Source organism: Candidatus Sulfotelmatobacter sp. (assembly GCA_036500765.1).
Taxonomy (GTDB): domain Bacteria; phylum Acidobacteriota; class Terriglobia; order Terriglobales; family Acidobacteriaceae; genus Sulfotelmatobacter.
The window spans coordinates 56,892-172,234 of the sequence record DASYBM010000017.1; the positions used below are offsets into that span (position 1 = coordinate 56,892).

Sequence of the window (115,343 nt, forward strand, 5' to 3'; positions counted from 1 at the left end):
GAAGCCGCCGTTCGAGCGCTCCGGCGCGTTCATCTCCGGCGCCGGCAGGAAGAAGTGCAGCAGGAGCTTAAAAAGCCGGGCCTTGCCGCCGACAACGCACGCTTGCGCGGGATGCTGACGGAATTGGAACGAATCAGCCGGGCGCTGCGCGATCCGAGTTTGGCGGAAATCGGTTTAAAGGCAGGGACTAAAACCGAAGGAAACCAGAAAAGCGCTTGAAACAAAAAGCCGTTAATTGCCATCTAAGTATTTAAGGGAATTGAAGATAGCGGCGGGTGCGAGGTTTTTGAGGCAGGCAACCGATAGACGGCGCAGCACTTATGTGCTAAACTCTGTAAGTTTGTGCGATACGCACGGCCCCGCACCACCTACATTCCCACCTTTAAGGAACATTATCACACGCTCCTGCGGGAGCGGAACTAGCAATTTCGAGGACATACCTTTTGGCTCTTGACGACAAGTTCGAAGATATCAAAAAGCTGATCGATACAGGCAAGGAGAAGGGATATCTGACCTACGACCAGGTCAACGATCTGATCCCGCACGACGTGCATTCTCCCGAAGACCTGGACGATCTGCTGACCACGATTGGTACGCAGGGAATCGACGTGCTGGAGGGGCCGAAGCTGCCCTCGGCTGCGCTCGACAAAAAATTCGATGAGTCCGAGGAAGGCGAGGACGTGGAACTCGACCTGACCCCGGGCGCTCTGGAAAAAACCAACGATCCCGTTCGCATGTATTTGCGCGAGATGGGAACGGTGCCGCTGCTCACGCGGGAAGGCGAAGTAGAGATTGCGAAGAGGATCGAGCGCGGACAAATTCGGGTGCTCAAGGCCTTGTCGCGGTCGCCGATTGTGATCCGCGAGTTGCTGGCCATGGGCGAAGACCTCACCAAAGGCGTGCGCTCAATCAAGGAAGTGGTCACCTTCGACGAAGAAGAGATCACCGACGAGATTCTTCAGAATCGGCTGAACGAATTCACGGGCAAGATTGACGACATGGCCAAGCTGTATAAAAAGGCCGCGTTGCTCGAAGAGAAATATCTCGAAGTTTCGAAGACGAAGAAGCCCAAGGACCATCGCCGGGCGCGGCGCAAGCTGGCTCGCGCCATCGTTGCCACGTCGAAGGCGGTGCGCCGGCTGGGATTCACGAACAATGAACGCAAGCGGCTGATCGAACGGCTGAACAAAACCGTCGACGGCATGCGTTCGCTCGACCGCCAGACGCAAAATCTGGAACGCAAGGCTGACGCTACCCGCAGCGAAGAGCAGAAGAAAGAATATCGCAGGCAGGCGCGCGCGATTCGCGGCGAAGTCGAAAAGCTGGAACTTGAAACCGGCGTGTCGTTTCAGGAACTCAAGCGCACCCAGCGCGAGATCATCCAGGGCGACATGGACGCGGAGCAGGCCAAGAGAGAGCTAATCGAGGCCAACCTGCGTCTCGTGGTTTCGATCGCGAAGAAATATACCAACCGCGGATTGCAATTCCTCGACCTGATTCAGGAAGGCAATATTGGACTGATGAAGGCTGTCGATAAATTCGAATACCGCCGCGGCTACAAATTTTCGACGTATGCGACGTGGTGGATTCGGCAGGCGATTACGCGCGCGATTGCGGACCAGGCGCGTACGATCCGCATTCCGGTGCACATGATCGAGACGATTAACAAGCTGATCCGCACCTCGCGGCAACTTGTCCAGGAACTGGGACGCGAACCGACCTCCGAAGAAATCGCCAAGCGCATGGACATTCCGGTGGCGAAAGTGCGCAAAGTGCTGAAGATCGCACAGGAACCGATCTCGCTCGAAACGCCGATTGGCGAAGAAGAAGATTCGCATCTGGGCGATTTTATCGAAGACCGCGGCGTGGTTTCTCCGGCTGAGGCGGTGATCAATGTGAACCTGAAGGATCAGACCGGACAGGTGCTGCGGACGCTGACCCCGCGCGAAGAAAAAGTCATCAAGATGCGCTTCGGTCTCGAAGACGGCAGCGAGCACACGCTGGAAGAGGTCGGGCAATCGTTCGCCGTCACGCGCGAACGCATCCGCCAGATCGAAGCCAAAGCGCTGCGGAAATTGCGGCATCCGTCGAGGTCGCGGAAGCTGCGTGCGTTCATGGATGGGGTGCGGGACTAGACCCATGGCCACGGATTGCGCGGACCTTCACGGATTCAAAAACTGCCAACGCTAGAATGGCGCGAGAAACTGAGGTCAGTAGGACTTCCAGAAGAAATAGACCGTCATGCCTGCGCCGACCAGCACAACGAAGATGCGGATGGAGGCGGGCGGTAATTTCTGGGCGTAGTGCGCGCCCAGGTAGCCGCCGGCGATTCCTCCGGCGATCATCACCAGGCCGGGTTTCCAATAGACGGCGCGGGCGACGATGAAGGTGAGGACCGCGACTCCGTTGATGACGAATCCCATGACGCTCTTGAGGGCATTCATGGCGTGAATGTTGGTCATGCCGAGCGCGGCCAGCATAGCGAGCATGACGATCCCCACGCCGCCACCGAAATATCCGCCATAGATTGCAACTGCCAACTGAAAGAAAGTCGTCGCTGCCAGCGCCGAGGTTGAGGCCTCGTGCTCCATTACCGAGCCACGCCCGCCGGCGACTTTCTTACCGAAGGCAAAGAGCAGAGTTGCGACCAGAGTCAGCCACGGCAGCACGCGCATGAAGGTTTGAGCGGGAGTTTTCAACAGCAGCAGAGCGCCGAGCAGTCCGCCGACCAGACTTGCGGTCAGCAGCGGAATCATGACACGGCGGGAAACGTCGAGGTGCTTACGGTAGGCGCCTCCGCTGGCTGCCGCAGCGGTCCACAGAGCGATGGTGTTGGTGGCGTTAGCGGGGATCGGGGGGACGCCCGTAAACAGGAGCGCGGGAAAAGCGATAAAACTGCCGCCACCAGCGACGGAGTTCAACGCTCCGCCGAGCACGCCGGCGACGAAGAGGAAGGTGGCGAAGGCGAGGGTCAAGCTGATAGGTGTATCAGAAAGCGTGTGGCGAGGCCAAACGGCGGAGAGTCTGGTGGATGGTTTGGCTTACGCGCCGGGTCCGCTGAGCCTGAGATCCTTCACTCCGCCTGAAGAACGGCTCCGTTCAGGATGACCATGCGGTCTAAACTGCGGGTCGGAGCTGAGACTCCCGATTACTTCTGTAATCGCTGGTAACGTGAGAACTCTTGCAGAAACATCGGGTCGGAGGCAGGGTTAATATCAGATGAGATCGTGGGGGATTATTTATGCGTAACCGATTTTTGATTTTCGTTTTTGCCGTGATGATGTGCAACGTGGCCTGGGGACAGGCGCAGAATCCTTCGCCCGCTACCGCTCCGAGCAGCAATTCGCAGAGCATGCCGGGGATGGATATGTCGGGACACGACATGTCGCATATGAAGGACATGGATCTCGGCTCGGACAAGATGGGCGGCGATAAGGATGATAGCGATGCCAGCGCACATGCCATGCATTCCATGGAAGGGCACATGGACATGGGGCCGCACATGAAGATGACGGCGCTGCGGCCGCCGAAAGCGGGCGATGCCAAACGCGCGCAGGAAGTGGCGGAAGAAGCGCGCAAGGCTTCCGAAAAATACCTGGACTATCACACGGCGCTGGCCGAGGGGTTCAAGATCTTTCATCCGGAGCTTCCGCAGAAGATCTACCACTTCACGAGTTATCAATATGCTTTTGAGGCGGCTTTCCGGTTTAATCCGGAGCATCCGACCTCGCTGCTGTATGAAAAGCATGGCGACGACTACAAGTTGGTTGGCGTGATGTATACCGCGCCCAAGCGTTTCACGGAAGAGCAACTCGACGAACGCATTCCGCTGAGCGTGGCGCAGTGGCACGAGCATGTTAATTTCTGCAAAGCCCCAGCGGAGCGCAGAGGAGAAGGGTTGTTGCCACATCCGCAATTTGGCTTGCGCGGATCGATTACCACGCAGGAAGCGTGCGACGCGGCGGGCGGGACTTTCCTTCCCGTGGTCTTCAACTGGATGGTGCACGTGTATCCGTTCGAGAAAAATGCGGCGGATATGTGGTCGGTCGAGCGCCAGCACGGGGATGCCGATTAAATTGTTCTGTTGATTTGGTGGGCTGCTGCATCCTCACACAAAACATATCTCGGATGTTCTCATCGCGCGCGAATAAAATGCGCGCGAATTTTTTTGCCTCCGGAACTTTGCTATCCGAAGCAGGAACGCAGCGTCAAAGAAGGTACAAAGCTTAAAGCGCGACGCCAAATAAAAATTTAAAGAGAAATGAAACTTCGACAGGAGTGAATTCGTAATCGTAAGAGTAAGCGAGGGGCCGGCATAGAGGTGACGCTGGCCGGATCGATACGAAATATTTTGCGGGGTCTGGGGATTCTCTCACACTCGGTTTGGCGGCCCAGGTGAGAAAACCCCCATCGCGGCAGACACGCTTGCGGCTTGTGGGCCCAAACTTGCCTGCACAACCCCGGCGGCAGCATTGTAGGCGATCGGCGGGAAAACGCAAGAGTTTTCTCTCGCGGTTCGCGAGCCGGGCCGCCCTAACCGCTTCCCGACGTTTTTTCGGGAAAGAAAATGGAGCAGCTATGAAGTTCGCGACAGTTTCCAGAAATTCAGTGATGAAGAATCTAGTGATGGGGTTGGCGCTGCTGCTGGCCTCGAGCGCGTTCGCCGCAACGAAGGCCAACGTGACGTTATTGAATCCGGCGACGATCAACGGCGCCAAGCTCAAAGCCGGCGACTACAAATTGCAATGGGAGGGCAGCGGCCCGAACGTGGAAGTGAGCATCATGCAGGGCAAGACGGTGCTCGCCAAAGTGCCGGCGAAAGTAGTGGACCTGAGTTCGCCCGCGCGAAACAGCGCCGTCACGGTGAAGCGCAACGACGACGGAAGCAACACGCTCACCGGCGTCCGCTTTGAGGGCAAGAGGTTCGAACTGGCGTTGGGTGAGTCGAGCGATGGGATGGAAGCGAGCAAGTAGTTCGCGGATCGGATGAGGAAGGGGGAGCACGCGGGTGCTCCCCGGTTCACTAGAGTTAGTTGGGCGAGGCCAGGACGTCGTCGTAGTAGTTCGCCACGACTGTTCGCGGCTTGCCCTTCAATCCTTTCAGCGGAACTTTCTGATCCACCGAGGAGTTGCCCACAAGCCTTGCTCGTCCGAGGAAAATGACGTTTCCGTCGTCCATCTCCAGGTAGAGAGGAACCAACATGCGGAACTTATCATCGACATTCGACTGACTCAACTTCAAGCTAAGTACGAGGTCTCCATCCGCCCCTTTGTCGAATGTAGTATCCACTTTGTAAGTCGGTAGTTGGGTTCCGTAAATGTATTCGTTAAAAAACCAATCCATTTTGTGATTCCCCTCGGCGTCCATCTCCGGGGACATATGTTTCTCAACCATCGCTTTGAAATCTTCAGTGGTGGCGGCTTTGCCTCGATAAGTATTTACGAAGTCCTGCATCATCTCCTTGAAGCGTTGATCTCCGCTTTGGCGATCATGCATCATCATCCGAATCATGTGGAGAACATATGCGCCCTTAGGATAGATGAGTCGACGGGTAGTCTCGAAACCGGTTCGAGAGTTGCTCGTGCGGTAACCCATCGTCAACGCTCCGGCATCGATAGCCCGGAAACCCTGCGCATCACGCTCCAGCAACAGTTCCCGCTCGTCATTCCAGAAAGTAATGAACTTCTTCGGATTTTTTTCGATCATTGAGAGATAGAGAGAGGCCGACATGTCCGCAAAGCCTTCGCTCATCCACTGATCTCGGTATGAACCGAATCCGACTGTGTGTCCCCACCACTGGTGCGCAACTTCATGCGGCGTCACTACCTTCCAATACCCGCGGTCGCCCCAATCCATGCCCAGTTGATGACGAACCGTGCTGTCGAAGTAATAGCAGATCGGAATCCACACCAGTTCCGGCCACGACTGTCCGAAGTTGCACGCGGTCTGCTGGGTAAGCTGAAGATGCTTAAATGAGGACGGTCCGAAGTAATCGGTATAAAGCTGAACTGCTAATTGCCCTTCTGCGAGGGCTTTCTTGTTGAGCGCAGTAGTACTCAACGTCCCCAGTGCACCTTGTGGAGTATCGTGCAGTGCGCCGAACATGCCTCCTCCAGAACTGGGAGAGTCGCCCTGGGCCGTATGTTGCAGTTCCTGTACCCAGCCCGGCGAATCCACGTTGGCATACGACTGCACCTGATATTCCGGTTTCTCGAGTTTCGCTTCTTCCATCTTTAATTTGCCGAAGCTAAAGCCGGCCTCGGTTTGGGGTGCTTCGCTCTTCCATACGGTCACGTTTTGGCTGCCGTCATTATTGTCGCTCACTCGCACACCCGTTGCCGCGATTTGCATCCCCTTAGGGATGCGGAACGTCATGTCATATGTTACATAACTTCCAAACCTGCTTCCGGGATTGCTCGGGTACCAGTTCTCGCGGGCCACGGGATAATAATTGCCGCCACCTTCGTTGATGACAGCCTCTTTACCTTCGTACTGGGTTACGATTGTGAACTGCTCACCACGCCCCAGAGCCTTCGGCAGGATCACCGCGAACTCCGCGTCATCGTTCTTATCTTCCTGAATGAACGACAGCGGCTGGCCATCGGTTGTGGTTACCTGCCGGACTCTAAGTGTGCGGAACAGATTCAGGGGCACTACCCGCACGTCATTCAGTCGTGCCGTAAATGTGGTTGTGGCTTTGCCGATTAAATTTGCGCTCTTCTCCAGCGTCGTATCGAGTTGCTGGTGGTCGATACTGATCGGTTGCCCTAAGGATTCCTTCTTGTGCTCTTCTGAAATGGGGAACGAAGCCCAATCTCCATATTTGTTCTCGTCATAGGTCATGAAGTCGACCTGATCCCGTGCCGCATGTGGGTCTATCTCGAATAGCTCTCGGGAATCGTAACGTTTACCATGGATGAAAGCGACGAACAACCCACCCGGCTCCGGGTTCAGTAGGTCTTCGAGGATGCGAGTCTCAAGGTTGTATTTCAGTTCGCGATTGTGGCGGGTGGTATGTTGGCTTTCTTTGAGCAGGCCGGCATCGCAACTGGAAGGAGCGGCGTTGCCACCTCTCTTAATATCGTCATAGGACGAGTCTGTAAATCGCAGCACCATCTGGCTAAAGTTTTCGTTGAAGTCGTTTTCCTTGGTCAATAGCTTCAGAGAATTCCTCTCGCTGGCGGTCGGCGGCTCCAGCACGAAATTGCCGTCGCCGGTAAAGACTGCGCCCGTTACCTTGCCGGCCACAGGCGCGACAAAGCAGACCGTGCCGGAACGAAGGTGAAATGTGCCCGCATCCCGCTTCAATTCAAAATTATCGACATGGACGGCTTCGCTGCCCAGCGTTAGATTGCGCAGCGCCTGATAATTTTGATCAGAATTTGGACCTGGAGCAGCGTTCTGCGCAACGGCAACAGGGCCGATAACGAGAAGAAGAAAGAACAGCGGTGCTGCCAAAAGAGCAGGCGCGGCGGCCAGGCATACCCGCGCGACGGAGCAGTGAGTGGGACGAAGTAACGGCATGAAACCTCCCGGGGGGAAGGAAAGCGTATTATCCGCATTTCGGGCGAAAATGCAAGGTCGGGGTTAGGGTTTTAAGGATAGTCGGCCCTTTACGCGCACTCCCGTTGCGACACTAGATCCCAATAAAGTGCGTAATCACTTAGTACTTGGGCACTTTGGGGTCGACTCTGTCGGACCAGGCGGTGATGCCTCCGGCGAGGTTGTGGACTTTGGTGAAGCCGGATTGTTGGAGGAAGGCGACGGCTTTGGCGCTGCGTCCTCCCATCTTGCAGTGGACGACGATTTCGCGGCTGGAGTCGAGTTCGCTCACTCGATTCGGCAGGTCGTTCAGCGGGATAAGATATCCGCCGAGGTTGCAGATCTGGTATTCGTGCGGCTCGCGCACGTCGAGAACGAAGACGTCGTCTTTGGCATCGAGACGGCGCTTCAGGTCTTCTACTTGGATTTCGGGAACTCCGCTAGCCACAGGCTTCTCCTCGCCGCGAATGCCGCAAAATTCATTGTAGTCGATCAACTTCGTGACCGTAGGATGAGTGCCGCAGACTGGGCAGTCGGGATTTTTGCGCAGCTTGAGCTCGCGGAACTTCATGCCCAGAGCATCGACGAGCAGCAAGCGGCCGATCAGGGGATCGCCGATGCCGAGAATCAGCTTGATGACCTCGGTGGCCTGCATCACACCGACCAGGCCGGGAAGAATGCCGAGTACTCCGCCTTCGGCGCAGGAAGGAACGAGGCCGGGCGGTGGCGGCTCGGGATAGAGGCAGCGGTAGCACGGACCATCTTCGGTGGCGAAGACGCTGGCCTGGCCCTCGAAGCGGAAGATGGAGCCGTAGACGTTCGGCTTGCCGCTGAGGACGCAGGCGTCGTTCACGAGATAACGCGTGGGGAAGTTGTCGGTGCCGTCGGCGATGATGTCGAATTCACGGAATAATTCCAGGGCGTTGGCGCTGCTCAATCGCGTATCGAACGTGCGGAGATTCAGAAACGGGTTGATGCCCTTGAGTTTATCGGCGGCGGAATCGAGTTTTTTGCGGCCTACGTCGGCGGTGGAATGAATGATCTGGCGTTGAAGATTGGTATAGTCCACCACATCGAAGTCCACCAGGCCGAGTGTGCCGACGCCCGCGGCAGCGAGGTATAGAGCCAGGGGCGATCCCAGGCCGCCGGTGCCGATGCACAGCACGCGCGCGGCTTTCAGCTTCTGCTGACCGTCCATGCCGACCTCGGGCATGATCAGATGGCGCGAGTAGCGCAGGATTTCGTCTTTGTTTAGGGTTACGGGAATTTCGGTGGTGGTAGTGGCCATAAGGTCCTCGGTTCGATTTTCGTTTGCGACGGCTGAGTTCAGCGGAGGGGTCTGACAGAAACCGAGATCCCTCGTTTCACTCAGGATGACAAGCTGAGTCGGGATGACAAGTACTCTGGGAAGTGGCGAGACAGCCCCCCGCGATGGAAGGGACGATAGAAATGTTATCGCCGTCGCTCAGGGCAGTCGCCTCTTTCTGCAGGTAGCGGATGTCTTCGTCGTTGACGTAGAGATTGACGAAGGCGCGAAGTTTGCCGTCTTCAGTGTAGAGGTGCTTGCGCAGATCGGGATGCTGCGCGACAAGGGCGTTCATCGCTTCGGCGACTGTAGTCCCTGAGACTTCCACGGCGGACTGCTTGCCTACATATTGCCGCAAGGGAGTAGGGATGTGAATTTTGCTCATAACTTACTGTAAGAGATGCGGCGGGGGCGCTGCAAGATTCACGGGGAACAGCGGGCGTCAGGCGTCGGGCATCAGCCGTCAGGGCCGTTCTAACATCCGAGAAGTAAATGTTAAGCCTGGCGCCCAACAGGCCTAAGGCCCGCGCCTGACAAGTCACTTATCCTGGACTCTGCGCCTACCTAGAATCTCTCGGGGGAGAACTCTGATGACAATATTTGATCCGGCACGTGGTCGAGTGATTGATGGAGGTGGAGGCAGCGGGAACGTGCTTCGGCTGGTGGGGTTGGGGATTGCGGCATTCCTTGTGGTGATTCTGCTGTTCAGCGCGGTGACTCGAGTGGGAACCGGCCGAGTCGGCGTGCTCACGCTGTTCGGCAAAGTCACGGGCGAGACGCTGGGCGAGGGCATCCACCTGATCAATCCGCTCAAGACCAATAATGAAATGTCGATTCAGACCCAGACTATTAAGGAATCGGCGAACGTTCCATCGAGCGAAGGGCTGATGATGAGTCTGGATACTTCGCTTATTTATCACCTGAATCCAGATCGCGCGGGGGACGTCTTTCAACATATTGGCGGTGATTATGAAAACGTCGTGGTCGAACCGACTTTGCGCTCGGCCATCCGCGAGGCCACGGCTTCGCACAGCGCCAATGCCCTCTATACCGGTGAGCGCGAACTGGTGGGAAAACAAATTCAGGATAAAGTTACGGAGGAACTGGGGCAGCGCGGCATCACGGTGGAGAATGTTTTGCTGCGCGACATTCAGTTGCCTGCCACGTTGAAGGCGTCGATCGAAGCCAAGCAGCAGGCCGAGCAGGAAGCTCTGGCGATGAATTTCCGGCTGCAAAAGGAAACGCAGGAGGCGCAACGCAAGCGCATTGAAGCTGCGGGCGTGCGGGACTTTCAGCAGATCGTCGCGCAGGGGATTACGCCATCGCTGCTGGAGTGGAAGGGGATCGAGGCTACGGAAAATCTGTCGAAGAGTCCGAACACGAAAGTGGTGGTGATCGGGAATAGCAAGAATGGGCTGCCGCTGATTCTGGGGCAGTAAGAGCGGTGTTGCGGGTATTAGCTCATGTGGGGACAGCCGCCTTTGGCTGTCCGTCGCACGAAGGGCGACGGGGTTCTGGTCGCGCTGCTACCATGAAGTTGTGGCGGCGTTGCTCGAAGTCCGCAAATTAAACGTAGAATTTCCCTCCCAGCAAGCCCCCGCCGCCCTGCGGGCGGCCGGACAGCCGGGGGCGGCTGTCCCCACACAAACTCTTTCAATTCCTACCCGAAGTCTTTCTGCGGTTCGCGATCTTTCGTTTTCGATCGCGCCCGGCGAAGTTCTTGGACTGGTGGGCGAGTCTGGCTCTGGAAAATCGATTACCTCTTTGGCCATTATGCGGCTGTTGCCGGCGCAGGCGCGAGTGTCCGGAGAGATTCTAGTCGTCGATAATGGGGGAGCTCCGCGTAATCTGGCCCCGCTGTCGGACGACGAGATGCGGCAAATGCGAGGATCGCGCATGGCCATGATTTTTCAGGAACCGATGACGGCGCTCAATCCGGTCATGCGCGTCGGAGATCAGATAGCCGAGGCAGTGGTCGCGCACAATCGCATTTCGAAAAACGAAGCGTGGCAGCGCGCAGTCGACGCCATGAACAATGTCGCAATTCCGGACGCGGCGCGGCGAGCGCGCGATTATCCGCATCAGCTTTCGGGCGGGATGCGGCAGCGGATAATGATCGCGATGGCCATCGTCAACCGGCCGCAGTTGCTGATTGCCGACGAGCCGACGACGGCGCTCGACGTTACGATTCAAGCGCAGATTCTCGATCTGCTGGCGGAGTTGCGTACGCGGTTCGGGCTGGCGATGCTTTTCATTTCCCACGATCTGGCGGTGGTTTCGCAGGTGGCGGATCGAGTGGCTGTTATGTATGCCGGAAGCCTGGTGGAAATGGGCGCGAGGCGAGACATATTTCAGGCTCCGGCGCATCCTTATACGCGCGGTTTGCTGCACGCGGTGCCGGATCTGAAGACGGATCGCGGGCGGCCGTTACAGACGATTGAGGGGACGGTTCCGGCGCTGCACGCGATGCCTGCGGGTTGCGCCTTCGAGCCGCGCTGCGAATTTCGGATACCTGAATGTGCGCGCGAATTTCCGCCGCTGGTTGAAGTTGCCGCAGGACACTGGGCGCGCTGCCCGGTGGTGAATGCGGTGGCGAGGTAGCGATTGCCCAACTCGGTTCCGGTGCAGTTCGGCTTACGCGGCAGGCCGGTCGAGCCTGAGATCCTTCGCTCCGCCTGAAAAACGGCTACGCTCAGGATGACATCGCAGTCTATAATCGGCAGTTTGTCCGGTGATTCGTGCGCATACTGCTGCTCAGCGATATTCACGCCAATCTCGAAGCTCTCGACGCGACTCTCGACGCCGCTCCGCCGTTCGACGCTGCGGTGAACCTGGGTGACATTGTGGGCTACGGAGCCAGTCCGAACGAGGTGACCGACCGTTGCCGCGATCTCGGGAAAATCTTTGTGCGCGGGAACCATGACAAGGCGGCCACGGGCGTGATGGATCTTGAGGATTTCAATCCGATGGCTGCGACGGCCGCCATTTGGACCCGCAATCAGTTGACTCCGGAGAATCTGGATTGGCTGCGCGCCCTGCCACAGGGACCAATTTCCCTGCCGGATTTTCCCCAGGTGCAACTGGTCCACGGCTCGCCGAACGATGAGGACGAATATGTGGTTTCGCTGGGCGATGCGCTGGCGCCATTGATTACGCTGACCATTCCATTGACTTTTTTTGGCCATACTCATCTGCAAGGCGGATTCTTTGCCAATGGCTCTTCTGCCGACGGCTTTCGTCCGGAATATCGCACGGTCGGCCAAGCCGAAGAGGTAGCGCTGCAACTGAAACCGGCGACGCGCTATATGGTCAATCCTGGTTCGGTGGGACAGCCGCGCGACGGGGATTGGCGCGCGGCGTTCGCGCTGTTCGACTCGGAGGCGCAGGTGGTCCACTTTCATCGGACTCCCTATAACCTGAAGGCGGCGCAGGATCGCATTTTCGAGGCGAAGCTGCCCCCGCGACTGGCCACGCGGCTGGCGGCTGGACGCTGAACGCGTTCGGCATTCGCGGCAAGCGGCGTTGTAAACTCGGGGCATGACCTCTTTTTCTCCTCGCACTTTTCATCCTCGCAGCGGTGGAACGAAACATCTTTTCGAGTCCCGAGAAAATCCTCCAGATCGTTATTTGATCGCGCATAGCGATGGCGGGGCGCGCGGCAATCCTGGACCGGCAGGTTATGGAGTCGTGGTGCAGGATGAGTCCGGACGAAGAGTCGCCGCGTTGAGCGAATATCTTGGGCATCAGACCAACAACTTTGCGGAATATCAGGGGCTGATAGCGGCGCTCGAGTATGCGGTGGAACATGGGCCGAAGGCGCTGAAGCTGATCAGCGATTCGGAGTTGTTGGTGCGGCAGATCAAAGGCATCTACAAGGTGAAGAATGCGACTCTGCAAGAGTTGCATGGGCGCGCGAAGGAATTGATTGCGCAACTGGATTGGTTCTCGATTGGTCACGCGTTGCGGGAGCACAATCAGGAAGCCGACCGGTTGGCGAATGAAGCGATGGATAAGGGGATAGGGCGGGGTGGGACTCATGTGGCCGCGGCAGCGCGGCCTTCTGCGCCGACGCAGCAGGAATTCGACGGGATCGTGCGCGGGGGCAAGGTGGAGTTGTCGAATGGAACGCTGCCGGAGGGGACGCGAGTGCAGGTGCGGGTGAAGTCATAGGCACCTATCCACAGGTGAGCAGCGCCTGAAGGCGATCGGATGTGATCGCCTTACGGCACGCATGAATGCGTGCCCTGATACGAATCGCGCCGCGGTGGCTATTCCTTGGCGGCGGAGGTGTGGTCGTGGATGATCTTCCATCCGTTAGGAAATTTGCGGAAGGTGAGGGTGAACAGGCCATGGGGAGTCTTGCCGTCCGACCTGGTCAGATGCCAGGCACCGCGGACGAAAGCGGCGTCCGGGCCGAGCATTTCGATGCGCAGGTTCGAGAAATCAAGCGTTCCCATCTCGTGACCGGGGCTGGCGTAGGTGGCGCGATAACGATCGAGAGTTGCCTGCCACCCGGTGGTCTCCTTCGCGTCAGAGAAGAAGGTCAAGTCGGGGGAGTTCCAGTAGCCGGCCATGAAGGCGTCCAGATCGTGGTGGTTCCAGGCTTGCACCTGGGTGCGCAGGACAAGTTCGATGGCGGATTTTGGCTCTTCGAGATCCGTGGGTTTCGACGTTTGCGCGAACGCGCACTTAGCGAATGCGAATAAGACGATCAGGAAGCAAGCGATAGCGATCTTGCTCATGCGTTCTCCTAAAATAGCAATTACAAACCTGCACGCAAAAAATGGCGGCGCTGTTAACCGCTGCCGGCGCCGAGGGCGAGGACGCCCTCGGGACAGCCGGCGGGACGCCGGCGCTACTTGGGCGCGCTACTAGTGCGCTTCTTCGGTCGCCGGCGCTGCGTCGGGCGTGTCTAACTTCTGCGCGACTGTATGCGGCACGACCGGAGGCGGTTGAAACTCGCCAGGATCTTTTCCGGCCATGGCTGCTGTCATGAAATTCATCCAGATTGGCAGGGCTGCGTGAGCGCCCGTTTCTTTCGCGCCCAGGGATTTCTTCTCGTCGTAGCCGACCCAGACGCCGCAGGTCATAGTTGGGGAGAATCCTACGAACCAGGCGTCGGTGAAGTCGTTGGTTGTGCCCGTCTTGCCGGCTACCGGGAAAGGCAGCTTGGCGGCGGCGACGCCTGTGCCGTGGAGCACGACTTCACGCAGCATGGAAGTCATAATGCGGGCGGTGCGTTCGCTGATTACATCTTTCACGTCGGGAAAATCTTCTTCCAGCACGCGGCCTTCGTAGTCGGTGACGCGGGTGATGTAGCGCGGCGTGACGCGCACGCCGTCGTTGGGAAAGACGCTGTAGGCTGAGGTCTGCTCGATCAGCGCAATTTCGGCCGAGCCCAGCGCTACGGGCAGGTAGGGCGGAAGTTTGGCGGTGATGCCGAAGCGTCCGGCGTAGTCGATGACGGTCTTGATGCCGACTTTGTTGGCGAGCTTGAGCGCGGGAATATTGCGCGACTGAGCGAGCGCGCGGCGGAGAGTGATGATGCCTTCGAATTTTTCGTCGTAATTATGCGGCGAGTAGGGGCCGGATTGAGTGTCGAAGGTGATGGGCTCATCGAGAACGGTGTCGTCTGGACTTGCACCTTGGTCAATGACCGTGGTGTACACGTAGGGCTTGAATGATGAGCCGACCTGGCGCATGGCCTGGGTGACGCGATCGAATTTTGATTCGTTGAAATCGCGGCCGCCGACCATCGCCTTGATGCCGCCGGTCGCGTTGTCGATGGCTAATAGCGAGCCCTGGACGCCGGAATCCTGTTCGAGGCTGACGCGGGCAGCGCCGTTGGCGCCGAGCGCGAGAATGCGAACATAGCAGATGTCGCCGGTTGAGAGAATATTCGCCAACTTCTGCCGAGTCCAGGCGACGTCGGATTGGCCGAGGGCCGCGGTGTAGCGGCCAAATTTCAGGGTCGCGATGCCGGTGCCGGCCGAAGTCACGAGCGCGTGGACGTAGCCGTTGACCTCAGGTTCGTCCTCCCAATCGGGATGGAAATATTTGTCGAGAACGCCGCCTTCCGCAATCACGTTTTCGAGGTGACCCTTCCAGCCGTGACGGCGTTCGTAGGCGGCGAGGCCGTCGAGCACGGATTGATTTGCCGCTTTCTGCAAGTCCACATCGATAGTGGTGTAGACCTTGAGGCCGCCTTCGTGCACCTGGTCGGCTCCGTACTTGCTTTCCAGATAGCGGCGAATCTCCTCGACAAAATATGGGGCGAGGGAATTGGGGTCGTGGGCGAGATGGAGCACGAGGGGCGCGGAGCGGGCGTCGGCGGCCTGGGCGGCGGTGATCTTGCCATCTTCCAGCATGGCGTTGATCACCAGATTGCGGCGCTTCTGGGCGCGGTCGGGATGAGTGATGGGCGAATACACCGCGGGGCCTTTGGGTAAACCAGCGAGCAGTGCGGCTTCTTCCAGGGTCAATTGCTTGGCTGGTTTGCTGAAATAAAACTCCGACGCGGCCTCGAAGCCGTACACGCCGTGGCCGAGAAAAATCTGATTCGCGTAGAGCGTGAGGATCTGCGGCTTGGTGAAACGCCGCTCGATCTGGATAGCCAGCATTGCCTCCTGCACCTTGCGCTGCCAGCTGCGGTCGAATGACAGAAAAAGATTGCGGGCCAGTTGCATGGTGAGGGTTGAAGCGCCTTGCACTTTCCCGCCCGACTCGATGTCGCGATAAGCGGCGCCCACGATGCGCATGACATTGATACCGGAGTGGCGGTAGAAATCCTTGTCTTCGATGGAGACCAGGGCGTCGCGCAAGACGGGAGGGAAATCGTCGTAACTGGCGACGACGCGGCGTTGCAGCGCGAACGAGCCGATTACGCGGCCGTGATCGTCGTAGAGTTCGGTGATGGAGCTGGGACGGTAGGCTTCGAGGGCGTCCACCTGAGGCAGGTCGGTGGTGTAGACGAGGAGTAGTCCAGAGGTCGCGCCCACAAGTGCGGCGACGAGTACGAGCAATCCGAACAGCACCCGGCCGACGAGGGTGCGACCCGCGATTTCCACGGGTGGAAGTTGTTCGTAGAGAGACTTCATCGGGAGTCGAAGTCAGGATAGCACTTCGCGCTTGGGCCCGTCCGGAGCGGGTTCGGCGCTAAGTGAGGAAGAAGCGACAGTCGCCGCCCGGTTCGATCTTCGTCGGACAAGAAACTGCGCAAATGCGCCTCCATTTTCGTTCGTTCCATGGTTATCGCCGCGACAGAGTAAGTGCTGCATCCGCCCTTCGTAAGTTGAAAGTATGAGCGGCATGAGTCAAGGTCGGAGTGCGCACTCCCAAGTTAACTCAGCACTGTTGTGGACGGGAGTTGAAGCGGTCTAGCGGCTTCGTTCCCATGAAAACCCCGGAAAAAGGGGAGGGGAGAGCCTCGGCCCGAGAAGCTCAAATTTCGCATCGCGATCACGAAAGGATCGGCGTTTCTATGAACAGGCACCTTGCTATGTCAGTTGTTCTGCTGCTGGCGTCGCTGCCCAGCTTTGGCTCTCACTCACAACCCAGCGTTTCCCGTCAGATCAGGCTCAAACATCCGCACTGGTCCGATGGAGCCAGACGCAAGAGTCCCGCCCCGAAACCTATGGCTCACTCTTTGGGCCCGATCGGCCATCCGGCAGCACCATTGCCGCGGCCGGCTACAACGGGAAGGGCCGGCGCACAGGCGCATCCGGCGAAGGCCCGGAAATTCAGCAGCAATACGGCGGGCACGGCCGGACTGGTGAGCGGAATACAGATTCCACTGGGCGGCGAGGACGACGATTCCAATCAGGCGCTGCTGGGGGACTTCAACGGCGACGGGAAGAAGGATGTCGTTAAAATGACGTACGCGCAAGGCGAGGGAACGGTGTACTCGCTCTCGGTCGTGCTGAGCAATGGCGACGGTACGTTCCATGCACCACAGCTGACCGCGGCTCCCAACAATGTCGACGACCCGATCGTGGTGGGCGACGTGAACGGCGACGGGAAAGACGACATCATCATGGTTCACCCCGGCGGCGACTGCGCCAGCGCCGCTGCCCGCAAGAGTACTCCACCCACTTTCGGCTGCGGTTCGACGTTCGACGTGCTGCTGAGTAACGGCGACGGCACCTTCACGCTGGGAAGCAACTATTTCATTTCAGACTACAACCTGAACGGCGGGCTACTGACCGACGTCAACGGGGATGGCAAGCTGGACATTCTGGCCATCGACTCCGAAAACCCGGCATCGGTGATTTCCGTGTTGGGCAACGGAGATGGCACGTTTCAGACGCCCACGACCTACGCCACGCTGAGCGGCGCCGCGCCCAACAACATTAATTTCGCCGACTTCAACGGCGACGGCAAACTTGATTTCGAGGGCTCGGTGAGCAACCAGGTGATGGTCTACCTGGCATCGGGGAACACTTTTCTGTCGCCGGTGGCTCTGGTGACGTCTGACACGGTTTACGACAGCTGCGGAGAAAGCACCGGCGATTTGAACGGCGATGGGAACCCGGAAATCGTTAGCGTGAACTGCGGCGACAATACACTGACGGTTTACGTCAACAACGGCGACGGTTCGTTCCAGACGGGCGCTTACTATGGCAATGCCGGCGACGAATATATGTATCCGGGCACGGCGACGATAGCTGATGTAAATGGCGACGGAAAGAACGACGTGGTGCTGGGCAATTCCTATAGCGGCAGCATCAGCGTCTTTCTGGGGAACGGCGACGGAACACTCACGACCCCGACTGTCGGTTTCAATACCGGCGGATATCCCTGGACGGCGCCGCTGGTGGCCGACTTCAATGGGGACGGTCTGGCCGACATTATTGAGCCCGACGATTGGTTCAGCCTTGTACTTCTGTCGGGCTACGGCGACGGCACCTTCCGCGCGGGAGTAAGTTACTATCTGCCGCAGAGTTTCGGCGAGTACGCATATTCTTACAGCGTCGCTTCCGGGGACTTCAATGGAGACGGTACCGCGGACGTGGTGGCTGCCCAGGATGGAAACAGCAATGCCCCGGGAGTTGTCGTCTATCTTTCCAACCCAGATGGGACGATGCAGCCGGGAGTCGCTTACGGAACCAGCAGCACGCTAACCTACGTCACGGTTGCCGATCTCAACGGCGACGGGAAACTGGACATCGCGGCCACCGATTACACGAATGGCGTGGTCCAGATTTTTCTGGGGAATGGTGACGGCACCTTCAGCGTTGGTCAGTCGTATGCCACCGATACGCTGGGTAACCCGTATCCCACGAACCTGATTACGGGCGACTTCAACCACGATGGCAAGGTTGACCTTGCGATTGCGAACAGCGGAAGCAACACGATTGGAGTGTTGCTGGGTGCGGGGGATGGAACGTTTGGGCAACTCGCCAACTATCCTCTGACGGGCGAGCCCTACGGCATCGCCGCCGCGGACTTGAACGGAGATGGCTACCTCGACCTGGCGATAACGGCTTATAACGATTCGAGCAACAATGTGGATATTTTGCTCGGCAACAGCGACAACAGCGGCACATTCCAGGCGGAAGTGGATGTCGCTACTGGCACCGGTTATCCCGAATACGTTGCCCTGGGCGATTTGAACGGCGACGGCAAGGTCGACATGGCCGTCACCATGCAGGAAGGGCCGATCTACCTCAGTGCGGTTGTGGTTGCCCTCGGTAATGGAGATGGGACCTTTCAGGCACCCACGGCTTACCCCAGTTCTACACAAGGTGGCGGGTTGATCTATACCGAACCGGCGAACGTGCAGATGGCCGACTTTAACGGCGACGGCAACCTTGACCTGATCTACATCAACGCCGACTTGGGCACGATAGGGGTGATGACCGGCGTAGGGGATGGAACCTTCAACAGTCCGGTTGAGTTTCCCACGGCCGGCTACGTGTGGGGAATGACCGTGGCCGATGTGAACAACGATGGCGCTGTGGATGTAGTTGCGGGCAATGACTACGTTGGCGGCGTGAGCGTACTGCTAAATGGCAACGGGAGCGGAACCCAGCAGAACTTTACTGTGGCAACGCAAACGCCAAGTCAGACGGTCACGGCCGGGTCTTCCGCTACTTACAACCTAACTCTGGTGGGCACCAATTTGTATAACGGAACGATCACGTTCGCATGCACTGGCTTGCCGGACAAGGCGGCGTGTGCGTTCAGTCCGACTTCGCTCGTTGCTCAGGGGAACCTGCCTCTCAGTACGACTCTCACGATCAGCACCACGGCGGCGACTACGGCGCTGGTCGAGCCGGTCCGTCCAAACCCGAACGCCGGCGCACCGACTTTCCTGGCCAGCAGCCTTGGCCTGGGAGTGTTTGGTCTGTTGTTGGCAGGTGGCGGCAAGAATCGCCGCAAACGTCAGATGGCCATCCTGCTGGGAATCATGCTCCTGGTGATGATGATCACGCTGGTCGGATGCGACAACGGTTCGTCACCGATAACGTCAACGGGCACAACCGGCACGCCGGCAGGCAGTTACACCGTCACGGTAACATCAACCGGTACGGGGACAAGCACGCCAACTCACGCCGTGAACGTTACGCTGGTAGTGCAATAACACAGATGCGATAGGTCGTTGTGAAAGAGAAGCGGCTGGGGAATATCCAGCCGCTTTATTGTGTCCGCGAAATTTGTCGGCAACATTTGTTCGCGATGCCGCGGCGGGACAGCCGATGCGGCTGTCCCCACATCAGTCATTCTTAATCAGTCATTACTTAATCAGTCATTCTTAACTTAATCAGTCGTTCTTAGCTGGCGTGACTCTTTAGCACTTCCACGGCCTTGTTCAACTGGTCGTCGATCGGGTTCTTGGGTTTGGCGTCCTGATCCGGAGTGGCCGGGGCCGACTCCTCGTCGTCGGGACCGATGGAGTCGTCGGTTGCATCGGCCACGAGCACATTGGGGGTAATGGCGACGTCCTGGATGGCTTTGCCGCCGGGCGAATAATATTTCGCAACCGAGAGGATCAAAGCGCCGCCATCGGGCAGGTCGATGGTTTTCTGCACCGAGCCGTCGCCGAAAGTTTTGTCTCCGACAATGTCGCCGCGTGCGTTCTCCAGAATCGCGGCGGCAACGATTTCGCCGGCGCCGGAGGTTCCCCGATTGACCAGAACAGCGACCGGAAGATTCGTGATGGCCTTTGCCGGATCGGCATTAAAGGCTTCGCGGGGAAATTTCTGGCCCTGCAAATAAGTGATGGTGCCGTGATTCAGGAAGAGGTTAGCGGCCGTGACGCCTTCATTCTCATCGCCTTCGGCACAATTACGCAGATCAAGCAGAATCTTTTTCGCTCCGGACTTTTCGAGGCCCTTGATCTTGGCGGCAATCTCCTGGGTCTTGCCCTTGGTGAGGGCCTCAACTTTCACATAGCCGATGCCGTCGTCCATGAGCTTGTCGGTCACCGGAGGAATGCTGACCACATCGCGCGTAATTACTACTTTCTGTGGCTCTGCCTTGCGGGCGCGGACCACGGCAACATTCAGCGTGGAGCCGGGCGCTCCGGCGAGTAGGCTACGAATCTCCGGAAGCGACATTTCCCGCGTGCTTTGTCCTTCGATCGATTCGAATATATCGGTTTGCTCGATGCCGGCCTTTTCGGCGGGCGACCCTGGGAGCACGGCGACAACCGCCGCATAACCGAAGCGCTTCGACACTACTGCACCGATGCCGCCCTTCGCTTCCGACTTGCGACTCTTGTACGCCTTATAGGCGTCAGCCGACATGTAGCTGGAATTCGAATCGAGTGACTCCAAAAGCCCGTGCAGAGCCCCGTCAGTCACCTTGGGGATGTTGGGCTCTTCGACGTATTCACTGCGGACGCGCGAGAGCACTTCACTGTAGACCTGGAGTTGGCGGTAAGAGCCGTCGTTCGAGGAGGCGTGCACGCCTCCCATAGAACCTACGACGACGAAGAGTAGCACGGCAAAGGAGGTGACGAGAATTGCTGCTTTGATTTTCATGGACATCTGTTTTGATCTTCTTCTGGAAGGAGTTGCTTCCTATGGAACCCTCCCGATTATATCTCTGTAGATGCCGCTTTCGACTTCCCGGCTGCTTGATTTGATCCTCTTCGGTAATGTCGGCGATGGAGGGGTCCCTGACGAGAAAGACGTTCGAAGTCGCGATCTGTTATCTCGTGTTGTGCGGCCCAACAAAACAAGCAAGTTAGGGCGTTGGCTTGAAACTTATCGTGACCAGGGTCTGAACTGAAACGGGGCGGCCGTTCATGGTGTAGGGCTTGAATTTCCAGAGCTTGACGCCATCGATGGCGGCGCGGGCAAAGACCAAAGATCCCTGCATGAACTTGGCGTCCAGCATGGTGCCATCCCGGCCAATCAACACTTGCAAAATGACTGTGCCCTGCTGTCCACGGGCGCTGACGGGATATTCGATGGCAGGCTGATCGGTAAGCAAGGCACGCTCGGCGGTTTCGGAAATCGAGACGGGCTCAATTGACGGCATGGCGGTTTCGGGCGCCTTGTTGCCGCTGGCGTCCGGAGTCATGGAAGCCATTTGCGATTTCAGGCTGGTCGGAACGTTGCCCGGGGTCGACACGTAGTGCAGATCTTGAGTTTTAGGCGCTGCGGCACGCACGGGCACGGATTCAGCCGGAGCAGGAACTACTGCGGGCGCGTCAGAATGCGGCAGGTCGGTTGGGAGAACCGACGGGCTGCCCGCGGCGGTGAGAGCAACGGGTAAAGCGCGGGGTGTAGAAGGCCCACCAGGTACGGTCGATCCGCTTTGTGGGGCCGGCGTCTCGGGCATGGAAATGGAGGGTTGCGCATCCGGCGGCGCGACGGACGGCGGAGGCTGATCCGTTGGAGTAGCGCCAGTTGTGTCCCCTTGGCCCGGCTCGGCATTGCCTCCTAACGGATTTGACTTTTTGATGGTGGGATCAATCACCGGCAACACTTGAATCTGCGACGGGTCCGTCGTAGCGTCTGGAATGTGCTCGGCAACGGGCAGTTTGTATTCGTCGCCCGCGCGGGCGAAGTCTTCATGTACAACCGGCGCCTGTACGGGAGTGGCGGGCTGCGGATTAAGCCATCCACGCAGCGATCGCCGGCCATGCCCCCAGGCGGCGAGGAGGGTTGGATGCCAGGGCGCGCGCGGCGCGGCCACAATCGCGCCACTGGCCAGAACCAGCGCGGCAATGATTGGGCGTTTGAAACGGAACTTGGGCCGCGAAGCGCCTTCTGGGTCGTCGCTTTCTCCTGCCATGGAAGAGAAGCGCTCGGCTTCTTTCTTCTGCTCGTGTTTCTTCTCCGGCCGGGGCTCGGGATTCCGCTCGGGCTTTGGTTCCGCCTCTTCAATGTTCGTGTTCTGCTGATTCGGGGAGGTGAACCTCTGCGCCCAGTCTTGTGCCGTGATGGGAGTTCGCGCGGGAGTCTGGGCTGGGGTCTGATCGTAGTCAAGCAAGTCCGGCTTGTCGGGCACGGGGGCAGGGGCTGCCGGCGATTGCACCGGATTCGGAGACGCTGACCCGGCCCGGGTTTTCAAATACCATTCCAAACCTTTGCGTTCGGTCGGCTCTGGCGGCGGAGGCGGCAAGTCAGAAGCGGGCGTGGTGTGCGCCATGGCGGCAGCGGTGGGCTCCAGTTCACTGAGCGGGTCGACGGGGTGAACCGAAAATGCCTCCAGCGAGCGATGTACATCGGATTCAGTTTCGAAGTGCCCCCCTGGAGACTGCGGGCCGGATTGCAAAAATTCGCCTGCCCGGAGTCGGCTTTCGTGTCCCGGTTCCATGCTGGACGGAAGTACTGAAGCTGCAGCGGCGGCGGCGACCGGCTCCGGCGTAGGATTGGCCGCGGACTCCTTCTTGGAACGCAGCAGATCGCGCGCCGTGGTCAAGGTGTCTCTGACCTGGTTCGCCAGGATGGGCTTGCGCAAGATCGAATTGGCACCGGCCTGCAAGGCCTGCGACACGCTGATGTCGTCGCTGACAATGGCCAGAGTAAGCGGGCGTTCAGCAGCTTTGCGCTCGCGGGCTGCCGTAAGCAGCAGCGCACCTTCGGGCTGCTGGTTCCAATCAATGATGACGATTTGAAAATCCTGCTGGGTAACTTTGTCGATGGTGGCGACCGGCTCGGAGCAGTGCTCTGCCTCGACGCCGAGAGCGGTCAGCACCTCTAGAATAGGCGCAGCCGTTTCCTCGTCGGAAGAGAACAAGAGGCAGCGGAGATCCATATTCTTAGAGACTAGAGGTAGCGGGTAACTGCAAGCAAGATTACCGTGGGAGCGCCGAGGCGATGGTTCTGACACCGGCAGTACATGTACCGCGGAGTGGTCGCTTGCTAGAATGCTCGGTCGCACGCGAACCAAAACTCGAACCACCAAGGGCACTGAGGAACACGGAGTTATGGGCTTGCAGGAACACAATTACTGGCTTACCACGGCTGAGTTTCCTGTGCTGGATGCCGCATTGCCCCTCCCGGAAATAGTGGACGTGGCGGTCATTGGGGCGGGATTCACGGGACTGTCGGCTGCGCGTACATTGGCGAAGCGCGGTGCGCGGGTTGCCGTGCTGGAAGGGGAAACCATCGGGTGGGGCGCCAGTTCGCGCAATGGCGGGATGATTTTGACCGGGATGAAGCTGGGCGTGAATCAGCTTATCTCGATGTACGGGCGCGAGCTTACCCAGCGCATGTACGCCGCGTCGCTGGCGTCGATCGACTGCGTGGAACAGATTGTGCGTGAAGAGAAGATCGATTGCGACTTTTCGCGATGCGGTCATCTCGAAGTTGCCTGCAAGCAGAAGCATTTTGATGACTACGCGCGCCAGGCCGAAGTAATTGCGCGCGAGTTCGGGCACAGGTTGCGTGTAGCGCAGAAGGATCAGTTGAGTTCGGAGATTGGATCGACGATTTATTACGGCGGCATGGTCGATGAAGTCAGCGCGGGTGCGAATCCGGCGCGCTATGTTTCCGGGCTGGGACGCGCTGCCATTTCGGCGGGAGCTGGAATCTTTGAGCACGCTCGCGTGCTGACGATTGAGCGGGACTCGCGGCAAGGCGAACTGGGATGGAAGATTGCGACTTCGCGGGGAGCGACATGGGCGCATGAAGTCTTCGTTGCGACCAGCGGATATACGGGGCCTGCGACTCCGGCGCTGCGAAAGAAACTCATTCCGATCGGGTCGTTCATCATTACGACCGAAGTGCTTCCGGAAGCGCTGGCGCGAGAACTCAGCCCGCGCAACCGGATGATTTATGACTCGAAGAATTTTCTGTACTACTACCGGCTGACGCCCGACCGGCGGATGTTGTTCGGAGGCCGCGCGGCATTTTTTCCGGAGAACGATCAGACGGTGCGGCGGAGCGCGCAGATTCTGCGGCGGGGCATGATCGAGGTCTATCCGCAATTGAGCGACGCCAGGATCGATTATGTCTGGGGCGGCACGCTCGACTTCGCCTTCGACATCATGCCGCACGCGGGACAGATGGATGGAATGTATTACGCGGTTGGATATGCAGGGCATGGCGTGGCGATAGCGACGTATCAGGGACAGAAGATTGCTGAGCTCATGGCGGGAGATAAGCCGGAGAATCCGTTTGTAGAGATTCCGTTTCCGGGAGCGCCGCTGGGTTTGTACAACGGGAGGCCGTGGTTCTTGCCGCTGGCAGGGGCGTGGTACAAGTTTTTGGATTGGGTGAGTTGAGGTCGTGGGTGGCCGAACCTGAAAATTACGGATTACCGGAATGGATTTCGAACCGTCATTCGCTCGTCGATGATCTGCCCATCTTTCAAGTCTTCTGAGTAGAGCGTCCCGCACTTCGCCTCCAACGCCGAGGCAACGATGAGTGCGTCATAAATTGTGTATCCGTACCGCTCCGCGATGCGCACAGCGCTTTCGTGGGTTTCGACAGTGACCGCGAGGATTTCAGGGCAAAGGAGCCGAATCGACTGCAGCGTTGCTCTAACGTCATCCCAGGGCATCTGCACCTTGCGACGCACGATAGAAACAAATTCGTTCAATACCTGCGCGCTAATCGTGCCGCCGGCGAACAGCAATTCTTGAGCACGCAATTTCCGCGGATCGTTTTGTACGATGGCGTATACCACAACGTTGGTGTCGAAGAACGCCTTACCGTTCATGCGCCTCTTCGCGATTAAAGACAAATCCCTTGGGGAATGGGCGGCTCAATTTTCGAAGAGCCGCCAAAGCTTGCTCACGGCTCCGATCTCGCTTCACTTCAAAGTTCCTGGGGCCTGCCACCTGGATTTCAATGAGATCGCCCTCTTTCAGATTTAGGGCTTCTACCACCGCCGATGGCAGTCGGACGGCCAGACTGTTTCCCCACTTCGCAACTCGCATAAAACTCCTTGGATATACATTTAGATTGTATATCCACACCTCTATTTCGTCAATTTGGCAATGGAAGAGCAGAGGCGTCAATGCACCACAACGGTGTAGAATGGTGACATGGCTGCCACCAAACAAGTCCGCCGAAGCGTAACGCTTCCCACCCGGTTAGCGGAGCAGGTCGAGCGCATCGCCAAGAAACGACGCCTCAGCGATAATCGCGTGCTGGTCGAACTGGTCGAGCAGGGATTAGAAGCTCAGAAGGAAAAAGAAAAGGCTTTTTTCGCCCTCGCGGAGCGCTTCCGTTCAGCGGCTGATCCGAAGGAAGCGAAACAACTGGGCGACGAGATGGGCCGTTTCATCTTCGGTAAGTGAATGCGGGTAAGTGCAGCGCCGGTGAGTGAATGCCGCAGATCGAAACCTGGTCTCGCCTCCCGACTGCGATACGGGAACACCTGATCGAGCGCATGCACGACCGAAACATCAGCGTTAGTGATCTGAATCGACTTCGTCTCTGGATGGAAACGAAGCCCGAGGTGCCGCAAGGAAAGTGGTACAAAGATTTCGGTTCCTTCAAGCTTTGCGGCGAAGGCAGGTATCCCAAGACTTTTCTTCTTGCTGGCCAAGCGGCGACTGGACGGAGCCTCTAACCCGCGCCCTTCAACCGGTTGGCCGCCTCGGCGGCCGATCCGCAAACATCTACGGTTTTGCCGTTGTCTTTCTCGAGGCCGCAGTGATCTCCGAAATCTTCGATCTGGGTCACATGGTCGGGATTGACCTGGATTTTTCCTCCGGCCATTCCGAGTTTTGGATCGACGTAAACCTGGAACTCGACGAAGTTGCTCATCCACTGACTCCTGGTTGGGATTTAAACTGCGGTCCCTTTCTTTGATTCGAACTGTCTGACACACCAATACACCACGGGACCGACCACAATCGCAATTGCTCCGCCGATCATGCCGAAGCGATCGCTGCCCAGCAGGGCAACCAAAGCCATCGCGACCGGCGCGCCCACTACGTAAAGCAGGCCCGCGCGTCCTCCGGGAATCGTGAATGAGCGCTTCAGATTCGGTTGTGTGCGGCGAAGCTTCCATGCTGAGAGTACCGTCAGCACCGTCGTCGCGGAGCGCAGCCAGATGTAGACGGAGATCAGTTCGGCCAAGCTCTGCCATGCGAGCAGGGCATAGATCACCGCCGACACTACAATGGCGAGCCAGGGCGTTCCGTAGCGTGAGTGCTTCTGCGTCAAAGCGCGCGGCAAATATCCGTCTTCGGCCATGGCGAAGGGCATGCGGGTGGTGGTGAGCACGGTGCTGTTGAGCAGCGCGACGTTGCCCACCATCGCGGCCAGCGTCATCCAGGTGCCCAGCCAAAGGTGGCCGTGGAATGAGCCGCCGATCATGCTGGCGGCGTCGGAGAAATATCCAGCGTGCCATTTCTCCCAATTGCCGGCCGAAGCCAGCCCGCACAAGGTCGGCAGAAAATAGGTGGCGATCGATATGGGCACGACCAAGGCGAGCGCTCTTGGATAGGCGCGTTGCGGATTCTCGACCTCTTCGGCCACCGTGGAAAGTTGCTCGTAGCCGGAGTAGAGCCAGAGGCCCAGCGCCAAGCCTACGCCAAAGACTTTGAAGGTCGCTTGATGCGGAGGAATAAAAGGAACGAATGGATTGTGTCGCCAATGGAAGAGCGCGATGACGATCATCGTGACTACAGGAAGAAAGATGAAAATTTCAAGCACGGTCGCGACTTGCCCGACCATTTCGATGCCGCGCACGTTGATCCAGGTGAGCACGGCAATCAGGGCGACCGAGATGAGATAGTGCTCCCACCATGTCATCTTGAAGTAGTAACCAAGATAGTCTGTGAAAAGCACGGCGTAGGCGCCGCCCAGCAGAAAGGATGCGGTCCAGTTCCACCATCCGGCGAGGAAACCCCAGAAGTCGCCGAAGGCGGCGCGGGCCCAGCGATAAAAGCCGCCCTCGACCGGCATCGCGGTAGTGAGTTCCGCCGAAACCAGCGAGACCGGGATGCACCAGAAAAACGGGAGCACGAGCAGGTAGATCAGCGTCATGCCGGGGCCGGAGGTGGTGACCATGTCTTCAAGCCCGAAGGGGCCGCCGGTGGTGTAGGAGAACATTACGAAGACGAGGTAGAAGAGGCCGGCTTTACGGAGAGCGGAGTTGGATTGAGCGGCCAAGGAGCGATTCGGATCAATTTTAGATTTGCGATTTCAGATTGCAGATTGAAACCCTCGCGTCGGGCTTGAATCTTCAATCTGAAATCTGCAATCTGCAATCTGCAATCTGCAATCGAAAGTCTGCAATCCGGGTCGCTACGCGGCCAGCGTTCCCGACAGCGCGCCTTCCAGTTCGAGCAGTTTGCGCTTCACGTCGAGGCCGCCGCCGTAGCCGCATAGCGTACCGTCGGAGGCGATGACGCGATGGCACGGGACGACAATTGCCACAGGGTTGCGATTGTTCGCCATGCCGACGGCGCGGAAGCCTTGCGGCCTGCCGACCGCGCGGGCAATATCGGCATAGGAGCGGGTTTCGCCGTAGGGAATCGCAAGCAGCGCGCGCCAGCAAGCCAATTGAAAATCTGTGCCGCGCAGATCGAGGGCGAAGGTGAAGGCGCGGCGTTTGCCCGCAAAATATTCTTCGAGTTCGCCGACATAGTCTTTCGTCGCGTGGGCGGATTCTTCGAAGCGGATGCGCTGGTCATTGTCATTGTCATTGCCCGTGCGTTCGGCCCGCAGGTCGCGAGGGTTGGGACGAATCGTCCGCTGGCCGGGCAGGCGGCGGTCGAACTCTAAGGCCCTCAATCCATGGTCGGAGATGGCAAGGAAGAGGGGGCCTACGGGCGAGTTAAATATAATGGAATGAATTGTTTCCATGCGGCGTGCTAACTTCGCAAAGGCCTCGGTCGAGTATACGGCGCCACCACGATAGCACGAGCGCCAGCATCCCCGACCATTTTTTAAGTTGCGCAGCATATTGACAGAATCATTTTTTTCGACGACATTGGCTCGTGCAATTTGCGCGTTTGGGAAAGTGCACCGTTGAGAAAAATCCTGATTATTGCGGCCGCGATTGTGTTGGCGCCGGCTCTGCTGGTCAGTCTGGTGGTTCGGGCCGCGGGCGATTGGCGAAGCATCGGGCAAACCGAAGGCGGGGATAAAGTATCGGTCAGTTCGGTTCACGTCCTCAAGCACAATCAACGGATCGCGCTAGTGCGGGTCGAGTTCAAGGAACCGGCAGAACTGCCGCAGGGCGGTCCGTTCGTGGAAATGCGCGCTCGCGTACGATTCAACTGCACCGACGGCGCTGCCACTCCTACGACGGAATGGTTCTACTCTCGCGACCGTAGTGGACGCTTCGTGGTGAGCAAGAAAGCCTCGCACGACGATCAGTTCGGCAAGCATCCTGAAGGGGGCTTCGTCGATCTGGTCAACAAGAGCGTTTGTAGCCAGAGCAAATAAAATCTTTAACCACAGAGAGCGCTGAGGACCACAGAGGAAACTCCTGCCCTGTCCGCCTCCCATCTTTATTTCTTCAGTGCGAACGATTTCTTCAGTGCGAACGCCACGTAGACGCCGCCTGACTTCGACTTGGGATCTTTCCCGCCGCCGGCCGCGATTACAAGGAATTGCCGGCCGTCAATTTCATAGGTGGCCGGAGTGGTGTTGGCCGAAAATGGCAGCTTGGTTTCCCAGAGCAGGGCGCCGGTAGTTTTGTCGAATGCCCGAAATTTCCGATCGACGTTAGTCGCACCGATGAATACCAGGCCCCCCGCCGTTACCATGGGACCGCCGTAATTTTCAGACCCCGTATTCTTGTCCGCCAAATCCGGATACTCGCCTAACGGAATCTTCCACAAATATTCGCCGGTGTTGAGATTGATAGCGTTGAGCGTTCCCCACGGCGGCGCGACGGCGGGATAACCGTCGGGATCGAGGAATTTCTTGTATCCAGTGAAGTGATATTTCATGGCTGGGGCCGCAACTTCGGAATTCCGCATCTCTTTGTTTTCGATATTGTTGTTTTCGATATTGCCGACCCCACCGCTGACGACATACGAAAGCAAACTTGAAATTTGGTCGGGAGCAAGGATGGCGAAACCGGGCATGCGACCCTTGCCGTTCCTGATGGTCGCGGCGATATCGGACGCCGACATTCGTTGGCTTACGCCGACGAGTGAAGGAATCGCGGGCGGCGATCCTCCCATTTTTTCGCCGTGGCAAACCGCACATTGGCTGATGTAAAGCGCTTTGCCAGAGTTTCCTTCTTCTTCTGAGGGCGTACTCTCGGCCAGCGCGCCCGTCCACGCCACGTCGTTGGCGTTCACGTAGAGGACGCCCGTCTGGGGATCGGCAGCGGCGCCGCCCCACTCGGCGCCCCCATCGAATCCGGGAAAGATGACTGTGTCTTTGCCTACGCTGAAGGGAACGAACTGGCCTTCACTGCGAAAACTGTGGAACTTATCGAGCGCCCACTGATGGACCTGCGGCGTACGCTGGCTCAGAAGGTTCTCGGTGAGGAGTTGGCGAGCAAAGGGAGCGGGCTTCGTGGGCAGGCATTGCTGCGGCGCGGCAACTTCTCCAGGCACGTCGCTGGGCGGATAGCTGCGGCATTGGATAGGAAACAGTGGGGTTCCATTGCTGCGGTCGAAGAGAAAAACGAAGCCTTGCTTTGTGGTCTGAGCGACTGCGTCGACTTTGCTGCCGTCGTGCTCAACTGTCAGGAGAACCGGGGGCGAAGGAAAATCGCGGTCCCAAAGATCATGGCGTACACCCTGAAAATGCCAGATGCGCTCGCCGGTCGCGGCGTTCAGGGCGATGAGGCAATTGGCGAACAGGTCATCGCCGGCACGGTCTGCACCGTAAAAATCGAAGGCCGCAGAACCCGTGGGAACATAGACGACACCCCGTTCGGTATCGACGGTCATTCCTGCCCAGTTGTTGGCAGCGCCGCTGGTTTTCCACGCCTCTTTGGGCCAGGTTTCGTAGCCGAATTCGCCGGGATGCGGAATGGTGTGGAACGACCAGCGCAGTGTGCCGCTGCGCACGTCATAGGCCCGCACATCGCCGGGAGATGCAGGCAGAGTTTCGGACTCGCGTCCGCCGACGATCATCAGATCTTTGTAGATCACCGCGGGGGTGGTGACGTAGATCGACTGCTGAGTCGGATCGCGGCCGAGATCTTCACGAAGATCGATGCGGCCGTCGCCATTCTTGCCGAAACTGGAAATTGGTTTGCCGCTTGCGGCGTCGAGTGCATAGACGAAGTTCATCACGGCGACGAGAATGCGGCGGTCGTTACTGGGGTGCTGATTATTCTTGTCGGCCTTTTGGCCTGGGGTATCGCTCCAGTAGGCCAGGCCCCGGTCGGGTTGCGTCCCTTTAATTCCGGAATCGAACTTCCATAGCAGCTTGCCCGTGGAAGAATTCAGTGCGAAGACTTTTTCGGAGGGCGTGAGACCGTAGAGTACTCCGTCGACCTCGATTGGACTGCTTTGCAGACCGCCTTCTTCTTCGGTATCAAACATCCAGGCGACTTTGAGTTGTTGGACGTTCTTGCGATTGATCTGCTTCAGCGAGGAAAAGTGGTTGTTCTCCGCGGTTCCGCCATAGATTGGCCAATCGTGCGTTTGTTTTTTATCGGCGGCCTTGACTGACGAGACCATTCCAAAGGTCACCGCGGCCACGAGCAAAATAGTCGTCGTGAAACTGAGCCGCCTCTCGGTCATCCGTTGAGCCTTCTTTCGTGTGTCTGGTTGATGCGGTTGAGAAGTCCGCTTTCGGAGGATTATTTCCAGACCGATTCTAGACCTATGGCGCAAATGATGAGTCGTGCACGCAAAGATTTTATAAAACGTTTTGTAAAGTGAGTTCGTCGATTGGACTTGTCCGACTGAAGCACGCTAGCGCTGCGGCCCGTGCAGCCCTTCTCTGACGTGATGGTGCGAGGGCGGATCGATGGTTTGCGCTTGCTTGTCGTTCAGGTCGAGGCCGAAAGATGGCTTCTGGTAGGTTCCAGAGATTCGGATCGGTACGATTTCTTTTCTGCGTCTTTTTTTGAAAAAAGGATCCATCACCTTCAGCAAAAGCGCCTTGGGGCCGGTGGTGGTTTTCGAAATCTTCGTATCTACTTTCATCTGGCCGCGCAAGTCGATCTTGTAATTGATCAGGTTGTAAGTTCCGTGCATGAGCGCGGCGGCTCCAGGGATGCCGAAAGAAATATCGCTAAATGTGCTGACTCCGTTGTTGACGGTGACCTTGCCGGTCAGGCCCATGAGCACGGTCTCGGGATCGGACGTATCTTTTTCTCCACCGGCTTTTTGCCCGCGGGCTTGGGAGCTGAGTTTGTTCACGCTCTCCTGCGTAGAGGAATTGGAAAAGCCGCCGTGCTCGATTCCAAAATTTCCCTGGAGAGAAAGTTTCCTCAGGAAGGGCTGTGGGCCGGAAGGAATCTGCACTTTTGCCCGCAAGGTAACTTCGCCGGACATCGGAGAGCGCGGAGCCTGGACAAAAAGTCCGAGAATATCTTCGATGCGGCCTTGATCGGCGGTCAAGTCGATGAGCGCGGTCTTGCCTTTTCCGTGGGCCGATTTCGCGATACTGCCTTGCGCTACTACGTGCGTTTTGCGGAAATGCGCGTCCACACGATTCAGGAAGGTGTCGCCATGCGTGGCGTCGACATAGGCGCTGAACTCGGTTTTCAAACGCACGGGATGGTGCCCGGATTCAACCGTGAAGTCAGGCGTGTCGGTTGTGCCAGAGATATCGATATGCTGCAATTTCCCGGAAAACTTTCCCGTCGAGGACAGGATGCCGCCAATGGAGTGGTACACACTCAGGTCGGCGTGCTCGAATTTGTATTCGCCGGAGATGGGCGTCTGGGCGGGATCGTTGTCATTCCACATACCGAACTTGCCGAAGGCGGTGACTTCTCCCGGCGGTTCAGGATTGTGTACTTTCAAGTCATACGTGAGTGGGCCGTTTTCTCCAACGTCACGTAAGGATGCCTGGTGAATATCGAAGCGCAAGGAATGCCCGTTCGGCTGCGCGGAGGCGAACTCGAGGGTTGCGCCATTGGCGATGATTTCTCCGACGGCAGTAGTGGAGCGTTGTGCGTGAAAGGGAGGCGCTGTCCCAAACGGAGGAATGACCACATGCATACCTTCGGCCGTGACGCGGCTGACGCGACTGGCGAAGATGCCGGCGTACGAGCCTTCAATGGTCAGCTTTTCGATCACAATCAGCGGAGGAGTGGAGGTGGATCCGCGCCTGAACACCACTCCGTCAAGGATGCAGCCGGGATGCGGAAAATAGGTGCGGTGAAAGGCCCGCACTTGCACGTGGCTGTCGCTGTCCTCTTCGAGATCTTCAATCACCGGTTTCTGGTCGAAAGGCCAGTAGTGCCGCAGCAAGGCCGCCGCCGCACCAATCAGCACGATCATCACAATGAGCCCGACGATTATTTTCTTTGAGCGACTTTGGGTTCGCGACTTCGGAGGACGGAACTGTACTGAAGTTGCAGCGGGCGAAGCCATGAGACTTTGAGGACGATCGGCTTATAAGTGGTTGCCGAAAAACCTTCCTATACCGCGGCGATTGCAGCACACTACGATTTTCACCGCAGAGTTTTTCACAGCTTGTAACACCTCCGTAACCTTTCCACCACTTCCACGCTTCCCGCATTCCGCTTATGCTGATGGAGAAGACGACGAAGACGATTTCGAGCTTCCTTGTATGGATTCACTGCGACTGTATGGGCTAGTGGCGGGCAGCGGCGTGGCTCTGCTGGGAGCTTACGCGCTGCTGCGGCGCAAACCAAAAACGCCCGATGCCCTGGAGCGCGAGCGCCGAGCGTGGCTGGAGAGCACGGGCCGGATCACGGACGGCACGGTGATTGACGTCCAGGAACTGCCAGCCGCCACCAATCACCACGCGGCCATTATGCTGATCTACAAATATGACGTGGCGGGAGTGTCCTACGAATGCTCGCAGGATGTCACGTATCTTCGGCAGTGGATCAATCTTCATTCCTGCCGGCTGGGCCTGCACACTTCGGTGAAGTACGATCCTCAGAACCCGGGGAATTCACTGGTAGTGTCGGAAAACTGGATGGGCTTAAGGCAATAAGAAAAACGCCAAGGAACTGCGGGGCGCTTACTGCCAGCTTAACCGCATAACCGTGTTGTGCCTCTCGATCGAGACCTGCAAAGATTTATCACCGCCGCCGACGAACTCACCGGAAACTGTGCGAGAAAGATCGACGGTCTCATCGGCCGACAGGGCTCTTACCCGAATCGTATGTTGTCCCGCCGGAATTTTAAGCGTTTCCGACTCGGCGCCTCGCAATCCGTTGAACACGACCAGATGTTTCTGATTCGTGCCGTGGAGCGGACGCGTTAAGGTCAGCTTGTCGTCGACCCAGACAAACAGCGTGGCGTCTTTGAATTGGTGCTGCACCGCAAGTTCGAGAGTGGAAAGCGGCACGACAATCTGTTTTGCGATCTGTTTTGCCGCGCGTCCGGCGGCAGGGACTTTCCTGGGCTTTGGGATTTGGGCGGCCGGTGCGGCCGGCGCGGCCGCCTGAGTTCCCGCGGGAGGAAAGCTTGCGACGGCAGGTTGCGCGCTGCCGGAGCTGGTTTCAGGCGGAACCGCAGGGATGTTCACGGGAGCATTCATGACTTTCGGAGCCGGCAACACCAGCAGCTTTGTCTGGGCTCCGACGAACACCAGCACCACAAGTATCGCCATTCCCAGAATCACGTCTCGAAGGGGCGCTTTCTTGATGACGCTATTGACCAGTTTCTCAGCCTCTACTACTTCGGCCACATGATTGGTGCGAGAGGCTGTTTGCCGGGCTGTACCGGTGCGAGCGCTTCCGATGCCGGTCGCGGAGAGCGCCCCCGCGCGCATGGAAGTCGTAGTCGACCCCAACGGGAACACGTGCTGTAACTGCCGCACGGCTTCGGCAAACTCTGCGCCCCGCTGGTAGCGTTGCTCAGGATCCTTCGCCATGGCGCGAGAGATCACTTCATCGAGCTCGCGAGGAAGAGCCAAGTCGAGGGCGCTTGCCGCCACGGGCTCGCGGTTCGCAACTTTGAAGCAGACGGTAGTGGCGCTATCCCCTTGAAATGGAGAGTGGCCCGTGACCATGGCATACAGAATCACGCCCAGCGAAAACAGATCGGAGCGCCCATCTACTCCTGCGCCGCTTAGTTGTTCGGGAGCCATGTAGGCCGGAGTTCCTAACACTCTGCCGGGGATTGTGAAATGCGCCAGATTCAGCTTGGCAATGCCAAAGTCGGCGATCTTGACGTGGCCCTCGGCAGTAATCAGTACATTTCCGGGCTTGATGTCGCGGTGAATCACGCCCTGGGAGTGAGCGTAGTCGAGAGCTTCGGCAATCTCTTCCACCAGTTGCAGCGCGGTGGCGAGGGGAAGCTTTTTTTCGCGCGCCAGAATACGGTTCAGCGGTTCTCCGGCTACGTACTCCATCACAATATAGGGGTCGTGATTCTCAGGATTCTCGCCCACGTCAAAAATGGCAACGATTCCGGGATGGTGCAGGCGCCCGACCGCCTGCGCCTCATTGATAAAGCGCAAGCGAAATTCCTTTTCCTCGTCCGGTTCCTGCCCGTTGAGGGAGACGGTTTTCACAGCAACCAGGCGGTCGATCTGCGGGTCTCGCGCCTTATACACTATGCCCATCGCGCCGCGGCCTAACTGGGCCACAACCTCATAGCGGCCAAAGCGTAGCGTCTCCGGATTCTGGGTTTCCAGATTCCCGGTCTTGGAAATCGCGGTCTTGGGATCGATCTTCAGATTCTCCATGCAGTAGAGCCTTGCCAAAAACGGACGGACCCTGACCGATTTCTCGCCAAGGGAGGGGAGTCTGACTATGTTAGCGCCACTATAGGCGGCTTCCGACATCTACGTCGGCATGACACATTACGCCCGTAACGTTTCAAGAAGGTCTTGACAATTGGTGCTCTCAATTTATATAACTATTTAGTTATGGAACTTAATGGTTATGAACCTTCGAACCCCAGGCCGCACTTGGACGCGATCTTCGCGGCGCTCGCCGATCCCACACGACGCGCCATCTTAGCCAGGCTCGCAGCGGGTGAGGCTTCGGTCGCACAACTGGCTGAACCATTCGCGATGTCTCAGCCGGCGATCTCAAAACACCTCAAAGTGCTGGAGCGCGCCGGCTTGATTTCGCGGGGTCGCGACGCGCAACGCAGGCCCCGACGGCTGGAGTCCAAACCTCTCGCCGAAGCTACGGGATGGCTGGAGGGCTATCGTCAGTTGTGGGAGCAGAGCTTCCACCGCCTGGATGCAGTTCTCGATAACTTGAAAACTCAAGAGCAAAGGCAAGAGCTAAGGCTCCGGAAATCACCAGAATCACCGCAGGAAAAGGAGAAGAAGCATGGCATCGACGAGTGAAGCCAGGAAGTCATCGACGAAGAACTCCAACCCGCTCGAAATCACTACGCCCACCGATCAGGAGATTGTCATAACGAGAGTTTTTAGCGCTCCGCGGAGACTCGTTTTCGAAGCCTGGACCAAACCCGAGTACGTGCCGCTGTGGCTATTGGGACCGGAGGGCTGGGCTATGCCGGTCTGCGAGATCGACCTGCGTCCGGGCGGAACATGGCACTTTGTGTGGCGCAATCGCGATGGCAAAGAGATGGAAATGCGCGGCACGTATCGAGAAGTCTCGCCGCCTGAGCGGCTGGTTTCCACGGAATCGTGGGGCGCCGACTGGCCCGAAACGCTGAACACCCTTGCATTCTCGGAAGAGAACGGGAAGACCAGAATCACCAACACGATTCTTTATCCGTCGAAGGAAGCGCGGGATGCGGCCCTAAAGACGGGAATGAAGAGCGGGGTGGAGGCGAGCTACGACCGGCTGGCGGGCTGGCTGGCGTCGCAAAGCGCCTGAGTTATAAAACCGGGTTCCTGCGGTGGTTCTAACTCCCGGTAGAGAAACCGCCATTGTGGGCGACGGTCATACGGAGATATTTGTAAGGATTGACGGGAGTGTCATTGATGCGGACTTCATAGTGGAGGTGGGGTCCGGTGGAACGTCCGCTGTCTCCCACAAAACCAATCACGTCACCGCGATGGACCGATTGGCCGGCCATCACAGCATAGCCGGAAAGATGGCCGTAGCGGGTACTGATGCCGTTGCCGTGGTCGATCATCAGGGTCTTGCCGTAGCCACCCAGCAAATCGCTGAATGTGACAATGCCATCTGCGGGAGCGATGATCGGAGCGCCAACGCTGCCGCCAATATCGACGCCGCTATGGAATGCGCCCTCTCCGTTGAACGGATCGATGCGCTCGCCGAAGCTGCCCGTCACGGGGCCTTCTACCGGCCACAGGTTGGGCGCAGAATTCGCTTTAAACCAGTCGGCCGTGGTGGCGTTGCGGGTCAGGCCCATGGTTAGTCCGACCATAGTCGCGCCGGTCAGGGCGGAGGTCCGCAAAGCGTGCAACTGGTCGAGCGATGAGCTTACTTCAGCGTCATGAATCTGGTCGGTGGTCGCAGTGACCAAAGTAGGTTGCGCTTTCAGACCATACAGCGCTGAAACCTCGCCGGCGATCGAACCCAGGGAAGCGACTTGCACATCGCGCTCTTTGGCTACCTGCTCAAGGCGGGAATAATTGTTTTTGAGCTGATCTTTTTCGGTGCGCAACTGGTTGTAGCGCGAGACCTTCAACAGCATGCGGGTATAAGAGCTGGCAATTCCGGTCAAGCTGAGGAATCCGATGGCGGCGCCTACGACGAATACGTAGAGGTAATGCACGGGGATGGAAATCTTGCGCAACTGGCCGTCGTCGCCGCGGGCCACAAAAAGGATGTAAAAGCGTTTCTGCAAATCGCTCCTCGAACCGCTGAACCGCCAGATTTGTTGCGTAGGTCCGGGATTTCAGCCTAGTTTCTTAGTTGCCAAAAGGCCAACTCGGACCACCTGATATTTTCGGGCTACGCTCCCATCTTGGGAATGGAAAACTCTCGCGCGCCCTACCCCTACTGGGACTGCGACCAGAGCCTGAAAGCGCTCACCGCTGCAATCTCAATCGATTGCAGAACTTAGCTCGGCCAAAGGTTATGTGAATGACTGGTTAACGGTAACAAACTGGGTTCCCCCTGTCAACGAGTCACAAGGTCATTTTGGGTTACTGAAGCCGGGTAACCCCCGGAGCGATTGGGACAGGTTACGAATGTTCCGACTGCGCCCTACCCGTGTGGAATCCGCCCCAGCACCTTAATCGACGGAGGTATAGTAATGGCGCCGTGCCATTTCCGGAAAAAGCGCTGATTGCACAGATTCGCCGGATGGCGAGACTCGGCAAGCGGAGACAGACGGGCAAAGCCTGCCCTGAGGTTGTCGAAGGGAGTGTCCGCCCAATAAGTGTCCGGCGCAGGCGGGCCAATGTTGTGACCGGCATTGGAGACGACTGCGCAGTGCTGCGACCGCTGCCGGGACACGAAACCCTGGTCACGACAGACTTCACGCTGGAAGGCATTCACTTCCGGCGCGAGTGGCATGCGCCGGAATCAGTCGGTCATCGCTGTCTGGCACGAGGGTTGAGCGACATCGCCGCCATGGGTGGCGAGCCGGTCGCGGCGTTCCTGTCGTTAGCGCTGCCGCGGAACCTTCCTCAAGCCTGGGTAGGGCGCTTCGTTCGCAGCCTGATAAGCCTGGCGGAGAAATTTGGCGTAACCCTTGCCGGTGGCGACACGGCCGAATCTCCTGATGGGATTCTCGCGGACATCATTGTGGTGGGCAGGGTGCCCAAGGGCAAGGCTGTGCTGCGTTCGGGGGCTCGGCCCGGCGACCGCATCTTTGTCAGCGGCGAGCTCGGCGGTTCGGCCGCCGCTGTGCTGCGGATGAGGACACGCCCTACGAAAAAGGTGAATGTCCGCGATTACGCCCGCCACTTCTATCCCGAGCCACGGATTGAGTTGGGCCGCATCCTGCGCGAGAGGGGATTGGCATCGGCCATGATTGATGTGAGCGATGGACTCTCTACCGACCTGGCGCATCTTTGCGAAGAGAGTCGCGTGGGAGCCGAACTGGATGCGGCGCTCATTCCCCGCGCCCGGGTAGGTAAGCCGGCCCGCGAAGTGGGTTTAGATTTGGCCCTGCATGGGGGCGAGGATTACGAGTTGCTATTTACGGTTCCCGTGAACAAGCGGATCCCGTCCCAGATTGCGGGGGTGGCGCTGACTTGCATCGGGCAGATTACCCGCTCCCGAAAGATACTTTTGCGCACCGGTCCTAAGCGGGCGTTTGGGCTCCAGGCTCGGGGATGGGAACACTTCCGGAAATAGTGGTCAGTGGTTAGTGACGATGGGAGAAGAGTTGAGCTCTGACCGCTGGTACTGAGTACTGATCACTGACCACTGATCACTGATCACTGTTCCCGTTACCTCCGTCACTAGTCTGTCTCTATGCTCGGAGTGAAAACCGGGCTAGAGTAAAAACATGTCGTCCAGTAAATTACTCCTCCTCTCAGTTTGCGGTTTGTTGCTAATCAATTCCGCACTCGCGCAGAAGAAACAAGCGCCTCCGGCGCATGCGAAGACTCCGTCCCCGGCGGTGACGGACGAACTCATTCACAAGCAGTTTGGCGATAATTGCTCACTCTTGGCGGGACCGCCGCAGTTCGTCGCCGATATGGATGGGGACGGCATTGACGATCTGGTCGTCGCGGCGCGATGCAAGAATCCGATGGCCGATCAGGCCGAATACAGCTTCGTGGTTGCCGACCCTTATGACAGCTTTCTCGGCTACAGCGACGTAAAAATCACGTCGACGTTTGCATCGGATGAACCGGACCGCCGCGGCATCAGCCTGCTCATCATTCACGGAGCGGAAAAAGACGCGTGGCAGGCGGAGAAGCCCAAGGCCAAGTTTCTGCTGATCAATCTGCCGTTCAAGTCTCTGGCCGTCAAAAGACTGGCGATGAAGAAGAGAACCGTGCTCGGCATCTACATGGAAGAAAAAGGCGAAGGCGAAGACACTTCTTCGGTCATCTTCTGGGACGGTAGAAAATATAAATATCAGGCGTTGGGATCGACGCTGGAGTAGGGCTATTTACGAATTGCAGATTTCAGATTGCAGATTTCGGATTGAAAACCAATCTCAGCTACTGACGATCGATACCATCACCGAACTCTGCAATCTGCAATCTTAAAAACTACAATCCTCAGCTCCGCTTACAGTAGTACGGGAACTCAGCCGTCCCGACCTTTCCCACGTTAGCTTCGCTGAACTCACAGACCCGATCAAGCGCCGCCTGTAGCTCGTCCGTATAGCGCGCGATATCTTCGTCGCTTACGTTGTGGGGAACGGGAATCAGCTTGCCGAAGCGCACCAGCACGCGTGAGAAGGGCCTGGGAATCATCATGCGATCCCAGGAGTTGAGCACCCAGGCCTTATCGACCGCGGCGTGGAACATAGTTAGCGGCACGCCGGACGATCTTGCCAGAGCTACCGGGCCAGGCTTCACTTTGTGACGGGGACCGCGCGGCCCATCGAGAGTAAAGGCGACCGTCCATCCATCTTCGAGCGCGCGGCGCAGGCCGAGGAGTGCGCGCACGGCGTTGCGGCTGCTGGATCCCTTCACGGCGACGAAGCCGAACTTGCGGATGATGCGGCCCATGTACTCGCCGTCATAACTGTTGCTGCTCATCACGCGCACGCCGAGGTTGCGGCAGATGTAGGTGGCAGGGATGATGCAGGAGTGCCAGAAGGAACCGATAAGCGGCCGCTGATCGAGGGTCTGCTGCGCCCCGTCTTCAAAGGAAACGCCGACGCGCAAAGTTGGGCCGATCATGCGAATGAGCCAGTATCCGAGCGCAATAATGACGCGCAGGACGAGTCGCTGGCGGAGTGTGAAGCGGCGCGCACTCGCGGCCGCTTGCGCCGGCGCGGCTGGGTCGCGAGTGCTGGCTTCGGGCACGCGCCTATTGTAATGCCCGACCGCGAGACAGTTCACCGCGCTCAGTTTCGGTGTTCAGTTTTCGAGGTAGGAATCGATCCAGCTCTTGACCTTCTGCCGTTGTTTGTCGGCACTGTCGAAGCGCACTCCGACGGACTTGGGTTTGCGCCAACTGACCGAACCACGAAGGTTGACGCGAGGCAAGGTCATGAGAGCAAAGGAAATTTCCACATTGCTTCCGATGGAAAGGTCTTCGCCGGTCTTGACCGACATGCCGCCGCTGCTGAGTTCGATGCTGGCCGCGCTGATGCGACGCCCATCGCCGAAGATAGAGACCTCGGTCAACACGGGGATGCGCACATATCTGCGGAATTCGTGCAGCACCAACATGCGCGTGCCGCGGATCAGCTTGAGCGCGGCGGGCCGCTCCAGCGGTTCGGCGAACATAGCGTTGATGCCATATTTCGAGTAGCGCATGGCTTCCTGCGCGTTGCCGCCCACGCCGTAAAGCACGCAACGACTGTTGGACGGAGAGCTGCGAGCCGCTTCCATCACGGCATCGGCGCCCTCGCCCAGGCTGAGTACGCAGGCCTCGAACTTTTCTTTGGTCAGGCGCTCGGCGGCGTTTTCGGTGACGGCGACGGTTTCAATTCCAAACTGCCGGAACCCTTCCGAGAGCAGCAGGCGAGCGGGCTCGTTCAAGTTCACGAGCGCGGTGCGGGCAGCTGCTTTACGGGCGGGAAGAACAGGCGTAACGGATGTGGCGAAAGCTTTATCCATGAGGGAAAGACTCACTTTCGAAAGCTATTGTGAATGCGTTCGCGATAGTTGAAAAGACACAAAGGGTCTAGAGGCGAAGTACCAAAGTGCGGTTACTGTTTGCGAGGCGGCGCGAGAGAGGACATTACGCACGCCATGTGCCGTAAATTGAAGCAGTTGCGAACGGCTGAAACCGGCACCCCGCTTGGGGTTTGGGGTTAATCTTCTCTAACCTGGTTGGACTTCGCCTGCGCCTCGAGGAATATTTCAATGTTGCTTGTCGTCCACACGGAGACGCCGGTTCCGAAGAAGTCCGTATCTTCGGTCCAAACCGCGCATCCCAATTCCAGTGCGGCGGCCAGGACGGGCCAGTCACCCTCATCGCGGCCGCGTAGGCGCTGCCGGGAATCACTTTCACGAAGCCCATACCAGTCCGGCTCGATTGGTGCCACGAAGCTTTGCAGGAATGCGAGCGCTGCCGGTACCGCCGTCTCCGGCCTGCCGCGCTTTTTCAAAAGGGGTGGAAGATATTTGCGAGCGTCCTCAAAGGCGATATCGGGGGCGAAGAAGCGAACTCCCCGCAGTGAATAGGTCTCGATCAGATGCCGGACCCGACGGCCGAGGACGGCGCGAATCAGGATGTTGGCGTCGACTCACGATCATGTCAGCGCGGAGAGCTCTTGCCGCGTCGGCGAATTTTCTTGAAGTCGGATACTAACTCTTCCTCGTCGACGTCAGCCAATACCTCGGCCAGACGGTCCGCAGCCGCCTTCAGTTCAGCCACATCGGCTTGTTCGGGCCGTTTTCGGCGCGTGGGAACATACACGCCCAGAGTCTCGCCACGCCGCGTGACGGCGACGGGCGTTTCCGATTCCAGGAAAGTTGTGATGCGTTCGCGAAACTCGCGCACGCCAACTTTAATTGTAGGCATAAGAGACTAGCCTCCATGTGTACGCATAGTGTACGCTTGTGGCTACGGAAGCGCAACTGCCGGTATCCGAGGTCAACGCCTGAATTTTGAGGTGGAGCAGTTACTCGCTCCAACGGCGGAAGAGCAGCGCGCCATTGGTGCCGCCGAAGCCAAACGAGTTCGACATGGCGTATTCGAGTTCCGCCTTGCGCGCCTGATTGGGTACCAGGTCCATGCCGGCGGTATCGGGATCGGGATTTTCGAGATTAACGGTCGGAGGCAGAATCTGGTCGCGCAACGCCAGAATAGTAAGTCCGGCTTCGAGTCCGCCGGCGCCGCCGAGCAGGTGGCCGGTCATTGACTTCGTGGAGCTTACGGGAATTTTGCGCTCGCCAAAAAAATTGCGAATGGCATGGGCTTCGAGCGTATCGCCGATCGGGGTCGAAGTGCCGTGGGCATTAACGTAGCCAACCACGTCGGGCGTCACCTTGGCATCGCGCACCGCGTTCCGCATCACGCGGAATCCGCCTTCGTGCTCCGGCGCTGGCTGGGTCATGTGGTAGGCGTCGCCGGACATGCCGTAGCCTGCGACCTCGGCGAGAATCGGAGCCCCGCGTTTACGGGCAGACTCCAACTCTTCCAGGATCATGATGCCCGCGCCTTCGCCCATCACAAAGCCATCGCGATCCTTGTCCCAGGGACGGCTGGCTCGTTCGGGTTCATCGTTGCGCGTGGAAAGCGCACGCATCGCGGCAAATCCGCCGACACCCATGGGCGTAATTGCAGCCTCAGAGCCGCCGGCAATCATTACATCGGCATCGTTGTGCTGAATAATGCGGAAAGAATCGCCGATCGAATGGGCGCTGGTTGTGCACGCGGTGGCCGTAGCCTCGTTCGGTCCCTTGGCCCCAAAGCGCATGGAAACGTGCCCGGCCGCGAGGTTGATGATGGAAGCGGGAATAAAGAACGGAGAAATCTTTCGGGGACCACCCTCGACCAGCGCGGCGTGTTCGCGTTCGATGATGTCGAAGCCGCCAATGCCCGATCCGATGTGCACGCCGACGCGCTCATCGTTCTCGGGCGTGATTTTCAGTCCGGACATTTTCATAGCTTCTTCCGCGGCGGCGATCGCCAGGTGGATGAAGCGCCCCATCTTCTTGACTTCTTTTTTCTCGATGTAGTTCAGCGGGTCGAAGTTCTTGACCTCGGCAGCGATCCGGCAGGCGAAGTCGCTGGTGTCGAAGCGGGCAATCCGCGCCACACCGCTCTTGCCGGCGAGCAGGGCCTTCCACACTTCGTCAGTGGAATTGCCCACGCCGCAAATCAATCCGAGGCCCGTGACTACGACCCTGCGTCCCAACTATTTCCCTGCTTTCGCGTGTTTGCCGATGTAGTCGACCGCGTCCTGGACGGTGCGAATCTTTTCCGCGTCTTCGTCGGGAATTTCGATATCAAACGCTTCTTCGAATGCCATAACCAGTTCAACGGTGTCGAGCGAGTCGGCGCCCAAGTCGTCGACGAACGATGCGCTGGCGGTGACTTCGCCCTCGTCCACTCCCAACTGCTCCACGATAATCTGCTTTACCTTTTCTTCAACGGCTGCCATGTTTTCCTCGCTTGCTTCGATTAGATTTGAATACCGGTGCTTTGGTCGCGCCAACGCAAGACTTCGTACTCTTTTGATTCGGGCGGCCCTCCGCAAAGTCTGGCACGTCTTAACTACGCATTTCACTCACTTTGGTGCGCGTAGCGATACGAAAAATGCGAGTGTGTAGTTTAATTGTCCCAGTGAATTAGTGTAAAGGAAGGTCGCCGCCGCTTCCGGCAGAGCCTCGGCTGACTTGTGATTGCACTCCTGAATCCTAAAGGCAGGGCATTGCCGGGGTCAAACGTTGGCGCGGAGGAATAAGAACGGCGGAAGGTTCGTAGCAGGGCATGTCTCCAGACGTGCCGCCAGCAGCCGTCGATTCGATCGGCTTCAGCCGCCGGATTTCGCTAACGCGATGGCAGCGGCTAAAGCCGAACTTGTTTTCTCGCCGCCCTGCGGCATGTCTGAAGACATGCCCTGATACGAACCCACTTCCCAATGTCAAGGTAGGTCGGCGTTATGATGGGTCCGTTAGAATCTGCGCCTGAGGTGTCGCACGTGAAATATGCGTTATTGTTCGTGATGCTTTGTCCCCTGGCGGTAGCTGCGCCCTGTCCAAGCGGCCAGGCGAAGGATGGCGACGCCTTGATTCAGATCGAGCAGACCTGGGCGCGCTCGCTGGAACAACACGACGCCGCGACGCTCGGCTGCATTCTGGCCGACGAGTTCGAAGATGCTGGTCCTGACGGCAAGGTCACGGGTCGCTCCAGCACACTCGCCAAAGCTGCGGAGCATCGCGCCGTCCATCATGAATTGACGGAGTTGCGTCCGCACGTGCAGGGGGACTTCGGATATATCCGCGGAGTAGCCCGGGCCGTCGATGCGCAAGGCAAGATTGTCGCTACGGTGCGCTTCACCGACGTCTACGCGTATCGCGATGGACGCTGGCAGTGCGTGGCCGGACACGAATCGCTGTTCAGCAATTAAGCTCGCCGTAGTCGCCCGCTGAATTGAGGAGCTTTATGCGTGCCGTCGTGCAGCGCGTGAGCCGCGCCAGGGTTACGGTTAACGAGCACGTCAGTGGCGAGATCGGCCTGGGATTGCTGGTTTTGCTCGGCGTCGGACATGAAGATGCGGAGGTCGATGCGGCTTACCTGGCCGAAAAGATCGCCGGCCTGCGCGTCTTTGAAGACGACGAAGGCAAGATGAACCGCTCCGTGCAGGACGCCGGCGGCAGCGTGCTCGCGATTTCGCAGTTTACATTGTACGGAGACGTGCGCCGGGGCAAGCGGCCGTCGTTCGATGCGGCGGCGCCGGCTGAATCTGCGCGGCGGCTGTATGAGTTTTTCGTCGAACGCATCCGGGCTTCGGGCCTGCGCTGCGAAACCGGCCGCTTTCAGGAAACGATGCGCGTGGAACTGGTGAATGAGGGACCGGTAACCGTGCTGTTGGATTCGGCCAAGACATTCTGAAACAGACTTCCTTCAAGAGATTTTGTAACGATAAGCAATGCAGCTAGCTGGATGGTCTTCCAGTGCTTGCCTAAGTGGCTTAGGAAAACCGACAATACCTCCATCGGGTTTCTGCTGTAGAGGCGTGCTTCTCTCCAAATGAATCTTAGATCGGGGGCTGCGCCAGGCGTTTGCCTAACGCGGCTCGCGCCATGAGTCTGTAATCAGGGTCAGCAACCAACGCCAGGGAGCGGGGGTTGAATGCTTGTTTCAGGGGATGACATCGATGACGAAGACACTTACGAAGAATCTCCGCGGTCTGCGGGGAACGATCGCTTTAATGGCAGTGGCAACAATAATGCTAGGCGCTGCGCTGGCGCAGCACGCAGTGGCTCAGGACAACTCCGATCAAGATGATCCGCCGACGCGCGTCGCCCGTCTCGGATATCTGCAAGGTTCGGTGTCGTTTCAGCCAGCGGGTGAATCGGACTGGGTGCAAGCGGCTTCGAACCGGCCCATGACCACCGGCGACCAATTGTGGGCTGACCGGGACTCGCGCGCTGAACTCTCGCTGGGGTCGGCGATGATCGATCTGAACAGCAATACCGGCGTTTCCATTCTCAATTTGGATGACCGCACCGCACAGATTCAGTTGAGTTCGGGATCGATCAATGTGCGCGTCCGCCATCTGGATCGCGACGATGTTTTTGAAATCGACACACCGAACCAGGCTTTTTCGATTGATCAGCCGGGCCGCTACCGGGTCGAAGCCAGCGAAGATGGAAGTTACACGGTGGTCAGCATCCGCGAAGGCGAGGGCGAATCGACCGGCAACGGCGAAAACTACACTCTGCATGCGGGGCAGCGCGCCACCTTCGAGGGCACAGACAGACTGAACGCCCAAGTCGAAGATTTGGGCGCGCCCGACGATTTCGACAACTGGAGCGAAGGGCGCTATCGCCGCTATGAAAGCTCGCGCTCGGCGAGATACCTCTCTCCGGATATGGTGGGCTACGAAGATCTCGATGACAACGGCGACTGGCGTCCCGATCCAGGCTACGGCAATGTCTGGTTCCCACATGTGGCCGCTGGCTGGGCTCCCTATCATGATGGCCATTGGGCCTGGATCGATCCCTGGGGATGGACTTGGGTGGATGACGCACAGTGGGGCTACGCTCCGTTCCACTATGGTCGATGGGCATCGGTGGAAGGCCGCTGGGGCTGGATTCCGGGACCTGCGGCGGTTCGACCGGTCTATGCGCCTGCCTTAGTCGTGTTCGTTGGCGGCGGCGGAGTCGGCGGCAATATGGCCTGGTTCCCGCTGGGCCCGCGTGAAGTGTATGTGCCGCCGTATACGGTGAGCCGAAACTACGTCAACCAGGTTAACGTGAGCAATACCACCGTGAACGTGACTCAGGTGACGAATGTCTACAACACGACCATCGTCAACAAGACAACCACCATCACGAATGTCACGTATGTAAACCGGAACGTGAATGGCGCCGTCACCGCGGTTCCGCAACAGGCGTTTGCCAGCGGACAACCCGTCGCCCATGCTGCGGTCGCGGTCAACACTCGGGAAATTGCCTCGGCACCGCTGAGTGTACGTGCGGCGGTTGCGCCCACTCGAACCAGCGTGCTCGGAGTTCACGCCAATACAGCGAATCATGTGGCAGCGCCTCCGGCTGCGGTATTGAGCCGCCCGATTGTCGCGAAGGCCAAAGTGCCGCCGCCGCCGGTACCGTTCGCAGCCCGGCAACAGGCTCTGGCGGCGCATCCTGGGCAGCCTATCGCAAAGCAGCAGATGCGGCAGTTGCAGCAGTCGCAGCCCCGGAATACAACGGCGGTTGCGCGCCCTCCGGTAAAGCAGGCGCCTCCAGGAAAGCCGGCGACCGCGACTCCGGCGCGGCCTGGCACCCAGCCGGGGAATCCCAACGCGAATCGGCCCGGCAGCGCGCCGGCAAACCAACCCATGAATCAGCCGGGAAATCAGCCTGGGAACCGGCCGGGGAATCCTCCTACAACCAATGAGCGGCCGGGCGCAAGTCCCGCGCAACCGAACCGTCCCGAACCGAATCGGCCCCAGCCCAACCAACCGGCGCCGAACAATCGTCCAGCGGAGCCGCCAGCACGCAGCGATCGTCCACCGTCGGCGCAGCCGAATAATCGGCCCGAGACGAATCGGCCGGAAACGACCCAGCCGCAGCCGAACCGTGCCGAGCCAAATCGGCCGCAGCCCAATGAGCCGGCACCGAGCACTCGGCCGGCGGAGCCACCGGCCCGCACCGACCGTCCGCCATCTGCGCAGCCGAATAATCGACCGGAGCCGAACCGCCCCGAATCGAATCGGCCACAACCAAGTCAGCCGGCACCGAACAATCGTCCGGCGGAGCCGCCGGCCAGAACCGACCGTCCGCCTGCGGCGCAGCCGAATCGTCCGGAACCGAGTCGTCCCGAGACGAATCGGCCACAACCCAATCAACCTGCGCCAAACAATCGGTCGGCGGAGCCGCCGCAGCGCACTCCTCCGCCGCAGGCGCGACCGGCGCAGCCTCAGCAGCACCAGCCAACGCCGGAAGAGAAGAAGAAGCAGGAAGAGCAGCGCAAACAGCAGGAAAAGCCGCAGTAGTGCAAGCACGATGCGGCAATCCGAGATGCAAAGGCGCCCGACACTCGGGCGCCTTTTGTTTGAAGCCAGGAGCCAGTGTCTCCCTAGCACGCTTGCAGAATCGCGTCGGCCACACGCGCCGCCTCCACCGCGGCTTTTACGTCATGAGTCCGCACGATGTGCGCGCCTTTCAGAATGAGGGCAGTTTGAGTCGCAAGGGTTCCATAGAGGCGAGCTTCGGGCGGAGCATCCTTTCCGTCTTTGGCCAGCGTGCGGCCAATAAAAGATTTCCGCGAGGTGCCCGCCAGCAGAGGGAATCCCGCAGACTGTAATTCACTGAAGCGAGCCAATAGCGGATAATTCTGATCGAAGCTCTTGCCGAATCCGAAGCCGGGATCGAGCACGATTCGTTCGCGGCGAACGCCGGCGAGCACAGCCTTTTCCGCCAACTCTTTCAGTTCCCGTTTCACCAGCAGAACGATGTCCCCGGGAGGCGGCAGCGCGCGCCATTCTTCGGGGCGTCCGCGCATATGCATCAGCACTGCGCCGCAATTGAGATCGGCGATCGTCTTCGCCATCTTTGCATCCCAGCGAAATCCACTGACGTCGTTCACGATCTCGGCTCCGGCGCTTACGGCTGCGCGGGCTACATCTGCTTTGTAAGTGTCGATTGAGAGGACCGCCGCAGGATGCTTCTTCTTCAGTGCAGTAATAACGGGAAGTACGCGGTTGAGTTCTTCTTCTGCGGTAACGGGCACGCCAGCGGCGGCGGCGCCGGCCGCTTTCTTTGGGCGAGGACTTGTCTTCAAGTCGACTGGCGTTGCTACCTCGACATCGACGCGCGCTCCGGGACGCGTGGACTCGCCCCCAATGTCAAGGATGTACGCGCCCTCATCCAGCAACCGTTCAGCGTGCGCAATGGCTTGGTTGGGGTGCAGAAACTGGCCGCCATCGGAAAATGAATCTGGAGTAACGTTGACGATGCCCATGATGAGCGTTCGTTTGCCCAGTTCCAGCATGCGTCCACCCAGGCTCCATTGAAAGACCGGTCTCATGCGGGCACGATTCTAAATCACAGCCTCGGCCGAAGTGATTCCGGCGGTACTATCTGCGCTGCCTGGCTGGCGTCCGGGTTTGCTCTATCATTGCAAAGTAGCTGGCGGCAGTACATCGAGGGAAACGTTCATGCAACTGAAGTACTTCGGATTATTAGAGCTGTCGGGCGAAAACGGATTGGTGCGAATCTTCGTCATGACAATTCTCGTGACGGCCCTGGCGGCGATTTCAGCGTGCGATATCCAGCGCCGCAAGTCGGACGCCGAACTGGGCCTGAATGCGCAACAGTCTGCCGGCCGCAAAATCTACGATGACCGCTGCGATCGCTGTCACGAGCCTTACTCCACTCGCGGCAAGAAAGGCCCCGGCCTCCAGGGAACGTTTCAGCACAAGTATCTTTCCCTGAGCGGATTGCCGGCGAACGACGAGCGGGTGACCGATATCATCCGGCTTGGCCGCAATGAAATGCCAGGCTACGGTGAAACTTTGAGTTCGCAGGACATTCAGAACCTGCTTGCGTATCTGCACACGTTGTAGCCACCTTTCCGACGAAAGCACAAGCGTTTCGGAAATTTCATGGGATAATCCGGAGTTGGGCAATTAAGGATCGAGTAATCCGATGAAAAAGGCGGAGAAATCGGAGCTATTTCGTGAGCTTCCGTCCGTCGATGAGACTCTGCGACTACCCGGCATGGAGTCTCTCGCAGCCATCCACGGGGTTGCGCCCGTCACCAAGGCCGCGCGCGCGGTGCTCGCCCGTTTGCGGGAAGAAGTCGCCTCAGAATTACTGGACAAGGCCACCCTCCAACTTGCTTTGGATGGATTGCACAATGCTATCGAGGAACTCCTTCGTCGAGCGCTCGGCCCGTCGTTGCGGCCGGTGATCAACGCGACCGGCGTCATTTTGCACACCAACCTTGGCCGCGCTCCACTGGCCGAATCCGCGCTGGCACACATCCGCGCAACTGCTGGAAGCTTTTCCAATCTCGAGTTTGATCTTGAATCCGGATGCCGCGGCAAACGCGATATCCATGTAGACCGCCTGTTTGGAAGCCTGCTCGGCGAGACGGCAACTCCACTAGGCACTTCCGCCGGGCTTCGCCATGGCGAGAAAGACGAGACAACGGTCTCTACATCTTCGAATGTCTCGACCATCGTGGTAAACAACAACGCCGCCGCGGTTCTGCTGGCCCTCAACACGCTGGCGGAAGGCGGAGAGGTGGTTGTCTCTCGCGGGGAACTAGTCGAGATTGGCGGATCGTTCCGCATTCCCGACGTGATGGCGAAATCGGGTGCAAGCTTGCGCGAAGTGGGCACGACCAATCGCACTCGCACCGCCGATTATGAAAACGCCATTACCGAGCGCACACGGCTGCTGCTACGCGTGCATCGCTCGAATTTTGAGATCACAGGCTTTACCGAGCAGGCTTCTACCGCCGACCTGGTGACATTGGCGCGGCAGCATGAGCTGCCTCTGATGGAAGACCTGGGCAGCGGTGCGCTCGTCGACCTGGGGAATTTCGGCATCAGCGGCGAATCCAGCGTGCTCGACAGCCTGCGCGTCGGGGTGGACATTGTGACCTACAGCGGCGACAAATTGCTGGGCGGGCCGCAGGCGGGCCTGATTAGCGGCCGTGCCGATCTGGTGGCCCGCATGCGCGGTAATTCTCTGTTCCGCGCGCTGCGGGTCGATAAGCTCACGTACGCCGCGCTGGAGGCGACTTTGCTCGCTTACGTGAAGCGCGACCACGACGCGATCCCCACACTGAGAATGATGCGCCTGACGCGCGAGGCGATTGGGCGGCGCGCCGAGGCTCTGGCGGCGCAGATTGCGTCGTCAAAATTGATTGCGGAAGTTGTCGAGGGCGAATCGGTAATCGGGGGCGGGGCGGCGCCCTCTTCTGTCCTGCCGACTCGAGTGTTGGCGTTGGCTTGCGCCGGACTTAGCGCAGACGAACTAGCTGCCCGCCTGCGAGCGGCCGATCCGCCAATCATCGCCCGCGTCGAACAAGGGCGCGTGCTGCTGGATTTGCGCACGGTGTTTGCCCAGCAGGATGAAATGATCGAGGCGACTCTCGTATCGCTCGGCAAAGGATAATTTTCGACCATGATCGTAGGCACGGGCATCGACATCGCCGAGGTTCCACGCATCCGCCAGTCCATAGAGCGCTTCGGCGATCGTTTTTTGCACCGGATTTATACCGCAGGAGAAATTCGCTATTGCGATTCCAAGGCGAACCGCGTCGAACGTTATGCCGCGCGCTTTGCGGCCAAAGAAGCCGCGATGAAGGCTTTGGGCACGGGCTGGAATCATGGCGTGCGCTGGCGCGATTGCGAGGTCATACGCCTGTCCGGCGGGCGGCCGACGATGTCGTTTCATGGCAGGGCCGGAGAATTCGCTGCAAAATTGGGGGTGAAAAATGCCGCGCTCTCGATCTCGCACACCGCCGAACAAGCAATCGCACAGGTGATTCTGGAAAGTTAATACGCTTCGCAGCCGAAACCGAATGACAGCCAGGTTTGGCAAGCTAACTGACCCACTACTGAAGTCATACTCCTTCCCAAACGGCAGCGCCGCCATCTGCTAGACTGTCGCCTTCCAATTCATTTATGCCCGTTCTCACTCCGGTTGCTGCGCCAGCCTCAAGCTCGACTGAAATCTCGGAGACCACTCTGCTGGCGGGCTTGGCGCTCACCAGCTTCGCCGCCCTCCTGCTGGAATTGGCATTGACAAGGCTGTTCTCAGTAGTTCTCTTCTATCATTTCGCGTTTCTGGCGATTTCGATTGCCTTGCTGGGATTAGGCGCAGGGGGAGTGTTCGCCTATCTCCTAAAACCGCGGCTCGCGGCCATCGATACGCGCACCCTGGCCGCACGCTTGTGCATGACGAATGCGGTAGTGGTGCTGGTCGTGCTTGAAGTCGTGCTGCACGTCCCGGTTGCGCTACAGGTTTCCTGGGCGAACTTCGCGCGGCTAACCGCGCTCTATCTAACCGCAGCTGTCCCATTCTTTCTCACCGGACTTCTCTTCGCGGTAGTATTCGCGCGTGAGACTCGCCGCATCCCGCGTCTGTATGGCGCCGACTTATGCGGCGGAGCGCTGGCCTGCCTGGCCGTCGTCCCTTTGCTGAATTGGGTAGGCGGGCCGAACGTCATTCTGGTCGCGGGAGTTGCCCTGGCCTCCGCGGGGATGATCTGGGCCGGATCGGGCTCGCTGCGCCGCAATGCTGCCGTGCGCGCGATCATCTTGCTGGCGTTGATCGCCGCGAACCACTCCGGGCGACTCATCGACGTAGTTTACGCGAAGGGGATGTTCCGCGATCCGTCGTGGGTAGAGTTCGCGCGCTGGAACTCGCTTTCACGCGTGGAAGTCGACCGCCAGGGCCAGGCTAAGGCCATTGTGATTGATGCCGACGCTTCCACCTACATCATGAATGCCGAGATCGCGCGCTGGCACGAGACGGCATGGGAACACAATCTGATGGCGTCACCGCCGGCACTGGCCAATGTGCTGCGGCCGCATGGCGAGTTCGCGATTATCGGACCCGGCGGCGGAGTCGATGTGTTGCGTGCCGTGGCCAACGGGAGTCCAAGCGTGACTGGGATCGAAATCAATCCCATTATCGCTAACACCATCATGCGCGGGCGTTACGCCGATTATGCGCAACATCTCTACGACCGTCCCGACGTTCATATTCACGTAACCGACGGGCGTTCATTCTTGCGTTCCACCCAACAGCGGTTCGATGTGGTGCAAATGACCTTGGTGGATACGTGGGCCTCGACCGCGGCCGGGGCGTTCGCGCTCAGCGAAAATAATCTCTATACCGTCGAAGCGTTCAGCGAGTACTTCAATCACCTCAAGCCTGATGGCATGATTGCCATCACGCGCTGGGAATTCCGCCATCCGCGCGAGGCCTTGCGCGTGGTCGCGGTCGCGATGGAAGCGCTGCATCGGCTGGGAATCGCGAACCCGGCCCGCAACTTCATCGTCGCGTCGCAGGGATCGCTCGACGAAGACGGCATCCCGGTTGTTGTGCTGGCGAAAAAGACTCCGTTCACGCCGGAAGAAGAGACGGCGGTGACCGCGCATTTCGATCGTTACTCTGAAGTCGAGCCACTGTATCTGCCGTCGCAGCCGGGGCGGAATCCGTTTTCGAATCTGATTGCGAGCAACGATCCCTACGCATTTGCCAGCAGCTACGCTTACAACGTCACGCCTGTGACCGACAACGCGCCCTTTTTTTTCTTCACGCTCAAACCGGCACAGATCCTCGGCGAAAAAGGATTGCGCGAAGGCATCGACTGGAAAGTGAACCTCGGAGTGTTGGTGCTCCTGCTGGTGCTGGTGATTTCTCTGGTCGCGGTGCTGGCGTTTTTGATTCTGCCCCTGGCATTGAGGACGCGGATGAGGATGCGGAAAGAGCGCCAGTCACCGATTTTTCTTCTCTATTTTGTTGCAGTGGGGTTGGGCTACATTCTGGTCGAAATCGCGTTCATCCAGCGGTTCGTACTGTTTCTCGGCCATCCGACCTACGCGCTTACGGTGGTAATTTTTCTGCTGATGCTCTCCAGCGGAGCCGGGAGCCTGGTTTCGCGACGCTGGCTGCCGCGCACGAACTTGTGCTGGGTACCGTTGGCGCTTGCGATCGCGGCGCTCCTCGTCGATATATTGTTTCTGCCTGGACGGTTGGCGGCGCTGGTCGGCATGGACTTCGGATATCGCCTGCTGATTAGCGGCGTTCTTCTCGTCCCCCTTGGATTCATCATGGGGATGCCGTTTCCCACCGGCTTGCGCGCGCTTGCCGCTTTGCCCTCTGCGGAGTTTCCGGTGGGAAACGCAGTCTCCGGTAATTCAGTCGAATGGGCCTGGGCAATGAATGCGGCCGCCAGCGTTCTAGGATCGGTGCTGGCAATGGTCATCGCCATTCAGTTCGGATTGACCGCTACTCTGGCATGCGGAGCCGGCGCCTATTTGCTTGCGCTGCTTCTGACGCCTGCTCTGAGCACGAAAGCAGCGTAGGATTCGCCGCGGTTTTTGTTATCATGCTGCGAGGAGCCGGGCGTCGTCCTGAGCTGTTCTCGCGACCGGCGCATTCCCCTCAGACTGTTACCATGAGGAAACTATTTGCCTAGCCAGAAGCAGCTCAAGTGGTCGCAACTGCGCGTTGGGATCACGGTGATCGTTGCCAGTTTGACGCTGGGATTTCTGTTGTTCCTCATGTCCGGGACAGCTGGGTTTTTCACTCCGCGCATCACTTTGAAATCTTATTTCGATAATGCACAGGGACTGCGCCAGGGGGCTCCGGTGCGTCTGAGCGGCGTGGATGTGGGCAACGTCACCGCCATTCGCATCGTTCCCGACAAAGATAAGCAGCTCACTCCCGTCGAAGTCACGATGAAAGTGAGCACGAAATACAGCTACGCCTTGCGCCGCGATTCGATGACGTCGCTCGATACCGCCGGTGTGCTTGGGGAAACCTACCTTGATATCGAGAGCGCCCAGTCCGTTGGACCTCCGGCCCAAGACGGAGACACGCTGCCCACGCAAGTGCATCCCGACTTTAACGAAGTGGTGCGCGCCAGCCAGAGCACGCTGGAAAATATGGACGCACTGTTGAAGCGGGCCGATCGCATCCTCGCCTTCGCAGAGAGCGGCAAGGGATCGCTCGGAAAACTCATCTATGATCCGACTCTGTACAACCGCTTCTCCGCCACGGTCGCGGAATTTCAGGGGATCGTGCAACAGATAGGCAGCGGCGAGGGAAGCCTGGGCAGGCTCATCAGCCGCAACGATGCCTACGACAAATTCATTGCTACGCTCGACAAGATGAATGGCGTGATCGACGACCTGCAACAGGGGAAAGGAACGGCCGGAAAGTTCCTGAAAGATCCGTCGCTCTACAACAACGCCAACGACACGATCGCCAACGTGAAGAAGTTGACGGAAGACATTAATGCGGGCAAAGGCACGCTGGGCAAGCTGAGCAAGGATGAAGAACTGGCCAAAAAGCTTGATAACACCATCAGCAAGCTTTCGGACTTAACCACCGAACTGGAAGCCGGGCAGGGCACTGCCGGCAAACTTTTTAAAGACGAGACCCTCTACAACAACGCCAGCGAGATGCTGGTTGAGACACGCGCGCTGGTAAAAGGGATCCGGGAAAACCCCAAGAAGTATTTGAGCATTAAGCTGCACATCTTTTGAATTATGGGTAAACGACAAATAGCAAAGTCGAAAGCACGGCTCGAAGCGGAACGGCAATTGCGACTAGTTGCCCGAGGTGTGCTCGTGCCGCCGAAAAAGAAACGCCGCTCCACTCGTCCCTGGCCGCAACCTCCAGGAAAAATTTCCGATGAGGTTATGGCGCAAGTGTTGTGGGAAGAGCGCGAAGGGCGGTAATGCAGGGTCGGTTTCGCTCGACAGGCCAGCCGAGGCGGCTGCCCCACGGGAATGACTCTGGCCTTAGTGTTCGCCGATTCCGAAGACCGATCCCAGCATCAAGATGATCAGCACACCGAGAGAGATCCATCCATATTTTCTATCTTTTTCTCGGAAGAATAAAAAGCAAGCGACGATCACTCGCACGACCGGCGTGGCCAGCATTAGAAGAACTCCGGAGCGTTCAATGCCCAGAGGAATGCGGCCGTGGACGAATAGCCCAACAATCAATCCCGCCAGCATGACGAAGAAACAACCGAACGCACCCACCCGCAGCACGAGCGCTACAACGCGGTCGAACTCGGGCTCGCGCACCTGACTCATGACAACCCCCGCAGGTCGCTCATGACAGCGCTCATAACCATCCCCGTAGCAAATGGAAAATCAAATGCCCGGCCAGATAGAACATGACTGCGACCAACAGATAGACGACGACCTTGGTGTGAACGCGCGGGGCGAGGCGCGCGCCGGCAAGCGATCCCACGAACACGCCCACCGCGAGCGGCGCGGCGATTTCCGGCAGAATGTCGCCCCGGCGGTAATAGACGATGGCGCTCGCCGCCGCGGTTACCCCAATCATGAAGTTTGAGGTTGCCGTGGCCACCATCAGAGGCACATTCATGAAGATATACATGACTGGCACTTTGATGGGCCCGCCGCCGATTCCAAGCAGTCCCGATAACGCACCCGCTACAAGAGAAGCCGCCAATCCCAGGGGATAGCGTTCAGGTTCGTATGGCGGGATGACGGTTTCGCCTACGTCAGGCGCGGATTCTTCCTCCAGCGGTTTCACCTTTCCGCCTTTACTCAGAATCGTGATGGCGCTGTACAGCAGAAAGGCGGCGAACAATCCTTCCAGCGCGTTGCGATTGAAGTATCCCACCAGATATGCCATGACCGCCGCGCCCAATGCCGTGGCCAATTCGAGCGTCATACCCAGACGAATGTCGGTAGTGTGGCGCTGTAGGTGAACCGAGGAGCTGGCGGCCGAAGTGGTAATCACCGCGACCAGGCTGGTTCCAACCGCTTCGCGAATCGGGATGCCGAAATAGAGCGCGAGAATCGGCGTGAGCAGAATGCCGCCGCCGATGCCGGTCAGCGCGCCCAGAAAACCCGCGAAGAGTCCAAGGATAACCAGCAGAGCCGTTACCACGGGAGCTGCGGCCTCCTTATGCCGATTTGTTCGATGGAGATACTAGCCGCGGGGACGGTCGTGTTTGATCGAAAGCTCTTGGCGGGGCAGCCGGTTGGCCGCAAGCTAAGACACCGCCCGTGGAGCTGCTGCCGCATCCGCGTGCTCGTGCGCGTGATAGCTCGACCGCACCAGCGGTCCCGACTCAACGTGGCGGAAGCCGAAGCGCAAGGCTTGGTTCCGCAAGTAGGTGAATTCTTCGGGCTCGTAGAAGCGGGCGATCGGCAGGTGATCTTTCGACGGCCGCAAGTACTGGCCAACCGTAAGAATGTCGACGCCGCGCGTGCCCAGATCGCGGAAGACTTCAACTAATTCTTCCGACGATTCGCCCAGACCAACCATCACGCCGCTCTTGGTGACCATGCCGGGCGAGAATTTCTTGGCGTTCTCCAGCAGTGTGAGAGTGCGTTCGTAGCGCGCTCCGGAGCGAACTGCGCGATACAGGCGCGGAACCGTCTCGGTATTGTGATTGAGCACGTCGGGCTTCGCGCCGAGCACGATGCGCAACGACTCTTCCAACCCCTGAAAATCCGGGATGAGCACTTCCACGCGGCAATCAGGCGTGAGTTCGCGAATCTCGCGGATGGTCTCGGCGAAAATCCGGGCGCTGCCGATGTTGTCGTCATCGCGGTTCACGCTGGTCACCACCGCATGCTTCAAGCCTAACGTGGCCACAGCCTCGGCCACACGGCGGGGCTCATCCAGATCGATGGGCTCGGGACGGCCCTTGGGCACGGCGCAGAAACCGCAGCGCCGCGTGCAAATGTCGCCCAGCAGCATGAACGTGGCGGTCTTGTGGTTCCAGCATTCGCCGATATTCGGGCACTGCGCCGACTCGCAGACGGTATGCAGCCCTAAGCCGCGCGCGAGTTTCTTCAGATTGTGGAAGTTGTCGCCCACGGGAGCTTTCGCGCGCAGCCATTGCGGCTTCGGCGCACGCACCGGAGGGCCAACCTCAATTTGAATGAGTTGTGAAGGCGCTGCCATCTTTTCGATTCTACCAGTTTAAGGTTTTCGGACCGGAATGCATGCGCTCGCGCGTACCGTTCTAGTTTGAGATCTTCGCGTTCTTTGCAGCATTTCTTGGAAGAAATTCCGCAAAGAACGCAAAGTAAGGAAATCGAAAGGAAGCAATCTTGGTCGCTGCTAAACTAGTGAGATATGACGTCCTCTACTTCCTTCTCAATTTCCGAGATCGCAATTGGAGCAATTTTCGCCTGCTGTAATTGCTGATTGAGTTGCGGCAGGCGCGTTGTTTTGAATTGACTCCATTCGGCGACCGCCATCTTCATCGCAGCGCTGGATTCCTTGTAGAGGGCGATGGCCTGCGACGGGACAGTCCGATCGCCACTTTCCACGACCCGCAGCGCGGCGGCCAAGCCCGAGTTTGCTTTCTCCAGCCCCAGAGCGGGTGCGTTGCCGTCTAGAATCTTCCGAATCTCCGCCGCCGGGCTGGCGACGATGGCATTGAGATCAGTCTGCCCTGGCGAAAGTTTCGTTTGCAAATCGGACAGGCGGGTCTGCAAGGAATGAATTTCTTCCACGGCACGGCGGCTCTGTAAAGTTTCCTGGTAGATTTGCTGGCCGAGTTCGAACTGCTGCTCCAGTTCCGCGGTCGTCGCCGTCGACCGCGGGTCCATATCGATCTTGAGAGGTTGAGTCGAGGTTTTGCCATCAACCGTGAGCCGCACTTCGTAATCACCCGGCACCGCTTTCGGCCCGCGCGGAGCGCCGTAGTCGTCATCGATCGCATCCCCAAAAGTGTCGCCGGCCCAGGTCAGGTTCCACACGAAGCGGTGCATACCAGGAGTTTTCTCCAGAAGCTGAGGTTTCGGAAACCAGCGCTCGGCAATCGGCAGCGACGGATGCTTGCTCCCTTTGTCATTGTCCGATGAAAAACTACGCCTCAGGTTTCGCTTGCGATCGACGACTTCGAGTTTGATGTGTTCTGCGGGAGATTTGAGGACGTAATCAACCACAGCGCCATTCGGTGGATTGTCGGCCGTCGGCTCCTCCGGCGGCAGCGGGGTGCCGAGGAATCCATCGTTATCCACGCGTATCGCGGTCGCCGGGCGAAACAGCCAGGCGCCAGTTGCTTCATGCGCCTGCCGCAGCGGCGCGATGTCGTCGAGAATCCAAAACGAGCGCCCGTGCGTGGCGACGATTAAGTCGTCGCCGTGAACCGTCATATCCCGCACCGAAGTTACGGGCAGGTTCAACTGCAACGACTGCCAGTGATCGCCGTCGTCAAAAGAGACATAGATGCCGAATTCCGTTCCGGCAAAAAGCAGGCCTTTCCGATTCGGATCTTCACGAATGGCCCGCACAAACGATGGAGCCCGAATGCCCTCGGTGATCGCCTGCCACGTCTCACCATAGTCGCGGGTTCGATAAATATAGGGAGTCTGATCGTCGAGCCGATGCGCATCCACGGCGGCGTAGGCCTCCCCGGCGTTGAAGTGCGAGGCTTCGATAAATGAGACTCTGGTCCAGTTGCCGATTGCGTTCGGAGTCACGTTCTTCCAACTCTTCCCGGCGTCGCGGGTGATATAGATCAAACCGGTGTCGCTGCCTGACCAAATCAAACCACCGTCCAGACCCGAGGGCGCAATCGTAAAGACCACGCCGTAGCCACGTTGTCGGGCATTCTCAACGGTCGGCGGACCTTCATTATTTGCTGCGGCATGCTTCGTTCCCGCCCCAAACGCCGCGCCCGTGAGATCGGGGCTGATCGCGCTCCAATGCAGGCCGCCATCCGCCGTTTTCATCACGTACTGCGTGCCGAGGTATAGCGTAGTTTTATCGAAGGGAGAAAACAGCAGCACAGGCACCCAGGGATCGCGATACTTGCGCGCCGCGATCTCCGTGCCAAAAGTTTGCACGGGCCAAGGCGTAACGTCCTGGCTGAATGAAGTGCGAAGGTCGAAGCGCGCCACGCCTCCATAGGTCGCGCTGACAAAAAGAATGTTGGGATCTTTGGGATCGAGTGCAAAGTATCCGGCTTCGCTGCCATTCGCCGGAAACCAATCGCGTGGCGTGATCTGCCCATGATCGGTGCGGCTGAAAACTGCGGCGCTTCCGCTGTCTTGCTGCGGGCCATATACCACATACGGAAACCGATCGTCGGTGATGACGTGATAAAGCTGCGCCGTGGGCTGGTTGTACCAGGAACTCCAGGTCTTGCCGTAATCCACGCTGATGGTCGTTCCCTGGTCGGTGCCCAGAACCATGCGGGCGGAACTCTTCGGATCGACCCAGATCTGGTGATAGTCATCTCCGCCGGGCGCACCGCGCAGCACGGAAATCGTCTTGCCGCCATCTTCCGATCGCAAGAGCGCAACGTTGGGAATGTAGATTACATCTGCATTCTCCGGATCGATCGTAATGTTGCCGAAGTACCAGGCGCGGCTGGTGAGGCGCTTGTCGGCATTTTCGAGAGCCCAGCTATCGCCGCCATCGTCGGAGCGGTAGAGTCCGGATTTGTTCGCGTCGTCGATCAGCACATATACCCGCTTGCCATCAGACGAAACCGCGACCGCAGGACGGCCCCAGTCTCCATCTGGCAGACCGTTGCCGGTGAGACGCGACCACGTTTGTCCGCTATCCTGTGAGCGATAAATCCCGCTGCCTGGTCCATCGATCGGCGCATAGGTGCTCCACGGTGGACGCCTCGTGTGCCACGTGGCCGCAAATAAAAGGTTCGGCTGATCGTTCGCGATCGCCAGATCCGCAACGCCAATCTCCGGGCCTTGATCCAGAACTTTCGACCAGTGCGCACCGCCGTCGGATGATTTGTAGACACCACGATCTTCATTCGCAGCGTAGGCGTGACCGAGTGCTCCTACGAACACGATGCTGGGATTGTGTGGATCCACCACGATCCGGCTGATCTGGCGCGTGCCTCGCAATCCCACGTTCTGCCAGGTCTGGCCTGCATCGGTGGACTTATAGACCCCATCGCCGGACGCCAGGTCCGAGCGAATGTCCGATTCGCCGGTTCCGGCGTAAATTGTTTTGGGCTCGGACGGTGCGACCGCAAGCGCCCCAATCGCAGCAACTGGCTGGCTATCGAAAATAGGGGTCCACACCACGCCGGCGTCCGTCGTCTTCCATACGCCGCCGTCCACCGCGCCGAAGTAAAAAGTGCTCGCATCCCCCGGGACTCCTGCCACGGCCGCCACACGGCCCCCGCGAAATGGCCCGATCAGCCTCCATTTGAGACCTGAATATAATTCCGGAGCAACGGACTGTCCCGCCGCTGAAATCAAGGCAACGAGAAATGTCGCGACCAGGGAGAAAGACAAGTTCCGCAAGTTATTTGTCGTCATGTTGTAGTTAGCCAGTGTAGCGAAAGAAGCGAAGGTGCGGCAGGAATTTCGGCTTGGAGTTACTCCGGGTCAACCAACCTCGACCAGGCCGTAAGTGTGCTGCCAGAGCGCGCGCATGTGCACCAGAGCCCGGCTGATTTCTGCGGCGGAGATTTCGTCGTCCGGGCCGGCGATTACGGCGGCCGCTTCGCGCTTGGCAGCCTCCAGTAACTGCGCATCGCGAATGAGGTTGGCAATGCGGAAGCTGGGCATGCCGGCCTGGCGCGTTCCGAAGAATTCGCCGGGACCGCGCAGTTCGAGATCGAGTTCGGCGATCTGAAAGCCGTCATTGGTATCGACCATAGCCTTCAGGCGCTTCTGTGCTTCCTCGGTAACTTTGCCGCCCGTCATCAGGATGCAATACGATTTGGCGGCGCCGCGTCCAATGCGGCCGCGCAACTGGTGAAGCTGGGCCAGGCCGAAGCGCTCGGCATGTTCGATCACCATAACGGTCGCATTGGGCACATCCACGCCGACTTCGATCACCGTGGTTGCGACCAGAATCTGCAACTCGCCCCGCTGAAACATGCGCATGACCTGATCTTTCAGCTCAGAGTCGAGGCGGCCGTGAAGCAGGCCAACTTTCAAATCTTTGAAGATGACGCCGCTGAGATCGCGATACATCTTGACGGCAGCCTTGAGTTCGCTCTCTTCTTTCCCCGCAGTCAGATTTTCGGCGATCACCGGATAGACTACGTAGGCCTGGTTTCCAGCCGCGACCTGTTTGCGTACGAACTCCCAAACTTTCGTCGACTCCTCGTCTGAACCGCAACGTGTGACGATGGGCGTGCGCCCCGGAGGAAGTTCGTCGAGCACGCTCAGGTCGAGATCGCCGTAGAGCGTGAGGGCGAGCGTGCGCGGGATGGGCGTTGCGGTCATGACCAGGACATCAGGCTCAGCGGGCCGAGCTTGTGGGGAGGCTGCCGAGCTTCGCTCGGCCGGACGGCCGAGGGCGGCCGTTCCCGCATGAGGATCTTCAGTACCGTCGCCCGACTTCTTCATCAGCTTCAGCCGCTGCATGACGCCAAAGCGATGCTGCTCGTCCACGATCACCAGTCCCAACCTGGCGAACTCCACTTTTTCTTCCAGCAGCGCATGCGTGCCAATTACGAGTTGGGCGTTGCCTTGCGCGATGTGCCGACGGACTTCACGTTTGCGGTCGGCCTCAAGAGACCCGGTCAGCAGCACGATCCGATAGCCGGCATTTTCCAGAATCCGCCGCGCGGAAAAATAATGCTGCTGCGCAAGAATCTCCGTTGGCGCCATCAGCGCCGCCTGACAACCGTTTTCAATCGCAATGATCGCCGCTTCAAAACCGACGATCGTCTTCCCGGACCCCACGTCGCCTTGCAGCAAACGCCGCATGGGATACGGCTTTTGCATATCGCCGGCAATTTCCTTCAGCACGCGCTTCTGCGCGGTTGTGGGATGAAAGGGCAATATTTTCTTGATCGCCGCCCTCACTTTGTCATCCAGGCAAAAGGCGAATCCGGTCTGGGCCTTCTGCTGCCGCCGCTTCAATTCCAGACCGAGTTCGACGAAGAACAGCTCGTCGAAGATCATCCGAATGTGCGCCGGCGTCCGCGAAGATTGCAAGGCCTCGAAACTTTCGCCGGGCTCGGGCCAGTGCACGTTCCACAAGGCCTCGCGCGGTGAGATCAATCCCAAGCGAGCGCGCACGGCTGCCGGAATGGGATCGGCCAGCTCCGGCGTAAGATTGTCGAGCGCGGTGCGGATTGCGCGCCGGAACCAGCGCGGGGTAAGGCGTCCGGTCGCCTCGTAAATGGGAACGATGCGACCGATCTCCAAAGACTCTGCGGCTTTTTTCTCTGCCCCGTTCTCGCCGGAGTCGGCGGGATCGCCCAGAATCTCAAACTGCGGCTGAACGATTTGCAGCTCCCGGCTGCGTTGATCTTCTTCGACCTTGCCGTAGAGCGCGATCATCTGTCCGGGCTTGAACTTGTCCTGGAGGTAAGTCGCGTTGAACCACAGGCAGCGCAATTTCGCGCGCCCCTGGCCGACGGTGAGCTGGAAGATCGGCGCACTGCGAGTGCGGAAAAGCCCTGAGTTGCGCACTTCCCCAATGACGGTCGCCATCTCGCCTGCTCGTAATTCCGCAATCCCCCGTGGGTTCAACCGGTCTTCATAACGGAACGGCAGATAGTGCAGCAGATCTCCAACCGTGTAAATCCCTTTACCGGCGAGGACCTCCCCAATACGCGGACCCACGCCCTTCACATATTGAACGGGAGTAGAGAGTTCGAGCATACTTTGGCCAAGCCTGTTACTCCAGAGCGCAGCGTTAGCACCGCCGTTGGCGATGGCAATGCAGGCGTTCGGGGATCTTCTTTACCTAAAGAGAATGGTAGCAGGCGATTAAACCAGCTTCGGAAACTCACAGGAGATTGCCGGTGTCCAAACCATCAGTGCTCGTCAATTTCCTCCAGGCTCTTCTGGCGATCCTATTGGGCAATGTGGTGTACTTCGCTCTGGTTCCTTCCTTGCCGCCGGCGGCGCGGCACCGCCCTATGCGGATTGATCTGGGAATGGTTCTGGATTTTTGGTTCTGTTTGGCCGTCTACGGCTTGATCCGCACCGCAAGAAAATGGCGATAGGTCTTTAAGGCTCTGAAAGCACACACCCAGGCCAGTTACTTTCGGAACGTCGGTAACCCCTATCCTCAGACGTACAATTCGTTCAAAGATGCCGAAACTTGCGGTGTTATACGAAGCAGGCCAGGCGGTGCTTTCCACCTTTGATTTGGACGAGGTGTTGCAGCGCATTCTGGCCATTGCTCGCGACTACTTTCATCTGCAAAACGTGGCCATCCTGTTGCTCGACCAGGAGGCCGGGCAGCTCTGCGTGCGCTCGCAAATCGGCTGGGATCCCGGCAAAGATAAGATCCGCCTCGGACGTCACGAGGGCATCACGGGAGCCTCGGTCCTCAAAAAGCATCCGCTGTACGTTCCCGACGTGAGCCAAGATTCGCGTTATGTCTGCGCCGCACAGTCTACCCGCTCCGAACTGGCGATTCCACTCATGGTATGCGACGAGGTGGTCGGCGTGCTCGACTGCCAGAGCGACAGAATCGATCGCTTCGATCCGGAAACCATAGAGTTGCTGACTTTGTTTTCCACGCAGGCCTCCATCGCTCTACAGAATGCGCATCTTTACTCCGTGGAACGCCGGCGCGCCCGGCAACTAGAAGCCATTAATACCATTGCCCAGCAGAGCACTGCCATCATGGATTTGGAAGAGTTGCTGGCGCGCGTGTGCGCCGTAATCCAGAAGGCCTTTCAAGTTTCGCACGTGTCGCTTCTGTTGCGGGAGGAAGGCGACCTGGTGATGCGGGCGCACCAGGGGGCGCTCACCCCGTGCCTTCCGCTGGGAGGGCGCTTTGCTGCAAATCAGGAACCCTGGTCGCGCATGATCGCCACCAACGGCACCGTTATTGAGAAAGACTTGAGCTCGACGCCTGAACCCGAGCGGATATTCCGGGAATCGGCTTCGCGCATGAGCATTCCTCTGATTTCGTTTGGCCAGACACTGGGCGTGCTCACGCTGCACAGCGCGCAGCGCAATGCCTTCCGCGAAAGTGAATTGCAGTCGCTCGAATCGGTGGCCGACATTTGCGCCAATTCGATCCAGAATGCGCATTACGTCGACCGCGTCAAACAACTGGCGTATCTCGATGGTTTGACTGGCATCTTTAACCGCCGATTCTTCGAGCTTCGCATTGTGGAAGAAATCGAACGTGCCCGCCGCTACGACACCGGCATGGCCGTGATTATGGCCGACATCGACCAGTTCAAGAGGATGAATGATGAATTCGGACACCTGTTGGGCGACGAGGTGCTGCGCCAGGTCTCTTCGCTCTTTCACCAGCAATTGCGCAAGATTGATGTCGTGTGCCGCTACGGAGGAGAGGAATTCGCCATCCTGCTCACACAAACCAACACTCAGCAGGCTATTACCATCGCCGAGAAATTGCGGCGTTTGGTGGAGGGCTATCAGTTTCCGGGAGTGCCACGGACGGTAACCATCAGCGCCGGGGTCGCAGCCTTTCCCCACCACGGCACCGGCCGGGATGAATTGATTCGGTCCGCCGATAATGGACTCTATGCTGCGAAGCAGGCGGGACGAAATCGTGTATGCCTGGCGGGCGCGGCACGTGCCGCCGGCAGTGGTTAAGAGCGCCGAATCCGCTAAATATCGAACGAGTGTGCGTGAGATTGGTGGAGCAACTGATCTAATTCCATCTTCAGTTGTTTCTGGCTCTTCTCGAATTCCTTCATGAACTGCTGTCGCTGCGGCTGTTGCTTCCGAAATTCCTCCGCCCGCTCACGAAGCTTCTTCTGAGCGTCGCAGAGTTCCTTGCGTGCCTCGACCGCGGACTTTTTGGCCTGCTCTTGCACCAGTTCCATCATGGGTCCAAGATCGGCGACCTGATTCTGCGCGTCTCTGAGTTCCCGATTCGCATCCGCGTCAATCTGCGGCCCCGGAAGGCTCTCGAGTTCCTCCAGCAATTCGCCCGATTCCCTGCTTTCAGGCAGCGTCAGATTCAGAATCTGTTCCCTCTTTTCCCGGATCACTCCCACGGTGACCGGTTTCCCATTACGTGACCTTACGGCGTGCATGAAGTCACTGGTGTCGTGGACCGGCTCGTCATTCACCTTTACGATCACATCGCCTGCGCGAATTCCGGCCCTCTCGGCGCGGCTGCCTTTTTCCACCGATCGAACCAGCACGCCGTTGCCGTTCTTCACGCCGAAAAACTCTCCCAACTGCGGCGTAATGTTCTCCACGCTCAGACCGCTGCGCGCCGAGGTCGTAACTACGTTCACCATAATGGAGGGCACTTCGATATCCGGAATGTGGATCTCGGGAATTTTCACATGGACGTCCGGATTGGGCCAGCCGCGGGCAAACTCGCCGTGTTTGTCGGCCAGTTGCACCTTTACGCTCATAGCCTGGCCATCGCGGCTCAACCCGAAGCTCACCACGCGCCCGGGCGGCATTTCGTGGATCATCCGGCGCAACTGCGCTCCACTTTCAATGGTCGCGCCGTTCATAGTGAGAATGACGTCGTGCTCTTTGATGCCAGCTTTACCGGCGGGAGCGTCCTGGTCCACCATGGTAACTTCCACGCCCTTTTCCTCTTTCAGCTTGAGTGCGCTCAAACGTTCGGTGGTCACATCGGCGATGTCAACCCCGAGATACGAGCTCGTGCCGCTGTCTTCGCTCGAGAAAACGCTCCAGTTTTTCTCCGGCGAATCCGCTGACCAGTTCTGCGCCGCCTGCGAAAAAGTGAGGAGCGACGGCAATAACACGATGCTGGTAAGAACGTATTTGCGCATGGGTCACCTGTTTTCGTGAAGAGTCATTTAATTGACGATTCTTGATTGTCGATTGAAAAACCCGTGGGCTGTTAGTCAACAATCAAAAATAGTCGTTACTTGGCGCGCCTGATGCAGATGTCGCCAGACGACGTGCGCACCTTCAGCGTAGGGCCGCCGCCGTTCAGCTTGCCGTCGGCGGTCAGCGTCTTCGGGCCCCACTTGTCGCCTTCGCTGCTGATATGAATATCGGAAAAATCAGAAGTGATGCGATGCCCGTTGCCCATATCGACGCTGGCTCGCACGTTGATGGCGACGTCGGACGCAATATACACCGTGATATCGCCGGCGCCGGTTTCCAGATCGGAATCGTGACGTTCGGAGCCAGTATTCACCAGCTTCACCGTAATGCCGCCGGCGCCCGTTTCCGCGCTCGCCGAAGGCACGCCGATCAATTCAATGCCGCCGCCGCCGGTTTCGGCGTGAACGTGTCCCTTAGCCGACGCCAGGTGAATGCTGCCGCCCCCAGTGTCGATCTCGGCCGGGCCGCCGACGTCACTCAAATCCACGCTGCCGCCGCCCGTTGAAACCTTCACCTTGCCGCTGCATTGGCGAACTTCCACGGAGCCGCCGCCAGTCTCAATAGTCGCTCCTTGCGCGCCCGACTGGATCTCAACGGTGCCGCCGCCGGTTTCAGCTACAACTTTGCCGTTGGCATGACGGACTTGGATCGACCCCCCGCCGGTATGCAATGAGAGATCGCCGCTGACCGTTCCGACATCGATCGTTCCGCCGCCGGTTTCCGCGTTCACCCCGCCGCCAATGTCATCGAGTTTCATGCCGCCGCCGCCGCTCTCCGCTTCCACGCGGCCCGCCACTCCCGTCGTTTCCACGTTGCCGCCTTCGGTCTCGAGCTTGACCAGCGCAATTTCGCGCGGCACGTTGATGTTAAATTCACCGGAGAAATGATGGGGACGTCTCCCACCCTGCCACTCGCCGACGATCCACGCCGTGTCGCCCCTCACATAAGCTGTGATCTTGTACTGCTCGAATTCGCGACGGGCATCCTGCTCCGAAGAATTGCCGAAATGCGTATGAACGACGTAACTGATGCCCTGCTGCTGCCATCCGTGCACCACTACCGCACCCATGTCGACCTTCACTCGCAAATTCCTGGCCCCCGCCAGCGAGCCAGTGATCTCCTGACCCCAGGACCCGCCATCGTGGGTTACATGTGTTTCCTGCGCCGCGCTCAGCGAAAGAAAGCCGAGCGGCGCAAGCAGGGCCAGCACACCGGCCAGCCCGACGATTTGTAGCGCGCGTTTCAAAATTATTCCCTCAATTCTCGCTTACGTCGGCGAATGTTCTGTAGCGCCGCCGTCCCGGCGGCTGTCCGGACGGGCGTCCTCGCCCGCCGCGTCGAATCTGTTCCAAAGCCTTTAAGATCTCACCCTTCCTTCTCGCTGTCCTGCAGCGAGGGCGTGACGCCCTCGCGACAGCCGCCGGGACGGCGGCGCTACTAATCGATCTCCGGCAACTGCGCCAGCATGGTCCGCGCCTGCGACTTGATGTACTGGCTGGAGTCTTTCGCCGCCAGCGCCATCAACACTCCGCGCACGCTGCCGTCGGCCTTCACGGGCTCGATCAGCCGCAGCGCTTCAATGCGCACGCCCGAATTCGAATCGCTCACCAGCGCACGCAGCACAGCGTCGCGCACATTCGTATCGTTCTTCACGTAATTACCCAGCGCGTCCAGCGACTTCAACCGCACCCCGGGATTGGTATCGTTCTGCAACGTAAACATCAGAGCTTCGCGCACCTGAAGGTCGCTGCTGCTCTTTGCCAGCAGATCGACGGAATCCACCCGCACGCCGGAGTTGTAGTTGTTGCGCGCCGCGTACAACAGCAACTGCTGGATCCTCTGATCGTTCAGCGATCCCTGCGCCTCCTGCGGCGCGACGGTGTTGTACTTGATGCTGACCTGATCGGTGCCGGGGACAGGAGTGATGGAACTGATACTGGCGATGGAGGCGTCGGAGGGCGCGGTCTCGGCGCTCCCGGTAGTCGAAATCTGGGGTACATTCGCTGGCCGTGATCCGTAGATCTTGTAGGTGGCACCGACTCCGCCCGCAAAGCCGAGAATCAAAATCGCCGAAGCCAGAGCGGGCGAGAACTTCACTTGCCGCAGCCAGTTCATGGGATCAAATGCTAGCCGGCTGAAAAAGCTGCCCTGCTGAACCGTCTCCAATCCTTCTTGCAGCCGCATACGTGACGCCGCCAGCAGGTTCGGCGATGGATCGTTCAGCAATGGATCGGCCGCGCGATCCTGCGCCAGGAGCGCGTGAAAGGCTTGCTCCGCCTTCAGTTCCGCCGCGCAGTCGGCGCAGCGCTCCACATGCTGCTCCAGTTCATGGCGCGCGTCATCCGCAAGCTCGCCATAAACCTGCAACACGATATTTTCTCGAACCCATTCACATTTCATAAGCTCACCCTAATCAGTTCCTGCCACGACCACGAACCATATGGCGACAGCCGCCTCGGCTGTCCGGCGAAGGCGAAGCCAAGCCGCCCCGTTCCACAGCCACGCCACACTCATCTCATATCCGCCAGCGCCCCGCGCAACTTCTGCGTGGCCCGAAACAGCGTATTCTTCGCCGTCTCTTCCGTCGTCTGCAAAATCTCGCCCACAGTTCGCAGCTTCAGTCCGTGATAATGCTTCAACTCAAACACCATGCGCTCGCGGGGAGTTAACTTCTCCAGCGCTCCCGCGATGCGCGCTCCCAACTGCCGCCGAAGCAAGTCACGCTCCGGATTCGCTCCCGACCGCCCATCCGGCACCTGATCGAGCAGGTCATACTCGCCGCCGTCTGCGCCCTTCGCGACCGGAGCGTCCTCTTTGCGCACGTTTTTCTTGCGCAAATGATCGAGACACAAGTTGGTCACGATCCGGTAAATCCAGGTGTAGAAGGAGCACTCGAACCGGAAACTTCCAATATTCTTGTAAGCCTTGAGGAAGGCGTCCTGATAGACGTCCTGCGCGTCCTGCTCGGTGCCGGTAAGATGCAACGCCAGCCGCAACACCGCCTGATCGTAGTGGCGCACCAGTTCCTCGAAGGCGGCGCGGTTTCCGCGCTGGGCCTCCCGGATCAGCATCGTGTCGTCGATGCGCCGTTCTTGAGCTTGGCGATCCAAAGCTTGGCGAGCTAACGCAGCCATGCGGCCCCGCCCGGGGTCCTGATTTTCCCGAGTCTCGTTCTCGTTCGAATGGCTACCGCTGACTCTCTCCACTCTCTCACTCTTCGCAGTGAAGTGGCCTATCGAGTGGGCCCGTCCGCCAACCGCAAGTGGTAATGCCCATACCCCTGCCGGCATGTGTTGTCGTGTCCTCTACTGCCCGGTATTTGCCGTATCCGGGCGTGCACAGGAATAGACGGCGAATCAGCGCAACCGTGAGCAGAAATTATAGGCTGCCGGGGGATTTTTGGGGGAGCTAGATGATTCAGGGGCAGGGATTTAGGAGGAGACAGAACAGAGCCGAACAGCCGCTCGTCGCAGTTTGGCAAGAGAGATGCCCTGACGCTGAGGCAATACCAGTAACATTCTGCAATAATTGTTGCCCAGATGAGCAAGCTTGTTTTCATCATGGGCGCGGGTTGCTCGGTTGCTGCCGGCGCGCCGACGATGCCAAAGTTCCTGGATGTGGCGGAGTCTATTGGCAGGAGTAAAAAGCTCTTCGAGGGCGATCAAGAGAAGTTCGACTTGGTGTTTAAGGCCTACGACTGCCTACAGTCAATCTATTCGAAATCGTCCGAGATTGATCTTCTGAACATAGAGTCCCTGTTCGCAGCCTTCGAAATGGCGGAAACGACGGGAGCTCTTCGGGGATTGGCGAAGCCTAACTCCGCATCGCAGTTGGTACCCGCTCTTACGAGAACTATTGTGCGCACGATCGAGCTTTCAGTGAAGTTTCCCAGTAAAGGCGCACCGGTACCTTATGATCGATTCTGCAACTGGTGCAAGTCGAGGGCAGAGGACATTAGTATCCTCACGTTCAATTACGACCTGTGTCTCGACTGGGCGCTTCATCTGGGCGGACTCCGACCGAATTATCGACTGCCCAACGATCATCCTGAAGATCGAGGCTCAATCGACCTACTGAAGCTGCACGGAAGCCTCAATTGGGGATTCTGCGAACAGTGCGGCATCGTGGCGAAACGCCTTCATGCTCTCTCGCAGTTAGAGCTCGGCAGGGTGCTCAAGTTGGTCGGTCCTGACGATTTCAGGTTGGCGATCACTGACGCAATAGCACACCAAACATGCAGCAGGTGCTCGAAGAGCTTTCATGAGCAACCAGTGATTGTGCCGCCGACCTGGAACAAGGGCGGTTTTAGTTCAGCGTCGATGAGAACCGTCTGGGCGCGGGCAGCAGAGCATCTAGCAGAAGCCGAGCACATCGTCATCATCGGCTATTCAGTGCCGCCGACCGACCAGTTCTTCCATTACCTCTACGCCTTGGGAACAATGAGCGGGACCCGGGTAAAGAAAATCGTTGTGTACAACCCCGATGAGTCAATCGAAGGTCGTTACCGGCGGTTGCTTGGGCCAACCGCCATTAGTCGATTTAAGTTCATCTCAGGGCGGGACCCAATCAGCGGCTCTGAACTCGGCAGGTTCGAGAACGCCATCCAGAGGTTCGGGCGAGATCTCGAGAACTGGTGAACGAGCTCCCTTACTCTACCACCGCTTCCTTCTCGATCACCACTTTCAAGTGCGCCGTCACGTCCTTGTGCAGCTTGACTGGGACGGTGAACTCGCCCACGGTTTTCAGCGGCTCGTGCAGCTGGATCTTGCGGCGATCGATGTCCAGGCCTTTCTTGGTCAGCGCCTCGGCTACGTCGCTTGACGTCACCGACCCAAAGAGCTGATCGTGCTCGCCCGAGCGCCGCGTGAACGTCACCGACACGCCGTCGAACTGCTTGGCCAGTTCCTCGGCCTGGGTCTTTTCTTTGGCGGAGCGCCGCACCGCCGCTGCTTTCATCTGCGTGATGACGGCTTTGTTGCCCGCGTCGGCGACAATGGCCAGCTTGCGGGGAAGGAGATAATTCCGTCCATAGCCTTCCGCGACCTTGACCACGTCGCCGCGCGACCCTAGCTTCGCTACATCTTCCTTCAGAATGACTTCCATGAGATGACTCCAGTATTTCAATCTCAAAATCTTTTTCGCCACGGATTCGCGCGGATCAAAACGGATAGACCTTCGAAACGCTAAATCTCAAGAATTCAGATCCGTGAATATCCATGCAAATCCGTGGCCCAGGTTCTATGACGCTCGCCCCGCAAACGGCAGCAGCGCGATGTTGCGCGCCATCTTGATGGCTGCCGACAGGCGATGTTGATGCGGCGCGCAAACGCCGGTCAAACGCCGGGGCACGATCTTGCCGCTCTCGGCGACGAACTGGCCGAGCATGCGGTAATCCTTGTAGTTGATGTCTTCGATTTTTTCGACGCAGAATTTGCAAACTTTCTTGCGCCGGAAAAATTTGCGTCCGCCCCCGCCTTCGCGTGGAGGCCCGCCGGGGCCGCGTCCGCCGCCGCCAAATCGCGGGCGATCGCCACCAGGACGATCCCCTCCCGGACGATCGCCGCCCGAACGCGGCCTCTCACTCGGTGCCGATGGTGCTGCTGTTGTCGTTTCGTCAGCCATAATTCTCCATTCAGTGGCCAGTTTGATCAGTGGGTAGTGGCCAGTTAACAATCTGTCGTATGTGGATGGTGGGTCGGCTGGCCACTAATCACTGGCCACTGACCACTTTCTCTACGCCGTCGCCGGAGCTTCTGCCACCGGAGTCGCCGCAGGCTCCGATGCCGCTGCTGCCGGGGCTGCCGGCTGCGCGCTGACTTTCTTGCGCGCGTCGCGCAGTTGCTTGATTTTGTCGAGCCGCTTCTGCTCCTCATCAATACGTACGGTCAGGAACTTGATGACCGGCTCGGTCACGCGCAGACGCCGCTCCAGTTCGTGCATCACCGCGCCTCCGCCTTCCACGACCATCAGCACATAGATGCCTTCGTGGAAGCGCCGCACCGTGTAGGCGAGACGGCGCTTGCCCATCTTCTCGACCTTTTGCACGTTTCCGCCCGAAGTCGGCACAACCGCCGACAAAGTCGAGATCAGTTTGTCCAGATCTTCGTCCGTCATATCCGGGCGAACGATAAACATCAGCTCATAAATACGATTCATGCTTTTCTCCAAGTCCTTGGCCACCGATTCGCGCGGATCGTCACGGATAAATCAATTAGTCGTTCTTGATCCGTGTCGATCCGTGGCTAATCTTTTTCGTCTTCCGGCTTTCTGTTAAAGCGATTCATCGCCGCCGCCGGACCCTGTTTCAAAATCGTTTTCACCGCTTCTTCCGCAGTGTCGAGAACTCCATCTACAATCTTCAAATCTGCCTTGCGCATTGGCGATAGCAGGTAACCCTGACCATCGCTTATGTTGTGTTCCGGCGCTACGCCGATCCGGATGCGCAAAAAATCTTTCGTGCCCAGCGCCCCGATTATCGACTCGATTCCGTTGTGTCCCGCCGAACTTCGCCGTGTATGAATGCGCAGCGTGCCCAGCGGAAAATCCAGTTCGTCCTGAATCACAATCAGGTCCGACTCCGGGTTCGCCTCATACTCCTCGATCAATCCCCGCACCGAGACTCCACTCAGGTTCATGAACGTCTCAGGCTTGACCAAAAGCACTGACTCATCAACACCGTTTAAACCCGGCATGAGGGCGCGCGCCGTCAGCGCCCGGCACCGCCGGTTTCTCACTTCCACTCCCAGGTTGCCCGCGATTCGATCAATCGCCAGAAAGCCCAGGTTATGCGGCGTGAACTGGTACTCGATGCCAGGATTGCCGAGACCAACGATCAGTTTCACGCCAGATTAATTTCCTCCGCCCGCATGCCGGGCTTCGCCCGGCAGGACGGGCGAGGGCGCCCGTCCCTCCACAAGCGTCACTTCTTCTCTTTCTTCTCGGCCTTTTTCTCACCCTTCTCGGCCGGAGCAGCCTCGCCGCCTTCCTCGGTCTCCTGCTTGCCCTTCTTGATAACCTCGGGCTCGCTCGGAGCAGCCGCTTCCGCCGCTGCCGCGTCCGGAGTGGCCACAACCTCTTCCTTCACCGAGGTCACGTGCGCCACGGGCTGATTCTCATCTGTGATGAACTTGATCTTGTCCGAGTGCGGCAACTCCGAGACGCGCAGCACCTTGCCAAACGTAAGCTGGCTGACGTCGGCATCGATGTGGCTGGGAATATCTCCCGGCAAGCACTCGATCTCGACTTCGCGCAGCATCTGTTCCATGATGCCGCCCTCCTGCTTCACGCCGGCGGCTTCGCCAATCAGGAAGATCGGCACGCTGACGGTCAGCACCTTGTCGAGCGCGATGCGCTTCAGGTCGATGTGCAGCAGCGTGCCCTTGATGGGTTCGTACTGCCAGTCGACGATCATTGCCTTGCTATTCTCGGCCTTGGTGCTCTCGCCGCCACTCAAGGCAAGATCGAAAATCGTGTTGTGGCCGGTATCCGAGTGAAGAATGCGCAGGACATGCCGCGGATCCACGCTGATGGAGACTGAATCCTTGCCCGCTCCATACACGACCGCCGGAATCTTTCCGTCCTTCCGCACGCGCCGGGCATGGTTTTTCGTGCCCGCTTCCCGCGGTTGCGCTTCCAGTGTGCTCTGTTCCAATGTGCTCGCCATAAGTTCAATTCCCTTTACCGTGTTGTCATTCCGACCGGAGCCGGAGCATAGCGACGGCGCAGTAGAGGAACCTGCTTCTTTCCGGCGCCTGCAATAAGTTGTTATCCCACTAAGTAAACAGCTTACTCACCGAAGTCTCTTCGTGATTGGCCTGAATCGCGCGACCAATCAATCCCGCAATCGAGAGGACCGAAATCTTTCCTCCCTTTTCCGTTCGTGCCGTACCCGCTTCCGCGCTGAGCGGAATCGTATTGGTGACCACCACTTCCTTAATCACCGAATTGCGAATGTTCTCCACCGCCGGACCGGAAAGCACCGCATGGGACGCACATGCGTAAACCTCGGTCGCCCCGTTTTCCACCAGCGCCGCCGCGGTCTTGACCAGCGTTCCCGCCGTATCGATCAAATCGTCAATGATCAGGCAAGTCCGGCCGTTCACATCGCCGATCACGTGCATCACTTCCGCCACATTCATCTCGACACGCCGTTTGTCGACGATGGCCAGGGCCGCATCTACTTTCTTGGCGAAAAAGCGCGCCCGCTCCACGCCGCCCGCATCCGGCGAAACCACGGTCAAGTTCGGCAACGCCAGCTTGCGGAAGTGATCGACCAGCACCGGCGACGCGAACAGATGATCCACCGGAATGTTAAAAAATCCCTGCAACTGGGGCGTATGCAAATCCACAATCAACGCCCGATGCGCGCCCGCCGTGGTCAGCAGATCGGCCACCAGCTTCGACGAGATCGGACTGCGCGGCTTGTCCTTGCGATCCTGCCGCGCATAACCAAAGTACGGAATCACCGCCGTAATGCGCCGCGCCGACGCGCGCTTAAGCGCATCGATCATCAACAGCAGCTCCATCAGGTGTTCGTCCACCGGCCGGCAGGTCGGCTGGATCACGAACACATCGCCGCCGCGCACGTTCTCCTGAATCTGGACGTAACACTCGCCGTCGCGGAAGCGAATCACCTGCGCCTGGCCGCGCTGCATCCCGAGAAAGTTGCAGACTTCGTCGGCCAACGGCTCATTCGCCGTACCGCTGAAAATCTTGAACTTCTCATCCATCCGCGGACGCGGCCGGCGCTCCGTCTTCTCGTCCGTCACCGGTGGATTCTTTTTTTCAACCTTCTCCGTCTTATCGGGCGGCGTGACTAAAGTAGCCATGGTTAGTTCCGGGCTCCTGGCTGCTAGCTCTTGGCTTGAACCTTAGGCGCCGAAGCTCGGTTTGAGCTAAGAGCCAAAAGCTAACGGCCAAAAGCGCTTTTCTTGGCTGGGCCGCTAGGATTCGAACCTAGACAAAGTGCTCCAAAGGCACTTGACCTACCATTAGTCGACGGCCCAGTAGACAATTGTCGATTGTTGATCGAACCCCAGCCGGGGGTCGCCTTAATTGTCAATCATCAATCAAAAATCAACAATCAAAAACTCTCACCGACTCAACGAAGCCGCCACAACTCATGCGGCGACGGCCGCCCTCGACCGTCCAATCGAAAGCCTGCCCTGAGCGAAGCCGAAGGGGCGAAGCCGAGCGCCCCCAGGAAACTGTTCCTACCCCTGAACGCTTCCGCTCTCGAGCCATCCCACGCCCTCAACCGGCGACTACCCGCCGCCAGTAGGCCGCTCGCGTCAGTGTCACGGTAGCCTGCGCCGCCCACTCTTCACTCCGCAGCCTGGCCGCCGCCAGGTTCGCCGCTTTCCGCGAAGCAAAAAGCCCGTACAACGTGGACCCGGAGCCCGACAGCGATGCATATTTCGCGCCCGCGCGCAAAAGCGCACTCTTCCCACGACTCAGCTCGGGATATTCAGGAAAGACGACTCGCTCGAAGTCATTCTCAATCCCAGCCCGGACAAGCCAGAGAAGCGGATTCTCGGCCCGGCCCCTTTTTGCCAACAAATCAGAAGGAGCACTGGAGTGCATCTCGCTCAGCCACGCCGACAAACCGCGACTAAGCAAATTCATTCTATCGGAGGTATCCGCTACCGTCAATTTAGAAGCGCTCGTGGAGGGACAGACGCCCTCGCCTGTCCCCGGGCGAAGCCCGGTGGCTTTTGACTTCGACTCCTGTTGCGCGGAGCCGGACTTTTCCTGCGTGGGACCGGGCCTACGACTCGGCCCGGCCGAGCGAAGCTCGGCCAACCGTCGTTCAGTATTCTCCTCAGAACTCGACCCATGCGGCAATGCCTCGCGGGCAAGACTTCCCGCTCCACATGACCGGTCCCACTCCGCAAATGCCGCCGGCGTGGAAACCCCCACTTCCGGCGTCACCACGACACAGGCCATCGCCGGCAAATCCTGCAAGGGATAAACTTGTTCTCCACGACCTATTCCCAGCACGGTCCCACCCATCAGGAACAACGGCAAGTCCGATCCCACGATGGCCGCAATCCGCAACCGATCGGACGCGGACAAGCTCTTCCTTAGCGCCCGCTCCAATCCGAGCATCGTGGCCACGGCATTTGACGAAGCTCCGCCCAGCCCGCCCTGCACCGGCAACCGCTTCTCAATCTCGATGAGCACGCGCCCCTTGGCGCGTAGCGCGCGCATTGCCTCTTCCACGATGCGAAAGCAAGTATTCGATTCGTCCTTCGGCACGCGCGGGTCTGCACACCGAATCTCAATGCCTCGGCCTCGCCCCACGCTAATCCGAATTTCGTCATGCAGCCCAATCGTCTGATAAACGGTCAACAGTTCGTGAAAACCATCCGGCCGTGCAGCGCCAATCCGTAGCCCAAGATTGATCTTCGCGAATGATCGCATGGTGACAGTCATCAGGGGATGATTGTAGAGTTTCAATCGCCAATTTTCGACTTCTCATTTGGCGGCGCCGGCCTCATGGCCCACCCGTTCTACCACCTTGGTAATCTCGACCGAACCGCGTCGCAGGCGCACTCTAGCTTTACTGGAACGAAGCTTTACTGGAACGAACTCAGGACCGCCACCCCCTTGCGGCCTCCCCGTAGGAACTGGAAAGGCGAGAGCCTGTGCAATGGAAGTGCTGTCCGGAAACCCTGGCCCCATGCAGCATTTCCCAAGCAGGAAGTGAGTCGCGATGCAGGCACTCCTCGCGGGAAATGAATTTCATGCCTGGCGGATGAATGCGGCCCGCTGGAGCATTAAGGGGACGGGTATGAGTAATGTTGTTTGGCGCGGATTTTTCTTCACGTTTTTTCTGGCCGTGGCTGCTGCCCTGGCTTTCTCGCAGACGGACTACAAAGTCGTAGCCGTCGTCGACGGCGGAACGATTTCCGGCACCGTCAAATGGGCCGGGACAGTTCCCCATTCCCTGGACTTCCCCATCACGAAAGACCCACAGATTTGCGATCCGGAGTCCGCGAAAACCAGGGATATGGAGCGCCTGATCGTCGGGCCACAGGGCGGCGTAGCCAACACCGTGGTCTACCTCAAGAACATCACCAGCGGCAAAGCGATGGATCTGCCCGAGCAGCGCCGTCACCTCGACCAGAAGCGCTGCCGCTATATCCCGCACATTCTTTTGGTGCCCGAGAATAGCAATCTCACTATGCTGAGTTCCGACGCCACGCTGCACACCATTCACATGGATGGCGCCGCCACTTTCAATCTGCCCTTTCCTTTCCCGGACCGCCCCACCTCGCGAACCATGGCCACGCCCGGCATCGTCCACCTGCGCTGCAATGGCGGGCATGTCTGGATGAATGCCGAGATGATGGTCGTCACCCATCCTTACTACGCCGTCACCAGCGAAAACGGACGCTTTGAGTTCAGCAACGTCCCGCCCGGAACCTATCAGATCGTGGCCTGGCATGAAGGCTGGGGCCTGGCCGGCAAAGAGCAGGCCTACGATGTGCTCACCGAACACAGCGTGCAGCGCCCGGTGTTCAGCGAGGCGAAGACCTGGGAAAAATCGGTAACCGTTACCGCGAATCATCCCATCACCGTCAACTTCGTGATCTCGAACGGAAAGTAATCGGTTCCGTCACGGAGTTTCCCGGCATAAAAAGTGGGGGCACCAGTCTTATAGCGGTCTTAGCGACAAGACTGGGAACTACGACTGCCTTGGAAGTTGAATGGTTGCGATTGATCCGTGAAAATCCGCGGCGAAGGATTGTGGTCTGGCTCGGGCCTACCCGCGCCGCTTGTACAACACGGCAAATTCAAATCCCGTATTCGGCGGGAACAGTTCCGCAATCTTGCGCAGGCGCTCAGCCAGGGCCGATGGCGCCAGCAGAGGATAATCGCGCTCCCGCAGATCGTAATAATCGACGTCGAGATACAACGACAGCAGATAAATGGAAATCGTATCGGAAAAAGTGGCGTCCAGATATTCGTTCTTGTAGCGCTCGGCGTCCGGGCCGGCGGCCGTAGCCAACTTGCGTGCTTCCCAGGCATCGAGTGAGGTTTCGCCACGAACGCCTGCCTCCACCTGGCTCCAGGCCAGTTCGGTGAAGGCGCTGGAGACCCCGGCACGTTCGACCAGGGCGTGGCCGACGTTGATATAAAACTCAAAGGCCACGGAGAACTTGTCGTCCATCAGACGAGTCGAGATGAAGACGCACTGCGAATCGCCCAGATTCAAATTGCGATGGCAGACGGCGTTGTCGCTCAGCGCTACGTCGTAACGATCGGCGATGACCGTCTCCTCGCCCTGGCTCACCGCCAGCGGGACGAAGTAGTAGGCCTTGCGCTCGAGCGCGGCCGCGATCTTGGTTGGGACCGCGGCAATCATCCGCTCCAGATCGAACGAGTTGACCGCGACCTCTCCTGCCACGGCGTAGCAGATCCCATTCGTCGCCTGAGACACCGGCGTGACGCGAACGACGTCTGCGGGACTGCGCGTAATTGCCGGGGCTGCCTGCGACATGCTTACTATCTTATACACTAGCCAACACTTGGTTACGCCTGAGCCCTGGGATGATTTATCGTAGGGCCAATGTCCCCTCAACCGCCATCCCGCGGTCCACGCTGGTATGCGATTCCGCTACGCGTCACTGTGGTTACCGTGATCTGTACGCTGCTGTGTTTCGCGGTCATTCTGCTGTTGGCCATTCTCGGCACCGTAATTGTCGCCGCAGTGCGGGGTGCACATCCTGACATGCGCATCGCTTACCGGCACATCGCATTGCCCATGGCTCTGGTGGCGGGAGGGATTATTTTTATCCTCGCGCTCACGATGGAGATTCGGCATTATCGGCAGGCGAGGGCCTTGGCAGCGATTGAAAAAATGAGCTGACCCGCGTGCCAATTCACGTGGCGACAGGCGCCCTTCGACTTCGCTCAGGGCAGGCTCTCGGCCGTCCCGCAAAGCGAGGCGAGCGCGCCGCTCCTAATACCTGACGGTCGCGTCACAAGCGCTACAATTCAGATCATGCCGCGCATCGCCATCCCCATGCCGCACTCCTTCGACCTCGAGTATGCCGAACGGGCAATTCCGCAGTACGAGCGTGCCGTCACGATGGCCGGAGGGGAACCAATTCGGATCGCGCTGGATCAGGCTGCGGACGACATTGAGAAAACAATCCAGCGTTGCGACGGCGTGTTGCTCCCCGGCAGCAAAGCCGACGTCGATCCGGCCCGATTTCACGCGGCGCGGTCGCCGCATACGGCAGCCGCAGATTCGCGGCGCGATGCGGTCGACGATCTGCTGTTGCAGGACGCATATAAGTCAGGTAAGCCGGTGCTGGGCATTTGCTACGGACTTCAGAGTCTGAATGTGTATCACGCGGGATCGCTGGTTCAGCACATTCCAGATTTTCTGCCGGAGGAGAAGCGCGCGAAGGTGAATCACGAAGCCGGGAAGGATGTTGCCGTCGCGCACAGCGTCGCAATTCAGGAAGATTCCAGGCTGGCGGGCATCGTGGCGGGACACAACCGGCGAGGGCACGGCTTAAGCCGTCCCGACAAGCCGCAACCGAGAAACAGGGCTTTAGCCCTTGAGGGCAACGCTCTCATCCTGCCGGTCAACTCCTCTCATCACCAGTCCGCCGAAAGCATCGGCAACAGCCTGCGCGTCGGCGCCCGCTGCGCTGAGGATGGCATCATCGAAGCGCTGGAAGGAACGGCGTCTGATCATTTCGTGCTTGCTGTGCAGTGGCATCCTGAGCGCTCGGTGGATCACGATGCAGAGTCGCGGGCGATCTTCCGCGCGCTGATCGACTCCTGCAATCAACGCGGCTGAGAGCCTGCCGCGGAGCAATTCCGTAGCTGGTCACTTCTTTTTTTTCTTTTTTCTCGGCGCCGACGCCTTTTCCAGCAGCACAACCACATGCGCGAGAGCGGCATTTTCCAGGTTCAACCCCTCGGGCGTTTTCGCCTTTAGGCCTACGCAGTCACAATGCAGGCCCAGCAGTTCGGCGACGCGGGTGCGAATGGCGAGGGCGTGCGGGCCGATCTTCGGCGCAGCCAGAATGAGACTGGCATCGATATTGCCCACGCGATAACCCGCGCCGCGCACGCGCTTCAGCGCTTCGCCCAGGAAGATGACGGAGTCCGCGCCCTTCCACTTCGGATTCGAGGGAGAGAAAAGCGCGCCGATATCGGGCGCCGCGACCGCGCCGAGCAGGGCATCGGTGATCGCATGCAGCAGCACATCGCCATCGGAGTGGCCGGCCAGGCCTTGGTCATGCGGGAGGGTGATCCCACCGATTTTGAGAGGAATGCCGGCACGAAATTCATGGGAGTCGAAGCCATAACCGATCCTCACGCAGACACCTTGGCTACGGATTCGCACGGATTTTCACGGATCTTTTTTCTTTCATTGTCAAAGAGCAGGCGGCGGAATTGTGGTCGCATGCCGAAGTTTAGGAGGAGGCCTACTTCAATTTCAGTGGCTTTGAGGTAGTGAAGGAGTTGGGCTTCGTGTGCCGACTCCAGGCTCCGAGCAGTTTTCAGCTCCAGCAGAACTGCGTGCTCGACCATGAGATCGGCGAAATATTGGCCCACCCTCCTACCACGAAACCAGACCGGTACTGAGACTTCCTTTGCAACCTTGAGTCCCGCTTCCTCCAAGGCCACTACCATCGCCCCCGCGTAAGTCGATTCGAGAAATCCGTAGCCCAGTTCGTTGTACACGTCATAAAAGACGCCGATGATTTTTTCAGTCAATCCGACGTGCTTCAGACCAAGAGTCGAAGTATCCATCGGAGCGAGTCTACGCCGTTCTAGAAGGTTTATCCGTGAGAATCCGTGAAAATCCGTGGCTCATTTCCGTAAATAGAACTCCGCCAACTCCATGTCGCCGGGAGTGGTGATTTTTATATTTCGTGGGGAGCCCATGACGACGGCGACTTGCTGGCCGGAACGCTCGGCCAGCGACGCTTCGTCGGTGCCGGTGAAGCCGTCGGCGGCAGCTTCGTCGAAGGCTTTCTTGACGACGCTGTAGCGAAAGCCTTGCGGAGTCTGCGCCAGCACGATGCCAGCGCGTGGGATGGTGGCTTTCACGATGGCGCCTTCCGAGGTGCGCTCGACCTGTTTTACAGTATCGACGGCCGGCAGTCCGGCGATAGCGGCGCCGTATTTTGTAGCGCCTGCGATGACCTCGTGGATGATCTCACCAGTGACCAGCGGACGCACGGCGTCGTGTACCAGGACGATATCGTCGGGAGCGGCGGTAATCGCATTGAGGGCGTGCTCGACGGATTGCTGCCGGTGCTCGCCGCCGGCAACCAGTTCGACTTTTTTCTTCAAGACATCCTTGGCTTCGCGCGTGAGCCGCTCGCGGAAGCCTGCAATTTCGTTTTCGCGCAGGGCGACCCAGATTTCACTCACTTCGTCGACATGGGCAAACTTGCGCAGGGTGTGAATCAGGATGGGCGTGCCTGCGAGATCGCTGAATTGTTTCGAGGGATGGGGCTTTTTCGTTCTCGCGTTCTTACCGCTTGGAATCATAGCGCTGGGCATGGGCGCCATGCGCGTCCCCAGGCCCGCAGCCGGAATAATGACGATCACCTTCATGGCGGGGTGTAAGTATACGAGGGCGGCGGGCGGAGTTCAAATCGGGGAGTGAATAAGCGGCGACTTCAAGTTCAAGGCCAGAGGACGGGGCGCTTGTAATCCGAATGCATCACCAACTCCGGCGCAACTTTGCAGTTAGGAAGCTCAATGATCACTATTTGTAGACCACTCCTCCGCCCATATTTGAGCGCTGGCACACAATCAGTATCATTTGATACGAGGCAGATCCGATCAATTGCGCGATTAGAAGAATAAGCGGCTATGTCTAAGCCGATTCGCATATCAACGCCCTTTTGCTCAAAATCAGCCTGAAAATCAGCATCTGTTAGCTGGTTCGGATTGACTGGGGTCTGCTTGGGCTTAAAGCCTCGAAACTTCAAAACGCCACGGCGAACTGCAAAGAGGTCTTTCGACGCTAACTCCGCCATCCATCTATCAGAGCCGATAAATTGTTTGACGTTGCCGGAGACCGGAAGTTTCACATCACCAACAAAAGGGGCGCAGTCATAGTAGAGTACCCTGAATATTTCTTCTTGTGCCACTTTGCAGTTGTGCGCGAATTTCTCTATGAAGTCGGGATTGTATTGCTGGCCCGCATGCTTCGCCTTGACGCGAAGGAACCCACCATCGATCAAGACGATCATTTTCGCCATAAAATCAAAAAGCCCCAGAGGTAAACCCTGGGGCTTCAGAAACCTGCTCGCCTACGAGCGTAACGGATATAAGACCACAATATGAAACGTTCAGAGAGTTGTCAAGACCACCAAAGGGTATACTGCGGCGTACCGCTTTGCAACGGTTAACAAACCGACGGTCCTCCTCACGCTCACGCTACGAAGTGCCCTGCTTCGTCTCCAACCCTGCAGGAGCTGGGACAGGGGCGGGCACGGGTCCGGGCACGGATACCGGAGTCACTGCCACGGGCACCGGCGCGGACTGGCGGGAGTATGCCGCCCGCTCGTCCCACTTGCCGAAGATCATTTTTCCCGCGGTGGTTTGCAGAACCGATGTAACCGACACGTCGATGGTCTTGCCAATCATCTTGCGGGCATTGTCGACCACAACCATCGTACCGTCATCCAGGTAAGCCACCCCCTGGTTGTATTCCTTGCCTTCTTTCAGGATGAAGACGCGCATGGTCTCACCGGGGAGCACGATTGGCTTAAGTGAATTTGCCAGTTCGTTGATGTTCAACACCTGCACGCCCTGGAGCTGCGCCACTTTGTTCAGATTGAAGTCATTGGTGATGATTTTGCCCTCGTAAACTTTGGCCAGTTCGATCAGCTTGAGGTCGACTTCGCGGACGGCGGGAAAATCGTCTTCCACGATCTGGATGGTGAGGGTAGCAACTTTCTGGAGGCGCTGGAGAATGTCGAGTCCGCGGCGGCCGCGGTTGCGCTTGAGCGAGTCGGCGGAATCGGCGACCAGCTGCAACTCGCGCAACACGAATTGCGGGGTTACGATGATGCCGTCGAGGAATCCGGTCTCGGCGATGTCGGCGATGCGGCCATCGATGATGACGCTGGTGTCGAGAATCTTGTAGCTCTTCTTACCCTGCTTCTCGCCGCCGAAGACTCCGCCCAGGGCGGCCAGGTTCAACAGGTCACCTTTGTTGGCGCCGACGATCAGACCGACGTAAGCCATCAGCAGCATGACCATGATCTGGAGAAAGCTCTGCGTATTCCCCGAAGGCACGCTGCTGCGAATGACTAGCGCGAACAGATAGGCGCCGCAGATGCCGAGGATGCTGCCAATGGCAGCGCCGATCAGCCGCTTCAGGCTGACAGTTCGCAGCTTCCATTCGAACACGACGATCGCCGCGCCGATCAATGCGCCCACGCCCGCGTCAAAATTGCGGACTAATCCAAAGGGCTCGATGACGTAGCAAGTGACCGCTACAACGATGACAAAAAGAAGACGTACAAAAATAAGATCCACGGTAGACCTCCCCGCGGATGCAATTTGCCCGTATGACCATACAACCAGGGATGCACCCGTGCCGCCTCCACGCCGCCCCCGGCGGGAATCAGCCTTTCCTTATTCGGAGCGCGCATGAATTAGGGGAATGAATGGCGCCCCGTTCCGGCCTCTCTGGGGCTTGGCCGGACGAGCCACTAAGCCAACGCCAGAAGTATATACCTGAGGGGAAGGGGTGGGAACTGGCGGTGGACGCCGGATTTCGACTTCAGGGGGACTCGCCGGCTTCGCCTTCGCTCCCACAATCAGGGGCGGTCATCGCCACCGGATTCTGTCGCCACATCATTTCTTCGTATCTGAAGGTATAGCCCTACATACTTTTCCCGGGTCTGTTTACAGCAAACGACTCGGAATGGGTATTCCTCGGCGGAGCATCTGATTGCAGGCAAAATTTGCGACCTGCTGTAGCCGGCAGATCGCGGCCCGCAGTCGAATCAAGCATCTCTGGAGGATGTCATGCGAGCTTTCAGGTTTTTGAATGTAGCGATTCTCTCGGCCCTGGTCGCAACCTCAGCGGCGCTCTACGCCCAGGACGAAAAACCACAAGAAGATAAACCGAAGCAGGAAGAACCCAAGAAGCAGGACGAGGCGCGTCCCGCGGAAAAGCAAGACGAAACAAAGCCGGCGGGAAAACAGGATGAGATGAAGGCTCCGCGGCAAGACGAGGCCAAGCCATCCAGGCAGGATCAGAACCAACAAGATAAGAACCAACAAAAAGAAATGGAAAAGCGGTCCGGGCAAGAGAACCAGCGACCGGAAGAGAACCGGAACCGGCAAGAAGCCGCTCAGCCGGGCCGGCAAGAGGCTGGGCAGCAGGAGCACGGCCGTCCCGCGGGCAAGGGCGGTCACATTCCTGACGACAAGTTCCACGCCCAATTTGGCCGTGGCCATAGCTTCCATCCATCGCGCCCGCAGGTTGTGAACGGTCAGCCACAATTCGAATACGGCGGCTATTCCTTTGTCATGGTCGATCCCTGGCCCGCAGAATGGGCTTATACGGACGATTGCTACATCGACTACATCGACGGCGAGTATTACCTGATTGACTTGCTGCACCCCGGCATGCGCATCGCGTTGTTCGTTGTGCTCTAGCTTATTGGCTTGGTGCCCCATCCTTGTCGCGTTCTTGCTTCATGCGACAAGGGTGGGACACGATGCTGCACGCGCAACGATCCGGGCATCTTCTGAAAGCCGCTCGGATTGCCGATTACTCCCCCCTCGCCTACACTTTCTCCATGCAAGCCCTGATGATTACCAGCCCCACCGGCCCGGATGGCCTGGCCATTCAAAATGTCCCCGAACCAACCGTGAAGTCCGGGCAAACCATCGTCCGCGTCCACGCCGGAGGCCTGAACTTTGCCGATTTCATGACCTCGAAAGGCGGCTATCCGGGAACGCCGCCTCCGCCGCTCATCGCAGGCCGCGAGTTCGCCGGTATCGAAGAAAGCACCGGACGGCGCGTTATGGGTTATGCGCAGTGGGGCGCCTTCGCGGAGAAGACCGCAGCCTACACCAACCTGCTCTGGCCCATTCCGAATGCGTGGACCGACGAACAAGCCGCCGCCTTTCCAGTGAACTACTTCACCGCCTACCTGGGTTACTGGCAAGCGGGAATGGCGCAGGTAGAGGGGCGGGCGCCCTTGCCCTCCCCAGCGGGGCAAAGCCCGGCTGGGCGCACTCCCCGAGTCCTAATCCATGCCGTAGCCGGGGGCGTTGGCACAGCCGCCGTCCAAATCGGAAAGTTGCTCGGGGTCGAAATGTACGGAACATCCTCCTCCGATGAAAAACTGGCACGCGTGAAAGCCCTCGGCCTGCAACATCCCATCAATTACAAGCAGCACGACTACGAAGAAGTCGTGAAGAACCTGACGCACGGCGAAGGCGTCGACGCCGTCTTCGACATGCTCGGCGGAGAGCACACCGCCAAGAGTCTTCGCTGTCTGCGGGATTTCGGACGAGTCATCCAATACGGCACCGCAACCGGGAAGCAGCCTCAACTCGACATCCGCGCTATGTATGCTAAATCCGCCGCCGTGCAGGGCTTATGGCTCACATATCTCTCGCAGAAGCGGGAAATTATGGAGCCTGCCTGGCAACAGTTGTCGGTCTGGATCAACGACGGCAAGTTCACTCCACAAATCGGCCACGTCTTTTCGTTCGATCGCGCCATCGAGGGCTACAAACTTCTGCAAGAAGGCAAGAACTATGGCAAGGTCGTGCTGAAGATCGCATGACCCGTGCAGGACGGACACTCCCTTCGACAAGCTCAGGGCAGGCTCTGTCCGTCGCCTTGGACTTTAATTTTGCCTGGAAGCTGCAATAGCAGTTAAGCTACCAGTTCCTGAATGCAACCATGAGAAGGAGCGCACTATGAATCGAGAACGGGCGGTGAGAATTGTTTTAGTTTTAGTTGGATTGTTGTTCGTGGCGGGAGTTATTCCGCTGACGATGTTTTTCTCGCAGGAACCTGGGGTGCCAATGATAATGAGCATCTACGTTACGCTTGGCATTTTCCTGTTGCTGGCAGCGCGTAACCCGGCGGAGCACCGCAGCCTGATCGTCTTCGCCGGATGGGCCAACCTTGCGCATGCTGCCGTAATGGCAGCGCAGGAATATCGGAATGTAATCGAGCGGCGAGAGTTGGCGGGAGTGGTTGTGTTCGCGATCGTCGGTGTAGTGCTGGTCGCTATGGCTCCGGCGCAAGAGCATGTTCAACGGGTATCGGCGGTCAGCGCGTAGGCTTGCGCTCTACACGAGAATTCCGCTGGTGGTAGAGCTTCATTCCGGATTGCCTTGATCTATTCTTCTGTCGTGGCGAAGACCCACTCCTCACCCACCAGAAAGTTCGCCAGCGAACACAGCGCAATCGCGATTCCGTTCGCGAGCAGGTAGTTCGTGTGACCCATCGCGACGATTCCCTTCATCACCGCCAGGTTGCCCAGAACGGAGACTGCGCCATTCGCAAGATTGAAGCGAACAAGCCTGCGCATTGAATGATGCCGTGACGATCTCAATCGGTCGGCCCAGGTGAATTGCTCGTGCCAGACAAAGTTGTGCACCACTGCGGCCTCAACTGCAATCGCAGTGGCGAAGAGATAATTAAGGTGCACCACGCTCTTCATCAGATACAGTGTGAGAAACTGCACAACGATTCCGATTCCGCCGACGAGATTGAATTTGAACCATCGAAGGAGTTGGGAAGGCATGTTCGAGGTTTTGCTGTTTTGCCGCAGTTTTTCGTCGCTGTTAGAAGCGCGGCTCCGCCGCAAGTGATTGAACGCTAATGCCTTGTTGAATTCTGCCTGAGTAGGGCGCTCCTCCATTGCCCGCATGTCATTGTGGGGCTGGGAGTTACGCATATGATCAGGTGGACCTTGTGCCTGTTTTCGCGCATTTCTTCTCGCCCCGCTCGGCGTAACCTCCTCGTCGGCAAGCGGTTGCAGAGACTCCAGCATTTCCCCGCGCGCTCCGACATCACGTAGCGCATTGTCTGGAAAGGAGTTAGCGTTCATCGTGGGAGCCTTTCTTCGCGATAAAGACGAATCGTGTTCTGCACCGTGAAGGCGATTACCATCATTCCCATCCCGGCGAGACCAAGCGCTCCCCCGACGTCGAACAGGCGATAGAGGCGGCCGAAGAGATGCACGACCGGTTTCCACAACAATGCAAGGTTGCCGACAGCAAGCAGAATGCGCAATTCCGTTGGGCCGAAACGCCAGAAAGAAAGGCGAAATTCACCTAAGGCGTACGTGGCGAGATAAGACTGTATGGAGAGCATCAGGAACGCGATGAGCAGGCCGATAGCGATCCGCGGATGCATATACCCCGACAGAGCAAGGCCACCCATCAGGGCCAGAGCGCCGAAGCTGTCGACCATGTGGTCGACGTAAAAACCGTAGCGCGGGCGCGGGCATTGGCGGAAGCGGGCCAAGGTTCCGTCGAGCGAGTCGCCGAGCCAGTTGAGGGCGAGGCAGACGATTACGGCGAGAAGTGCGTAGCGGTTCCGTGCGGCGAATGCATAGCTGACTCCTGCGCCGGTTTGGGCGAGCAGGCCGAGAGCCGTCAGGTGATCGGGACCAATCCGGTTCGGTGTGCGTGCGGCCATCCAGAGTAAGGCACGCTTCTCCGCCGCTGCGACCCAGCTTTCCTGCACGCGTACTTCCCGATCGGGAAGGGAATGCGTCGGAGCCATCTTGATCGGCAGGCACGGATTGGACTGCTCGGAGAATTCGATCATAGTTGGCGAATAGATGGTTGGCGAAGAGATGGTTGGCGAAAAGGGAGTTTGCGCATTGAGAGTTGCCATGTTGCCTCCGCAGTTTCTTGAAATCGGCTGCCTCGCAACTCTCCGGCTTTCGGCGGCCCCCGACAATGCACGCGGGATTAAGCGCGAATCAATCGAAGATCAGTTGCCAAGAAGCTGAAAACATGGAAATTGCGGAGAGAGATCAACTTCAACGGCTGAAGGATTTCCTGCGGAGTCAACGGCACGACTGGAAGCTCGAAGCGGATGCGAATCGTTGCTAGGCGCGCAATCTCAAAAAGTCAACGTTTCCCAGTGGAGAGGCAGCGGGCGCCCGCCCGCGGGAGAGCCGCCGACAAGACGAGAGCGGCACTACTTTCCTCTGCCGCATACTTCGCGAACACTTGCGGCTAGTTGCTGGGTCGACCACTCGATCTGATCGGCAGTGATTATGGCTGGGGGAGCCAGAAGAAGATGATCGCCAGAGATGCCGTCGACGCAGCCCTGCATGGGATAGACGAGCAGGCCGCGTTTCAGGGCGACAGCGGCAACGCGCACGGCGAAATTCCGGTCTGCCGGGAAGGGACGCTTGGTCGATTTGTCGGCGACAAATTCGATCGCCCGGAGCAAGCCGATGCCGCGGATGTCTCCGACGCCTTCTTCTGCGCTCAAACTTTCCAGCGCGTGCTTGAAGTGCGCCGCGGCGGTGGCAGGGCGAGCGGAGTCTGCGGCTTCCACTAATTTTTTCTCCTCGAGGTAGCGGAGCACGGCCCGGCCGGCGGCGAGACAAATGGGGTGGGCATTGTAAGTGAAGCCGTGGAGGAATGCTCCGGAGCCGTCGGCGACAGCGTCGACAACTTTCTTGCTGGCGATCACGGCGCCGAGCGGCGCATATCCGCTGGAGAGACCCTTAGCGGCGACCAGAATATCGGGCGCGATGTTCGAATCTTGGCCAATCCAGTGCTCGACCGCGAAGTTGCGGCCGGTGCGGCCCATGCCGGTCATAACTTCGTCGGCGATGAGCAGGACGCCGTGCCGATGGCAGATTTCGGCAACCGCCTCTGAGTATCCGGGAGGAGGAACGACAGCGCCGAGTGTGGCACCGCTGACGGGCTCGAAGATGAATGCAGCGACTTCACTCTGCGTTGCTGCGACATTCGCGGCTTCGATGGCACGTTCGAGTTCGGCGGCATATTGCTGACCGCAGTTGCGGCAACTGTCGGTGCAGTCGAAGTTGCAGCGGTAACAGTAGGGCATGCCGACATGGGCGAACTCTTTCACCATCGGCACGTAAATTTCGCGCCGTCGCTTGTTGCCCGAGACCGACAAGGCCCCGAGGGTTGAGCCGTGATAGCTCTGCTGGCGGCTGAGAATCTGGTAGCGACGGTCTTGCCCGATCTCGACCTGATATTGGCGGGCCAGCTTCAATGCAGTCTCGATCGATTCGGAGCCGCCGCAGGTGAAGTAGACTGCGCCGCCGCGCAAATGTTCTCCCGCGAACTCGAGCAGTTCCGTGGCGTAATCTTCGGCAACCGGCGTGGTGAACTGGCTGGTATGGACGAATTCAAGCTTGCCCGCTTGTTCGGCCATAGCCGCGGAGATTTCCGGCACGCCATGCCCGATGAAGTTGACCGCGGCAGAGCCGGAGAGGTCCAAGTACTTGTTGCCTGTGGCATCCCAGATGTAGACGCCTTCTCCGCGCACGGCTGCGGGGAGATCTTTGTGGAAGGATCGGCGGAAGACGGAGGAGCGGGCAGCCTGTGCAGTTAAGTTGGCCACCGATGAATTATCTCAAAGCGAGGTTCAGGGCGACGGGGCGGCCCTGATCCAACAAGCCATGTTCCAACAAGCCATGATCCAACAAAAGACGATCGAACAAAAATCCACGGAGACCACGCCCTGACTGCGGAAATTTTATCTCGCTGGGAGACACTGGAGTGAAAACGATGTCTGCTTTTGAAAGAATTCTGTTGACACTTTATTAATACTGCCGCAATATCTTGGGATATAAGATCTTCCCATACTACAAGTAGGGTTGGTCTTTCGAGTACAAGGGCCACGTAGTCAACGTTTGCAAGGGAAAATCGTTCACGGAGGAAACCTTCATGGCAACGAAAAAGAAGGCAAAAAAGAAGAAACATTAACTGTCAGCGAGAAGAATCTCGCTTACGCCACGATTTCTCACTGGCCTCTTAAGAGAAGCACCTCTTGAGAGGCTTTTCCTTTTAGCGAGCGAGCGCAGACGCGCTCGAAAAAAATGCTTTTGTTGGATACCGGGCCTAAAACATGAATCAAGCAACTTTGGCTCCAGGCCAGGGTTGATCGAATCAAGACATTTTCGAACGCGGAGGTCTTATGAATCGCAGCGCTTCGTTGTTCGTATGGCCCCTCGTGCTGATAGCCGCACTGTTGAGTTGCGGATGCGGCAGCAGACGGCAACTTCAGAGTGTCACTCTGAGTCCCGGCTCGGCGGACGCCAAAGATTTTTCCAATGGACAAGTCCCGTTCACAGCTACCGGTACATTCAGCAAGGCACCGTCTCCGGCGCAACTCACCAGCCAGGATGTTCAGTGGTGCATCGGCAGCTCCGACGGTGCTTGCGAACCTGCCGGCATGACATACCCCAGCGTGGACCAAAACGGAGCGGCTCAATGCGGTCCCACATTTGTTGGTACCGTGATTGTCCTGGCTGGAACCGCTGAACCGGGGGTTTCCGATGCTGCGGTGTTCAAGCCCTTCGGCTCGGCGGAGTTGACGTGTCCTTGAGTTCGACGGCGAAATTCTGGCATTTCTCGCACGCGCGTGTGTCACAATAGGCAAACCAGCGTGACGGATGATCGAACATGGCAGCGAGAAATATGGCGGCTAGAAAGAAAAGTACGGCGAAGCATCCGGCGAACGAATCGGCGAATGACATCCTCATCCCCGACAAGCTCTATTTCCGGATCGGCGAAGTCGCCACGCTGTGCCATCTGCCGGCTTATGTGCTGCGTTTCTGGGAGTCCGAATTCCCGCAGTTGAAGCCAGTCAAGAGCAGCACCGGACAGCGCATGTACCGCAAGCGCGACGTCGAAAGCGTGTTGCGCATCAAGCAACTGCTCTACCAGCAGGGATTCACCATCTCCGGCGCCCGCCAGCAACTGCGCGCCGAAAGCAGAACCGACAAATCGCAGACTGCAATTCCGTTTCCTTCGCAATCCGCTCCCGAGATCCAGCACATCCGCCAGGGCCTGCGTGAGATTCTCAATCTGCTGTCGGCTCGGCGCACGGGATAAATTCAGTCGGGACTTGGGTTATTGGGTATTCGGTCTCAAACTTGCTAACTACGAACCAAGACCGACTCTAAGACCTACACCCTATAAGACCCGCCTACGACTTGAACCCACCGCATCAAGTGGCCTAGAATCGCAGCGCCATGGCTTCGGAACCATTAGAGATCGAACGCCTCGACCGGGGAGTGCTCAGCTTCCGCGGGCCCTTGACCATGGAGAACGTTTCTCCTTTCATGAATGCGGTGCGGCGCGAAGACGCGCCGACTATGATTCTGGATCTGACGAATGTTCCGTATCTTGATTCGTCGGGGCTGGGGTCGTTGGTCAGCGCCTGTACCACCTGCACCAAAGCCGGACGCCGCATGGCCTTGACCGGTGTCAACAAACGCGTGCGCAAAGTTTTCGAGATCACCAAGGTCGAGCAGATCTTCCTGATGTTCCCCACTTTATCGGATGCGCTGGAAGCCTTCACCAACGCCGGCACGGCGTAAGTATCTGTCAGAAGGCGGTAAGCTGATGTGGGAGCGTTAAGGTTCGCGTGGGGCCGGGCGCATTCGCCCGTCCGCCGGACGCAGTCCGGCAGGTGTTCGCCGCAGCCGCAGCGAATGCGTTCGAGGGTCTAGGCCACGCGCGCCGGATTGTCCTTCTTCCTTACCCCCGCATTCACCGCATCCAGGCGGATGCGGGTCACTCGTGCCGTTTCCTCCACCAGATTCCGGGTAAACTCGGCGGCATCCCCCGCCATCACCGAACCCGCGGCCAGCGCGAACCGCAAGGCATCGGCCTGATCCTCAAAATACAACACGACTTGTCCCGACATAGCACTTCTCCCTGGGCCAGAGCTTTCCTGATTGTCCCGGCGAATCAACTTCAAGTCAAAGTGATTCTCTTGGTTCCACATACTCAGAAGGCCATCCTCTCCCGCTGCCATGACGTTCCAAAAATCCATCGGCTATGATGGAACAGTCCTGGTCGAACGCAAGTCACTCAATGCCAAGTGCGAACTGCCGATTGCTGAGTGCGAACTGCCGAACCCCATGCCGGTCGTGATTTCCATGCTCCGCGGAATCAATGTGGGCGGACACAACAAGATCAAAATGGATGCTCTTCGCGCGCTCTACGAATCGGTCAAGTGTGAAGGGCCGCGGACCTACGTGCAAAGCGGGAACGTCATTTTCCGCACCAAAGAAAAGCACTCCTCTGCCCTGGCGAAGAAAATCCAGAATGCAATCGAGAAGAAATTCGGATGCTGCCCGGATGTCGTGCTCCGCACCACGGAAGAAATGAGAAGAGCCATCGCCGCCAACCCCTTCGGAGGCCGCGATCTGGAACCCGGCAAGATCCTGGTCACCTTCCTTGCCGCGGAACCCGGTCCTGAGGCGCAGTCCATGCTCCTCGTTTTCAAGAAATATCCCGAGGAATTGCACCTGAAAGGCCGCGAACTCTATATCTACTTCCCCAACGGAGCCGGCAAATCGAAACTTCCCTGGTCGACGATCGGAAAGCTGCTGAAGACCACCGGCACAGCCCGCAATTGGAACAGCGTCACCAAAATGCTGGCGATTGCAGAAGAGATGGAAGCCGCAGACTGACGGCGCGAAAAAAGAATCGGGCTTCCCCTGTCGCTTGCCTTGCCATTTCCCCAGATGCAGCGGCTAAAGCCTTCATCATGCTGCCCGGCTGACGGCACGGCTGGAAGCCGCGCCCTGATACGAGTCTTTCCGATCCGACGCAGAGACTTATCTCCAACAGAACTCCTGGGCGAGGTTATAATCCACTGCACGCATGGCTCTGACCTCTGGCAAGAAACTCGGTCCTTACGAAATCCAATCCCTGCTGGGCGCGGGCGGCATGGGCGAGGTCTACCGCGCGCACGATTCGCGCCTCGATCGCATTGTTGCCATCAAGGTTCTGCCGGCATCTTTCTCGGCCGATCGCGAACGCCTGCAGCGTTTCGCACAGGAAGCCCGCGCGGCCGCGGCGTTGAATCATCCCAACATCCTTTCGATTTTCGATATTGGCGAAGAGCAGGGCGCGCCGTATGTTGTCTCCGAATTGCTCGAAGGCGAAACCCTGCGGGAGCGGGTGCGCAACGGTCCGCTGCCCATCCGCCGAGTCATCGACTATGCCACGCAAGTGGCGAAGGGACTGGCTGCGGCGCACGAAAAGGGCATTGTGCATCGCGATCTGAAGCCGGAAAACTTGTTTCTCACCGCCGATGGCCGCGTGAAGATTCTGGATTTCGGTTTGGCGAAGCTGACGCGACCGGAAGCGCAGGATCACAGCGGCGATGCACCCACCATCCAGGTCGCCACCGAAGCTGGGGTCGTCATGGGCACTGCGGGATATATGTCTCCCGAGCAGGTGCGCGGAAAACCGGCCGACCATCGCTCCGACATTTTTTCCTTCGGTGCGATTCTCTACGAAATGATTTCCGGCAAGCGCGCTTTCCACGGCGAAACCTCCGCCGACACCATGAGCGCGATCCTGAAGGAAGAGACGCCGGAGCTTTCCGAGACCGCCCGCAATGTTCCGCCCGGCCTGGAACGGATCGTGCGCCACTGCCTGGAAAAACATCCGTCGCAGCGTTTCCAATCGGCCGGCGATCTGGCCTTCGATGTGGAAGCCCTGACCGAAATTTCCGCCAGCAGCAAGTCGGGCGCGCAAGCGGCCGTGCAGCAGGCGACTGCCGGAACGTCTCGTCGCGTATTAGCAACTGCGCTGGGAATGGTTCTGCTTGCCGCAGCGATGCTCGGCCTGGGCTGGTGGCTCGGGCACAGCAGCGCTTCCACGCCTCCGGCTGAGTATCAGCAGATTACGTTCCGCACGGGCTCCATTGGCAATGCCCGATTCACACCCGACGGCAGCATCGTCTACAGCGCGTCCTGGGAAGGCGGCGAGGATCAGCTCTACATGGCTCGCACAGATGATACTGGCTCGCGCGAACTGGGACTGAAGAACGCAGAGCTGCTGGCCATCTCGAAGAGCGGCGAACTGGCTATCCGGCTCAACACTGTATTCTACGGCGGCTATGCACGAACGGGGACACTGGCGCGGGTTCCGCTGGGCGGCGGCACGCCGCGCGAAGTGCTCGAGAACGTGCAGGATGCCGACTGGACGGCCAATGGCGAAAGCATGGCCGTAGTTCGTTTTGTCCCGGAGAATCATCACTGGCGCCTGGAATATCCGATTGGTCACGTCTTGTTTGACAGCATCAACTGGATCAGCCTTCCGAAAATTTCCCCGGACGGCAAACGGATCGCGTTTGAAGACCACGAGAACCCTGGAGGCGACGACGAGGGTTCGGTTGCCGTCATCGGCCTGGATGGGCACGAGAACAAGCTCTCGTCGGGCTGGTCTTCGGTGGAGGGTGTGCAGTGGTCCCCGGCGGGCGATGAAATCTGGTTCACTGCCTCGGATACCGGCAGCGCACAAAATCTGCGTGGGGTCACTCTGACGGGCAAGCTGCGGACCATTACCAACGTCCCGGGAGGCATGTGGCTGGAGGACATGCGCAACGGCATCGCGCTCATGATCACACCTCAGATACGCCTCGGAATCCGGGGCATGCCGCCGGGCGGCAAAGAAGAGCACGAACTGGGATGGCTCGGATGGTCGGTGCCGAGAGACTTGAGCAAGGACGGCAGAAAAATTCTCTTCGAGGAAGAAGCCGATGGCGGTGGCCCGAATTACACCGTGTTTTTGCGCGATACCGACGGATCGCCTCCCGTGCGGATCGGCGAAGGCGCCGGCGAAGCCATTTCTCCGGATGGGAAATGGGTGATCACGAAACCGGCCAAGGGCGGTGCCTTGAGCCTGGTGCCGACCGGCGCTGGTGAAGCCAGACAGTTGACCCACGACAACATCAGCTACGGCTCGGTTCGCTACCTCCCCGATGGCAAACAATTGGTGGCTAGTGGAATTGAGTCCGGACATGGCGCACGCGATTATCTGCTTGACGTAAATAGTGGCATTGCGAAGCCCATTACGCCCGAGGGCATTGATGGCACAATCCTGTCCCCCGACGGCCGCAGTCTTGCCGTGACTGGGCCGGACGGCAAATGGGCCGTTTGGCCGCTGGATGGAAGTGGCCTGCGCCCGATCCCGGGTCTTGATTCGACGTACTATGTCACCGGCTGGATGCCGGACGGGGCTTCTGTTTATGCGCTCTCCAGCCAGCGCCGCGAACGGACCAAGAAGGTTTATCGAGTGAATACTGCGACTGGGAAAATGGAATTCTGGAAAACCTTCGGCGACAGCCTCCCGCCAGGAGCGGGCGCCGGTGGCCCGCGTTTTTCCAGCGACGGCAGCGCGTACGCCTATGTCTATACCCAGACGTTGTCGGTGGCCTATGTGGTCAAGGGACTGAAGTAGGCCTCCTGCGACTCGCGGTGAGGCCTTGGAAAATAAATGGTCGGGACGGGCAGATTTGAACTGCCGACCCCTCGCACCCCAAGCGAGTGCTCTACCAGGCTGAGCCACGTCCCGACTAGTAAGGAAATTCCACCAGTGCCGCGGTTGCCAGGCAACCCGCTCTGGCGGTGGGGTTCACTTTTGCAATTCTACACTACCAAACGTTTGTCATCCTTCGCGAAGCGAAGAGCCTGCCCTGAGCCTGTCGAAGGGATCTATGCAGCTTGCCGGCGCAATGCATAGATCCTTCGGCACGCAAAAACCGCGTGCCTCAGGATGACAAGGCCGTTTCTTGGGCGATAACTCGCCTACTCTAAATCTCTCCAGTTCTTCCCCACTCCCATATCCACATGCAGCGGCACCGTCAGCGCATGAGCCTTCTCCATGTGCTCGCGCACGAGAGGTTGCATCGTCTCCACTTCGCTTTCGGGAACTTCAAACACCAGTTCGTCGTGCACCTGCAGTGTCATGCGCGATTTCATTCCGCGCTCGCGGAGCGCGGTGTCAATCTGAATCATCGCAATTTTGATCAAGTCTGCCGCCGTTCCCTGAAGCGGCGTGTTCACCGCCGTGCGTTCGGCGAATCCGCGCTGGTTCGCGTTCTTGCTGTTGATGTCCGGAATCGGGCGCACACGACCGAAGAGTGTCTTCACGTTTAGGTCGCGCCGCGCCTCTTCCAAAGTCTTGTCGATGAACGCCCGCACTCCGCTGTACTTTTCAAAATACGCCGCGATGAATTGCTTGGCCTCGCTGGGTTCGATTCCGAGATTTTGCGACAGTCCAAACGGCGAAAGCCCATATACAATGCCGAAGTTCACAACTTTGGCTTGCCGGCGATGGTCCGCCGTCACCATCAGGGGAGGCACGCCGAACACCTGCGACGCTGTGAGCGTATGAACGTCGTCGCCGCGCCTGTAAGCCTCGACCAGCAGCGGGTCATGCGAAAAATGCGCCAGCAGCCGCAACTCAATCTGCGAATAATCGGCAGTCAGCAGCACATGCCCCGGTTCCGCAATAAACGCCGCGCGGATGCCGCGCCCCAGCTCTGTGCGGATCGGAATGTTTTGCAGATTCGGATTCGCCGACGACAGCCGTCCCGTCGCCGTTCCTGTCTGCCCAAACGTGGTGTGCAGCCGCCCCGTCGCGGAATTAATAAGCGCGGGCAGCGCGTCGACATAAGTGGACTTCAGCTTGGTGAGCTGCCGATAATCGAGGACCATGCGTGCAATGGGATGACTCTCCGCCAGCTCCTCCAACACATCGACGGCTGTCGATATAGTCCGCCCTTTGCCGTATTTTACGGGTTTGGGCAAATTCATGCGATTGAACAGCACATCGCCCAGTTGCTTCGGCGAACCCACGTTGAATTCCATCCCGGCAACTTCGTAGATTTCTTTCGCCTTCGCCGCGATCTCGCGCTCCAGTTCGCTCGACATGGTCGAGAGCGCAGCCCTGTCGATCTTCACGCCGGCCTGCTCCATGCGCGCCAGCACCGGCACAAGAGGCAGATCGATCTCCTCGTAAAGCTTCGCCAGCCCCGCCTGTTCAACATCGCTGCGCAGCGTGGCGGTGAGCTGCCCTGTGATGTCTGCCGCTTCGCCCAAGTCGCCGCCCAGCTTCAGGTTGAAGCGCCGCAGCGCCACCTCCGCCAGCCCGTGCGACGAATAAGTAGGATCGAGCAGATACGAATACAGCATGGGATCGTGCCGCACTCCCGCCAGCGAAATTCCCAGGGGATCGAGGGCATGAATCGCCGCTTTGTAGTCATGGACTGTTTTCGATATACCAGCGTCGCTGAGCACAGCGCGCAATTTGTCTGCGGCATCTCCGAAATCCAGTTCGACGATCGTGGCCGAACCGGCCGTAGCGGAAATGGCGACACGACACGCCGGTTGCGCGGGCACCGCAGCGCCCGAAGCGCTACCCATGCCTCCCATCGCCATTAAAGACATCTGCGCGTCGGGTGTCTCCTCGACCTTCTCTTTTTCCTTTTCCGCCTCTTCCGCTAAAACCGGCGCCTCTTCGTGCTCGACCGCCACGGCCAACGCGCCCACAGCCGCCTTCACTACGCTTTCAACATCCGCCGCCGATTTGGACTCGGTGTGGAGCGTCTCGCTTACTTCGACTACCGGCAACAACTCTTTCAGCAGCGAAGTGAATTCCAATTCGGTGAACAGCGACCGCAGCGCGTCCACGTCAGGATCTCCGGCGCGCATCGCTTCCAGATCGAACTCGATGGGAACATTTGTGTCGATGGTCGCCATGCTCTTGCTGAATAAAATCGTGTCGCGATTGTTCAGCAGCGATTCGCGATAAGTTTTCTTTTCCACTTCCGCCGCCCGCTCCAACGCCTGTTCGACTGTGCCAAAGCGCCGAATGATTTCCACCGACCCTTTGTCGCCGATGCCCGGCGCGCCGGGAATGTTATCGATCGAATCGCCGCGCAGAGCCATCACGTCGATCACCCGCTCTGGCGGCACGCCCAGAATCTCCTCCACCTTCGCTGCATCGCAAACCAAGTTGTCCTTTGGCGGATTCAGAATGTGCACTTTGTCGTTCACCAACTGCATCATGTCCTTGTCGCTGGAAACGATGTACACGGGATGCGACGCCTCCGCCGCTTTGCGGGCCAGCGTGCCGATCACATCGTCGGCCTCGAAGCGCAGCACTTCGAGAATCGGAATCCGGTAAGCCTCGAGCGCTCTACGAATATAAGGAACCTGCTGCGCCAGATCTTCCGGCATGGCGGAGCGATTGGCTTTGTAGCCTTTGTATTCGACTTGAGTGAAAGTCTGCGTTTTGATATCGAACTTTCGGATGGTGGTGACGGCGTCGGCCTGCTCGTCGCGAAAGGTGGGGCCGGCTACGTCGAACACGGCCGCCAGATACTGCGGGGAAAAATCGTCGCGCAGTTTGCGCAGCATATTCACAAACACGTAAGTCGCCGCCGTCGGCAGCCCGGTTTTTGTCGACATCGATCGCTGCCGCACCATCGCGTGATAGGCGCGGAAGATGAACGACATGGTATCGATAAGATAGATGCGTCCGTGCCCGGGCGCAGCCTGAGATGCCTTACCGGCCGCGGGTTTGGCAGGGACGTAGTCCGGCGGAACAGGATTCGATGATTTCTTGCGCGGGGGCAACTTGTTTAGTTTAGCAGCAGGAAGAGTCGTCGCAGGAAAGCCTAGAAATCCACCCGGAAACTTGCTTCCACCGTTTTGCTTCCTTTGCCGCCGTCGGGATCGCGGAAAACCAGGTAGTATTTCATCGGTTTATTCAGAGCAGGCGGCAGGTCGAAATTTACCGCCTGATTGTGTGACGACTCCACCACGAACAGGGAATCGCTGGAGCGGTTATTGGTATAGTCGGCGTTCTGTTCCTCGTTCAGGATGAGGAAGCTGATGCTGGCCGTATCGTCGGACGCGCCATTCGCCTTCCCCGCGAAAGATTCGAAGATCCCGTGCAGATGCGGCTGCACCGCGTGCGCCGGAATTTCGATCGGGAATGTGGCTGACCCTTGCAGCTTGAATGTTTTCTGCAACACGACTTGGCTGCCACCTGCCGGTGAAGGTGCGAGGTTTTCTGCCGGTACAACCTGGTTAGATGTCGCCGCTGCCTTCGGGGGCGGCTGGCTGGTGCAGGCAACGTGCGTCAGCAGGAGAGTCGCGAGCACGGCATTCAGGCGTCTAGGTGCTGGCATTTGAGTCAGGGCTGCACGGTTTTTCCGAACGCTGTGTTGAAGTGCAGCTTGATTTCGCCGCACGTACCCTGCTCCGGCGAATACACCACGCAGGTGTCGAAGGGACGCGAATACACATGCAGGCTCACCGCGCGCGCATCGAATTCGCGCGGATTCACCACGCGGTGCACGGGATCCGCCGGATCGACCGCGCAGGGCTGCGCGATATTCATCTCGACCGTGTTGGTTCGCTCGAGATGGCACACTCCACCTTCCAGATCCTGATGAACCAGATGAAAGTTCTCCACCTGCAAGCGTCCAAGCGGAACCGCCATCCAGCAATTCTGGTCGCGATGATTGTGCACCGAACTCGCCTGTCCCACTTCCCAACAAATCGCCATCAGTTCATACAGCGAAGTTCGGTCGATCAGATTGCGCGTGTAATGCTGCCGATCCCAATTGAGGTATGGAGCGAGGGACTCAGCATCGACGGGCGTATCCTGCAAAAAGCGCCGAATGGTTTCGGTCTGGTCGAAAGCGGCTTCGGGGAATTGCCGCAGTTTTTCAACCAGCGTTTGAATAGGAGACGTTTTCGCAGCGGTGATCATGAATCGCTCCGGCCCTCGAGTATAACGCAGCCGATTGGGTTATCGGCTAACGATAAGCGGCTAACGACAAGCGACCAACGACTGTGATTCTACGGTTCTCTCCCCGCGTCCGAAATTTCCTTGCTCGCTCCCTGCGCTACCACGGGATACACCGCGCCCTTGCGCCGCCGCAAATCCCCGGGCAGCTCCGAGCGCACCATCCACAATCCTGCCGCTGCTGCTGCCGCCCAGGTAATCGACACCAGTCCTAGCTGCATCAGATCGGCCACGCGGCTTCCGCGCCCCATGGTCGATAGCGGCACGACCTTCGCCACTTCGAAGCTGATCCCGCCTGCCGCTACGGCCACAATCGCCGCTTTCCCCAACTCGCCCCACCGTAATCCATTCAGCGGAACCAGCTTCTTGTAATGCAGGAGCAATGCCAGCGCCAACAGATTCACGCCAATCCCAATGTCCGACGCCCACGCCAGTCCGACCACTCCGAACGTATGAAACAGAAATGAGTACATCGGCAGCGACGCCGCGGTGATAATCGTGACCGCTACCATTGGGGTCAGCGTATCGCCAGCGGCGTAAAACGCGCGCGCATAAAGCCCCTGTGCCGCCCACAATGCCAGTGAGAGCGAAAACCAGAAAAAATAAACTGCGCTGGTCTGCGTGTCGACGAAAAGAAATTTGCCGCGCCGGTAGACCAGATCGATCAGCGGAAGCGCGGCCACCATCATCAGGCCGGACGCCAACAGCGACGCCGCAGCCACGCGGTAGACAGAATCGTTCACTGTCACCGCAAATTCCTTCAGCTTTTTCTCATTAAACAGTCGCGCAAAAAAAGGCAGCGACGCCTGCCCCGTCGCCTGCCCCAACACGGCGATCGGAACGGCGAACAACCGCTTCGCAAAAGTCAGGCGGGTAATATCGCCAACACCGCTGGCGGCGTAGTGCCGCAGGATCCAGTCGTCCGCCGCCACTAGCGATACCCCCAGCATCAGCGGCACCGATAACTTCACCCACTCCAGAAATGCAGAATTCGTCACATCGAACGACGGCTTATAACCCGTCCCGATCCGCGCCGCCCCAATCACGCTGGCCAGGAACGGTCCGGCAAAACTTCCCACCAAGGCCCCATAGGCCAGTGAAGCGACTCCGAAATGACGCCCGCCCACCACTCCGCCGAGAATGATGAACGCGTTATAAACGATCGGCCCGAAAGCGGGAAACAGAAACAGTCGATGCGAGAGCAGCACCGCCGATACCACTCCCCCGACATAAAAAAAGATCTGCGCCGGCAGCAGAATGCGCGTCAGGTGAATGCAGAGTTCGATCTCCCGCGGCGAAAAACCTGCGTGCTTGCTCGAAGGCCCAAACATCCAGCTCACGAACTGGGGCGTGAAAATCTCGGTGATAATCGTTCCTGCGATCAACACTGCGGTCATTACCGTGATGATGATGGAAAAAGTTTTCTGGGCATCGGCGTCGCGCTTCTCGGCGAGAAAGCGCGTATAGATCGAGATAAATGTGATGGAGGCTGAGCCCCCGGCGACAATGTAGTTCAGAAAGTCCGGCAGAGTGAATGCCGCCACATAAGCGTCGGTGGCCCCGCCCGCACCGTAGGCGTAGGCGATATAGGCATCGCGCGCGTAGCCGATGACGCGCGATAACATGACGGCCGAAATCAACAGCAGCGTCGCGGAGAAGGCCGTGTGTTGATGCGAGGGGCGAAACAGCCGGAAGAGCCGCGCCACTCGACTGAGCCGTTCGCCGCCGGCCATGTCCGCAGAATTCGCCATGCAACCGGGATTCTACACGCAAAGCGAAGTGCTGCCGGTTACGCCGCGTGGTTCCGAAATCCGTTCGGGCTGACGAGTTCACCGTCCCGCCGGAACCCAGACCCTGCCCGCCGAAACCAGGTCCGCATTCGGAACCTCGGTCGAGAGCTTGACCTGCTGGAATCCCGCCTTCCTGGGTGGCTTGGCAAGAAACGTCAGGAAATATTGATGGCCCAGGCGACGCTCCACATCCTGCAAATAAGGACCAAACGATACGGCCGGGCCGTTAAAGCCGATGTAATAGGCTTCGCCACCGGTTTTCTCCGCCAGTTCCGAAAGATAAATCTGTCCCCAATAGGTCTGCCAGTAGCTGTGTCCGAAGTGCCCGGCGCCAGGGTTATAAATCGCGGAAACAAGAATCCCAGCGCGCACCGCATCGTCAATCGCGGTTTGCAGGTAGGGATCCTGCACATCGCCACTGCCGTAGTAACGATCGATGCCATCGCTGATCATCACGACTTCACGTCGCGCCAGGCTGGCGGGCCAGCGTTTCACCAGATCGCTCAGAGAAAAGTAGGGGCTGCCGTTCACCCCACTCTCTCCCAGTGGAAGCCGCAGCTTTTTTGCCGCCTGCGAATGATCGTCCGTCAGATCCTGTTCGATCATGGCGGTCCCGTCGCGCATGTAGGCAACGCCAATTTTCGTCGTCGCGGGCTGCGCATTGATAAAGCGGCGAATATCCTCTAACTGCGTTCCCAGGCTGCCGCTGCCCGACCCATCATCCAGCAATACAAATAACTCCAGCGCCGCGCGATCGCCCTGCGCCGGAACCCACTCCGTCACTTTATCCCGGTCATGTCCTTCATATACCCTCACGTCTTCTTGATTGATCGCGGGTGGGGTGTCGCCGTGGCGAGGCTCAACCGTGACCACCATGTGCGCCGGAACCCCGCCGGTCGCTGACGCTTCCTGCGCCAGTGCACTTGCAAGGCCGAATAGACTCAAGCCCAAACCAAAAACCGAGATCAAGACAGGTATTTCATAACGTTTGTTCATCGAAAAGCTCCTTTCAACGAACGCTTCCTGCCTTCCGCGGAAGGAGTACACGCTCTTATCTCCATTGGATGCGGATCGTCTCGAGAGCGGAGCCGATGAGGGAGTGCGCGCCTGAATAGGAATGGGCAGCCAGCCTCCCATTGCAGTACACTGCGCCTCATGCGGCGCGATCCCGTAGAGCTGGAAATCTTCAAGAATGTGTATCACTCCATTGCCGAAGAGATGGGTGCGGCGCTGCGGCGCACGGCGTTTTCTCCCAACATCAAGGAGCGACGCGATTACTCGTGCGCCGTCTTCGACGGTGCGGGCGAGGTGATCGCGATGGGAGACCACATGCCGGTGCACCTGGGGTCAATGCCAATGTCGGTGCGGGCGGCGATGGATGCGGCCGCGATGGAAGCGGGGGATGTGGTCATGCTGAACGATCCGTTTCGCGGGGGCACGCATTTGCCGGACATCACACTGGTGGCGCCGGTTTATGTGGATCGGGAAAAAACCTCAGGTTTCGAAAAAGCAGCGAGACGTAGAGCGCCCAGATCTGTGAAGCCCGATTTTTATGTGGCTTCGCGGGCGCATCATGCCGATGTGGGCGGGGCTTATCCAGGATCGATGGGGCTGTGTCGCGAGATCTATCAGGAGGGCGTGCGCATTCCGCCGGTGAAATTAATGCGGTCTGGAGAGATGAATCGTGATGTGCTCGCCATGCTGCTCAATAATGTGCGCACTCCGCAGGAACGCGAAGGCGACCTGGGAGCGCAAATTGCGGCCTGTCATATCGGCGATGAACGCCTGCGGGAAATTTGCATGCGTTATGGAATTGAACGGTCGCGGCGTGCGGGGGACGATCTGCTGGATTATTCCGAGGAGTTGATGCGGGCGTTTTTATTGCGGGCGCCGGCGGGGCGATACCGGGCGGAGGATTTTCTGGATGGAGATGGGATAAGCGACCGGCCGGTGAAGATCGCGGTGACGGTGACAGTTCATCGATCTGGCGGGAAGCGACGGCAAGGTGCCCCTTCGGCAGGCTCAGGGCAAGCTGTCGCGACAGCCGGCGGGGACGCCGGCGCTACGAGACGCGAGCGCGGTCGTTTGCGGGGCGCGGGCAATAACTACATCGTCACGGTGGATTTCACTGGCAGCGACCCGCAGGTTCTGGGCAGCATCAATGCTGTGGCGGCAATCACATATTCTGCGTGCTTCTATGTTTTTCGCTGCCTGCTGGCGGAGGACGTACCGGCCGCGGCGGGGCTAATGCGGCCGATCGAGGTGATCGCGCCCGAGGGAACCATCGTGAATGCGCGGCCGCCGGCGGCTGTTGCGGGGGGGAATGTCGAAACTTCGCAGCGCATCGTCGACGTGTTGCTGCGGGCATTGGCGGAGGCGATTCCGGACCGCATTCCAGCCGCGGCTTCGGGGACGATGAACAATCTGACAATCGGCGGAATCGATCCGCGCACGGGCGAACCCTTCGCCTACTACGAAACCGTGGCGGGAGGAATGGGTGCGCGGCCGGGCAAGGCGGGCGTTTCGGGCGTGCACACGCACATGACGAATTCCCTGAACACTCCGGCGGAGGCGCTGGAGTATGGGTATCCGCTGCGGGTGCGGCGATATTCTTTGCGCGCGAAAAGCGGCGGAGAAGGAAAGTTTCGCGGCGGCGACGGCATTGTGCGCGAGATTGAAGTGCTCACCGATTGCGAGGTTACGCTGCTGGCCGATCGCCGCTCGCGCGGACCATGGGGACTCGGAGGCGCAGCGGATGGTTCGCCGGGGAAGGCGTTCATCACACGCAGGGATGAAACGGTCGAACAGATGCCGGGAAAATTCAGCACGCGACTGGGCAAGGGCGAACGCATCAGAATTGAGACTCCCGGCGGCGGGGGATGGGGTCGAGAATAGTGCAGCGGGACTCTTGAAACTTGGAACGGAGAAACGTATGCATATCGTCAAATCGGTCGGAGTCATGTCGGTCGCAAAAATCATGGGCTTGACTTACGGCTGTCTTGGACTGATCTTTGCGCCGATTTTTGTGCTCCTCGGATTACTGGGGTCGTTCGCTGGGAGCCAGGACAAGATTCCATTTGCCGGGATTTTCGGAGTCGGCTTCGCAATCTTCATGCCGATCTTCTACGGTGTGATGGGATTTATCATGGGAGCGATTGGCGCTTTGCTCTACAATCTCATCGCAAAATGGGTTGGCGGTTTTGAAATTGAGCTTACATTGCAACCGGCGGGCGTTGTGGCGCCGTACGCGATGGTTCCCCCGCCAACACCTGGCGTCTGATCTCATCCATATCCATGCAATTGATGCACGAAAGCGAAGTGCCAATAACGGCGCGGGACCGCGTCTACCGGGCTTCACGACTCTATGCTGTGTTGTTCGCCGGGGCCGGTCTTGCCCTAAGCGCGGTCTTGATTTGGCCACACGGGCGTCGCACGCCCCTGCCTTTCTTCGGCGGAGCGCTTCTGCTGGCTATCCTGCTGCTGCATCGGTTCGTTACAGCGCGGTTTCATCCATCGAACTGGCTGGTACGGATGGGCGATCAAGGCGTATTCCTCCACTTCCGTTCGTATCTAAACGACGAGCTCTCGGCGGATGATCCGACGGTCGTCTTTCTGCCCTTCGGAGAAATTCGTTCCGCACGTTTGGTGAAGGAGAAAGTTACGACGCCGGATCTAGTGAAGCAAAACGCATCCACTACTCGAACCGTGCGCTGGATCGAATTCGAACTCGGCATTGACCCTGCGCCGTTAGCGGACGCGCTGGCCACGGAGTGCGGGCGTCCGGCGGTGCCAGTGAAACGCTGGTATGGGGATTCGTCCACTCTCTATCTGGACTATCCCGTGCTGATGCAAGTACCGCCTTTCCTGCGGATAAAGTGGCAGGTGGTGCCGGGGGCGAAGGCGTTTCTCAATGCCATACGGTCGTATGTGGAAATTGCGCCCGAGGTAAAGATCGCCGCGGATTTCTCCGACCCGCACCGACTCTCTGATGAGCAAAAGCACACGCGTCTGCACGATCTTGACCAGCGTGGGGAAACCATCGTCGCGACTTACCTGGCCATGCGGCTTTATGGTTACGATCTGACCGAAGCGACGAATTTCGTGAAAGGGTTGCGGGTAGCGGAAGGACAGAAGCGATGAGGGAATTGGCGGCTCACTATCTTGACGAAGCGCGTCGGCAGATGCGCGGACACAAGCGCATGGCGGAAGGCGCGATGGCGCAGTTGCGGGATGAAGATTTTTTCGTCACGCTCGACCCGGAGTCGAACTCCGTTTCCATATTGGTGAAGCATCTCGCCGGGAATATGCGTTCGCGTTTCACCGACTTTCTCACGACTGACGGCGAGAAGCCGGACCGCTTTCGCGACCGTGAATTCGAAATCACCGGAGTCACGACGCGGTCCCATGTTATGCAGTGGTGGGAGGAAGGCTGGGCCTGCCTCTTCGCGGCGATCGAGGCGCTCAAGCCTGAGGATGTAACGCGCACGGTGACGATTCGCGGCGAGCCGCACACTGTGCTGCAAGCCATCAATCGGCAGATTGCACACTATGCGGCGCATATCGGGCAAATTGTATTTCTGGCGAAGCACTTGCGGTCCAGCCAATGGTCGACGCTTTCCATTCCGCGCGGAAAGTCTGAAGAGTTCAAGAGGGCGCCGCCGAAACCGCATGGTCCTGCGAGTTAGTGCCTTTCTGCCGCTTCCTCTTTCGCCTTCGACCAGACGGGAGCGACCAGTTCGGTGCGCCACATCGGGCCGCTCATATAGGACAGGGTTTCCGATTTTACGAAGGTTGGGGACTCGCCGCCGAGAATCCAGATGTGCGAGTCGGGCGGCTGTTTTCCGAGCCATGGCGCCACTAGTCCGGCGATCCCTCCGATGTCGACTTTAATCGTGTAATGCAGAGCTTCACGGCTGGCGCCTGCCAGCCAAAACGGATCCTTGCCGGCGCCGCTAATCTTCAGTTTCACCAGACGCGGCTTAGGCGTGGCCACCAGCATCGACACTTCGTGCGGTGGAGGATTGTCCCCTAAGTTTTTCAGCAGTGTGACCACCAGCCCGTTAGCGAGGTCGGGCGGCAGCTTGACACGCTCGTTGATCGTTTTCTCTTTGCCGTCGTCATCGGTGTACTGCACTGAAACTTGCCCCGTGGCAGTGGCGATGGAAACTTCAGTTGCATTATGAAAGGCTGGGCCCTTCTGCAACAGGTGATAACTGATCAGCCGAAAATCTCCGCGCTGAGAAAAGATGGCGGTCTCTTCCTGGCGCGAGCCGTCTTTGAAATGATAGATGAGGCGGCTGGTGATTTGATTGCCGTTGGGGACCTGGAGGAGATCGCCCTGTGCTATAGGAGTGCCATCGAGCGTGCTCAGCACAAGAAAGCCGTGAAGCAGTCCTTCCTTGTAATGCACGGCAACGGGTGACGCCGGGACTGATGCGCCGGAAAGAATGTAGGTGCAGATCACCAAAATCGCAATTGACCGAGCGCTCACGAAGTCTAACCTCCAGCGGAAATACGTTAGGTGCTTCGATGCGGTTGTCGGGGTCACGGTTTGTGGGCAGAGTCCATATAGATTTGGTAAGGCGCGGGGTCGATTGAACATGGGAGATCCTTCGCTTCGCCGGAAAAACGATTCCGCCCAGGATGACACGCGGATAGAAAGCTAGACCGCGTTCATCTGGCTAGGGCGAGGCTAACGGGGTTCGCGGTGCTAGAATTATGTGTTTTGTGTTTGATCCGATTTTGGCCGATTCCTGATGTCATAGGTGGCGAGAATGGCAGGGGCAGCGACAGATCGAACAATGCTGGCGGTGGTGAAGCCGGAAGCGGCGGCGGGCGCGGAAGTTCGCGAGGTGAAGATTCCCGCCTTCGGACGAAACGACGTGCTGGTGAAAGTAAAGGTCGCGTCGATTTGCGGCACCGATCTGCACATCTATAACTGGGACCGCTGGGCGCAGAAGCGCATTCATCCGCCGCTGATTCCGGGGCACGAATTCTGCGGAGAAGTGGCGGCGTTCGGCGACGAGGTCACCAGCGTGAAGGAAGGCGACTTCGTCTCTGCGGAAATGCATGTGGCCTGCGGCAAATGCCTGCAATGCCGTACCGGCGAAGCACACATTTGCCAGAATGTGAAAATCATCGGGGTCGACGCCGACGGTGCGTTTGCCGAGTATGTGGTGATTCCGGAATCGAACATCTGGAAACTCGATCCCGCGATTCCGCTCGATTACGCATCGATTCTCGATCCGCTGGGCAATGCCGTTCACACGGTATTGGCTGGGGAGATTGCGGCCAAGAGCGTAGCAGTGACCGGATGCGGGCCGATCGGGCTATTTTCGATTGCTGTCGCAAAGGCGGTGGGTGCAACTTCGGTCTTCGCCATTGAAGTGAACGAGCATCGCGCGAAGATTGCGCGGGAGATGAAGGCCGACTACGTTCTTAATCCGGCGAAAGAAAACGTGAATGCAATCGTGATGGAGAAGACCGGCGGACTGGGCGTGGACGTCGTGCTGGAAATGGCCGGGCATCCGGATTCGATTCGCACGGCCTTTGATATCGTGCGGCGCGGCGGAAGAATTTCTTTGCTCGGTCTGACGTCGAAGCCGATCTCGCTGAATTTTTCCGAAGACATCATCTTCAAGGGCATTACTGTACAGGGCATCAACGGCCGCCGCATGTATCAGACGTGGTATCAGATGACCGCGCTGCTCAAGAGCGGGAAACTCGATTTGCATCCGGTGATTACGGATCGTATTCCCATGAAAGACTTCGGGAAAGCGATGGAGCGGCTGAAGACCGGCGAGGCCAGCAAGATTCTGGTGTATCCGAACGGTGTACGGTGATGACGACGGGCAAAATTCTTAGCCACGGATTTTCACGGATTAACACGGATCTTAAAGCTTAATGGCTGTTCGATTCGGGTCAGGAACAAATGAGTCTCGACGCATTCGTACGCTGCACGTGCATCCGCGATGGCCGGGCGAAGCCGCATCCGCTTCCTGATCGGTTTATGTGGGATGAGGCAGGATCGCCTTCGCTCAACGGAGATCCCAGCGATGAAGAGTGGGATGCGCATGATCGCTGGTTGCAGGAATCATGCGAGCATGAGGGCTTTCTGGTTTCGGAGAGCTTGGGCAATATTACGCGGGCGCAGAATATCCGGGAGTTTCTGCGCGGCCTGCAGGGCGATCCCGGCCCCAAGTTTCCGATCCTGCTGAAGAAAGTTGTCTATGACGGTACGCACACGGGCGACTGGCTCCCCGTCGACAAATCGCCCGCGCTGCTGCGGGAAGTGGATTTGGTACTGGCATCGCGCGACATTTTGACCGATGGCGAAAAAGAATTCTTCGACAGTATGAAGCGGCTGTGCGAGGCCAGCATCGCGACGGGGAATCCGATTATGTTTTGAAGGCAAAAGCTTCCGACAGATGTTCGTCATTTTGAGCGAAGCGAAATCTGCGCATTGGCGGTGGTAACGAAGATGCAGAGATCCTTCGGGCAGAGGACGCCCTCAGGATGACGGGAATACTTAGGTCCTCCCTTATCCGTTTGAATCCGTATTGATCCGTGGCGAGGTTTCATGACTGCAACCCGCACCAACCCGCTCTCTTATCTCAGCGACCAGCTCAACGAACTCAAGGCCAAGGGCACGCACTTCAAGCTGCGCGTGCTTGATGACGAGCAGGCGCCCGTCTGCACGTTTGACGGGAAGAAAGTCATCAACCTGGCTTCGAACAATTATCTGGGGCTGACAACGCATCCCAAGCTGCGCGAGGCGGCGCTGGAGGCGACGCGAAAATTCGGTGTGGGATCGGGCGCGGTGCGCACGATTGCCGGGACGATGAAGATCCACATGGAACTGGAGGAGAAGATTGCGCGCTTCAAAAATGTCGAGGCGTGCGTCGTTTTTCAGTCGGGTTTTGCGGCCAATGCCGGCACGGTGTCGGCGGTGCTGGGCAAAGACGATTTCATTATCTCCGACGCGCTGAACCACGCGTCGATCATCGACGGCGCGCGGCTGTCGAAGGCGAAGATTCTCGTGTTCCGCCACAAAGACATCGCGCACGCGGAAGAACAACTCGCCAGCATCAAGGACCAATCGGGCAAGAAGCTGCTGATTACCGACGGAGTTTTCTCAATGGATGGCGACATTGGTCCGCTGCCCGCGCTGTGCGATCTAGCAGAAAAGTACGGCGCCATCATGATGGTCGATGACGCGCACGCTTCCGGAGTATTGGGACGCAATGGGCGGGGCACGATCGATCACTTCGGCATGCACGGGCGCGTGGACATTCAGGTGGGAACTCTGTCGAAGGCGATTGGCGCACTCGGCGGCTACGTATGCGGGACGCGCGATCTGATCGATTTTCTGTATCACCGGGCGCGGCCATTTCTGTTTTCGACGTCGCATCCGCCGTCGGTGGCGGCCACGTGCATCGCGGCCTTCGACGTTCTTGAAAACGAACCCGAGCGTATGGAAAAACTGTGGGAGAACACGCGCTTCTGGAAGAAAGAACTCGGGGCTCTGGGCTTCGACATTGGCGGGCGCACAACTCCGGCCAGCGAAACTCCGATCACACCAATCATCATCGGCGACGGCAAACTCACCATGGAATTCTCACGCGCATTATTTAACGAAGGCGTCCTAGGAACCGGGATCGCATTCCCGACCGTGCCGGAGGGCAAGGCGCGCATCCGCACCATCATGACGGCGACGCATACGCAGGAAGAGTTGGAGCGAGCGCTGGAAGTGCTGAAGACCGCCGGGAAGCGGATGGGGATTTTGAGCTAAAGCGACGAAACGCAAGGCAAGCTTCGCTCGGCCAGCCCGGGTCAGAGACCGGGGCCCCCACAAGCAGCGGTCACGTCAATCTGCGCGATAAACAAGCTTGCCGCCCACAATCGTTGCCGCGACCTTCCCAGTGAACTGCCAGCCGTCAAACGGAGTGTTGTGCGACAACGAGCGCGACTTGGCGGCTTCGAAGGTCCAGCGCTTCTTAGGATCGAAGATGGTTACGTCGGCAATGCTGTCGCGTACCAGCGTTCCGCGCCGGGGCAGGTCGAATACTCGGGCTGGTCCGGCGGTGAAAAGTTCGACGATACGTGTCAGCGGAATTTTGTGTTTGCGATGGAGCTTCGTGATCGCCAAGGCCAGCGCGGTTTCTAGCCCGGTAATGCCGAAGCTGGCGCGCTCGAACTCAACCTGCTTTTCGTGTAGGGCGTGTGGGGCGTGGTCAGTGGCAATCGCATCCACCGTACCGTCTGCGAGCGCAACCAGAATCGCTTCCAGATCGGTCGCCGAGCGCAACGGAGGATTCATCTTGTAGTTGGTGTCGTATTCTCCGACGTTTTCGTCGATCAGAGTGAAATGATGCGGCGTGACTTCGCAGGTCACTCTACCAGCGGCACGAGCGCCATTCACGCCCCGCTTACCGCGGCGGACGGCCTTGAGCGCGTCGGCGGTGGAAAGATGAGCGACGTGCAAACGCGATTCGCGAATCTGCTGCGCCAGTGTGACATCACGATCGACAATGGCGGCTTCAGCCGACGCGGGCATAGCTCGCAGACCCAGGCGGAAGCTCGTAGGGCCGGCGTGCATGGACGCGTTTTCGGTGAGACGCGTATCTTCGGCGTGCTGCACGACGGGGAAATTCAGTTCCGCGCCGAGGCGAAGCGCCATTCGCATCACGTCGTCGTCGAGAATGGGCTTGCCATCGTCGGTAACAGCGATCGCTCCCGCGCGCTGTAAGGCGGCGAAATCGGTGAGCGTTCCTCCCTTGCTGCCGCGCGTTGCGGCGGCGATGGGAAAAACATTGACCACGGCCGCTCGTTCTGGATGGCGCAGCCACGCGACCCACTCCGGCGTGTCGACCACGGGCGCGGTGTTGGGCATGGTGCAGACGGACGTGAATCCTCCGACAGCAGCGGCAGCGGTACCCGTGGCAATGGTTTCTTTGTAGCTCTGGCCAGGTTCGCGCAAGTGAACGTGCAGGTCGATGAATCCGGGAGCGACGATGAGCCCCCGGGCGTCAAATCTTTCGTCCGCTCCACCGCGACTTTTGTTTGGCAGGGCGATTTCGGCGACGCGGCCATCGCGCAGCAGGACGTCCATCGGCGCATTGATTTTCGCCGCCGGGTCGATGAGATGGCCGCCTTTGATCAGCAGGCTGGAGGCGTCTCGCTTTTGGCTCTTAGCGTTCAGCATTCAAATCCGGTCTTAGTCTTTGCGGTCTTAGGAAAACGACGGCGGTCGAAGGTAGCAGCCACAACCCAAGACCTAAGGGCCAAGACCTGTTCCCGTTCGGCGACGATCCGTGGCTCATTTCCCTTTTCCTAGCGCCCGTACGAGGATTGCCATGCGCGTGGGCACGCCGTTGTGAACCTCGTCCACGATCACGGAATGCGGGCCGTCGGCGACTTCGGCGGTCAATTCGAGGCCGCGGATAATCGGACCCGGATGCATCACAATGGCGTCGCGCTTGGCCAGTTTCAGGCGCGCTGCCGTCATCTGGTATCTTGCAATATAGTCCGGCAGGCGGATCTTCCGACCGGCCAGGCGTTCTTTTTGAACGCGCAGCAGCATAACGACGTCGGTACCGCGCAAGGCGTCTTCGATGTGGCGCGTGATTCGCAGCCCGGATGCGAGCGTGGAGGCGACATCGGGCACGAACTCGGGCGGGCCGCAGAGCGTAAGCTTCACTCCGAACTTAGTCAACAGATGGCAGGCGCTGCGGGCGACGCGGCTGTGAAAAATATCGCCGATGATCGTGGCTTGCAGTCCTTTGAGCGACTTCTTGTGCTTCAGAATGGTGAAGGCATCGAGCAGCGCCTGCGACGGATGCTCGTGCATGCCGTCGCCGGCGTTAATGACGGGAATGTCGAGATGCCGCGCCATCAAGTGCGGCGCTCCCGCTGACGGGTGGCGGATGACGATGCAATCCGCCCCAATCGCGCGCAGGGTATAGCCGGTATCGATAAGCGACTCGCCTTTTTCGATGCTCGACCCGGAGGACTGCACCAGCGTGGTCATCGCGCCCAAAGATTTTGCGGCAAATTCGAACGATGAGCGCGTGCGGGTCGAGGCTTCGTAAAAAAGAAGCACGACGCGCTTGCCACGCAGCTGCGGGCGGGGTTTCTGCGGGTTCATGCGGCGCGCGAGTTTGAGCAGGCCCAGGATTTCATTCGCGTCGAGATGTTCAATCCCGAGCAGCGAGCCGCGTGCGGGCTTATTCATGGCTTGAAAATCGTTCACGTCTTGAAAATCTTTAAGATCAAGAACGGTGCATCATACGCGGGAGCGCGGGCGGCTGCAAGGGCTGCACTTCGCGCAGGTCCCGATGTCCCCTAATTTCGACCTCGGCGGCCCAGGACCGCTCCGCCTAAAGCTCCGCCGACGGTTCCGAGGAGCAAAAAAAACACGAGCGCGAAAATCAATAGAAACAACATCATCGAAATAAGGCCGGCAGGAGAGCGCATGAATTCGAGGCCGGGCTGGAGCTGCGGATCGGGATTGCGCACCGCTGTCTGTTGAACGATATCGAGCAGAAATTGTCGAATCTCAGGGACTTTGTGTAGTGCAAGCACACGCAGAGCTTCAAGGATTGTAGCGATTCCGAAAGAAAAAAGACCGCAGAGTGCGCCCAGGCGCGCGCCGGCTCCGGCGGCAACCACAATTCCGGGACCGCGGCGAAGATAAAACGCAACCGCGAGAAATCCCGCTCCGGGTACAGCAATGATGGGGGACACAAGTTGCAGCACCATGACTGCCGCTGCTACCAGTGCCGCCAGCGCACAAGGCTTAACCGCTTCAGACCACTGCGCGGGAACGGCGAGGACCGGGACCGTCTTCGAAGCCGGCAGATCATCGAAGTCACTCGCCTCCACGCCGACAGCGAAGGCGCGGGACTCCGGCGCCGGCTCTGCGAGCACAACGCGAATCTGTGGCGCGGCGCAGTAAGGGCAGAAGGGAATACCTTGTTCCACTGCCTGTCCACACTTATAGCAAGGCTGTTCCATCGCAGATTCGAGAAGGGCGTGTCTTTTTAAGTATCGCACGTCGCGGGAGACGGCGAAGAATGCGAACGAGAGTCGATTACCGTTGCCGATTGCAGCCTTCAGACTGTGGATTGAAGATTGAAGATTTCACGATAAAGTCTCCGCCTCGCGCTTTTCCTCAAAAATGCTGCCCGCTAGATGTCTCCGCGTTTGCCGTGGGTATACAGGTAGACGAGAGCGAAGGTTGATCCTTTGCCGGCGTCGCGAGGTTCGACGGCCACCACGTGCTGATTATCTTCAGTGCCAACCTTCAATTCTGTGACCGGGCCGGAGTTCTGATCGCACTTCAATTCTTTGCTGCCTTTGGAATCTTTGTCGTCGTCGTTCACGTCGACATTGCCGCCGTGTTTCTGCGAATGACATTCCAGCACTTTGCCGTATTTTTTCAGCTTATCGCGATAGAAATCGACGATCTTCGCCGGGCTGTCGTCGGACTCGTAGCTGGCGACCACCAGCTTGAATCCGAAGGCTTCGGTGAAGAGACTGAGATTGGCAGGGGTGCTGTCTTTATCGTCGGTCTTAAGGCGGGCGCCGGGATAGAGCGGGAGGCCAATCTTCTTCGCATCGCCGTCGCCGCCGACATGCAGGTCGCCGGCGGAGCTTTGGATGTCGACATTCGTGTTCTGACTGCCGGAATCCTGCGAGAAGGCCGAGATAGTAAGAACGGCAAGCAAAACGAAAGCGAGCCAGAAATAACGAAACATGATTTCCTCCAGCAAGAAACAACTAGATATCCGCCTCTTTACCATGCGTGCGGACGTATACCAGCGAGAAGCTTGAACCCTTTCCTTCGGGCTCGACGGCTACGATGTGCTGGTTTTCTTTCGTGCCAACTTTCAATTCGACGTTGCTGCCAGTGGACCCTTCGCAGGTCAGTTCGTGCGATTGGTGACCGGAATCCTTGAAGTCAGAGTTCACGTCCATATGTTCGGTGCGGCATTCAAGCACGTTGCCGTATTTCTTAAGTTGATCTTTGTAATAGGCGATTAGTTTGGCTGGGGCATCGTCGGAGTGATACTGGAGAGCGACTACTCTTAGCCCAAAGCCGAAGCTGGAAATATTCACGTTGGCGCTCTTGTCGTTGCCTTCGTGATCGTCTTGCTTGAGGCTTGCGCCCGGATAAAGCGCAAGTCCAACGTCTGCGGGGTCGGCGCCCTTGCTCACATGAATGCCACCGACCGGAGTGCGGATGTCCACTTTCTTGTCTTCGCCATTCGCCTCCTTCCGCACGTTCACGCTGCAAGCGGGCAGCAGTACGAGGGCGATGGACGCGCAGCCTAACGCCAGCGCACCCACAAGTTGAACCTCAGTTTTGCGCATCCCAGTTCTGAACATCTCAGTTCTGAACATGTCGATCTACTCCTTTCCCACTGGCGACTTGGGCCGGACGTTCCATGCCGGTACCGCGCTGGGCAACGTTGGGAATCGTGACGGGGAGATGCCCGCGAATCGAAATCTCGCCGAAGAGCGCTTTGACCGCCCCCAGTTCCGAGACGCTCGCGTTGGAAAATGTGCACATGTAGTTCTCGATCTTGGGGAAATCGCTGGCCAGGTACGGATTCCCCATCGCAATCACCATCGTCTTTTCCGCGGCATGGTCGAGTAATTGTTGCAGCAGTGTGCCGGTGGCATCCGCCATAGCGACCGAGTTTCCGATCTTCCCCGCGGTCGGAATCACATAGACGGCTGCGATCACAGTTTGTGCCTCATCCACTGCCTTCAAAACCTCGTCGCTCA

At 58.5% G+C, this 115,343-nt stretch carries 108 protein-coding genes and 2 tRNA genes (2 of these 110 cut by a window edge); 46 read left to right on the forward strand and 64 right to left on the reverse strand.

Annotation, left to right across the window (positions count from 1 at the left end):
- Positions 1-219 carry the final stretch of a DNA primase gene (locus VGM18_20575; protein HEY3975407.1) on the forward strand. 1,818 nt of this gene lie to the left of the window's left edge, so only the last 219 of its 2,037 coding nucleotides appear in the window; its start codon lies off the left edge, out of view; it ends in the stop codon at positions 217-219.
- A gap of 224 nt (positions 220-443) precedes the next feature.
- A complete protein-coding gene (gene rpoD / locus VGM18_20580) occupies positions 444-2,135 on the forward strand; it encodes an RNA polymerase sigma factor RpoD (GenBank protein HEY3975408.1) in 1,692 nt (563 codons plus the stop codon).
- Positions 2,136-2,210: 75 nt separating this feature from the next.
- Here the strand turns inward: rpoD and VGM18_20585 are convergent, their stop codons facing one another.
- Complete coding sequence (locus tag VGM18_20585; protein HEY3975409.1) at positions 2,211-2,975, reverse strand: sulfite exporter TauE/SafE family protein; 765 nt, start codon at positions 2,973-2,975, stop codon at positions 2,211-2,213.
- Positions 2,976-3,241: 266 nt separating this feature from the next.
- Here VGM18_20585 and VGM18_20590 point away from each other — a divergent pair, with 266 nt between their 5' ends.
- Both VGM18_20590 and VGM18_20595 read left to right on the forward strand, forming a co-directional pair.
- Positions 3,242-4,075, forward strand: a complete 834-nt coding sequence (locus VGM18_20590; protein ID HEY3975410.1) for a hypothetical protein — start codon at positions 3,242-3,244, stop codon at positions 4,073-4,075.
- Positions 4,076-4,578: 503 nt separating this feature from the next.
- Complete coding sequence (locus tag VGM18_20595) at positions 4,579-4,974, forward strand: hypothetical protein (GenBank protein HEY3975411.1); 396 nt, start codon at positions 4,579-4,581, stop codon at positions 4,972-4,974.
- 55 nt (positions 4,975-5,029) lie between these two features.
- On the opposite strand, the gene VGM18_20600 is transcribed toward VGM18_20595, so the two are convergent.
- The 3 genes from VGM18_20600 to VGM18_20610 form a co-directional block, all read right to left on the reverse strand.
- Positions 5,030-7,525, reverse strand: a complete 2,496-nt coding sequence (locus tag VGM18_20600; GenBank protein ID HEY3975412.1) for a M1 family aminopeptidase — start codon at positions 7,523-7,525, stop codon at positions 5,030-5,032.
- A 139-nt stretch (positions 7,526-7,664) separates the two neighbouring features.
- Positions 7,665-8,831: a molybdopterin-synthase adenylyltransferase MoeB gene (gene moeB, locus VGM18_20605; GenBank protein ID HEY3975413.1), complete on the reverse strand. Its 1,167-nt coding sequence runs from the start codon at positions 8,829-8,831 to the stop codon at positions 7,665-7,667.
- 76 nt (positions 8,832-8,907) lie between these two features.
- Positions 8,908-9,234, reverse strand: coding sequence for a ubiquitin-like small modifier protein 1 (locus VGM18_20610; GenBank protein ID HEY3975414.1), 327 nt, complete (start codon positions 9,232-9,234; stop codon positions 8,908-8,910).
- 205 nt (positions 9,235-9,439) lie between these two features.
- Between VGM18_20610 and VGM18_20615 the strand changes: the two genes are divergently transcribed.
- From VGM18_20615 to VGM18_20630, 4 genes are all read left to right on the forward strand, one after another.
- On the forward strand, positions 9,440-10,288 hold the full coding sequence (locus VGM18_20615) for a prohibitin family protein (GenBank protein HEY3975415.1): 849 nt from the start codon (positions 9,440-9,442) through the stop codon (positions 10,286-10,288).
- Between the two features lie 100 nt (positions 10,289-10,388).
- Complete coding sequence (locus tag VGM18_20620; GenBank protein ID HEY3975416.1) at positions 10,389-11,450, forward strand: ABC transporter ATP-binding protein; 1,062 nt, start codon at positions 10,389-10,391, stop codon at positions 11,448-11,450.
- 137 nt (positions 11,451-11,587) lie between these two features.
- On the forward strand, positions 11,588-12,343 hold the full coding sequence (locus tag VGM18_20625) for a metallophosphoesterase family protein (GenBank protein HEY3975417.1): 756 nt from the start codon (positions 11,588-11,590) through the stop codon (positions 12,341-12,343).
- Positions 12,344-12,386: 43 nt separating this feature from the next.
- Positions 12,387-13,019 carry a ribonuclease HI family protein gene (locus VGM18_20630; protein HEY3975418.1) on the forward strand — a complete coding sequence of 211 codons (633 nt, stop codon included), beginning with the start codon at positions 12,387-12,389 and terminating at the stop codon, positions 13,017-13,019.
- Between the two features lie 98 nt (positions 13,020-13,117).
- Here the strand turns inward: VGM18_20630 and VGM18_20635 are convergent, their stop codons facing one another.
- Complete coding sequence (locus VGM18_20635; protein HEY3975419.1) at positions 13,118-13,591, reverse strand: nuclear transport factor 2 family protein; 474 nt, start codon at positions 13,589-13,591, stop codon at positions 13,118-13,120.
- A gap of 129 nt (positions 13,592-13,720) precedes the next feature.
- Positions 13,721-15,946: a PBP1A family penicillin-binding protein gene (locus VGM18_20640; GenBank protein HEY3975420.1), complete on the reverse strand. Its 2,226-nt coding sequence runs from the start codon at positions 15,944-15,946 to the stop codon at positions 13,721-13,723.
- Between the two features lie 536 nt (positions 15,947-16,482).
- On the opposite strand from VGM18_20640, the gene VGM18_20645 reads away from it, so the two are divergent.
- Complete coding sequence (locus VGM18_20645) at positions 16,483-19,431, forward strand: VCBS repeat-containing protein (protein HEY3975421.1); 2,949 nt, start codon at positions 16,483-16,485, stop codon at positions 19,429-19,431.
- 190 nt (positions 19,432-19,621) lie between these two features.
- Here the strand turns inward: VGM18_20645 and VGM18_20650 are convergent, their stop codons facing one another.
- Together VGM18_20650 and VGM18_20655 are read right to left on the reverse strand one after the other, a co-directional pair.
- Positions 19,622-20,833 (reverse strand): S41 family peptidase, encoded by a 1,212-nt coding sequence (locus VGM18_20650; GenBank protein ID HEY3975422.1) that lies wholly within the window; start codon positions 20,831-20,833, stop codon positions 19,622-19,624.
- Between the two features lie 205 nt (positions 20,834-21,038).
- Complete coding sequence (locus tag VGM18_20655; protein HEY3975423.1) at positions 21,039-23,060, reverse strand: TonB family protein; 2,022 nt, start codon at positions 23,058-23,060, stop codon at positions 21,039-21,041.
- Between the two features lie 112 nt (positions 23,061-23,172).
- On the opposite strand from VGM18_20655, the gene VGM18_20660 reads away from it, so the two are divergent.
- The gene (locus VGM18_20660) at positions 23,173-24,531 is read left to right on the forward strand and encodes an FAD-binding oxidoreductase (GenBank protein ID HEY3975424.1); all 1,359 of its coding nucleotides are present in this window, start codon (positions 23,173-23,175) and stop codon (positions 24,529-24,531) included.
- 32 nt (positions 24,532-24,563) lie between these two features.
- Here the strand turns inward: VGM18_20660 and VGM18_20665 are convergent, their stop codons facing one another.
- On the reverse strand, positions 24,564-24,968 hold the full coding sequence (locus tag VGM18_20665) for a PIN domain-containing protein (GenBank protein HEY3975425.1): 405 nt from the start codon (positions 24,966-24,968) through the stop codon (positions 24,564-24,566).
- Positions 24,958-25,188 (reverse strand): AbrB/MazE/SpoVT family DNA-binding domain-containing protein, encoded by a 231-nt coding sequence (locus VGM18_20670; GenBank protein HEY3975426.1) that lies wholly within the window; start codon positions 25,186-25,188, stop codon positions 24,958-24,960. Before VGM18_20670 ends, VGM18_20665 begins: the two co-directional genes overlap by 11 nt.
- 108 nt (positions 25,189-25,296) lie before the next feature.
- Between VGM18_20670 and VGM18_20675 the strand changes: the two genes are divergently transcribed.
- Positions 25,297-25,551, forward strand: coding sequence for a hypothetical protein (locus VGM18_20675; protein ID HEY3975427.1), 255 nt, complete (start codon positions 25,297-25,299; stop codon positions 25,549-25,551).
- A 271-nt stretch (positions 25,552-25,822) separates the two neighbouring features.
- On the opposite strand, the gene VGM18_20680 is transcribed toward VGM18_20675, so the two are convergent.
- The 3 genes from VGM18_20680 to VGM18_20690 form a co-directional block, all read right to left on the reverse strand.
- Complete coding sequence (locus tag VGM18_20680) at positions 25,823-26,023, reverse strand: hypothetical protein (protein HEY3975428.1); 201 nt, start codon at positions 26,021-26,023, stop codon at positions 25,823-25,825.
- 21 nt (positions 26,024-26,044) lie between these two features.
- Complete coding sequence (locus VGM18_20685; protein HEY3975429.1) at positions 26,045-27,376, reverse strand: APC family permease; 1,332 nt, start codon at positions 27,374-27,376, stop codon at positions 26,045-26,047.
- Positions 27,377-27,511: 135 nt separating this feature from the next.
- On the reverse strand, positions 27,512-28,072 hold the full coding sequence (locus VGM18_20690) for a methylated-DNA--[protein]-cysteine S-methyltransferase (protein HEY3975430.1): 561 nt from the start codon (positions 28,070-28,072) through the stop codon (positions 27,512-27,514).
- 165 nt (positions 28,073-28,237) lie between these two features.
- On the opposite strand from VGM18_20690, the gene VGM18_20695 reads away from it, so the two are divergent.
- Positions 28,238-28,657, forward strand: coding sequence for a surface-adhesin E family protein (locus tag VGM18_20695; protein HEY3975431.1), 420 nt, complete (start codon positions 28,238-28,240; stop codon positions 28,655-28,657).
- Between the two features lie 65 nt (positions 28,658-28,722).
- Here the strand turns inward: VGM18_20695 and VGM18_20700 are convergent, their stop codons facing one another.
- The gene (locus VGM18_20700; protein HEY3975432.1) at positions 28,723-30,924 is read right to left on the reverse strand and encodes a PQQ-binding-like beta-propeller repeat protein; all 2,202 of its coding nucleotides are present in this window, start codon (positions 30,922-30,924) and stop codon (positions 28,723-28,725) included.
- A gap of 174 nt (positions 30,925-31,098) precedes the next feature.
- Positions 31,099-32,637: an AsmA-like C-terminal region-containing protein gene (locus VGM18_20705; protein HEY3975433.1), complete on the reverse strand. Its 1,539-nt coding sequence runs from the start codon at positions 32,635-32,637 to the stop codon at positions 31,099-31,101.
- 292 nt (positions 32,638-32,929) lie between these two features.
- Between VGM18_20705 and VGM18_20710 the strand changes: the two genes are divergently transcribed.
- Positions 32,930-33,322, forward strand: a complete 393-nt coding sequence (locus VGM18_20710) for a DUF3592 domain-containing protein (GenBank protein ID HEY3975434.1) — start codon at positions 32,930-32,932, stop codon at positions 33,320-33,322.
- Positions 33,323-33,349: 27 nt separating this feature from the next.
- On the opposite strand, the gene VGM18_20715 is transcribed toward VGM18_20710, so the two are convergent.
- Positions 33,350-35,023: a serine/threonine-protein kinase gene (locus VGM18_20715; GenBank protein HEY3975435.1), complete on the reverse strand. Its 1,674-nt coding sequence runs from the start codon at positions 35,021-35,023 to the stop codon at positions 33,350-33,352.
- A gap of 144 nt (positions 35,024-35,167) precedes the next feature.
- Here VGM18_20715 and VGM18_20720 point away from each other — a divergent pair, with 144 nt between their 5' ends.
- Both VGM18_20720 and VGM18_20725 read left to right on the forward strand, forming a co-directional pair.
- Entirely contained in the window at positions 35,168-35,638 is a 471-nt protein-coding gene (locus tag VGM18_20720; GenBank protein ID HEY3975436.1) for a metalloregulator ArsR/SmtB family transcription factor, read from the forward strand.
- Positions 35,622-36,137 (forward strand): SRPBCC family protein, encoded by a 516-nt coding sequence (locus tag VGM18_20725; protein HEY3975437.1) that lies wholly within the window; start codon positions 35,622-35,624, stop codon positions 36,135-36,137. Before VGM18_20720 ends, VGM18_20725 begins: the two co-directional genes overlap by 17 nt.
- A 28-nt stretch (positions 36,138-36,165) precedes the next feature.
- Here the strand turns inward: VGM18_20725 and VGM18_20730 are convergent, their stop codons facing one another.
- Positions 36,166-37,077 (reverse strand): M23 family metallopeptidase, encoded by a 912-nt coding sequence (locus tag VGM18_20730; GenBank protein ID HEY3975438.1) that lies wholly within the window; start codon positions 37,075-37,077, stop codon positions 36,166-36,168.
- Positions 37,078-37,538: 461 nt separating this feature from the next.
- Here VGM18_20730 and thiL point away from each other — a divergent pair, with 461 nt between their 5' ends.
- Positions 37,539-38,537: a thiamine-phosphate kinase gene (gene thiL / locus VGM18_20735; protein ID HEY3975439.1), complete on the forward strand. Its 999-nt coding sequence runs from the start codon at positions 37,539-37,541 to the stop codon at positions 38,535-38,537.
- Between the two features lie 154 nt (positions 38,538-38,691).
- Positions 38,692-39,297, forward strand: a complete 606-nt coding sequence (locus VGM18_20740) for a hypothetical protein (protein ID HEY3975440.1) — start codon at positions 38,692-38,694, stop codon at positions 39,295-39,297.
- A gap of 118 nt (positions 39,298-39,415) precedes the next feature.
- Here the strand turns inward: VGM18_20740 and VGM18_20745 are convergent, their stop codons facing one another.
- From VGM18_20745 to acpP, 6 genes are all read right to left on the reverse strand, one after another.
- The gene (locus VGM18_20745; GenBank protein HEY3975441.1) at positions 39,416-40,171 is read right to left on the reverse strand and encodes a lysophospholipid acyltransferase family protein; all 756 of its coding nucleotides are present in this window, start codon (positions 40,169-40,171) and stop codon (positions 39,416-39,418) included.
- Between the two features lie 54 nt (positions 40,172-40,225).
- Positions 40,226-40,930, reverse strand: coding sequence for a PilZ domain-containing protein (locus tag VGM18_20750; protein HEY3975442.1), 705 nt, complete (start codon positions 40,928-40,930; stop codon positions 40,226-40,228).
- 197 nt (positions 40,931-41,127) lie between these two features.
- Positions 41,128-41,550 carry a PIN domain-containing protein gene (locus tag VGM18_20755; protein ID HEY3975443.1) on the reverse strand — a complete coding sequence of 141 codons (423 nt, stop codon included), beginning with the start codon at positions 41,548-41,550 and terminating at the stop codon, positions 41,128-41,130.
- 23 nt (positions 41,551-41,573) lie between these two features.
- Positions 41,574-41,840, reverse strand: a complete 267-nt coding sequence (locus tag VGM18_20760; GenBank protein HEY3975444.1) for a prevent-host-death protein — start codon at positions 41,838-41,840, stop codon at positions 41,574-41,576.
- Between the two features lie 100 nt (positions 41,841-41,940).
- Positions 41,941-43,179 carry a beta-ketoacyl-ACP synthase II gene (gene fabF / locus VGM18_20765; GenBank protein ID HEY3975445.1) on the reverse strand — a complete coding sequence of 413 codons (1,239 nt, stop codon included), beginning with the start codon at positions 43,177-43,179 and terminating at the stop codon, positions 41,941-41,943.
- Positions 43,180-43,425: an acyl carrier protein gene (gene acpP / locus VGM18_20770; protein ID HEY3975446.1), complete on the reverse strand. Its 246-nt coding sequence runs from the start codon at positions 43,423-43,425 to the stop codon at positions 43,180-43,182. It lies immediately after the preceding gene.
- 501 nt (positions 43,426-43,926) lie between these two features.
- Between acpP and VGM18_20775 the strand changes: the two genes are divergently transcribed.
- From VGM18_20775 to VGM18_20785, 3 genes are all read left to right on the forward strand, one after another.
- On the forward strand, positions 43,927-44,394 hold the full coding sequence (locus VGM18_20775; protein ID HEY3975447.1) for a nuclear transport factor 2 family protein: 468 nt from the start codon (positions 43,927-43,929) through the stop codon (positions 44,392-44,394).
- 35 nt (positions 44,395-44,429) lie between these two features.
- A complete protein-coding gene (gene dtd, locus VGM18_20780; protein HEY3975448.1) occupies positions 44,430-44,879 on the forward strand; it encodes a D-aminoacyl-tRNA deacylase in 450 nt (149 codons plus the stop codon).
- Between the two features lie 265 nt (positions 44,880-45,144).
- A complete protein-coding gene (locus VGM18_20785; protein ID HEY3975449.1) occupies positions 45,145-47,487 on the forward strand; it encodes a DUF6600 domain-containing protein in 2,343 nt (780 codons plus the stop codon).
- A gap of 83 nt (positions 47,488-47,570) precedes the next feature.
- Here VGM18_20785 and folP read toward each other — a convergent pair whose 3' ends face one another.
- Positions 47,571-48,521, reverse strand: coding sequence for a dihydropteroate synthase (gene folP, locus VGM18_20790; GenBank protein ID HEY3975450.1), 951 nt, complete (start codon positions 48,519-48,521; stop codon positions 47,571-47,573).
- 130 nt (positions 48,522-48,651) lie between these two features.
- Between folP and VGM18_20795 the strand changes: the two genes are divergently transcribed.
- From VGM18_20795 to VGM18_20815, 5 genes are all read left to right on the forward strand, one after another.
- The gene (locus tag VGM18_20795; GenBank protein ID HEY3975451.1) at positions 48,652-49,059 is read left to right on the forward strand and encodes a cytochrome c; all 408 of its coding nucleotides are present in this window, start codon (positions 48,652-48,654) and stop codon (positions 49,057-49,059) included.
- Between the two features lie 82 nt (positions 49,060-49,141).
- Complete coding sequence (gene selA, locus VGM18_20800) at positions 49,142-50,620, forward strand: L-seryl-tRNA(Sec) selenium transferase (GenBank protein ID HEY3975452.1); 1,479 nt, start codon at positions 49,142-49,144, stop codon at positions 50,618-50,620.
- Between the two features lie 9 nt (positions 50,621-50,629).
- Positions 50,630-51,007, forward strand: coding sequence for a holo-[acyl-carrier-protein] synthase (locus tag VGM18_20805; GenBank protein HEY3975453.1), 378 nt, complete (start codon positions 50,630-50,632; stop codon positions 51,005-51,007).
- A 125-nt stretch (positions 51,008-51,132) separates the two neighbouring features.
- A complete protein-coding gene (locus VGM18_20810; GenBank protein ID HEY3975454.1) occupies positions 51,133-53,544 on the forward strand; it encodes a hypothetical protein in 2,412 nt (803 codons plus the stop codon).
- 105 nt (positions 53,545-53,649) lie between these two features.
- On the forward strand, positions 53,650-54,729 hold the full coding sequence (locus tag VGM18_20815) for an MlaD family protein (GenBank protein HEY3975455.1): 1,080 nt from the start codon (positions 53,650-53,652) through the stop codon (positions 54,727-54,729).
- Between the two features lie 258 nt (positions 54,730-54,987).
- Here VGM18_20815 and VGM18_20820 read toward each other — a convergent pair whose 3' ends face one another.
- The 5 genes from VGM18_20820 to recG all read right to left on the reverse strand — a co-directional run bounded on the left by VGM18_20820 (position 54,988) and on the right by recG (position 62,790).
- Positions 54,988-55,287: a DUF1634 domain-containing protein gene (locus tag VGM18_20820; protein ID HEY3975456.1), complete on the reverse strand. Its 300-nt coding sequence runs from the start codon at positions 55,285-55,287 to the stop codon at positions 54,988-54,990.
- A gap of 31 nt (positions 55,288-55,318) precedes the next feature.
- On the reverse strand, positions 55,319-56,116 hold the full coding sequence (locus VGM18_20825; protein HEY3975457.1) for a sulfite exporter TauE/SafE family protein: 798 nt from the start codon (positions 56,114-56,116) through the stop codon (positions 55,319-55,321).
- A gap of 105 nt (positions 56,117-56,221) precedes the next feature.
- Entirely contained in the window at positions 56,222-57,142 is a 921-nt protein-coding gene (gene lipA, locus VGM18_20830) for a lipoyl synthase (protein HEY3975458.1), read from the reverse strand.
- Positions 57,143-57,306: 164 nt separating this feature from the next.
- Positions 57,307-60,336, reverse strand: coding sequence for a hypothetical protein (locus VGM18_20835; GenBank protein ID HEY3975459.1), 3,030 nt, complete (start codon positions 60,334-60,336; stop codon positions 57,307-57,309).
- Between the two features lie 216 nt (positions 60,337-60,552).
- Entirely contained in the window at positions 60,553-62,790 is a 2,238-nt protein-coding gene (recG, locus tag VGM18_20840) for an ATP-dependent DNA helicase RecG (GenBank protein HEY3975460.1), read from the reverse strand.
- A 143-nt stretch (positions 62,791-62,933) separates the two neighbouring features.
- Between recG and VGM18_20845 the strand changes: the two genes are divergently transcribed.
- Both VGM18_20845 and VGM18_20850 read left to right on the forward strand, forming a co-directional pair.
- A complete protein-coding gene (locus tag VGM18_20845; protein ID HEY3975461.1) occupies positions 62,934-63,137 on the forward strand; it encodes a hypothetical protein in 204 nt (67 codons plus the stop codon).
- 88 nt (positions 63,138-63,225) lie between these two features.
- Positions 63,226-64,713 (forward strand): sensor domain-containing diguanylate cyclase, encoded by a 1,488-nt coding sequence (locus VGM18_20850; protein HEY3975462.1) that lies wholly within the window; start codon positions 63,226-63,228, stop codon positions 64,711-64,713.
- A gap of 14 nt (positions 64,714-64,727) precedes the next feature.
- Here VGM18_20850 and VGM18_20855 read toward each other — a convergent pair whose 3' ends face one another.
- From VGM18_20855 to VGM18_20870, 4 genes are all read right to left on the reverse strand, one after another.
- Positions 64,728-65,879: a PDZ domain-containing protein gene (locus VGM18_20855; protein HEY3975463.1), complete on the reverse strand. Its 1,152-nt coding sequence runs from the start codon at positions 65,877-65,879 to the stop codon at positions 64,728-64,730.
- Between the two features lie 95 nt (positions 65,880-65,974).
- Complete coding sequence (locus tag VGM18_20860; GenBank protein HEY3975464.1) at positions 65,975-67,186, reverse strand: hypothetical protein; 1,212 nt, start codon at positions 67,184-67,186, stop codon at positions 65,975-65,977.
- A 191-nt stretch (positions 67,187-67,377) separates the two neighbouring features.
- Complete coding sequence (locus tag VGM18_20865) at positions 67,378-68,340, reverse strand: HEAT repeat domain-containing protein (GenBank protein HEY3975465.1); 963 nt, start codon at positions 68,338-68,340, stop codon at positions 67,378-67,380.
- Positions 68,341-68,450: 110 nt separating this feature from the next.
- Positions 68,451-69,074 (reverse strand): sigma-70 family RNA polymerase sigma factor, encoded by a 624-nt coding sequence (locus VGM18_20870; protein ID HEY3975466.1) that lies wholly within the window; start codon positions 69,072-69,074, stop codon positions 68,451-68,453.
- Positions 69,075-69,479: 405 nt separating this feature from the next.
- Between VGM18_20870 and VGM18_20875 the strand changes: the two genes are divergently transcribed.
- Entirely contained in the window at positions 69,480-70,577 is a 1,098-nt protein-coding gene (locus VGM18_20875) for a hypothetical protein (protein HEY3975467.1), read from the forward strand.
- Between the two features lie 10 nt (positions 70,578-70,587).
- On the opposite strand, the gene rplI is transcribed toward VGM18_20875, so the two are convergent.
- From rplI to VGM18_20915, 8 genes are all read right to left on the reverse strand, one after another.
- On the reverse strand, positions 70,588-71,043 hold the full coding sequence (gene rplI, locus VGM18_20880) for a 50S ribosomal protein L9 (GenBank protein HEY3975468.1): 456 nt from the start codon (positions 71,041-71,043) through the stop codon (positions 70,588-70,590).
- 135 nt (positions 71,044-71,178) lie between these two features.
- Positions 71,179-71,562, reverse strand: a complete 384-nt coding sequence (rpsR, locus tag VGM18_20885) for a 30S ribosomal protein S18 (protein HEY3975469.1) — start codon at positions 71,560-71,562, stop codon at positions 71,179-71,181.
- Positions 71,563-71,673: 111 nt separating this feature from the next.
- Positions 71,674-72,096 carry a 30S ribosomal protein S6 gene (gene rpsF / locus VGM18_20890; GenBank protein ID HEY3975470.1) on the reverse strand — a complete coding sequence of 141 codons (423 nt, stop codon included), beginning with the start codon at positions 72,094-72,096 and terminating at the stop codon, positions 71,674-71,676.
- An 86-nt stretch (positions 72,097-72,182) separates the two neighbouring features.
- Entirely contained in the window at positions 72,183-72,782 is a 600-nt protein-coding gene (gene pth, locus VGM18_20895; GenBank protein ID HEY3975471.1) for an aminoacyl-tRNA hydrolase, read from the reverse strand.
- A 77-nt stretch (positions 72,783-72,859) separates the two neighbouring features.
- Entirely contained in the window at positions 72,860-73,603 is a 744-nt protein-coding gene (locus tag VGM18_20900) for a 50S ribosomal protein L25 (GenBank protein HEY3975472.1), read from the reverse strand.
- A gap of 109 nt (positions 73,604-73,712) precedes the next feature.
- Complete coding sequence (locus tag VGM18_20905) at positions 73,713-74,768, reverse strand: ribose-phosphate pyrophosphokinase (protein HEY3975473.1); 1,056 nt, start codon at positions 74,766-74,768, stop codon at positions 73,713-73,715.
- Positions 74,769-74,871: 103 nt separating this feature from the next.
- Positions 74,872-74,945 (reverse strand) — tRNA-Gln (locus tag VGM18_20910).
- A 247-nt stretch (positions 74,946-75,192) separates the two neighbouring features.
- The gene (locus VGM18_20915; protein ID HEY3975474.1) at positions 75,193-76,374 is read right to left on the reverse strand and encodes a 4-(cytidine 5'-diphospho)-2-C-methyl-D-erythritol kinase; all 1,182 of its coding nucleotides are present in this window, start codon (positions 76,372-76,374) and stop codon (positions 75,193-75,195) included.
- A gap of 280 nt (positions 76,375-76,654) precedes the next feature.
- Between VGM18_20915 and VGM18_20920 the strand changes: the two genes are divergently transcribed.
- Positions 76,655-77,551 carry a carboxypeptidase-like regulatory domain-containing protein gene (locus VGM18_20920; protein HEY3975475.1) on the forward strand — a complete coding sequence of 299 codons (897 nt, stop codon included), beginning with the start codon at positions 76,655-76,657 and terminating at the stop codon, positions 77,549-77,551.
- Positions 77,552-77,707: 156 nt separating this feature from the next.
- On the opposite strand, the gene VGM18_20925 is transcribed toward VGM18_20920, so the two are convergent.
- On the reverse strand, positions 77,708-78,445 hold the full coding sequence (locus tag VGM18_20925) for a hypothetical protein (GenBank protein ID HEY3975476.1): 738 nt from the start codon (positions 78,443-78,445) through the stop codon (positions 77,708-77,710).
- Positions 78,446-78,514: 69 nt separating this feature from the next.
- On the opposite strand from VGM18_20925, the gene VGM18_20930 reads away from it, so the two are divergent.
- Together VGM18_20930 and VGM18_20935 are read left to right on the forward strand one after the other, a co-directional pair.
- On the forward strand, positions 78,515-78,814 hold the full coding sequence (locus tag VGM18_20930) for a hypothetical protein (protein ID HEY3975477.1): 300 nt from the start codon (positions 78,515-78,517) through the stop codon (positions 78,812-78,814).
- A 135-nt stretch (positions 78,815-78,949) separates the two neighbouring features.
- A complete protein-coding gene (locus VGM18_20935) occupies positions 78,950-79,759 on the forward strand; it encodes a gamma-glutamyl-gamma-aminobutyrate hydrolase family protein (protein ID HEY3975478.1) in 810 nt (269 codons plus the stop codon).
- 30 nt (positions 79,760-79,789) lie between these two features.
- On the opposite strand, the gene ispF is transcribed toward VGM18_20935, so the two are convergent.
- The 5 genes from ispF to VGM18_20960 all read right to left on the reverse strand — a co-directional run bounded on the left by ispF (position 79,790) and on the right by VGM18_20960 (position 83,472).
- Positions 79,790-80,284: a 2-C-methyl-D-erythritol 2,4-cyclodiphosphate synthase gene (gene ispF / locus VGM18_20940; protein ID HEY3975479.1), complete on the reverse strand. Its 495-nt coding sequence runs from the start codon at positions 80,282-80,284 to the stop codon at positions 79,790-79,792.
- Entirely contained in the window at positions 80,281-80,685 is a 405-nt protein-coding gene (locus VGM18_20945) for a GxxExxY protein (GenBank protein ID HEY3975480.1), read from the reverse strand. Before VGM18_20945 ends, ispF begins: the two co-directional genes overlap by 4 nt.
- Before the next feature lie 96 nt (positions 80,686-80,781).
- Positions 80,782-81,534 carry a 2-C-methyl-D-erythritol 4-phosphate cytidylyltransferase gene (gene ispD / locus VGM18_20950; GenBank protein HEY3975481.1) on the reverse strand — a complete coding sequence of 251 codons (753 nt, stop codon included), beginning with the start codon at positions 81,532-81,534 and terminating at the stop codon, positions 80,782-80,784.
- Positions 81,535-81,605: 71 nt separating this feature from the next.
- Positions 81,606-82,187, reverse strand: coding sequence for an NYN domain-containing protein (locus VGM18_20955; GenBank protein ID HEY3975482.1), 582 nt, complete (start codon positions 82,185-82,187; stop codon positions 81,606-81,608).
- A 178-nt stretch (positions 82,188-82,365) separates the two neighbouring features.
- Positions 82,366-83,472: a PIN domain-containing protein gene (locus VGM18_20960; GenBank protein ID HEY3975483.1), complete on the reverse strand. Its 1,107-nt coding sequence runs from the start codon at positions 83,470-83,472 to the stop codon at positions 82,366-82,368.
- A 495-nt stretch (positions 83,473-83,967) separates the two neighbouring features.
- On the opposite strand from VGM18_20960, the gene VGM18_20965 reads away from it, so the two are divergent.
- The 3 genes from VGM18_20965 to VGM18_20975 all read left to right on the forward strand — a co-directional run bounded on the left by VGM18_20965 (position 83,968) and on the right by VGM18_20975 (position 86,250).
- A complete protein-coding gene (locus tag VGM18_20965; GenBank protein ID HEY3975484.1) occupies positions 83,968-84,603 on the forward strand; it encodes a hypothetical protein in 636 nt (211 codons plus the stop codon).
- Between the two features lie 62 nt (positions 84,604-84,665).
- Positions 84,666-85,745, forward strand: a complete 1,080-nt coding sequence (locus VGM18_20970) for an NADPH:quinone oxidoreductase family protein (GenBank protein HEY3975485.1) — start codon at positions 84,666-84,668, stop codon at positions 85,743-85,745.
- 136 nt (positions 85,746-85,881) lie between these two features.
- Positions 85,882-86,250, forward strand: coding sequence for a DUF6632 domain-containing protein (locus tag VGM18_20975; GenBank protein ID HEY3975486.1), 369 nt, complete (start codon positions 85,882-85,884; stop codon positions 86,248-86,250).
- 59 nt (positions 86,251-86,309) lie between these two features.
- Here the strand turns inward: VGM18_20975 and VGM18_20980 are convergent, their stop codons facing one another.
- The 3 genes from VGM18_20980 to VGM18_20990 all read right to left on the reverse strand — a co-directional run bounded on the left by VGM18_20980 (position 86,310) and on the right by VGM18_20990 (position 89,533).
- Complete coding sequence (locus VGM18_20980; protein HEY3975487.1) at positions 86,310-86,870, reverse strand: GtrA family protein; 561 nt, start codon at positions 86,868-86,870, stop codon at positions 86,310-86,312.
- Between the two features lie 149 nt (positions 86,871-87,019).
- Positions 87,020-87,817, reverse strand: a complete 798-nt coding sequence (locus VGM18_20985) for a CDP-alcohol phosphatidyltransferase family protein (GenBank protein ID HEY3975488.1) — start codon at positions 87,815-87,817, stop codon at positions 87,020-87,022.
- 309 nt (positions 87,818-88,126) lie between these two features.
- A complete protein-coding gene (locus VGM18_20990; protein HEY3975489.1) occupies positions 88,127-89,533 on the reverse strand; it encodes an aminotransferase class III-fold pyridoxal phosphate-dependent enzyme in 1,407 nt (468 codons plus the stop codon).
- A 576-nt stretch (positions 89,534-90,109) separates the two neighbouring features.
- Between VGM18_20990 and VGM18_20995 the strand changes: the two genes are divergently transcribed.
- From VGM18_20995 to VGM18_21005, 3 genes are all read left to right on the forward strand, one after another.
- Positions 90,110-90,520 carry a hypothetical protein gene (locus VGM18_20995; GenBank protein ID HEY3975490.1) on the forward strand — a complete coding sequence of 137 codons (411 nt, stop codon included), beginning with the start codon at positions 90,110-90,112 and terminating at the stop codon, positions 90,518-90,520.
- A gap of 77 nt (positions 90,521-90,597) precedes the next feature.
- The gene (locus VGM18_21000) at positions 90,598-91,029 is read left to right on the forward strand and encodes a MerR family transcriptional regulator (protein HEY3975491.1); all 432 of its coding nucleotides are present in this window, start codon (positions 90,598-90,600) and stop codon (positions 91,027-91,029) included.
- A gap of 140 nt (positions 91,030-91,169) precedes the next feature.
- Positions 91,170-91,517: an STAS domain-containing protein gene (locus VGM18_21005; GenBank protein ID HEY3975492.1), complete on the forward strand. Its 348-nt coding sequence runs from the start codon at positions 91,170-91,172 to the stop codon at positions 91,515-91,517.
- 128 nt (positions 91,518-91,645) lie between these two features.
- Here the strand turns inward: VGM18_21005 and VGM18_21010 are convergent, their stop codons facing one another.
- Entirely contained in the window at positions 91,646-91,846 is a 201-nt protein-coding gene (locus VGM18_21010; protein ID HEY3975493.1) for a hypothetical protein, read from the reverse strand.
- Positions 91,847-91,955: 109 nt separating this feature from the next.
- On the opposite strand from VGM18_21010, the gene VGM18_21015 reads away from it, so the two are divergent.
- Together VGM18_21015 and VGM18_21020 are read left to right on the forward strand one after the other, a co-directional pair.
- Positions 91,956-92,618 carry a DUF1697 domain-containing protein gene (locus VGM18_21015; GenBank protein ID HEY3975494.1) on the forward strand — a complete coding sequence of 221 codons (663 nt, stop codon included), beginning with the start codon at positions 91,956-91,958 and terminating at the stop codon, positions 92,616-92,618.
- A gap of 193 nt (positions 92,619-92,811) precedes the next feature.
- Complete coding sequence (locus tag VGM18_21020; protein ID HEY3975495.1) at positions 92,812-95,400, forward strand: protein kinase; 2,589 nt, start codon at positions 92,812-92,814, stop codon at positions 95,398-95,400.
- A 37-nt stretch (positions 95,401-95,437) separates the two neighbouring features.
- Here the strand turns inward: VGM18_21020 and VGM18_21025 are convergent.
- The 6 genes from VGM18_21025 to VGM18_21050 form a co-directional block, all read right to left on the reverse strand.
- Positions 95,438-95,514: transfer RNA gene (locus VGM18_21025), tRNA-Pro, on the reverse strand.
- A gap of 233 nt (positions 95,515-95,747) precedes the next feature.
- Positions 95,748-98,582: a DNA polymerase I gene (gene polA, locus VGM18_21030; protein ID HEY3975496.1), complete on the reverse strand. Its 2,835-nt coding sequence runs from the start codon at positions 98,580-98,582 to the stop codon at positions 95,748-95,750.
- Positions 98,583-98,623: 41 nt separating this feature from the next.
- Complete coding sequence (locus VGM18_21035; GenBank protein HEY3975497.1) at positions 98,624-99,139, reverse strand: hypothetical protein; 516 nt, start codon at positions 99,137-99,139, stop codon at positions 98,624-98,626.
- A gap of 5 nt (positions 99,140-99,144) precedes the next feature.
- A complete protein-coding gene (locus VGM18_21040; GenBank protein HEY3975498.1) occupies positions 99,145-99,726 on the reverse strand; it encodes a cysteine dioxygenase family protein in 582 nt (193 codons plus the stop codon).
- An 89-nt stretch (positions 99,727-99,815) separates the two neighbouring features.
- Positions 99,816-101,513 carry a murein biosynthesis integral membrane protein MurJ gene (murJ, locus tag VGM18_21045; protein HEY3975499.1) on the reverse strand — a complete coding sequence of 566 codons (1,698 nt, stop codon included), beginning with the start codon at positions 101,511-101,513 and terminating at the stop codon, positions 99,816-99,818.
- Positions 101,514-101,591: 78 nt separating this feature from the next.
- Complete coding sequence (locus tag VGM18_21050) at positions 101,592-102,548, reverse strand: hypothetical protein (GenBank protein HEY3975500.1); 957 nt, start codon at positions 102,546-102,548, stop codon at positions 101,592-101,594.
- A 159-nt stretch (positions 102,549-102,707) separates the two neighbouring features.
- Here VGM18_21050 and VGM18_21055 point away from each other — a divergent pair, with 159 nt between their 5' ends.
- From VGM18_21055 to VGM18_21070, 4 genes are read left to right on the forward strand one after another with little or no spacing between them, the layout of a single operon-like run.
- The gene (locus VGM18_21055) at positions 102,708-104,447 is read left to right on the forward strand and encodes a hydantoinase B/oxoprolinase family protein (protein HEY3975501.1); all 1,740 of its coding nucleotides are present in this window, start codon (positions 102,708-102,710) and stop codon (positions 104,445-104,447) included.
- Between the two features lie 37 nt (positions 104,448-104,484).
- Positions 104,485-104,832 (forward strand): DUF3566 domain-containing protein, encoded by a 348-nt coding sequence (locus VGM18_21060; protein HEY3975502.1) that lies wholly within the window; start codon positions 104,485-104,487, stop codon positions 104,830-104,832.
- Positions 104,833-104,846: 14 nt separating this feature from the next.
- On the forward strand, positions 104,847-105,692 hold the full coding sequence (locus VGM18_21065; GenBank protein HEY3975503.1) for a hypothetical protein: 846 nt from the start codon (positions 104,847-104,849) through the stop codon (positions 105,690-105,692).
- Positions 105,689-106,237 (forward strand): DUF1572 family protein, encoded by a 549-nt coding sequence (locus VGM18_21070; GenBank protein ID HEY3975504.1) that lies wholly within the window; start codon positions 105,689-105,691, stop codon positions 106,235-106,237. The genes VGM18_21065 and VGM18_21070 overlap by 4 nt, the downstream gene beginning before the upstream one ends.
- Here the strand turns inward: VGM18_21070 and VGM18_21075 are convergent.
- Positions 106,234-107,043 (reverse strand): hypothetical protein, encoded by an 810-nt coding sequence (locus VGM18_21075; GenBank protein HEY3975505.1) that lies wholly within the window; start codon positions 107,041-107,043, stop codon positions 106,234-106,236. The genes VGM18_21070 and VGM18_21075 overlap by 4 nt on opposite strands.
- Positions 107,044-107,326: 283 nt before the next feature.
- On the opposite strand from VGM18_21075, the gene tdh reads away from it, so the two are divergent.
- The 3 genes from tdh (at position 107,327) to VGM18_21090 (ending at position 110,343) form a co-directional block, all read left to right on the forward strand.
- Entirely contained in the window at positions 107,327-108,394 is a 1,068-nt protein-coding gene (gene tdh / locus VGM18_21080; GenBank protein HEY3975506.1) for an L-threonine 3-dehydrogenase, read from the forward strand.
- 89 nt (positions 108,395-108,483) lie between these two features.
- The gene (locus tag VGM18_21085) at positions 108,484-108,960 is read left to right on the forward strand and encodes a hypothetical protein (protein HEY3975507.1); all 477 of its coding nucleotides are present in this window, start codon (positions 108,484-108,486) and stop codon (positions 108,958-108,960) included.
- Positions 108,961-109,131: 171 nt separating this feature from the next.
- Positions 109,132-110,343, forward strand: a complete 1,212-nt coding sequence (locus VGM18_21090; GenBank protein HEY3975508.1) for a glycine C-acetyltransferase — start codon at positions 109,132-109,134, stop codon at positions 110,341-110,343.
- 75 nt (positions 110,344-110,418) lie between these two features.
- On the opposite strand, the gene VGM18_21095 is transcribed toward VGM18_21090, so the two are convergent.
- The 6 genes from VGM18_21095 to VGM18_21120 form a co-directional block, all read right to left on the reverse strand.
- Complete coding sequence (locus VGM18_21095; protein ID HEY3975509.1) at positions 110,419-111,756, reverse strand: dihydroorotase; 1,338 nt, start codon at positions 111,754-111,756, stop codon at positions 110,419-110,421.
- Positions 111,757-111,870: 114 nt separating this feature from the next.
- The gene (locus VGM18_21100) at positions 111,871-112,785 is read right to left on the reverse strand and encodes an aspartate carbamoyltransferase catalytic subunit (protein ID HEY3975510.1); all 915 of its coding nucleotides are present in this window, start codon (positions 112,783-112,785) and stop codon (positions 111,871-111,873) included.
- A gap of 110 nt (positions 112,786-112,895) precedes the next feature.
- Complete coding sequence (locus tag VGM18_21105) at positions 112,896-113,567, reverse strand: hypothetical protein (GenBank protein ID HEY3975511.1); 672 nt, start codon at positions 113,565-113,567, stop codon at positions 112,896-112,898.
- A 173-nt stretch (positions 113,568-113,740) separates the two neighbouring features.
- Complete coding sequence (locus VGM18_21110) at positions 113,741-114,310, reverse strand: hypothetical protein (protein ID HEY3975512.1); 570 nt, start codon at positions 114,308-114,310, stop codon at positions 113,741-113,743.
- A 22-nt stretch (positions 114,311-114,332) separates the two neighbouring features.
- Positions 114,333-114,926, reverse strand: coding sequence for a hypothetical protein (locus VGM18_21115; GenBank protein ID HEY3975513.1), 594 nt, complete (start codon positions 114,924-114,926; stop codon positions 114,333-114,335).
- A 16-nt stretch (positions 114,927-114,942) separates the two neighbouring features.
- A protein-coding gene (locus VGM18_21120) for a glycoside hydrolase family 3 N-terminal domain-containing protein (GenBank protein ID HEY3975514.1) crosses the window boundary here: on the reverse strand, positions 114,943-115,343 show its end. Its footprint extends 1,471 nt past the window's final position; 401 of the gene's 1,872 nt are visible here — the last part of the coding sequence; its start codon lies beyond the right edge, outside the window; its stop codon occupies positions 114,943-114,945.

Coding starts and splice junctions, on each gene's coding strand:
- VGM18_20590 (HEY3975410.1), top strand. CDS start 3,242: ATGCGTAACCGATTTTTGATTTTCGTTTTTGCCGTGATGATGTGCAAC.
- VGM18_20595 (HEY3975411.1), top strand. CDS start 4,579: ATGAAGTTCGCGACAGTTTCCAGAAATTCAGTGATGAAGAATCTAGTG.
- VGM18_20600 (HEY3975412.1), bottom strand. CDS start 7,525: ATGCCGTTACTTCGTCCCACTCACTGCTCCGTCGCGCGGGTATGCCTG.
- moeB (HEY3975413.1), bottom strand. CDS start 8,831: ATGGCCACTACCACCACCGAAATTCCCGTAACCCTAAACAAAGACGAA.
- VGM18_20610 (HEY3975414.1), bottom strand. CDS start 9,234: ATGAGCAAAATTCACATCCCTACTCCCTTGCGGCAATATGTAGGCAAG.
- VGM18_20615 (HEY3975415.1), top strand. CDS start 9,440: ATGACAATATTTGATCCGGCACGTGGTCGAGTGATTGATGGAGGTGGA.
- VGM18_20630 (HEY3975418.1), top strand. CDS start 12,387: ATGACCTCTTTTTCTCCTCGCACTTTTCATCCTCGCAGCGGTGGAACG.
- VGM18_20635 (HEY3975419.1), bottom strand. CDS start 13,591: ATGAGCAAGATCGCTATCGCTTGCTTCCTGATCGTCTTATTCGCATTC.
- VGM18_20640 (HEY3975420.1), bottom strand. CDS start 15,946: ATGAAGTCTCTCTACGAACAACTTCCACCCGTGGAAATCGCGGGTCGC.
- VGM18_20645 (HEY3975421.1), top strand. CDS start 16,483: ATGGCTCACTCTTTGGGCCCGATCGGCCATCCGGCAGCACCATTGCCG.
- VGM18_20650 (HEY3975422.1), bottom strand. CDS start 20,833: ATGAAAATCAAAGCAGCAATTCTCGTCACCTCCTTTGCCGTGCTACTC.
- VGM18_20655 (HEY3975423.1), bottom strand. CDS start 23,060: ATGGATCTCCGCTGCCTCTTGTTCTCTTCCGACGAGGAAACGGCTGCG.
- VGM18_20660 (HEY3975424.1), top strand. CDS start 23,173: ATGCTCGGTCGCACGCGAACCAAAACTCGAACCACCAAGGGCACTGAG.
- VGM18_20665 (HEY3975425.1), bottom strand. CDS start 24,968: ATGAACGGTAAGGCGTTCTTCGACACCAACGTTGTGGTATACGCCATC.
- VGM18_20670 (HEY3975426.1), bottom strand. CDS start 25,188: ATGCGAGTTGCGAAGTGGGGAAACAGTCTGGCCGTCCGACTGCCATCG.
- VGM18_20675 (HEY3975427.1), top strand. CDS start 25,297: ATGGCTGCCACCAAACAAGTCCGCCGAAGCGTAACGCTTCCCACCCGG.
- VGM18_20680 (HEY3975428.1), bottom strand. CDS start 26,023: ATGAGCAACTTCGTCGAGTTCCAGGTTTACGTCGATCCAAAACTCGGA.
- VGM18_20690 (HEY3975430.1), bottom strand. CDS start 28,072: ATGGAAACAATTCATTCCATTATATTTAACTCGCCCGTAGGCCCCCTC.
- VGM18_20700 (HEY3975432.1), bottom strand. CDS start 30,924: ATGACCGAGAGGCGGCTCAGTTTCACGACGACTATTTTGCTCGTGGCC.
- VGM18_20705 (HEY3975433.1), bottom strand. CDS start 32,637: ATGATCGTGCTGATTGGTGCGGCGGCGGCCTTGCTGCGGCACTACTGG.
- VGM18_20710 (HEY3975434.1), top strand. CDS start 32,930: ATGGATTCACTGCGACTGTATGGGCTAGTGGCGGGCAGCGGCGTGGCT.
- VGM18_20715 (HEY3975435.1), bottom strand. CDS start 35,023: ATGGAGAATCTGAAGATCGATCCCAAGACCGCGATTTCCAAGACCGGG.
- VGM18_20725 (HEY3975437.1), top strand. CDS start 35,622: ATGGCATCGACGAGTGAAGCCAGGAAGTCATCGACGAAGAACTCCAAC.
- thiL (HEY3975439.1), top strand. CDS start 37,539: ATGGCGAGACTCGGCAAGCGGAGACAGACGGGCAAAGCCTGCCCTGAG.
- VGM18_20740 (HEY3975440.1), top strand. CDS start 38,692: ATGTCGTCCAGTAAATTACTCCTCCTCTCAGTTTGCGGTTTGTTGCTA.
- VGM18_20750 (HEY3975442.1), bottom strand. CDS start 40,930: ATGGATAAAGCTTTCGCCACATCCGTTACGCCTGTTCTTCCCGCCCGT.
- VGM18_20760 (HEY3975444.1), bottom strand. CDS start 41,840: ATGCCTACAATTAAAGTTGGCGTGCGCGAGTTTCGCGAACGCATCACA.
- acpP (HEY3975446.1), bottom strand. CDS start 43,425: ATGGCAGCCGTTGAAGAAAAGGTAAAGCAGATTATCGTGGAGCAGTTG.
- VGM18_20775 (HEY3975447.1), top strand. CDS start 43,927: ATGATGGGTCCGTTAGAATCTGCGCCTGAGGTGTCGCACGTGAAATAT.
- dtd (HEY3975448.1), top strand. CDS start 44,430: ATGCGTGCCGTCGTGCAGCGCGTGAGCCGCGCCAGGGTTACGGTTAAC.
- VGM18_20785 (HEY3975449.1), top strand. CDS start 45,145: ATGACGAAGACACTTACGAAGAATCTCCGCGGTCTGCGGGGAACGATC.
- folP (HEY3975450.1), bottom strand. CDS start 48,521: ATGAGACCGGTCTTTCAATGGAGCCTGGGTGGACGCATGCTGGAACTG.
- VGM18_20795 (HEY3975451.1), top strand. CDS start 48,652: ATGCAACTGAAGTACTTCGGATTATTAGAGCTGTCGGGCGAAAACGGA.
- selA (HEY3975452.1), top strand. CDS start 49,142: ATGAAAAAGGCGGAGAAATCGGAGCTATTTCGTGAGCTTCCGTCCGTC.
- VGM18_20805 (HEY3975453.1), top strand. CDS start 50,630: ATGATCGTAGGCACGGGCATCGACATCGCCGAGGTTCCACGCATCCGC.
- VGM18_20810 (HEY3975454.1), top strand. CDS start 51,133: ATGCCCGTTCTCACTCCGGTTGCTGCGCCAGCCTCAAGCTCGACTGAA.
- VGM18_20820 (HEY3975456.1), bottom strand. CDS start 55,287: ATGAGTCAGGTGCGCGAGCCCGAGTTCGACCGCGTTGTAGCGCTCGTG.
- lipA (HEY3975458.1), bottom strand. CDS start 57,142: ATGGCAGCGCCTTCACAACTCATTCAAATTGAGGTTGGCCCTCCGGTG.
- recG (HEY3975460.1), bottom strand. CDS start 62,790: ATGCTCGAACTCTCTACTCCCGTTCAATATGTGAAGGGCGTGGGTCCG.
- VGM18_20850 (HEY3975462.1), top strand. CDS start 63,226: ATGCCGAAACTTGCGGTGTTATACGAAGCAGGCCAGGCGGTGCTTTCC.
- VGM18_20855 (HEY3975463.1), bottom strand. CDS start 65,879: ATGCGCAAATACGTTCTTACCAGCATCGTGTTATTGCCGTCGCTCCTC.
- VGM18_20865 (HEY3975465.1), bottom strand. CDS start 68,340: ATGAAATGTGAATGGGTTCGAGAAAATATCGTGTTGCAGGTTTATGGC.
- VGM18_20870 (HEY3975466.1), bottom strand. CDS start 69,074: ATGGCTGCGTTAGCTCGCCAAGCTTTGGATCGCCAAGCTCAAGAACGG.
- VGM18_20875 (HEY3975467.1), top strand. CDS start 69,480: ATGAGCAAGCTTGTTTTCATCATGGGCGCGGGTTGCTCGGTTGCTGCC.
- rplI (HEY3975468.1), bottom strand. CDS start 71,043: ATGGAAGTCATTCTGAAGGAAGATGTAGCGAAGCTAGGGTCGCGCGGC.
- rpsR (HEY3975469.1), bottom strand. CDS start 71,562: ATGGCTGACGAAACGACAACAGCAGCACCATCGGCACCGAGTGAGAGG.
- rpsF (HEY3975470.1), bottom strand. CDS start 72,096: ATGAATCGTATTTATGAGCTGATGTTTATCGTTCGCCCGGATATGACG.
- VGM18_20900 (HEY3975472.1), bottom strand. CDS start 73,603: ATGGCGAGCACATTGGAACAGAGCACACTGGAAGCGCAACCGCGGGAA.
- VGM18_20905 (HEY3975473.1), bottom strand. CDS start 74,768: ATGGCTACTTTAGTCACGCCGCCCGATAAGACGGAGAAGGTTGAAAAA.
- VGM18_20915 (HEY3975474.1), bottom strand. CDS start 76,374: ATGACTGTCACCATGCGATCATTCGCGAAGATCAATCTTGGGCTACGG.
- VGM18_20920 (HEY3975475.1), top strand. CDS start 76,655: ATGCAGGCACTCCTCGCGGGAAATGAATTTCATGCCTGGCGGATGAAT.
- VGM18_20925 (HEY3975476.1), bottom strand. CDS start 78,445: ATGTCGCAGGCAGCCCCGGCAATTACGCGCAGTCCCGCAGACGTCGTT.
- VGM18_20930 (HEY3975477.1), top strand. CDS start 78,515: ATGTCCCCTCAACCGCCATCCCGCGGTCCACGCTGGTATGCGATTCCG.
- VGM18_20935 (HEY3975478.1), top strand. CDS start 78,950: ATGCCGCGCATCGCCATCCCCATGCCGCACTCCTTCGACCTCGAGTAT.
- ispD (HEY3975481.1), bottom strand. CDS start 81,534: ATGAAGGTGATCGTCATTATTCCGGCTGCGGGCCTGGGGACGCGCATG.
- VGM18_20955 (HEY3975482.1), bottom strand. CDS start 82,187: ATGGCGAAAATGATCGTCTTGATCGATGGTGGGTTCCTTCGCGTCAAG.
- VGM18_20965 (HEY3975484.1), top strand. CDS start 83,968: ATGCGAGCTTTCAGGTTTTTGAATGTAGCGATTCTCTCGGCCCTGGTC.
- VGM18_20970 (HEY3975485.1), top strand. CDS start 84,666: ATGCTGCACGCGCAACGATCCGGGCATCTTCTGAAAGCCGCTCGGATT.
- VGM18_20975 (HEY3975486.1), top strand. CDS start 85,882: ATGAATCGAGAACGGGCGGTGAGAATTGTTTTAGTTTTAGTTGGATTG.
- VGM18_20980 (HEY3975487.1), bottom strand. CDS start 86,870: ATGCGTAACTCCCAGCCCCACAATGACATGCGGGCAATGGAGGAGCGC.
- VGM18_20985 (HEY3975488.1), bottom strand. CDS start 87,817: ATGGCAACTCTCAATGCGCAAACTCCCTTTTCGCCAACCATCTCTTCG.
- VGM18_20995 (HEY3975490.1), top strand. CDS start 90,110: ATGAATCGCAGCGCTTCGTTGTTCGTATGGCCCCTCGTGCTGATAGCC.
- VGM18_21000 (HEY3975491.1), top strand. CDS start 90,598: ATGGCAGCGAGAAATATGGCGGCTAGAAAGAAAAGTACGGCGAAGCAT.
- VGM18_21005 (HEY3975492.1), top strand. CDS start 91,170: ATGGCTTCGGAACCATTAGAGATCGAACGCCTCGACCGGGGAGTGCTC.
- VGM18_21010 (HEY3975493.1), bottom strand. CDS start 91,846: ATGTCGGGACAAGTCGTGTTGTATTTTGAGGATCAGGCCGATGCCTTG.
- VGM18_21015 (HEY3975494.1), top strand. CDS start 91,956: ATGACGTTCCAAAAATCCATCGGCTATGATGGAACAGTCCTGGTCGAA.
- VGM18_21020 (HEY3975495.1), top strand. CDS start 92,812: ATGGCTCTGACCTCTGGCAAGAAACTCGGTCCTTACGAAATCCAATCC.
- VGM18_21035 (HEY3975497.1), bottom strand. CDS start 99,139: ATGCCAGCACCTAGACGCCTGAATGCCGTGCTCGCGACTCTCCTGCTG.
- VGM18_21040 (HEY3975498.1), bottom strand. CDS start 99,726: ATGATCACCGCTGCGAAAACGTCTCCTATTCAAACGCTGGTTGAAAAA.
- murJ (HEY3975499.1), bottom strand. CDS start 101,513: ATGGCGAATTCTGCGGACATGGCCGGCGGCGAACGGCTCAGTCGAGTG.
- VGM18_21050 (HEY3975500.1), bottom strand. CDS start 102,548: ATGAACAAACGTTATGAAATACCTGTCTTGATCTCGGTTTTTGGTTTG.
- VGM18_21055 (HEY3975501.1), top strand. CDS start 102,708: ATGCGGCGCGATCCCGTAGAGCTGGAAATCTTCAAGAATGTGTATCAC.
- VGM18_21060 (HEY3975502.1), top strand. CDS start 104,485: ATGCATATCGTCAAATCGGTCGGAGTCATGTCGGTCGCAAAAATCATG.
- VGM18_21065 (HEY3975503.1), top strand. CDS start 104,847: ATGCAATTGATGCACGAAAGCGAAGTGCCAATAACGGCGCGGGACCGC.
- VGM18_21070 (HEY3975504.1), top strand. CDS start 105,689: ATGAGGGAATTGGCGGCTCACTATCTTGACGAAGCGCGTCGGCAGATG.
- tdh (HEY3975506.1), top strand. CDS start 107,327: ATGGCAGGGGCAGCGACAGATCGAACAATGCTGGCGGTGGTGAAGCCG.
- VGM18_21085 (HEY3975507.1), top strand. CDS start 108,484: ATGAGTCTCGACGCATTCGTACGCTGCACGTGCATCCGCGATGGCCGG.
- VGM18_21090 (HEY3975508.1), top strand. CDS start 109,132: ATGACTGCAACCCGCACCAACCCGCTCTCTTATCTCAGCGACCAGCTC.
- VGM18_21095 (HEY3975509.1), bottom strand. CDS start 111,756: ATGCTGAACGCTAAGAGCCAAAAGCGAGACGCCTCCAGCCTGCTGATC.
- VGM18_21100 (HEY3975510.1), bottom strand. CDS start 112,785: ATGAATAAGCCCGCACGCGGCTCGCTGCTCGGGATTGAACATCTCGAC.
- VGM18_21105 (HEY3975511.1), bottom strand. CDS start 113,567: ATGGAACAGCCTTGCTATAAGTGTGGACAGGCAGTGGAACAAGGTATT.
- VGM18_21110 (HEY3975512.1), bottom strand. CDS start 114,310: ATGTTTCGTTATTTCTGGCTCGCTTTCGTTTTGCTTGCCGTTCTTACT.
- VGM18_21115 (HEY3975513.1), bottom strand. CDS start 114,926: ATGCGCAAAACTGAGGTTCAACTTGTGGGTGCGCTGGCGTTAGGCTGC.